The sequence below is a fragment of the Plantibacter sp. Mn2098 genome (assembly GCF_049319745.1).
Lineage (GTDB): Bacteria > Actinomycetota > Actinomycetes > Actinomycetales > Microbacteriaceae > Plantibacter.
In genome coordinates this window covers 345,363-460,705 of record NZ_JBMOUH010000001.1, presented here as the reverse complement: position 1 = coordinate 460,705, position 115,343 = coordinate 345,363, and the positions used below count along the sequence as shown (strand labels likewise).

Here is a 115,343-nt window from a genome sequence, read left to right as displayed (position 1 = left end):
TGAAAATGCCGACGCGCACGTCAGCGGATGACGAGGGCACGCATGACGCAGCTGAGGCAGAAGTCCCACTCCTCCATCACCTGGCGATAGCTGAGTCGCACCACGATGTAGCCGGCCGCAACCAACAACGCGTCGCGGCGGCGATCATTCTCGAATCGCTCCGGCGAAGAATGGTAGGCGTAGCCATCGATCTCCACGATGACACGGTCGCCGACGAGCAAATCCACCCGCCCGACACCGGCGATGAACACTTGCTGCTGCACATCAAGGCCACACGCTCGCAGTCGCTGCTTCACGAGCGACTCGACACCAGACCCGGACCCGAGGCACACCTGGCGCAAGACCTCCTGCACAGATTCGGGCAGGCTGTCCCGCAATCGCTCGATTTCTGCGGGCGAGACCTTCCTCGAGTCGAGCGCAGTGTCCCATGCTGCGATCGCCGTTTCGTCGTCAGCACACATGGCGATCTCACGGAGTGACTGCGCCAATGGCACACGCCAGCACGGTGCGGACCCATGCACGAGCGGACGATCATCGATGCCCCAATGCAGTTGGATGCGGCCGGCTACGGTATCCGGCTGGAGTTCGTCAGATCCGTTGAAGCGCACCGTTCGTGTCCGGAGACGACAGGCGTTTCGGGGCACGGATACATGGACTCTCGTGTCCGTGCCAGCCCAAATGCCGTGTGAGGCGGCAGCGGATAGGCAACCGAGCGCGCCGCCGACTCTGACGGCCGCGATCGCGTCCGGGGCCGCATCGAGAAGCGCGTAGTACCCCTGTCTGACTCGTGCGACGGCACCGGTACGGACTGCGGCCGTGAGCTGGTATCCCGTGAACCCGTGCCGCATGAGTTGTCGACGAGTCGCGATGCCGCCGAAGCGGTGAAGTGTTTCGATGAGTCCATTCATGCAGTTCAGGCTGCGGCCCCTGGCTTCGCCACGGAGCAAGATCCGAAATCTGTGGACAGTTCGGGCGATTCGCACCCCTGTGGAGGACTCCGGCCCCGCGCTATCTGCTTTCAGAATTCAGGAACGTTGAGCGAATTCAGGACGATTCCGCGCGGTTTTCGCCCAAATCATCCTGCATTCTGAAAATCTTCCTGAATTGTGGAAGAGAAATGCTCCTACTGCACGATGTGCATTGCTCGGGCGGCGTCGGTGATCGAGCCGGTGAGCGACGGGTAGACCGTGAAGGCACGCGCCACCTGATCGACGTTCAGGCGCTGCTCGACCGCGAGGGCGAGCGGGAAGATGAGCTCACTCGCCTTCGGTGCGACGATGACGCCTCCGATGACGGTCCCGCTGCCGGTGCGCGCGAACAGCTTCACAAAACCGTCCTTGATGCCCATCATCTTGGCCCGCGGGTTCTGCGCGAGCGGAAGCTTGTAGATCTCGCCCTGCGCGATGCCGTCCTCGATCTGCTTCTGCGTCCACCCGACGGTCGCGATCTCGGGCTGCGTGAAGATGTTCGCGGCCACGTTGCGGATCTCGGTCGGGTTCACGGCGTCGCCCATCGCGTGCAGCATCGCCGTTCGGCCCTGCATCGACGCGACCGATGCGAGCGGCATAAACGTCGTGCAGTCACCGGCGGCGTAGATGTTGGGGACGCTCGTGCGCGCGACACGGTTGACCCGGATGTGCCCGGACTCCGTGAGCTGCACGCCGGCCTCCTCCAGCCCGATCCCGGCCGTGTTGGGGATGGATCCGACCGCCATCAGACAGTGCGAACCCTCGATGCGGCGACCGTCGGAGAGCGTCGCGACGACACCGTCCTCCGTGCGCTCCACCGAGTCAGCGCGGGACTTCGACAGCACGGTCATGCCGTTGCGCTTGAACACGTTCTCGATCACGGCGGCGGCGTCGGCGTCCTCGCCGGGGAGGACCTGGTCGCGGCTGGAGATGAGCGTGACCTTCGAGCCGAGGGCCGTGTACGCGGATGCGAACTCCGCCCCGGTGACACCGGAACCGACGACGATGAGGTGCTCGGGCACCGAGGTCAGGTTGTACAGCTGCGTCCAGGTGAGGATGCGCTCCCCGTCCGGCAGCGCCGACGGCAGCTGGCGCGGGCTTGCACCCACCGAAACGACGACCGTGTCCGCCTCGATGCGGTCGAAGTCGGTCCCGCCGGACGCATCCGTGGACACGATGACGCCGTTCGTCCCATCCAGTCGGCCCTGACCGCTCACGATGCGGACGCCGGCGCGGACGAGTCCGGCGCGCATGTCCTCGGACTGCTGGCGGGCGAGCCCGAGCAGGCGCTTGTTGACGGCTGCGAGGTTGACGGCGACCTCCGGCCGCATGGGCTTGCCGGTCGATTCCGAGCGCACGAAGAACTGCACGCCGAGATCTGCCGCCTCGCCGATGGCGCCGACGGCGTCGGCCGTCGCGATGAGGCTCTTGGACGGCACGACGTCCGTGATGACCGCGGAACCGCCGACCCCTGTCCGCTCGATGAGCGTGACATCGGCACCCAGCTGGGCACCGGCGAGAGCCGCCTCGTACCCGCCTGGTCCGCCTCCGAGGATCGCTACTCGTTGCTTGCGTTCGAACTCGTTGGCCATAGCTCCATTGTTCCCCACCGGGGCACCCGCACCAAACCGGCCGACGCCCCACGATCGGGTGAACATCGGATATCGCATTCCCCGGTCAGGCGGGCGATCGAGCGCTGACGGAACCGCTGGAGAACGGTGACGGCACGGCGGCCGCACGGCAACGACACGGCGGGCGGCCGGCGACCGAACCGGGACGCAGCAGCGGCACAGCATGAACCGATGCGAAGGGCGACACCGCCCTCCTCCGCTCCCCCGGGCGGAGCATCGTCCCACCACCCGACACCGCGATGTCCACGCCCGAATCTGTTGGGCGCGAGGCCCTTCGATGCCTAGAGTAAGAGGATGTCTGAAACCCCAGCGAACCCACTCGACCTGACCGACGTCGACCCCTTCGAGATCGCCCAAGAAGCGGCCGGCCAGATCGCCGAGAAGACCGGCATCGATCAACACGACTTCGCCCTCACCCTCGGCAGCGGTTGGGGGAAGGCGGCCGATCTCATCGGCGAGACCACCGCCACCATCCCCGCGACCGAGATCGTCGGCTTCTCGAAGCCGGCACTCGACGGCCACGTCGGCACGCTCCGATCGGTCCTCCTCCCCAACGGCAAGCGCGCCCTCGTGATCGGCGCCCGCACCCACTACTACGAGAACCACGGCGTCCGTCGGGTTGTGCACAGCGTCCGCACCGCGGCGGCCGCCGGTGCGAAGGTCATGATCCTGACCAACGGCGCCGGTGGCATCAAGGAGCACTGGAAGCCGGGCACGCCCGTCCTCATCAGCGACCACATCAACCTCACCGCGGACTCCCCGCTCGAGGGTGCGACGTTCATCGACCTGACCGATCTCTATGCGACGAGGCTCCGCGACATCGCGAAGTCCATCGCACCTGAGCTTGACGAGGGCGTCTACACCCAGTTCCGCGGCCCCCACTACGAGACCCCCGCCGAGGTCCAGATGGCCAAGGCGATCGGCGGCGACATCGTCGGCATGTCCACGGCGCTCGAAGCGATCGCCGCACGCCAGGCCGGTATGGAGGTCCTCGGGATGTCGCTCATCACGAACCTCGCGGCCGGGATCCAGAAGACCCCGCTGAGTCACGCAGAGGTCATCGAGGCCGGTCAGGCCGCCGAGGGCGTGATCGGGGAGCTCCTCGCGAAGATCGTCGCGGCCCTGTGAGCGCGGACGCCGACGCCGGCTTGACCGGCACCGAAGCCGAAGCCACTGCCGCAGCCGCCTCTGCCGCTGCCGCTGCCGCCGCCTCCGATTCCGCGGATGCGGCCCTCATCGAGGCGGCGAACGCCTGGCTCGCTCAGGATCCGGACGCGGAGACGCGCGCTGAGCTGACGGCCCTCGTCGAGGCTGCATCCGATGGCGACGCCAACGCCGTCGCCGACCTCCACGACCGCTTCGATTCGCGTCTGCAGTTCGGCACGGCCGGCCTCCGCGGACGCATCGAGGCCGGTTCGAACCGGATGAACCGCGTCCTCGTCGCCCAGGCGGCTGCCGGCCTCGCCGCGTATCTGTTGGAGCAGGAGGCGTCGCCGAGCATCGTCATCGGGTATGACGGCCGCAAGAACTCGCAGGTGTTCGCGACCGACACCGCGGCGATCATGGCCGGCGCCGGCGTGCGTGCGATCATCCTTCCGCGGCTCCTGCCGACACCTGTGCTCGCGTTCGCCGTCCGTCATCTCGACGTGTCGGCCGGCGTGATGGTCACGGCCAGCCACAATCCGCCGCAGGACAACGGCTACAAGGTCTACCTCGGCGGCGAGCACCACGGCTCGCAGATCGTCTCCCCGGCCGATGCGGCAATCGCGGCGCACATCGAACGGGTGGCGGCCGAAGGTCGTGTGCAGGACCTGCCGCGGAGCACGGCGTACGACGTCGCTCCCGAGTCGGTGCTCGACGCCTACATCGAGGCCACAGCCGCCGTGGCGCCGGCTCCGACCGGCGAGCAGCTGCGCGTCGTCTACACGGCGATGCACGGCGTCGGATGGGAGACCACGAACCGCGTCCTGCACACGGCCGGCTATCCGATGCCGACGCTCGTCGCGGACCAGATCCAGCCGGATCCGACCTTCCGCACCGTCAGCTTCCCGAACCCGGAGGAGCCAGGCGCGCTCGACCTGTCCTACGCGACCGCTCGGGAGGCCGGGGCCGACCTCATCATCGCGAACGACCCGGACGCCGACCGACTGGCGATCGCGATCCCGGACGCATCCACCGCGGACGGGTACCGCAGGCTCACGGGCAACGAAGTCGGCCTGCTGCTCGGCTGGCAGGCCGCCAAGGCCGCCGTCGAGCGCGCCGCCGGCGATGCCGCGCCTGAGGGTGTGCTCGCCTGCTCGATCGTGTCGTCGCCCGCGCTGCGGGTGGTCGCCGAGGCGCACGGCTTGGAGTTCCGGGAGACACTCACCGGGTTCAAGTGGATCTCGCGCGCGCCCGGCATCGTCTTCGGATTCGAAGAGGCGCTCGGGTACCTCGTGAACCCGACGACGGTCCGCGACAAGGACGGGATCTCCGCCGCGGTCGCGTTCCTCGGGTTCGCGACGGCTGCCGCCCAGCGCGGCGAGGACGTCGCAGCGCTGCTCGCGGAGTTCTCGGCGACGTTCGGCTCGTTCGGGAGCGACCAGATCTCGATCCGCTACGAGCGCCTGTCCCGCATCGGCGAGGTCATGGCGTTGCTGCGGCAGACGCCTCCGGCGGTCATCGCCGGGACGAAGGTCACGAGCATCGACGACCTCTCCGGCGGGTTCGAGGACCTGCCGGCGAGCGACGTGCTCCGGCTCTGGCTGGACGACGGCACGCGGGTGATGATCCGGCCGAGCGGCACCGAGCCGAAGCTCAAGATCTACGTCGACGTGCAGTCGACCGATGGCGATGCGGCGGCTCGGGCGGCATCGGTCGCGGACCGTCTCGCCGTCCTGCGCGGTGAACTCACGGCGCTCGTCGCCTGACGCCGGCCCGCGCGCTTCCAGAACCGCCAGGACAGCCAGATCCGACAGCTCGCGAGCTGTCGGTTCTGGCTGTTCTCAGCCCGGCAGAGCAGCCACGAGTGACAGTTCGCGGGCTAGCCGAGGGCGATCTCGAGCTTTTCGGTGAGCTCGGTCAGATCGAAGTAGTTGTTGATGACGATGACGTCGGCGAAGGTCTTGCCGATGCGGTCGACGAGCTCCGGCGACGTCAAGATGATCTGCGCGTCTGCCGCGACGACGGCGACGTTCGCCACGTCCGACGCCGTCACATCGGCCTCGATGTCGAGTCGTTCGAGCGCGCGTTCCGCGTTGAGCTTCAAGATGGCCGATGTGCCGACTCCGGCTCCGCAGATGGCCACGATCTTCATGATGCCGCCTCCAGCGGGGTGCTTCCGTTGCCGGCGCCGATGACGGAACGGACGTCCGCGACGGTCTGAGCATTGATGAGCCGCGGGATCGCGGTCGGGTCGTTGAACACGTTCGCGATCTCGGCGACCCAGGCCACATGGCCCTCGGCCGTGGTCACCGCGAGACCGAGGACAACGGACACCGGGTCGTTGTGCGGGTGGCCGAACGCGACCGGCTCGGCGAGCGTGACGACCGCGAGGGCATCCCGGAGCACATCGGCTCCCGGTCTGGCGTGGGCGAGGGCGAGCCCGGGTGCGATGACGACATAGGCGCCGAAATCGTCGATGACCTCGATCATCCTGGCGGTGTAGCCGGCGTCGGTCGCTCCGGTGGCCTGCAGGGCGTCACCAGCGAGTGTCACCGCCGCTCGCCAATCGCGCGCGTCGGCGCGGAGGACGATGGCTGAATCGGTCAGCTCTGGCAGGGGCATCGGTGTCACTCGCAGTTGTCGGTGGACGGTCTGATCCGACCGTCTCAAGCGTAGCCCGTCGTCCCTGACAACCGAGTGGAAACCGGGGCGCGCCTGGATGGCGGCGGGCGGCGACGATGGTGTCATCGCCGCCGCCCGTCGTCGTCGATCAGGCGTCGTCGATCAGGCGTCGTCGATCAGCCTTCGTCGATCTCCGCGAGGAACGCGTCCTCGAACGCGTCGGAGATGCGGTCTGCCAGTTCTTCGCGGACTTCGAGCGGCTGGAAGACGGCCGCCGCCGCGTTCAGCTGGAAGGTCTCCAGGTCGGCGAGCTCGTAGTCGAAGGTCTCGGCAAGGAGGGTGAGTTCCTTGGTGAGGCTCGTGTCGCTCATCGTCCGGTTGTCGACGTTCACGGTCACGTTGAAGCCGAGCTGGTACAGCAGGTCGAACGGGTGGTCGCCGAGCTCCGTGCCCCACTCGGTGATCGCGCCGGTCTGCAGGTTGGACTGCGGGCTCAGTTCGAGCGGGATCTCGCGGTCGCGGACCCATTCAGCGACCGGACCGAGCGTCGCGTAGAGGGCGTCGTCGCGGTCACGCTCGAGGGTGACGTCCTCGGCGATGCGGACACCGTGTCCGAGGCGCAGTGCACGGCCGTCGAACAGGGCGCTCTTGATCGACTCGAGGCCGTCCGCCTCCCCCGCGTGCACGGTGACCGGGAAGAACGAGCTCGCGAGGTAGTCGAACGCGAGACGGTGCTTGCTGGCGGGGAAGCCGAGTTCGGCACCGGCGATGTCGAAGCCGGCGACGCCGCGATCGCGGTGGCGGACGGCGAGTTCGGCGATCTCGAGGCTGCGGTCCGCGTGGCGCATGGCCGTCACGAGCTGGCCGATCTGGATGTCGTGGCCGCCGCGTGCCGCGTCCTCGATGCCCTCGTTGATGCCGGCCTGGACGGCCTCCACGACGGCGTCGAGCGAGAGGCCGCGCGTGAGGTGCTGCTCGGGCGCCCAGCGGACTTCGCCGTAGATGACGCCGTCGGCGGCGAGGTCCTGCACGAATTCACGCGCGACGCGGGCGAGGCCCTCCTCCGTCTGCATGATCTCGATGGTGAGGTCGAAGGTCTTGAGGTACTCGACGAGCGAGCCGGCGTTGCACTGCGCGTAGAACCATTCGGCGAGGCCGTCGGCGTCTGCGACGGGGACCTCGATGCCGAGGGGCTCGGCGAGTTCGAGGATCGTGGCGGGGCGCACGCCACCGTCGAGGTGGTCGTGGAGGGAGATCTTGGGGAGGGTCCGGAGGTCGATGCCGGACAGGGGGTTCTCGTCAGCTGTAGTCACGATGTTCACTGTATCGCGCGTGCCGACGGCTGTCCCGTGCACGTTTGTGAACGCCGGTCAGTGTCCGCTTCCGCAGCGGTCCGCAACGACCCGGGACAGCCCGCGAGGGGAGGCACTTTGTCGTCCGGACGCGGGCTGGGCGACAATTTGCCTCCCCTCGCGAACCGTGATGGGTAGCTCACAGGGGCGAGGGACCGTTGCAGGGAGGCGGAATCTGTGGATAACTCCCTGCGGATGCCGAGAGCGGGCGACCATCGGACATGAACTTTCGAACCCCGCTCCCCTCGTCCTTCTCCGCGCCGATGACCGTTGCTGACGCACAGCGACTCGGCGTCACCCCCGGGCAGCTGCGCAATCCATCACTCGGCCGGCCGTTCCACGGTGTGCGATCACCGCCCGACTGCGAACCCACGATCCGCACGCTCGCATCCGCCTACCGACCGCTGCTCCCGGAGGGCGGCGTGTTCAGCCACACGACGGCGGCGATGCTGCATGACATGCCTCTCCCGGCATACGCACGCAGGACGGCGCTTCATGTGACGAGTCCAGCCGAGATCCGCGCACGGGAGGGCAACGGGGTGCACGGACACCACCTGGCGCTCAGCGCCGACGAGATGGTCCTGATCAATGGCCTCCCCTGCACCTCGGCGGCACGGACCTGGTGTGATCTCGCGCCGCTGCTCGGCTTCCTCGATCTGGTCGCCGCCGGTGATCGGCTCCTCTGGTACGAGTGTCCGATGGTCGAGAAGTCGACGCTCGTGCGCGCCGTCGACCAGGCGGCGGGGCGACGAGGCGTCGTGGCGCTCCGGGCTGCGCTGCCGATGCTCAGCAACCGCTCGCAGTCGCCCAAAGAGAGTCGTACCCGGCTCATCATCGAGAACAGTCGGCTTCCGGCGATTGCAGCGAACATCGAGATCGGGATCGCCCGGACCGGCCGGCTGTTGCGCGTCGATCTCGGGTTCGAGCGGTTCAGACTGGCGCTCGAGTACGAGGGCGACCACCACCGGACTGATCGCGGGCAGTGGCGAAAAGACATCCGTCGCGTCGAGGATCTCGCCGAGGAGGGCTGGGAGACGATGCGCATCACGGATGACGACCTGGCAGACGAGCATGAACTCGTCGAGCGCATCGCCCGTCGCCTCACAGCCCGAGCATGGTCGGACCCGTGGTCGACGAGATGAGGCACGTTGCCCTTCAGCGCCCAAAAACGCACGCGAGGGTGTTGGTGTCAGCCGATGCGCGCCGCGATGAGCGGACGTGCGGCCGGCGCTTCGTCGCCGATCTCCCAGGCGCCCTCGAGCGACTCGAGCGCCCGCGGGAAGCGCGCCTCGTCATCGGCGGAGAGCGTGAAGAGCGGCTGACCGGCCGTGACCCGATCCCCCGGTTTGGCGTGCAGGTCGATACCGGCGGCGTGGATCACAGGATCCTGCTGACGGGCTCGGCCGGCGCCGAGGCGCCAGGCGGCGATGCCGAACGGCAGCGCCTCCTGCTTCGTCAGCACGCCGTCGCGCTCGGCCGTGACCGTGTGCGTCTCCCGGGCGACGGGCAGTGCCGCATCTGGGTCGCCGTCCTGCGCGATGATCATCCGGCGCCACACGTCCATGGCGCGGCCGTCGGACAGCGCCGCCTCGACGTCCGCATCCGGCTGTCCGGCGTGCGCGAGCATCTCCCGTGCGAGCGCGAGCGTCAGCTCGACGACGTCGGACGGGCCGCCACCTGCGAGGACCTCGACCGATTCGCGCACCTCGTTGGCATTGCCGATCGCGAGCCCGAGCGGCACGTTCATGTCGGTCAGCAGCGCCGTCGTCGCAACACCGGCGTCCTTCCCCAGCTCCACCATCGTCCGCGCCAGTTCCTCGGCACGGTCGTAGTCCCGCATAAACGCACCGGAGCCGAACTTCACGTCCAGGACGAGCGCGCCCGTCCCCTCCGCGATCTTCTTCGACATGATGCTCGATGCGATGAGCGGGATGGCTTCGACGGTGCCGGTCGTGTCGCGCAGCGCGTACAAGCGCTTGTCCGCCGGCGCCAGACCGGATCCCGCGGCGCAGATGACGGCGCCGACGTCGGCGAGCTGCGCCATCATCTCGTCGTTGCTGATCGCCGCCCGCCACCCCGGGATGCTCTCCAGCTTGTCGAGTGTGCCTCCCGTGTGACCGAGGCCACGACCGGAGAGCTGCGGGACGGCGACGCCGAACGCGGCGACGAGCGGGGCGAGCGGCAGGGTGATCTTGTCGCCGACGCCTCCCGTGGAGTGCTTGTCCGAGGTGGGCTTGTCGAGCGAGGCGAAGCTCATGCGCTCCCCGCTCGCGATCATCGCGAGGGTGAGGTCGCGGATCTCGCGACGGTCCATGCCGTTCAGCAGGATCGCCATCGCGAGTGCCGACATCTGCTCGTCCGCCACGTAGCCGCGTGTGAACGCATCGATCAGCCAGTCGATCTCGGCGGTCGACAGCTGGCCGCGGTCGCGTTTGGTGCGGATGAGGTCGACGGTGTCGAAGGCTTCGACGGCGCTCATGCGTGGTACTCCTCGAGGGTGCGCGGTCCGAACGCGTCCGGCAGGACCTCGTCGATCGTGCGGATGCCGGACACCGTGTCGAGCAGCATGCCCTCTGCGGAGTGCTCGAAGAGCAGCTGTCGGCATCGACCACACGGCATCAGCGCATCGCCCTTGCCGTCGACGCACACGAACGCGACGAGACGACCGCCGCCCGTCATGTGGAGCGAGGAGACGAGTGAGCACTCTGCGCACAGGGTCAGGCCGTAGCTGGCGTTCTCCACGTTGGCGCCGGCGATGATGCGTCCGTCGTCGACGAGGGCCGCGACGCCGACGGGGAACTTGCTGTACGGCACGTACGCGTGCGTCGCGGCCTCGTTGGCCGTCGTGTGCAGGAGGTCCCAGTCGATGGAACGCCCGTCGACGGTCTGAGAGCCAGCAGCTGCATTGGTGCTGTCGGTCATCCCGGTCACCCCTTCACGTATGGTTTGCCGGAGGCGGCGGGCCCCCGGGAGACGCCGACGAGTCCAGCGACCGCGAAGATCGTCACGACGTACGGCAGCATGAGCATGAACTGACTCGGAACCGGTGACCCGATGGCGCTCAGCGCGAACTGCAGGTTCTGCGTGAACCCGAACAGCAGCGCGGCGAGGGTCGCCTTGAGCGGATCCCAGCGTCCGAAGATCACGGCGGCGAGGGCGATGTACCCGGCGCCGGCCGTCATCTCCTTGTTGAACGCGAGTCCGGATCCGAGCGTGAAGTACGCGCCGCCGAGGCCGACGATGGCGCCGGCGAGGGAGACGTTCCAGAACCGCGTGCGGTTGACGTTGATGCCCACCGTGTCCGCTGCCTGCGGGTGCTCGCCCACCGCACGGAGGCGGAGGCCCCAGCGCGTGTAGAAGAGGCAGAAGAACACCACGACGACGGCGATGTACATGAGGTACACGATGATCGTCTGACGGAACAGGGCCGGTCCGATGAGCGGGATCTCGCTCAGGATCGGGATGTTGATCCGCGGGAACTTCACGGGGGCGTTGAACAGCGCCTCGTTCTTCGAGAGCACCTGCGAGTACAGGAAGCTCGTGAGGCCCGTGACGAGCACGTTCAGCACGACGCCGACGATGACCTGGTCGACGAGGTACTTGATGGAGAACGCGGCGAGGACGAAGCTCACGAGGACACCGGCGACCATGGCCGCGAGGAGTCCGACGACGGCGTTGCCCGTGATCGAGGCGACGAACGCGCTCACGAACGCGCCGGCGAGCAGCTGACCCTCGATCGCGACGTTGACGACGCCGACGCGCTCGGTGATGACGCCGCCGAGGGCGCCGAAGATCAGCGGAACGCTGAGCGCGACCGATCCGACGAGCAGACCGGAGATGGGCAGCGCCTTGCCGGCGGCGGCCCAGGACAGGAAGCCCACCATGAACAGCACGCCGAACAGCGCGATGAGCCACAGCGGCACCTTGCGGGCCTGGGTTGCGAGATAGGCGCTCAGACCGGTGATGGCCGCGAGCAGGATCGTGACGACGATGCCGGTGGCCACCGACGAGAGGACGACCGTCGGCAACTGGATGAAGTCGTTGTCGTTCGACAGGCGGAAGGTGGCGTCACCTTCGCGGTGCCACACGACGAACATCAGGATCGCGATGACCGTGAAGATGCCGAATGCGATCGGCGCCTTCCAGCTGCGGACGGCGACCTTTTCGAGGACGATGGGCGCGTCGGCTTCGTGGTGCTCGGTTGCGAGGCTCACTTGACCGTCACCTCCTTGGAGACGTTGGTCGACCGTCGCCGACGGGTGCCGTCGGGTTTCGGCAGGAAGAAGATGGTGCGGACCAGTGGCGGCGCCGCAATGAACAGGACGATGAGCGACTGCAGGACGAGCACGATGTCGATGGGCACGTTGACGCCCTGGGTCGCCTGCATCGAGTAGCCGCCGGCCTTCAGCGCACCGAACAGGATGCCGGCGATGAAGATGCCCCATGGCCTGCTGCGGCCGAGGAGCGCGACGGTGATCGCGTCGAAGCCGATGCCGGCGTCGATGCCGCTGTCGAACCCGGAGGTGACGGTGCCGAGCACCTGCGAGACGCCCGCGAGGCCGACGAGGCCACCGGAGATGAGCATCGCGTACATGTAGGTGTTCTTGACGTCGATGCCCGCGACGCGGGCGGCGTTGGGGTTCTCACCGACGGCGCGGAACCGGAAGCCGGCAGCAGAGCGGTTGAAGAGCCACCAGACGAAGATGGTCGCGAGGATCGCGAGCAGGAAGCCGGCGTGCAGGTTGTAGCGGTCGCCGAGGAGTTTCGGCAGGATCGCGTTCTCGTGCATCGGCGCGCTCTTCGGCACGTTGCTGCCGGGGGCCTGCAGGAAGCCGGGCGTCGCGAGCATCCACGAGATGAGGTAGAACGCGACGTAGTTGAGCATGATCGTGATGATCACCTCGTGCGCGCCGGTGCGTGCCTTGAGGAGACCGACGATGCCACCCCACACTGCGCCGCCGACGATGCCGGCCGCGATCGCGATGAGGAGGTGCACAACGGGCGGCAGGTTGAAGGTGAATCCGACCCAGCCGGCGCACGCGGCTGCGATGAGCATCTGACCGCGGCCACCGATGTTGAACATGCCGACGCGGAACGCGAGTCCGACGCCGAGACCGGCGAGGATGAGCGGCGCCGCGAAGGTCAGCGTCTCGGTGAGCGGGCGGATGCCCGCGAGGAAGTCCGGGCGCTTGAAGTTGTAGATCGCACCCTGGAACAGGGCGCCGTATGCGCCGGTCGCCGAGTTCCAGATGGCGACGATCGTGTCACCTGGGCGGGCGAAGAAGTACGCGGACGCCGCCTGGACCTTCTCGTCCGTGAGGGCGATGAGGATGGCGCCCGCGATCATCGCGAGCAGGACGGCGAGGAGTGAGATGAGGACGCTCGAATTGAGGATCTCGCCGAGGATCTTGTTGGCGCGGGGCTGGCTGAGATCCGGTTCCTCGGACGACGAGGACGACGACGACGCGGTCGCAGTCGACACGTCACCGGCCGGCGTCGGGTTCTCGACGGCAGGATCCACGCCCGGCGCGACGGGTTGCCCCGTGCCAGGCGGGTTGGGCTGGCTCTGGTCGGTCATGCTGCTGCTCCTGCTGGAAGTTCGCCGGCCATCATGAGGCCGAGGATGTCGCGGGGTGTGTCTGCTGGGACGATGCCGACGATGCCGCCGCGGTACATGACCGCGATGCGGTCGGCGAGGGCGACGACCTCGTCGAGTTCGGTGGAGACGACGATGACGGGGATGCCGGCGTCGCGCGTCTCGACGATGCGCTTGTGGACGAATTCGATCGAGCCGACGTCGATGCCGCGGGTCGGCTGGGCCGCCACGAAGAGCCGCAGCTCGCGAGAGAGCTCGCGCGCCAGGACGACCTTCTGCTGGTTGCCGCCCGAGAGCGAACCGGCCGGGGACTCGATGCCCTGCGAGCGGACGTCGAACTCCTTCGACTTCTCGCGCGCGAAGCGGTCGCGGAAGGCACGGAGCACGTTGCCGCGCTTGGTGAACGGCGCTCCGGTCGACCGGTCGAGCATGAGGTTCTCCGCGATGCTGAACTGCTTCACGAGACCGTCTTCCGAACGGTCCTCCGGAACGAATCCGACACCCGCGTCGAGGACCTTGCGGACGCTCTGGCCGACGAGTTCCTTGCCGTCGAGCGTGATGCTGCCCTTCGTGTGCGGCTGGAGGCCGAGGATCGCCTCGGTGAGCTCCGTCTGGCCGTTGCCCTGCACACCGGCGATGGCGAGGACCTCGCCCTGCCTGACCTCGAAGTCGACGCCGTTGACGACGAGCTGGCCGAGGTGGTCGACGACCGAGAGGTCGCGGACGACGAACGTCGCGTCGCCGAGCTTCGGCGCGTCCTTGTGCACGGTCAGCTCGACGGGGCGCCCGACCATAAGCGATGCCAGCTCGGTGTTGCTCGCCGTCGGCGACGCCTCGCCGACGACCTTGCCGAGGCGGATGACGGTGATGCGGTCCGCGACCTCGCGGACCTCGCGGAGCTTGTGGGTGATGAAGACGATCGATGTGCCCTCGGCTTTGAGCTGGCGCATGATCGTCATGAGCTCGTCGGTCTCCTGCGGTGTCAGCACCGCGGTCGGCTCGTCGAACACGAGGACGTTGGCGTTGCGGGAGAGCGCCTTGACGATCTCGACGCGCTGCTGGACGCCGACGGGCAGGTCGCCGACGATGGCGTCCGGGTCGAGGACGAAGCCGAAGCGTTCGGAGATCTCGCGGACGCGCTTGCGGGCGGCCACGACATCGAGCCGGCCTGCGCCCTTCGTCTGCTCGTGGCCGAGCATCACGTTCTCGGCCACGGTGAAGACGGGGATCAGCATGAAGTGCTGGTGCACCATGCCGATGCCGGCCTTCATGGCGTCGCCGGGACCCTGGAACTCCTGGACGACGTCGTCGAGGAGGATCTGGCCTTCGTCGGCCTGGTAGAGGCCGTAGAGCACGTTCATGAGGGTGGATTTGCCTGCACCGTTCTCGCCGAGGAGACAGTGGATCTCCCCCGGCTCGACGGTCAGATCGATGTGGTCGTTGGCGGTGAGGGCGCCGAACCGTTTGGTGATGCCACGGAGTTCGAGCTTCATGGGTCCCAATCTAGTCACAGGGGTGGCGGTGGAGGGGTTGTGCGGCGAACGGGTGGGATCACCACCCTGGCCGCGAAACACCGGGGGGAGGCCGACAATGCGGCCTCCCCCCGGGACTTCTCTATGGTACGAGGTGTACCGGACCTACTGCTTCGGCGAGGAGACCGAGGTCACCTTGATCGAGCCGTCGATGATGCCGGCCTTGATCGTGTCGAGCTCGCCCTGGAGCGACGGGTTCACCTTGGACTCGAAGTCGTGGAACGGCGCGATGCCGATGCCGCCGTTGTCGAGCGTTCCGATGTACGGGGTCGCGTCGAACTTGCCCTTGCTCGCACCGATGACGGTGTCGGAGACACCGGCCTTCATGTCCTTGAGGACCGAGGTGAGGAACAGGGACTTGTTCTCGGGGTTGGTGTTGTAGAGGTCGGCGTCGACGCCGATCATCGCGATGTCCTTGCCGCTCTCCTGGATCGCCGCGATGGCACTCAGGAAGATCGGGCCGCCGACGGGCATGATGACGTCGGCGTTCTGGTCGATAATCGTGCGAGCGACCTGCTTGGCCGTGTCGTTGGCCTCGAAGCCACCCGTGAACGATCCGGTCTGGCTGGCGACGTCCCAGGTCTTGACCTGGACGTCCTTGCCCTTCTTCTCGTTGTAGTAGGCGACGCCCTCTGCGTAGCCGTCCATGAAGATGGTGACGGACGGGAACTGCTGGCCGCCGAAGGTGCCGACGACGCCGGTCTTGGTGAAGTCGGCAGCTGCGTAGCCCGCGAGGAAGGCGGCCTGTGCGGTGTCGAACAGGATCGGCTTGATGTTCGGTGCGTCCACCTTGCCGTCGTGGTCGTTGTCCGCGGGGTCGTCGATGATCGCGTAGTTGATGTCCGGGTTGGCCTTGGCGGCCGTGACGGTGTCCGCGGAGAGCGCGAAGCCGACGCTCACGATGAGCGTGCAGCCCTGGTCTGCAAGGCTCTGCAGGTTGGGCTTGAAGTCGTCGGCCTTGTCGGACTGGACGGTGATGGGCTTGACGCCGAGCTCCTTTGCTGCGTCCTGCAGGCCCTCATAGCCGAGCTGGTTGAACGATTTGTCGGTGAATCCGCCCGAGTCCGAGACCATGCAGGGCAGGAAGCCCGATGCGGAACCGGTGGAGTCGCCTCCGCTGGTGGACGGAGCCGACGCACAACCGGCGAGAAGCGCGACGAGACCGATGCCGGCGATGGCGCCTGCTGCGGCCTTCCGAGTAGTGATTGACAAGATTGCCTCCAAGATGTTGCTTGCTGGTCGCAAGGCGTATAGGGGAAACGTTACCGAATGTGACCGGGGCCGAATGTACGATTCGGGGTTCGCGACCGAAGCGTTACAGAACACTATCGACCAAGAAATGAGCCGGAAACGGCCCTGCTCGGATGCGCAGCATCATCAGGATACGTTGCACATATGAGCATGGAGGCCGCCGGGCGAGCAACAGACGTCGCTAATCCGCCCGAAGTGTGCTGCCGGCCTGCTCCTCCAACAGCTTTGCTGCGAGGAGTTCACCGTCGACCGCGCCGAACCGTTCGAGCGCGTCTCGATGGATGCGCCCGACGAGCGTCGACAGCTCGAACGGCGTCCCCGTCTCCTCGGCCAGCGCGATGACCGCATCCAGTTCCTCGACGACCCGGTCGATGCCGAAGCTCTCGAGGTAGTCGCCGGCGAGGAGGCGGTCGAGGCTCCCGGTCGTGAAGGCGCTCTCGCCTGCGCTGCCGACGAGGGCGTCGCGGAAGGAGGCAGGGGCGATGCCGAGGGACTGCGCGAGGAGCATCGACTCCGTGACGGCGACGGCCTGCCCGAACCAGAGGTGGTTGACGAGCAGCTTGGTCGTGTAGCCGTCGGCGATGCGGTCGCCCGTCCGCACGATGCCGCCCTCGCGCGCGAGCAGCGCGAGGACCGGAGCGACGCGGTCGATGGCTGCCTCTGCTCCCCCCGTGTAGAAGCGCAGGGTGCCGGCCCTGGCATCGCCAGGGCCACCGCCCATCGGTGCGCCGACCGACGCGATGCCCGCGGCCGCAGCGACGGAGGCGATCTCGGTCGCGACACGGGGGTCGTTGCTCGTGAGGTCGAGCCAGAGCGAACCCGGGCGGCATCGCATCGATGCAGCCGTCGTCCAGGAGCGCGCCGCGCGCCTCAGGCGGCCCCGGCAGGACGGTGAGCAGGATGTCGGCGCCGGCCGCCGCTTCGGCGATCGACCCGGCGCGTGTTGCCCCGCCGGCAACGGCCGCGTCGAGCCGCGCACCGTCGAGGTCGTAGGCCGTGACCCGATGCCCGCCGGCCAGGAGCCTCGCCGCGATGGGCGCGCCCATCCGCCCCACTCCGATGATCGTGATCCGCTCCTGCACGAGGCAATGCTCCCACGTCGCTCCCACGTCACGCGCGGCGCGCGTCACAGACGCAGGACGCCGCCAGACCAGCGACGGCGCAGCCACCGGTCGTGGCTCGCGATGACGACGGCTCCCGGGTAGGTGCCGAGCGCCTCCTCCAGATCGGTCGCCAGCGCGAGGGACAGGTGGTTGGTCGGCTCGTCCAGGAGGAACAGGTGCGGCGGCCTCGCGATGATGAGCGCGAGCGCGAGCCGCCGCTGCTGGCCGACCGACAGCGATCCGAGCGGTCGGTCGAGGTCCCGTGGCGCGATGAGGCCGAGGTCCGTGAGCGGGGTCCTGGCCGCCCGCCCCTCCCCCAGGACCCGCTCGTACTCCGCGCGGGGACTGCGAGACGGATCCTCGAAGACGACGTCCTGTTCGAGGAGGCCGATGCGCAGCCCCTTCCTCCTCGACAGGCTTCCGGCATCGAGGCGGACGGAGCCGGCGACAGCCGCGAGCAGGGTCGATTTCCCCGCACCGTTCGCGCCGGTCACGAGCAAGCGCGACGCCGGGGCGATGACGAGGTCGTCGACCCGGAGCCGGCCGTCGACCCTCGCACCGGCGATCCGCACGAGCGGCTCGTCGTCCGCGAGCACCATCGAACCGCTCGGGATCCCGCCGAAGGCGAGCGCAGCCGGCGGCTTCGGCGCTTGGGTCCGCCTGAGGACGTCGAGCCTCGTCTGGGCGTTCTTCACCCGCCGGCTGATCTGCTGCTGGACGCGGTCGCCACGCATCCCGAACGCCATCCGGTTGCCGTCCCGGATCGCCCTGGCGTGGTTGATCGCCGGGGCGACGTCGGTCACCGCGGCAGCCAGCCGCCCGAGTTCGTCCTGTTCGTCGGCGAACTGTCGCTCCCAACGGTCCCGCTCGGCAGCCTTCTCCGCGAGGTACTCGGTGAAGGTCCCGCCGAACACGATCACACCCGGACCGTCGCCCACAGCGGTCCGTCTGGACGGATCGATGTCGACGAGTCCGGTCGCCGCCTCATCGAGGAACGCCCGGTCGTGGCTCGCGAACAGGACGGGGCCGGACCAGCCGCGCAACTGCTCGCGGAGGAACGCGACGGCGTCGTCGTCGAGGTGGTTGGTCGGCTCGTCGAGCAGGAGCGCCGTCGGGCGCGCGATGAGCAGGGCGGCGAGGGCGAACCGGGAGCGCTGCCCACCGCTAACCTCGTCGAGCCGCCTGCTGCGCGGGATGTCGCCGACGCCGAGCCCGGCGAGGATCGTGTCACGGCGCGCCGCGGCGCCCCAGACATCGGCCCGTTCCGCCGCTTCGAGCGCGGCGGCATACCGTTGCTCGGCTCGAACCATCGACGACTCCGCCTCGGGTGCTCCGAGGGCGGTCGCTGCGCGCTCGAGTTCGGCCTCGATCGCCGTGACCTCCGCCATCGCCTGGTCGAGGAGCGCCTCGACCGTCTCGTCCGGCCGGAACTGTACCTCCTGCCACAGGATCCCCGTCCGGTGCGGCCTCGTGACGGTGCCGCCGTCCGGCTCGTCCGCCCCGGCGAGGATCCGCAGGAGGGTGGACTTCCCTGAGCCGTTCTCCCCGATGAGTCCCAGCCGGTCCCCGGCCGAGACGACGATGCTCACGCCGTCGAGGACCGGACGGTCGCCGAAGGTGCGGCTGAGGTCATCGGCGCGCAGGTGGCCGACGTCGGCGCCGGATGCCCGGGGAGCGGTGGTCGGGCCGGAGGTGGTGGGGCCGGCTGGGGTGGAGCCGGCTGTGGTGGACCCCGTCGCGCTGGAACCCGTCGTGGTGATGGAGCCGGAAGTGGTGGTGCTGATGGGTGCTCGCATGTGGAGACCGCCCTTTCGAGGAGCGGCAGGCGCTCGACCGGACGGTGCACGAACACTGACCCGGTGGGAGCACGATGCCTCGGTGGTTCCCGCCGGGCACGCAGAGGCCGCAGGCACGGGATGACGAGGCTCAGATCTTCACAGTGGCTCTACGCTAGCCGACACGCCCTGGCGAGCGCAAGCATCGGCCGTACCGACCACACGAGGGGAGGCGATCCGCTGCTCCGGAGCACTCCGGAGCGCAGAACGCCTCCCCTCGCGGAAGGTGACCGGTCAGCGCGCGGCGGCGACCGCCAGGAGGAACCAGCCGGTGTGCGGGATCCACTGCTCGGCCCATCGCCAGGACTCGCCCTCGCCGGCGTCGGCCGGGAGGAACGCGATGTCGCGTTCATCACTCCACCCTGCGGTGATGCCGTTCACGATGCCGCCAGGCAGGTTCGGGAAGTCGGACGCGTAGTCCACGTTGTTCCGTCCTCGCCCCTGCAGCATCGACACGTCGAAGGGGTTGAGCCCGAGGATCCACGCGACCTGGTCGTCCGCGAACGCCCGCAGACGCGCGACGTCGGTCGTGGTGAGTGCGTCGCCCCCTGTGCCCAGCGCGGCAGCACGGGCGGTCTCCGACGCAGCGACCGACAGCGAGGAGATGCCGGCGTTCTCGCCCTGCCACCAGTACCCGGTCTCGTTCTCGTGCGGGAAGAAGAACGCGTCGTGCGGCGATCCGCCGGCCGGCTGCACCCGCTGCCTCGGGTACCCGAACGGGTTGTGGACGGACGCCGACCGATCGAGGTGGTCGAGCATCGCCCGCCCCGCGACCCGGCGTGCCGTCTCCGCGCCGACAGCCGCCGGCAGGACCTCGGCGAACCGCAGCAACGCGATGACCGGCAGCCCAGGTTCCGCCGCGTGGAAGAACGGCCGCCCGGCGGCGTCGCCGACGAACCAGCCGGGACCGTAGCCGTCGGAGGCGTATCTCGCGGCGAGCGCAGCAGCCCTCGATTCCGCCGCGGCGGTCACGGTCGCAAGCGACGCCTGGATCGTGTCGAGTCGGCCCGTATCGACCTCCCCCGCACCCGAGTCGGCCCGCTCGGCGAGCGCCCCGGCGAGCTCCGTCGCGGCGAGCAGCGCGCAGTAGTCGTCCTGCACGTTCTCTGCGCCGTCGTCCAGGTACTCGGGGTTGTGTGCTTCGAGGTGCTCGAACGCGTCGAGCGCCGTCTGCAGGTAGGTCTCCCTCGTGAACTCGCCGTCGTCGTCGAATCGCGATGCCCGCGCGAGCGCGGCGATCGCGAGCCCGCCGCCCTGCCGGTACGCGGCCTGGTACCGGTCGGTCCGCACGCAGTCCTGCAACGGCGCCGTGATGACGCGCTCGTCGAGCTGCTTCGTGAGGGCGTCGAAGATGCCCGTGTAGAAGAAGCCGTCCGGTGAGCGGAACCGCACGAGGAAGTCGGCGCCCCACAGCGCCTCGTCGCGGAGACGTGCTGCCAGGGCGCGTTCGAGCGCCGGGTGCTCCCTGGCGACCGTCTCGCGGGCGGCCGCCATCGACCACACGCACAGGGGGATCTGCTGCGGCGCCATCATGGTCGTGTACGTCAGGTGGCTGAGGAACTTGCTCGTGTCACCCGAGGCGTCGAGCCAGCCGCCGCGCGCATCGACCGTCGGGCCGTCCGGGTCGCCCCAGTGCTTCGCGGCGCGGTCCTTCCGGTCGATCTCACCGCTCGATCGCATGGCCTTGAAGTAGGACAGGATGTCCGACATCGTGAGCCGTTGGACGAGGTCCGGGGCGACGTCGAACGCCACCGACGGCAGCGCGGAACCGTCCGGCAGGACCACGTCGAGCACGTACGTCCCGTCTGCCAGGTCCTCCGGGAGGTCGAGCCGGGCGTACGAGCCGCCCGTCCATCCCGGGACCTGCTCCAATGGCCCGGCCTGCACCTGCTGCGCCGCGGAACCGTCCGCAGCGGTGAGCGTCGCGGAGATCCGGCCGGCGGCATCGATCCCGGCTGCAGCCTCGCTCGCAGCCTGGCCGAACGCCACGACGGCCTTCTTCGACGCCCCGGAGCCGTAGCCCAGGTGCCCGACGAGCACCGCAGCCCCTGCAACCTCAACCCTTGACAGCACCGGCGAGCACCGCCCCTTCCATCTTGTCCGAGAAGAACGCGTACAGCACGTACACGGGCACGAGCGTGATGAGGATACCGGCAGCGAGGACGCCGTACTGCGATGCGTTGGCGAGCGACAGCGTCGGCAACGCGACCTGCGCCGTCCGCAGCGCCGGGTCCGGCCCGATGATCACGAGCGAGAAGAAGTACTCGTTCCAGAACGACAGGAAGTTGAGGATCGTCACCACGACCACCGTCGGCACGCACAGCGGCAGGTACACGGACCGGAGGGTCCTGAACTGCCCTGCGCCGTCGAGCACCGCCGACTCCTCGAGCTCCGCCGGGACCGCCCGCATGGCCTGTGTCAGCAGGATCACGCTGATGGGCATGGCACTGGCCGGCAGGAACAGGATGAGGAACTCCCGCGTGTGGAACAGGTTCATCCCGATCGCGAGCATCACCGTCGGCACCAGCGCGGCGAAGCCGGGGATGAGGAAGCCCATCGCGAAGACACGCTCGATCACCACGCCGAGCTTGCCCTTCGCCCTCGCGAGCGCGAACGCGGCCGGAACGGCGAGCACGAGTGTCAGGACGTTCGCCCCGATCGTGATGTACGCCTGATTGCCGAGCGCAGGGATGAGGTTGGCCTGGCTGATCGCCTTGCCGAAGTTGCCGAGGTCGAACCCGGCGATCGGCGAGAACGGCGCGGACAGGATCCCGATGTTCGACTTGAACGCCGAGATGACGAGGTAGTAGAGCGGCACGGCGAGCAGGAGCACGTAGGCCCACACGCCGAAGTGCGAGAGCCACGCGAGCGGGCCGGTCGTCCGGACGGACGAGTTGCGACGGGTGCCGCGGGAGCCGCGTGAGCCGCGGGCGGCGCCGGTCGTGGCGCCCGTGCCGGTCGTTCCGGCGTTGCCACGCGTGTTCCGCGAGCTGCGGCTGGGAGCTGCAATCGACATCGTGACTCCTTTCAGTACTGCTGACGGAATGCCCGGCGGATGCCGAGGAGTCCGATGATGCCGACCGCGAACAGGACCACGGCGATGGCCTGGCTGTAGCCGACCTTCGACTGGTTGAACGCGTAGTCGTAGACGAGGAAGGACAGGTTGACGGTCGCGTTGCCAGGACCGCCGCGCGTGAGCAGGAGGACGACGGCCGCGGAGGAGAACAGCGTCCAGAGGAACTGCAGCATCGTGATGACGCCGACGAACTCGCGGCACATCGGCCAGGCGATGCTCCACATCCGCCGCCAGTGGCTGCACCCGTCGAGCTGCGCTGCCTCGAACACCTCGGCAGGCAGCGAGTTCATGCGGGAGGCGAGCATCACCGCGCTGATCGACATGCTCGACCACACGATGACGATGAGGATCGCGACGAACGCCGAGTCTGCCCTGGCCAGCCACGGACTGACGAGATCCTGCAGGCCGACCGCCTGCAGGGCGCCGTTCACGAGGCCGCTCGGCGCGAACACGCCGAGGAACACCATCGCGAGCGCCGGCGCCGACAACAGGATCGGCGTGAACAGCAGTGCACGGATGATCCGGTGCCCACGCGGACGCAGGAACAGGTAGTAGGCGATCATAAACGCGCCCACCACCACGATCGGGAGGGTGACGACGAGCTGGATGACCGTGTTCCCGATCGCCTGGTGGAACACGGGGTCCCGCATGAGGCGCTCGAAGTTCCCGAACCCGACGAAGGTGCGCGGCGCGATGAGCCCGCGCCAATCGGTCAAGGAGTAGGCGAACAGCGCCACGAGCGGGCCGCCCGTGAAGAAGAGGAACCAGACGAGCGCCGGTAGGGTGAACGCGAGGCGGCCTGCCTCTGCCCGCCCACTCTTCCGGCGACGTGCGCGTCGCTCCTGCTGCTCGGTCCTGGGCGCGGTCGCCCGAGTGGAGCCGTTCGGCCCGGTCTCCCGGACCGAACGGCGTTCCTCGAGGGTGGTGTCTGTCATCGTCGTCACCCGATCGTTCGCGAGGTCAGTTCGCTGCCGCTGCGTAGACGTCGTCCACGGTCTTGCAGATGAGCTGTGCGTCGTTGCCTGCCGTGTACGCGATCGAGGTCGCGCGGTACATCGGGTTCGACACGTCGGCCGGGATGAAGAGGTCGGGCATCACGGCGAAGTCGACGGCGTCCGGCAGCTTCGAGAACGCCTGGGCGACGAGCGGGGCCTTGACGTTCGAGACGTCGACCTTCTGCGTGGTGACGATGTCGATGCCACCCTCGATCATGGACTGCACCGTCTCCGGGCTGTACATGAACTTGACGAACTTCTCGACGTTGTCGATCTTCTTCTCGCCGTTGGGGCTGATCCACCAGCCGGCGGAGGTGGAGCCGTGGTACGCGGTGGGCTGTTCGAAGGTGCCGCCTGCGACCGCGGGGAACCCGCCGAGCGTCGTGGTGTTGGCGAGCGCCTCCTCGGTGGAGTTGTAGCTCCACGAACCCATGGGGGCGATGGCTGCCTTGCCGGTCTGGTAGAGCGCGGACGCCTGGTCGGCGCTCAGGCCCTCGACGCCGTCGACGAAGACGCCGGCGTCACGCAGCTTGGTGAAGAGCTCGACGCCCTTCATGGCGTCGGCGTTGTCGCAGTAGCCGCCCTTCTGGAAGAGCTTCTCGGTCTCGGCCGGCTTCAGGTAGCTCTGGATGATCTGCAGGAAGATCTTCTGGCCGGACCAGTCGTTGCCGCCGATCGCGACGCCGCCGAACCCGGCGGCCTTGAGCGCGGGCATCGCGGCGATGAGGTCGTCGGTCGTCTTCGGGATGGCGACGCCTGCCTGCTCGAACACGGCCGTGTTGTACCACCACGGCCAGGTGAATCCGGCATACGGGAAGCCGCGCAGGGCGCCGTCCGAGTCCGTCCAGTCTGCGACGGCGTCCTTGGGGACGGCCTTGTCGATGCCCCAGTCGGTCAGGTACTTGTCCACGGGGACGACCGCACCGGTCTTGACCCAGTCGAGCTGCTTCTCGAGCAGGCCGACGAGGAGGACGTCTGCTTCCTCACCGGCGAGCAGCGAGGTCTCGTAGACCTGGTTGAGGTCGTCGCCGTTCTCCAGGGTCTTGACCTTGATGCCGGTCTCCTTGGTGAACTTCTCGATGGCGGCGTGGAGCGGCTTGCTCTCGGTGCCCGCGCTCGTCCAGTTGGTCTGCAGCACGATCGTGTCGGCATCATTGCTCGCGCCCGCGCCACCTCCACTGCACGCGGTGACGAGGGTCAGGACGGCGGCCGCGGTCACTGCGACGCCGATTCTGGTGAACGATTTCTTCATAGGAGATCTGTTCCTTCTGGGTTCGGTCTGGGTCTCGCCGGTGCCGACGTGGGCACCGATTGCAGTAATGGTATGCCTTGGTATTGGAGTGGTCAATGATGGATCACGTTTAATTTGCGAGTTGTCTCGTCGTAATGCCCTCGAAATGATTCGGAGGTATACGCCGGCAGATGCGCTCGGACGAGGCCCGGAACTGAGAAGTCACAGGGGGCGACGAAGGCACCCGGACATCCCTCGCTAGGCTGGTGGGCATGCTGTCGAAGCCCGGATCGGACTCACGTCCCACGCGAGCCGGACAGCTTCGCGCCCCGCTGCTCGCGGCCTGCGCGACCCTGGCGCTCATCGGCGCATTCTTCGCGGGCGGCATCGACGGACCGTCGGCGGAAGCCGCGACGGAGCCAGGATCCGGCAGCACGCCGAACGCGACGGCGACGACATCGGGGACGCCGACCGCAACACCGACGCGTGGAGCAACGCCCGGCGCGACGAGCACGCCGACGCCCACCCCGAAACCGGGTGCATCGCCATCGCCGACCCCCGTCTCCGGCACGGAGTTCACCGCCGGCGACATCATCAGCGACGAGAACTTCTACGACGCCAACGCGCTGAGCGAGGCCGGCATCCAGTCGTTCTTCGCCTCGCAGAGCTGCACACCGAAGGACGGCGTCCCCTGCCTCGCGGACTTCCGGAAGACCACGAAGTCCATTCGGGCCGCGGAACCCGGCCACTGCGCCGCGTACCGAGGGGCGACCAACGAGTCCGCGGCGCGCATCGTGTGGAAGGTTGCGCACGCGTGCGGCATCAACCCCAAGGTCCTGCTCGTGCTGATGCAGAAGGAGCAGTCGCTCATCTCATCGCCGAGCACCTACGGCTACGCTCGCGCGATGGGCTGGGGATGCCCGGACACCGGCCCGGACTTCTCGGCCAAGTGCGATGCGGACTACTTCGGGTTCCAGAACCAGGTGTACCAGTCCGCGTGGCAGTTCCGGCAGTACACGCTGTACCCGTTGAACGTGCCAGGCGAGACCTACCAGCGGGCGTACCACATCGGTCCGGTGTTCATCCAGTACAGCCCGGATCCGGTCTGCGGCGGTTCGACGGTCGACATCAAGAACCAGGCCACGGCCAATCTGTACCTGTACACGCCGTATCAGCCGAATGCCGCGGCGCTCGCGAACGTGTCCGGCACGGGCGACGACTGCAGCGCCTACGGCAACCGCAACTTCTGGCGCATCTACACGGAGTGGTTCGGTCCGTCCACCTGACGCACCTCGCCGCCCTCACCGCCCCCTCATGACCGGTGTTTCCACAATTCAGGAACTTTTGCAGGATTCAGGACGATTGACGCCGAATCCGCCCCGATTCGCCCTGAATTCTGTCAGAGTTCCTGAATTCTGAAACCCGCGGTTGGGTGGATCAGGCTCGGACGGCGGCGTAGCCTGCCTCGTCGACGGCGGCAATGACGAGCGCGTCGTCGAGCGGGGCCTCACTCGTGACGACGAGCGTGCCGGCCGCCGCGCTGACCTCGATGCCGTCGACGCCGGCGATCTGCGAGACCTCGTCCGTGACGGATCGCTCGCAGTGTGCGCAGGTCATTCCGGTGACGGCGTATTCGGTCGTGGTCATGATGGTCCTCGTTTCAACGTGCTGGTCAGCCGCTCGGCTGGGATACGGAATGAGCATATACCCCCTCGGGGTACCCGTATACCCATCGTTGATACTTCGCGGACGATCCTCAGCCACGGATCCATCACGGATTCACCGCCGGTCAGTCGAGGGTCAGTCGAAGGTCAGCAGGCTCACCCGGTCGGCGAGATACGCGCCCAGCTCGCTGCGCGCTCCGCTGCCGGGGCCGGGGCCGGCCCACCGTACGAGGACGACTTCGCCACCGCCGCTCCCGCTCCCCACCGACAGCGGACCGCTCCCAGCGCGCAGGCTCGCCGCATCGAGAGCGATGGGCTCCGCATCGACGTTGACGACCTCCCCCGGCGCGAACGGCCCCCGGAACGCGGCGGCCTGCACCTCACGGCGACGCTCGACCTCGAGTGAACGGTTGCTCGGCCACTTCGTCTCGATCGCCCGGGTGACCTCGCCCGTCTCGTACAGATTGCCGTCGCGATCGAGCAGGAGCATCCCCAGCCGCCAGGCGCGCGTCACGGGCAGCAGCACCGGCGCGCGGCGGATCAGCGCGATGCGGCCGGCCGGCCGGTACCGCGCAATGACCTCGTCACGTGCGTCCGCGGCATCGAGCCGCCCGATCGCCGTACGCAGGATCGCCGAGACGCCGGCTTCCAGCGCCTCGTCGGCCGCATCACCGGACACGCGTCATCACCCCATGCTCCGGAACGCGCTCAGAGGACGTCGTCGCGCCCGGAGATCTTGAGGGCGTCGACGACGCTCTTGACGCGCTGCGCGTTGGCGCTCGTGGTGACGAGCAAGGCGTCCGGGGTGTCGACCACCACGATGTCCTGCACGCCGATCAGGCTGATCACCCGGCCGGTCTGGCTCACCACGATGCCGCTCGACGAGTCCGCGAGGACCCTGGCGTTCTCGCCCAGGATGGCGAGATCGGACTTGCGTCCGCCGGAGTTGAGCTTCGCGAGGGAGGCGAAGTCGCCGACGTCGTCCCAGTCGAAGTGCGCCGGCACGACGGCCATCCGGCCGGCCTCGGCTGCGGGCTCTGCGACGGAGTAGTCGATCGCGATCTTCTTGAGGCCTGGCCACACCCGGTCGACGACGGGTCCGCGGGCGGCCGGGTCGTCCCACACCTCTGCCAGCTCCAGGAGCCCGGCGAGGAGCGCCGGTTCCTGCTTGCCGATCTCCTCCAGGAGCGCATCGGCGCGAGAGATGAACATGCCGGCGTTCCAGAGGTAGTCGCCGCTCGCGAGGTACTGCTTGGCCGTGTCGAGGTCCGGCTTCTCCACGAACGAGTCCACGAGCATCGCGCTGTCCGCGCCGTCGAGGCCCATCTCGCCCGCGCTGCGGATGTAGCCGAAGCCGATGGCCGGCTCCGTCGGCTGGATGCCGATCGTGACGATGTACCCCTGGTCGGCAGCGTTCACGGCCTGCGCGACGGCGGCACGGAACAGGCGGTCGCCGCGGATGACGTGGTCGGCCGCGAAGGAGCCGATGATGACACCCGGCTCGCGCTTCTCCAGGATGGCGGCTGCGAGGCCGATCGCCGCGGAGGAATCACGCGGTTCGCTCTCCAGCACGACATTCAGGTCGGCGAGGTCCGGGAGCTGCTGCTCGACGGCCGCGCGGTGCGCACGCCCGGTGACGACCATGATGCGCTGGTCCCCTGCGATGGGAGCCAGGCGATCCCACGTCGCCCGGAGCAGGGTGCTGCCCGAGCCCGTGAGGTCGTGCAGGAACTTCGGCGCGTCTGCACGGGAGAGCGGCCACAGGCGACTGCCGATGCCGCCGGCCGGGATGACGGCGTAGAAACGTTCGAGAGGACTGCGCATGGGCCAAGAGTAGCGGTCCGGGGACGGGCTTCCCGGTGCATCTGCTCCGAGCGCCTTCCCGTCAACTGCCGTTCACCTGCCGGGCATACGATGGGGCATTCGCTCAGCACCGGCGAACGGGAGAAGGGACACCACCATGGCTGGACGCAACGTTCTCGGAATCCCTCTCCCCTCGTTCGGCAACCGCCAGCGCGTCGTCGCACCGACGAGTCAACCCGAGCCGGCCGGCATCGACGACCGCAACAGCATCGTCAACGCCTGCGTGTACTCGCACGGCGCAAGGACCTCGACGCTCGCGACGCTGCCCGAGACCTACCGTGCGCTGCACGACACCGAGGACGGCGTCGCCTGGATCGGCCTCTACCGCCCGAACGAGGCCGAGCTCGCATCGCTCGCGGAGGAGTTCGGGCTGCACCCCCTCGCCATCGAGGACGCGATCACGGCGCACCAGCGACCGAAGATCGAACGCTACGACGACACCCTCTTCATCGTGTTGCGCGCCGCGACCTACATGGACGAGTCCGAAACGGTCGAGTTCGGGGAGCTCCACGTCTTCGTCGGCCCCAACTTCGTCATCACGCTCCGCCACGCAGAGTCGCCGGACCTCGCCCACGTCCGCGCACGCATGGAGGCGGAGCGCGAGCTCCTGAGCTTCGGCCCGCAGGCCATCCTGTACGCGATCATCGACGCCGTCGTCGACGACTACGGTCCCGTCGTGAACGGCCTCGCCAACGACATCGACGAGATCGAGGCCCAGGTGTTCGGCGGCGACTCCTTCGTCTCCAGGCGCATCTACGAACTCCTCAGGGAGGTCGTCGCCTTCGAACGCGCGACCCACCCGCTGAGCGACGTCGTTGCAGCGCTCGAACAGGGCAGCGAGAAGTACGGCGTGCCGGACGAGCTCCGCCGCAGCCTCCGCGACGTCGCAGACCACCTCACGAGCGTCAACCAGCGCGTCGACACCTACCGCGAGCTCCTCCGCGACATCCTGACCGTCAACGACACCCTCGTCACGCAGCGGCAGAACGAGGAGATGGCGAAGATGACCGAGGCGAGCCTCAAGCAGGGCGAGGAGGTCAAGAAGATCTCCTCCTGGGCGGCGATCCTCTTCGGTCCGACGCTCATCGCCGGTATCTACGGCATGAACTTCCGCATCATGCCGGAGCTCGACTGGTGGTTCGGCTACCCGATGGCGATCTGCATGATGGCCGCGACGAGCTTCATCCTCTACAAGGTCTTCAAGCGTCGCAACTGGCTCTGAGCCGCGGGCGGAACGGTCGCCGAAGCACCTGCTGAGCCCCGCCGAGTACCCACCGGACCTCCCTCCCGAACCGGTATCTCGACATCGAGATACTTAGGGTGGCCTTAGCAGCACGAACCCCGGGATCGGCCTAGGATGGAAACCACTACGCCGCATTGACGCACGGCAGAACGCACTGCCGCGATACGCGAAAAGTCAGGGAGGATCGTTCGTGACAGCGAGCACCACTGGGACGCCACTCGGAGCTACGACATCCAAACGCCCGGCAGGTACCCTGTACCGCGGTCGTGAAGGCATGTGGTCGTGGGTCCTCCACCGGATCACCGGCGTCGCCATCTTCTTCTTCCTGTTGGTGCACATCCTCGACACCGCGCTCGTTCGCGTGTCGCCTGAGGCGTACAACGCCGTCATCGGCACCTACAAGAACCCCATCATGGGGATCGGCGAGGTCTTCCTCGTGGCCGCCATCGCGTACCACGCCTTCAACGGCCTGCGCATCATCCTGATCGACTTCTGGTCGAAGGGGACCAAGTTCCAGCGGCCCATGTTCTGGATCGTGATCGGGCTCTGGGCCGTCACGATGCTCGGGTTCGCGCCGCGACACCTGATCAACGTCTTCAGCGAGATGGGGCACTGATGTCGACGATCGCCGCACCCCGTACCCCCGCCCGTCCAGCACGTCGCAAGGGCGTCAACTGGGAGAAGTGGGGCTGGATCTACATGCGCGCCTCCGGCGTCGTGCTGGTCGTCCTGATCTTCGGGCACCTCTTCGTCAACCTCATGGTCGGCGAGGGCATCAAGGCCATCGACTTCGCGTTCGTCGGCGGCAAGCTCTCCAACCCGTTCTGGCAGTGGTGGGACGTCGCGATGCTGTGGCTCGCGCTCATCCACGGCGGCAACGGCATGCGCACCCTCGTCAACGACTACGCCACCGGACGCACTACGCGCGGTGTGCTGAAGGTCGCCATCCTCGGCGCGGTCGCCATCCTGATCGTGCTCGGCACCCTCGTCGTCTTCACCTTCGACCCCTGCCCAGCAGGCGGTCCAGCAGACCTGCTCCCCTCGTTCTGCCCCGCGAACTAACCAGCTAACGGACCAAGAGTGACTACAGAAACCAGCGAGTCCACCGTCATCGACGGCGTGCACTACCACCAGTTCGACATCGTCATCGTCGGCGCAGGCGGCGCCGGCATGCGTGCCGCCATCGAGGCGGGACCCGGCGCGAAGACGGCCGTCATCTCGAAGCTCTACCCCACGCGCTCCCACACGGGTGCAGCGCAGGGCGGCATGGCTGCCGCGCTCGCGAACGTGGAAGAGGATTCGTGGGAGTGGCACACCTTCGACACCATCAAGGGCGGCGACTACCTCGTCGACCAGGATGCTGCGGAGATCCTCGCCAAGGAGGCCATCGACGCGGTCATCGACCTCGAGAACATGGGCCTGCCGTTCAACCGCACGCCTGAGGGCAAGATCGACCAGCGTCGCTTCGGCGGCCACACCCGCGACCACGGAAAGGCGCCCGTGCGTCGCGCCTGCTACGCGGCGGACCGCACGGGCCACATGATCCTGCAGACGCTCTTCCAGAACTGCGTCCGCCTCGGCATCAACTTCTTCAACGAGTACTACGCCCTCGACCTCATCATGAGCGACGTCGAGAACGAGGACGGCACCGTCACGCAGAAGCCCTCCGGCATCGTCGCGTACGAGCTGTCCACCGGCGAGATCCACGTCTTCCAGGCGAAGGCGATCATCTTCGCCACCGGCGGCTTCGGCAAGATCTACAAGACGACCTCCAACGCGCACACCCTCACGGGCGACGGCGTCGGCATCATCTGGCGCAAGGGCCTCCCGCTCGAGGACATGGAGTTCTTCCAGTTCCACCCGACCGGACTCGCAGGGCTCGGCATCCTCCTGACCGAGGGCGCACGAGGCGAGGGGGCGATCCTCCGCAACGCGAGCGGCGAACGCTTTATGGAGCGGTACGCGCCCACCATCAAGGACCTCGCACCCCGCGACATCGTCGCTCGTTGTATGGTCCAGGAGGTCGCGGAGGGTCGCGGCGCCGGCCCCAACAAGGACTACGTCTACCTCGACTGCACGCACCTCGGTGCAGAGGTCCTGGAGACCAAGCTCCCCGACATCACGGAGTTCGCACGCACGTACCTCGGCGTCGACCCCGTCACAGAGCCCGTTCCGGTCATGCCCACCGCGCACTACGCCATGGGCGGCATCCCCACGAACGTCAAGGCAGAGGTCCTGAGCGACAACGACACGGTGGTCCCCGGCCTGTACGCAGCCGGCGAGTGCGCGTGCGTGTCCGTCCACGGTTCCAACCGTCTCGGCACCAACTCGCTCCTCGACATCAACGTCTTCGGCAAGCGCGCCGGCAACAACGCCGTGGAGTACGTCCAGAACGTCGAGTTCACCCCGCTCCCCGAGAACCCGGCCGGGTTCGTCACCGGGCTCATCGAGCAGATGCGGAACTCCAACGGCACCGAGCGCATCGCCACGATCCGTCGTGAGCTGCAGGAGGAGATGGACCGCAACGCGCAGGTGTTCCGCACCGACGAGTCGCTCGCCGGCGTCACCGCCACCATCCACAACCTGCGCGACCGGTACCGCAACATCGCCGTGCAGGACAAGGGCAAGCGGTTCAACACCGACCTCCTCGAGGCGATCGAGCTGGGCTTCCTGCTCGACCTCGCCGAGGTCGTCGTCTTCTCCGCCCGCAACCGTCAGGAGAGCCGTGGCGGCCACATGCGCGACGACTTCCCGAAGCGCGACGACGAGAAGTACATGAAGCACACCATGGCCTACCTGTCCGGCGACCCGCACTCGTCCGACGCGGCCGACCACATCCGACTCGACTGGAAACCGGTGGTCATCACCCGTTACCAGCCGATGGAGAGGAAGTACTAGCGATGAGCACCGCAACACTCGAGACGCCACCGGCCGCCGCCGACGAGATCCAGTCGTTCACGGTCACCCTCATCATCCGTCGTTTCGACCCGGATGTGGATGCGGAGCCGCGCTGGCAGGACTTCGACGTGGAGATGTTCGCCACGGACCGCATCCTCGACGCCCTCCACAAGATCAAGTGGGAGCAGGACGGTTCGCTGACGTTCCGCCGCTCGTGCGCCCACGGCATCTGCGGGTCCGACGCCATGCGTATCAACGGCCGCAACCGCCTCGCGTGCAAGACGCTCATCAAGGACCTCGACATCTCGAAGCCCATCTACGTGGAGGCCATCAAGGGTCTGCCGCTGGAGAAGGACCTCGTCGTCGACATGGAGCCGTTCTTCGCGTCCTACCGCGAAGTCCAGCCGTTCCTCATCCCGGGCACGAAGGCCGAGAAGGGCAAGGAGCGCGTGCAGTCCGTCGCCGAGCGCGCCCGCTTCGACGACACCACGAAGTGCATCCTGTGTGCAGCGTGCACCTCGTCGTGCCCCGTGTTCTGGACCGATGGCCAGTACTTCGGACCGGCAGCGATCGTGAACGCGCACCGCTTCATCTTCGACTCCCGTGACGATGCAGCCGCCGTCCGCCTCGACATCCTCAACGACAAAGAGGGCGTGTGGCGTTGCCGCACCACCTTCAACTGCTCCGAGGCCTGCCCGCGCGGCATCCAGGTGACCCAGGCGATCGCCGAGGTCAAGCAGGCGGTTATGCGCGGTCGCGCCTAGCCACGCCCCATCGCATCGTCGAACGCCCCGCAGACCTCCGGATCTGCGGGGCGTTCTGCGTCGCTCACTGCCGCGCAGCGAGGTCCGTTCGCAATTCAGGAGCGCCCTCGGCGTGTCGCGCCGCACCTGAGGTTCTGCGCCCGACACGCCGAGGCGCTCCTGAGTTGTGAACGGTCAGCTGCTGCACGCGTCGAAGTCGGCCTGCGTCGCACCCTCCGGCGTGTAGACGCCGACGCCGCTCCGCTCCGGGTCTGCGACGTCGAACCCGCGACCGCGCAGACAGATCGCGAGGTGCAGCTGCTCCTCGTCGAACTCCTGGAGCGTCTGCGTGTTGCGGCTCGAAGCCGGCGGCTCCCCCACGGTCTTCAGGCAGGCGGTCGAGGCGGCGCCGAACGCTGCTTCATCGGTGATGCCCGGCTGCTCCAGCGGCGCATCGGGATAGTCGATGCCAGCGTCACGCATACACGCCGCGAACTTCAGGTTCCAGCTCTGCAGTTCCTGCTCCGCTGACTCGGTGCTCGTCGGACTGGATCCGGCGCCCCCTGCGCCTGCGCTGCACGCTGCGAGCGAGAACGCCAGCATCGGAACGGCGAGCAGGGCGGCGTACCTGCTCCCGCGCGTGATCGGCGACGATGCTGCTCGGCGACGCTGGGAACGGATACTGATGGACATGCTGCCTCCCTTGGTGGACATCGTCGTGTGATCGACGACGCCCCCAGTCCAGCAGGGCGGCCCTCTCACGAGGATCTGCAGAACACCAGACGAAAACGCAACGTCCCGATGACGGCGACGTCTGTTCGCAATTCAGGAGCGTCCCAGCGTGGCGGGCCGCAACGGCGCCGCCGGGAGGCGACACGCCGGGGAACTCCTGAATTGCGAACAGGCCGCACGGGGTGGCGGTGGCGCGGGTGCGGACAGTGGATCAGTGCGCGAGGGCCATGGCGCGCGCGGCTGCGGCCGACGGTGCGCCGATGACCTCGGCCGCGAGCGCCCGCGCGGACTCCAGCGTGAACTGCCGCAGCTGGTGACGGACGTCGGAGATCGCCGCCGGCGCGAGCGACAGGCTCGTCGCGCCGAGCCCGACCAGCACAACGGCGAGCATCGGGTCGGCCGCCGCCTCCCCGCACACCCCGACCGGTCTGCCAGAGGCGAGTCCGGCATCGCCCACGAGCTTCACGAGCCGGAGGACCGCTGGATGCCACGGATCCTGGAATCGCGCGAGCGGACCCTGCAGCCGGTCTGCGGCAAGGGTGTACTGCGTCAGGTCGTTCGTCCCGATGCTCACGAAGTCGGCGATCCCGAGGACCTGCCCGGCGAGGACAGCGCTCGACGGCACCTCCACCATGACCCCGGCCGTCTGCAACCCGAACTCGCGCGCGAGCGTCACGAAGTACGCCGTCTCCTCCACGTCGGCGACCATCGGGGCCATGACCCACAGTTCGGCCTCCGTCGCGGCTCCGGCGGCCGCGAGCGCTTCGAGCTGGTCGCGCAGGATCGGCTCGTTGGCCTGCAGTGCGCGGATCCCCCGCATCCCCAGAGCCGGATTTGCCTCGGCCGGAGAGCGGAGGAAGGACAACGGTTTGTCCGCCCCGGCATCGAGGACCCTCGCGACGACGCGCTTGCCGGCGAACTCCTCGAGGAGTTCCGTGTAGTGCTCCACCTGCTCTGCGACACTCGGCGGTCTCCGTCTGCCGAGGAACAGGAACTCGGTGCGGAACAGGCCGACGCCCTCTGCACCGTGTTCCAATGCCGCGATCGCGTTCGACGGCGTCCCGACGTTCGCGAGCAACGGCACGAGGGTGCCATCGGCCAGCTCCCCCGGCCCACTCGGCGACACACGGATGCGCGCGGCGGACCTCGACAGGGCCGTCCGCACCTGCTTGGCGGCCGGCGCGATCGTCACAACGCCCGCGTCCGCATCGACCAGGACGAGCTCCCCATCGGCGATGTCGTCGGCCCCGTCGACCCCGACCACGGCGATGAGCGACTTCTCCCGCGCGAGGATCGCGGTGTGCGATGTCGCGGAGCCGCCGCTCGTGACGAGCGCGAGCACCTGGGACAGGTCGAGGAGCACGGTGTCGGCCGGGGCGAGGTCCTGTGCCACGAGGACGAACGGCGTCGACGATTCAGGCGCACCTGGCGCCGGGACCCCCGTGAGCCGTGCGATGACCCGTTGGCAGACATCGCCGACGTCCGTCGATCGAGCGGCCATGTACTCGCCGAGGTTCATGAACATCTGCTGCACCGTCGCGAGGGCTTCATACACGGCCCGCTCCGCCGTCTTGCCGGAAGCGATCCTGGCGGCGATGTCCTCCGCGAGTGCCGGATCATCGGCCATAAGCGCCTGCGCCTCGAGTACGTCCTGGGCGTGGCCGCCCGCGCGCGCCGCACGTTCGCGCAGTTCGGTCCGTGTCTGCGCGAGCGCGAGGGTCGCCCTCGATTGCTCGGCGGAGACATCGCCCGTGAACGGGACGTCGATCGGTTCCGGCAGCGGGTCCTGCATCCGCAACACCGGCCCCGCGATGACGCCGCGACCGACGCCCACCCCACGGCAAGTGCGGCGCAGCCCCATCGCGGCCTCGTGCATGGTTCGACCATAGCCCACAGGCCGTGCGCCACGACGGTCGACGAACCGTGCACCGCCACGCGCGACAACCCCGCACTTGTAGGCTGGTCGCGTGGCGAGCGGACGGGACATGGAACGGGATTCGGCGAGCCGTCGAACGGCGTCGGATCACCACACCAGAGCGACCACGGCCGCACCCGCGAAACCCGCACAGGACGCCGGGCCGGACGTGGAGATGCCCGCCATCTTCACGACCCTGCGCGAGAGCGACAACTCGATCGTCAAACGCCTCGACACGCAGCTCACCTTCGTGGAGCGCGTCACGGAGTGGGTGCTGAAACTGAAGCCGTACCGGGTGCTCAAGCAGTACCTGGGCGCGGACGGCAACCTGCTCGCCGCCGGCATCAGCTTCCAGTCGGTGTTCGCCGTGTTCGCGGCAGTCTATGTCGGATTCGCCGTGGCCGGCATCTGGCTGACGAGCAACCCCGACCTCTTTGACGCCCTCGTGGACATCATCAACCGCGCCGTGCCCGGGCTGATCGGTGAGGACGGGATCATCAGTCCTGAGGCGCTCACGAACGTGAACATCTTCGGCTGGACGGGCGCCATCGCAGCCGTCGGTCTTATCTGGACGGCGATCGGATGGCTGTACTACACGCGCCAGGCGGTCCGCGCGGTGTTCGAACTGCCGAAGGCGAAGGCCAGCTTCCTGATGCTGAAGCTCGTCGACTTCCTGCTTGCGCTCGCATTCGGCGTGCTGCTGTTCGCATCGGCTTCGCTGTCCGCCTTCAGCACCCAGGCGCTGACCTGGCTGCTCGGGGTGCTGGGATTGAGCGGGTCCTTCTGGTTCACGTTCGGTGCCGGCGCCGTCGGCCTCCTCGGTGCCGTCCTCATCAACTTCGTCACGCTCGGCGGCATGTACCGCGTGCTCAGCCGCATCAAGATCCCCTGGCGGGACCTCGCCTTCGGCGCCTTGCTCGGCAGCATCGCGCTCTCCGTCCTCAGCATCGTGAGCAGCGCGGTCATCGCCGGGGCGTCCCGCAATCCGCTGCTCGCGACGTTCGCCGTGTTCATCGGCCTCCTGCTGTGGTTCAACCTCGTGAGTCGCGTCATCCTGATGTCCGCCAGCTGGATCGCCGTCGGACTGCGGGACAAGGGCATCAGCGTCCACCAGCTGACGCCGGCCGAGGAACGCGCACGCGAACGAGAGGCGGAACGGGTCCTCGCCCTCGCCAGACTGCGCGAGGCCCGGGCGGAAGCCGCCGCCGCGACCTGGCCCACGAAATGGACCGCGAAACGCCGACTCCGGGATGCCGAGGCTGAAGCCGAGCGTGTCGGAGTGCGCGACTAAGCTGGATCCATGTCAACGCCGCTCCGCATCGCCAGTGTCAACGTCAACGGGATCCGTGCCGCGTACCGGAAGGGCATGGGCGACTGGCTCGCCCCGCGCGGGGTCGACATCCTCGCCATCCAGGAGGTCCGCGCGTCCACCGACGACATCGAGGGACTCCTCGGTCCGGAGTGGAACATCCTGCACGACGAGGCGACGGCAAAGGGTCGCGCTGGCGTGGCGCTCGCCAGCCGCCGGTCGGCCTCGATCCACCGCGTCTCCTTCGGCGCAGACGACTTTGACAGCGCCGGCCGCTGGTTGGAAGCCGACTACGACATCGACGGCACCCTCGTCACGGTCGTCAGCACCTACGTGAACTCCGGTGAGGCCGACACCCCCAAGCAGGTCGAGAAGTACAAGTTCCTCGAGGCGTTCGTCGAGCGCATCCCGCAGCTGCAGGCGCACAACCCGCTGTCCCTCATCGTCGGCGACCTCAACGTGGGCCACCGCGAGCTGGACATCAAGAACTGGAAGGGCAACGTCAAGCGTGCCGGCTTCCTCCCGCAGGAGCGTTCGTACTTCGACCGCATCCTCGGCACGGCGGGCGATACCGTCACGGGTGTCGACGGCGTGCAGGGACCCGGCCTCGGCTGGGTCGACATCGGCCGCGTCGCAGCCGGCGAGGTCGAAGGACCGTACACCTGGTGGTCGCAGCGCGGCCAGGCGTTCGACAACGACACCGGTTGGCGCATCGACTACCACCTCGCCACCCCCGAGCTGGCGGCCAAGGCGAGCAACTACACCATCGACCGTGCAGCGTCCTACGCCGAGCGATGGTCCGACCACGCTCCCGTCGTCGTCGACTACACCATCTGAGCACCTCAGCTGCGATCCTCCCCGACCGCACCGATCAGATCTGAGCCCTCACCTCAGCTGTAGCCCCACGGCGGCCGTATCCTCCCGGCCAGGCGACCCGCGCCATCCCACACGTTTGCGAGACCATCATGACCACCAAGCCCCGCCTCTACTCGGGCATGCAGCCCTCCGCCGAGTCGCTCCACCTCGGCAACTACGTCGGAGCCATCCTGCAGTGGAAGCAGATGCAGCAGGAGCACGACGCGTTCTTCAGCGTCGTCGACCTCCACGCCATCACCGTTCCGCAGGACCCGGCAGAGCTGCGGGAGAAGACCCGCCGCACCGCCGCGCAGTACATCGCTGCGGGCATCGATCCGTCCGCATCGACGCTGTATGTGCAGTCGCACGTGCCGGCGCACGCCCAGCTCGCCTGGATCCTCAACACGATCACGGGCTTCGGCGAGGCAAGCCGGATGACGCAGTTCAAGGACAAGTCGGCCAAGAACGGCCGTGATGCGGCATCGGTCGGCCTGTTCGCGTACCCCGTCCTCATGGCAGCCGACATCCTGCTGTTCCAGTCGGAGGTCGTGCCGGTCGGTGACGATCAGCGGCAGCACGTCGAGTTGACCCGTGATCTCGCGGAGCGCTTCAACTCCCGCTTCGGTCGGACGTTCACGATCCCGAAGGCGCAGATCCAGAAGGAGACGGCTCGGATCTACGATCTGCAGAACCCGACGTCGAAGATGTCGAAGTCGGCGGAGACTCCCGCCGGGATCATCTGGTTGCTGGACGACCCGAAGGTCACGCAGAAGAAGATCATGCGGGCCGTGACGGACACCGACGGTGTTGTGGCGTACGACACCCAGGAGAAGCCGGGTGTGTCGAACCTGTTGAGCATCTACTCCGCGCTGAGCGGCGAGTCGATCGATTCCGTGGTGGCGTCCTACGAGGGTCGTGGCTACGGCGATCTCAAGAAGGGGCTCGCGGAGGTCGTCGTCGGCACCGTCGAGCCGATCCGTGCTCGAGCGCTCGAACTCCTCGACGACCCGGCAGAGCTCGACCGGCTGCTGGCCGTCAACGCCGCGCGGGCATCCGAGGTCGCAGAGGCAACTCTCGCGACGGTCTACGACAACATCGGCCTGCTGCGTCGCAGCTGAGGCTTTCTCGCGCATAACTCCTTCGATTCGTCCGTCGCAGAATCGGCAGCCCTGGTTTTCCGGGGTTCTGCGAAATCCGGCGTTCAGATCGAAGGAGTTGTGCTCGATGGCTCGTCGCCGTGAGCGACAGAGACCGCCGGGCTCGGACGGGACGGGACAGCCGGAGGTGCCGGGACGGCCGGCGGTGCCGGACCAATCGGAGGGGACGCGACGGCCGGCGGTGCCGGACCAACCGGGGAGACCGGTGCAACCGGACGCCGATGGCTATCGCGCGGCAAGCACCGGTTCGACGATGCCGCGGATGGCATCGCGGACCAGTTGCTGTTCGAACACGATGTGCTGATACAGCGGACGCAACGTCGGGAGGCCGAGCGCCCCGAACTTGAGGTCGCGAGTGCGGTCGTTCACGGCGTTGGCCCAGCCCTCGTGATATGACCGGCTGTCGACTTCGATGACGAGGCATCCTTCGACCAGGAAATCGACCCTGCCGATTCCGGCGAACGACCGCTGCACCTCGAACCGGTAGCCCAGCTGCCTCAGGATCAGTGCGAGCAACGTCTCGGCCCCGGACTCGCATCGACCGTTCAGCAGACGCTTCAACACCTGTCGTTTCGCCGGCAGGACGGCGAATATGCGATCGATGTCCGCCCAGTCCACGAGTTCCAGGAACAGTGCGCTGTCGAGGGTGGCGACCGCCATGCGCGCCGGCTGACACACGGCGGCCTGCACCAGCGCATCGATGACGGAGACGGTGTGCGCCGACGCCGAGCAGGCATCGAGGAGCGGTGCCCAGTGCAGTTCGATCCCCGTCCGGTCGCTGTCGCAGAGTCGTCGATCGGACTGGGCTGCACCGCGCAACCGCGAGCTGAGCGGCTCGATGTGGATGTGCTCGGTCGACAGGCCGTGCATCACGAAGACGCCGAGGGCCTGCAGCGCCGAGACACAGCCGACTCGACCGCCCACCCTGATCGCCGCCCTGATGTCCTCCGGTGGTTCGATCTCCGTGTAATGGTCGCGGCGGATTCGGAACAGCCGCCCGGAGCGGACCGCCCGTGTGATGCCGTACCCCGTCATCCCTCGCCTGAGCAGCGTCGCTCGCGAGAGGATCCGGATGCTCCTGTCATCGATTCTTCGCATCGCACCATCCTGCGGACAGCAGCGGGCCGACGACGAGCGCTTCCCCAATATGTGGACAACCTCCGCTCAGCTCCGCCCTGTGGAGGAACCCTCCTCCGCGCATAACTCTTTCAATTCGCGCGTCGGCTCGACGACAAACCCCGGAAAGAAGCGGATCACGAGATCGGCCCGATGCGCATCGAAGGAGTTGTGCGCGATGTGGAGAAGCGCGATGTCGGGATCCACGACGGTGGGACTGGTCCTTACACGTTCATCACCTCGCCATCATTAGCGTTCTTTACCGAGCCCTCACCGCCGAGGGCGAACCGTTGCACACCGCCGTGGAGGTCCCATGTTCCGTCGTCCGAGCACCCGCCTGCGCACCATCGCCATGTCAGCCGCTGTCCTCGCGAGCCTTGCATCGTCATCGCCGTCGCCCGCCACGCCATCGACAGAAACCCAAGCAACGCTGCGAAGCACCACTGGTCCGATCACCTTCAGCTGCTCCGTCTCCGACTTCACCGGCGAGGCGACAGGCCGATGGATCGCGTACTACGCGGGAAGCGGGACTTTCACCCCCATCACCTACGAACTCCACCTGGACAGCTACCGCATCACCAAACGCGGCGGGACTGATCGGAACAAGGCGAACATCAAGATGAAATTCGACACATACTCCGACGGCCATGCCGAAGAGTGGCGCTGGGTCGAGTCCGACGACGCGATGAAGCAGGACGGCGCGTGGCACAACTACCACATGGTGAAGACCGGCCGACTGTCCGGCAGATGGCAGAACTACGCCCAGAACTCGATGAAGTTCGTGTTCGATCGGCCGGGCAACGATCCGAGCTGCACCGATACCGAACGCGTCGACGTCCCGCTGCTCGCCCCGTAGCCGCAGGGCTTGCTCGACGGGATCTGTGGGCTCCACCGTCTGCGACGATGGGAGGGTGACTTCTGCATCCCTCGTCCTGTTCGACCTCGATGACACCCTGCTGGACCACCGCGGCGCGGTCGCCACGGGCATCGTCCAACACGTGGAGGCGCTCGGTGAGCCGTACATCGGCTTCCGCTCCGAGAAGATACAGGCCTACTGGCACGCGTTGGAGGAACGTCACTACCACCGGTATCTGAGCGGCGAACTCGACTTCGCCGGGCAGCGACGGGCGCGAGCCATCGACTTCGCGGAGGCGTACGGAGTCACCCTCGACGATGTGGAAGCCGACGAATGGTTCGACGTGTACTTCGAACGGTACCGGGACAGCTGGACGCTCTTCCCCGATGCGCTCCCCTGCCTCGATCGCCTCGAAGCCGCCGGATTCCGCACGGGCGTCATCACGAACGGCGACCCCGACTTCCAGAGCGTCAAGATCGCCAGGCTGCTGCTCGGCGAACGTTTCGAGCATGTGGTCGCCTCGGGAGCCATCGGCATCACGAAGCCCGACGCCGAGATCTTCCACCACGCCTGTCGGCTCTACGGCATCGCGCCGGCTGAAGCCGCATACGTGGGCGACCGGCTGCTGACCGACGCCATCGGCGCCGCCCGGGCCGGCCTCACCGGGATCTGGTTGAACCGGAACGGCGACGATGTCCCTCCCGGAGCGATCGGGCACGGTGACGGGGACGCCGTGGACCCGTTCGCGCTGGCCCGCGATGCCGGCGTCCGCATCATCGCGTCGCTGGACGAGCTCCCATCGGTCCTCGGCTGACTCGGAACCGTTGCGACGGCAGTCGCCTCGCCACAACCGATCGAGCATAACTCCTTCGATTTGCACGTCGGCCGATCGAGATCCCCGACAATCCGCGGATCTCGATTCTGGACCGTGCGAATTGAAGGAGTTGTGCTCGATGAATGTGCGGAAGGGCAGGGCGGGTGCGATGGGGGCGCAATGGGGGGTGAGCAGCGGAGAGGCAGCGAGCGGGAGCGCAAGGGAGCGCGAAGCCGGACGGCGGGGGCGGAATACAGGGGCGGACTACAGAACGACCCGCCCTCCCGGAGGAGGACGGGTCGTTCTTTGTGGATGCTGGTGCTGTCACTTCGACAAGCTCAGTGACCGGCGACGAGCTCGGCGACCGGAGTCAGCACCCAGCACCGCAGCTACTACTCGACGTCGTCGTCAACCCAGTCGAAGGTCTTCGTGACGGCCTTCTTCCAGTTGCGGTAGAGGCGGTCGCGCTGGTCCTTGTCCATGGACGGCTCCCAACGCTTGTCCTCCTGCCAGTTCTTCGCGAGGTCGTCGAGGTCGGACCAGAATCCGACGGCGAGACCGGCTGCGTACGCGGCACCGAGGGCGGTCGTCTCCGCGACGACCGGTCGGATGACCGGGACGCCGAGGATGTCGGCCTGGAACTGCATGAGCGTGTCGTTGGCGGTCATGCCGCCGTCGACCTTCAGTTCCGTGAGCGGCACACCGGAGTCGGCGTTGACGGCGTCGATGACCTCGGCCGTCTGGTACGCGGTCGACTCGAGTGCGGCGCGGGCGATGTGGCCCTTGTTGACGTAGCGCGTGAGGCCGACGAGGGCGCCACGGGCGTCCGGACGCCAGTACGGAGCGAACAGACCGGAGAACGCGGGCACGAAGTACGCGCCACCGTTGTCCTCGACCGTTGCAGCCAAGGCCTCGACCTCCGGAGCGGACGAGAACAGACCCAGGTTGTCACGCAGCCACTGCACGAGCGAACCCGTGACGGCGATGGAACCCTCGAGCGCGTAGTGCGGCTTCGCGTCGCCCAGCTTGTAGCCGAGCGTCGTGAGGAGGCCGTTCTCCGAGTGCACGATCTCTTCACCCGTGTTGAAGATGATGAAGTTACCGGTGCCGTAGGTGTTCTTCGCCTCGCCCTGCTGGAACGCAGCCTGACCGAAGGTCGCGGCCTGCTGGTCGCCGAGGATGCCCGCGATGGGCGTCTCACGGAGGAGGCTGTCGTCGGATGCGTGGCCGTAGACCTCGGAGGAGCTCTTGATCTCGGGGAGCATCGACTTCGGGACACCGAAGATCTCGAGGATCTCGTCGTCCCACTGCAGCGTCTCCAGGTCCATGAACAGCGTGCGGGAGGCGTTGGTCACATCGGTGACGTGCACACCGCCGTTGACGCCGCCGGTCAGGTTCCAGAGGACCCAGCTGTCGGTCGTGCCGAAGAGCAGGTCTCCGGCTTCGGCCTTCTCGCGGGCTCCGGGGACGTTCTCGAGGATCCAGACGATCTTCGTACCGGAGAAGTAGGTGGCGAGCGGGAGCCCGACCTTCTTCTTGAAGCGCTCGACGCCGCCGTCCTCTGCGAGGCGGTTGACGATGTCCTGGGTGCGGGTGTCCTGCCAGACGATCGCGTTGTAGACGGGCTGACCGGTGGTCTTGTCCCAGACGACAGCGGTCTCACGCTGGTTCGTGATGCCGATGGCGGCGATGTTGTGACGGGTGATGTTCGCCTTGCCGAGGGCCTGACCGATCACCTCACGGGTGTTGTTCCAGATCTGGTTCGGGTTGTGTTCGACCCACCCGGCCTTCGGGAAGATCTGTTCGTGCTCGAGCTGGCCGGTCGAGATGATCGAGCCGCTCTTGTCGAAGACGATGGCCCGGGAGCTGGTCGTTCCCTGGTCGATAGCGATGACGTAGTCCGCCATTGGAAATACTCCTTCGTTGCGATGTGGGGCGATGGGGGGCCGTCACCCCGGGGTGCTGCAGCGGAGCGGTTCTGCTCCGCTGCAGCGTCGGTTTACGAGATGGCAGGCAGCAGGACGAGCGATGCGAGACCGCCGAGGACACCACCGATGAGTGGACCGACGATCGGCACCCATGCGTACGACCAGTCGCTCGATCCCTTGCCCTTGATGGGCAGGAGGGCGTGCGCGATGCGCGGACCGAGGTCACGTGCAGGGTTGATCGCGTAACCGGTCGGGCCACCGAGGGAGGCACCGATTCCGACAACGAGGAGCGCGACCGGCAGGGCGCCGAGCGCAGCGAGTCCGGCGGGGACGGTCGTCGTCGTTTCGACGCCTGCACCGGTCTTGCCGAACGACAGCACCACGAACACCAGCACGAAGGTGCCGATGATCTCCGTCACGAGGTTCCAGCCGTAGCTGCGGATCTCGGGGCCGGTCGAGAACACGCCGAGCTTCTTGCCCGGGTCTTCTTCGAGGTCGAAGTGCTGCTTGAACGCGAACCAGGTGATGATGGCACCGATGAACGCACCGACCAGCTGCGCGGCCCAGTAGACGAGGGCTTGCGTGATGGTGATCTTGCCGACGGTCAGGAGACCGATGGTGACGGCAGGGTTCAGGTGTGCGCCAGATGCGTACGAGACGGTGACACCGGCGAAGACGGCAAGACCCCAACCGAAGTTGATGAGGAGCCAACCGCCGCCGAGACCTTTCGACTTCGTGAGGATCGCCGTTGCGACGACACCGGTTCCGAGGAGGACCAGCATCGCCGTGCCGACGACCTCGGAGAGGAAGATGATTCCGAGGTTCATGTCTTCTTTGACCTTTCTTGGATCGTGCTCAGAGTGGCAAGCGCTGCCGCCCGGAGAGAGGGTTTCACGTACCAGTTAGCTGTAAGGTAACCAGCCTTGCTTGCACGGGACAAGAGGCGCGCGTGCACATTCGTGCATTATGCGGTTTTCGTGGCCTTCGTCCGACTGTTGTCGCGCAGATCGACCTGGTGCAGCGTCGCCAGCGCGTCGAGGGCGGACGCGATCTCCGCGGCGCGCTCCTCGGCGGACCATCCGAGCACCCGGGCCAGCACGTCGGCGATGTCGTCGACGAGTGCTGCGGACAGGGACCCGGTGAACGCGAGGCTCGTGCGGCGGTGCAGGACGTCTGCGAGGTGCACGACCTGCTCACCCTGCGTGAGGTACTCGATCTCCTGCACGCTGTAGCCCGGCGCGCCTGCGAAGCGGTCGTCGCCGTGCTCGGCGAGGTACTCGAGGAAGCCGGCGGCGTTGGTGCCGTAGCGGTTCAGCAGCTGCTCGGCGCGCTCGCGGCCGAGGCCGTCCTCGTGCCCGGCGACCCAGGTGCGCAGGGCGGAGTCGGTGCGGGGGAAGCCCTTGCCTCCGCCGATCGCGAGTCCGGCCGTTGCGACGGGGCGCGGCTTGCCGAGGACCTGCAGGACCTCGGTGCTCATGTGCTCCGCGAGGGCGCGGAAGGTGGTCCATTTGCCGCCGACGAGGCTGAAGACGGTCGTCGCGGGGCGTGCGGCGGCGGCGCGCTGCTCGATGCGGTAGTCGCGGGACACGAAGCCGGGGGCCTCGTCGTCGTGCTTGGGCAGCGGACGGATGCCGGCGAAGCGGTAGACGATCTGCTCGCGGTCCACGGTGATCTTCGGGAACACGTGACGGACGAGGTCGAAGAAGTAGTCGACCTCCTCCTCCGTGCACAGGCTCGGCTGCGACGGGTCCGCGTTGATGTCGGTCGTGCCGACCATGACCTTGCCCTTGAGCGGGTAGATCAGGACGATGCGGCCGTCGTTGTGCTCGAAGAAGATCTCGCGACCCTTCGTCGCTGCGAGCAGCTCCGGGTTGTCGAGGACGATGTGCGAGCCCTTCGTGCCACCCATGTAGCTGGTCGGCTCGCCGAAGGCGCCGTTCGTGAGGTCGGTCCACGGACCCGAGGTGTTGACGACGACGTCACTCGCGACGGTGAACGTCTCCCCTGTGACGGTGTCGCGGAGGGTCACGCCGTCAGGGCCCATGCCGACGGCCTCGACGTAGTTGGCCGCGCGGGCGTTGTCGCCGGCTGCGAGGCCGTCCATCAGCACGTCGAGCGCGAGGCGCTCCGGGTCGTGCATCGACGCGTCGTAGTACGTGGCCGTGTACTTGAGGTCCTGGTTCATCTGCGGCAGGTCTTCGAGCGACTTGCGCTTGCCGTGGAAGCGGTGGCGCGGGACACTGCCTCCGTCGCGGGAGAACGAGTCGTAGGCGGTGAGGCCGACCTTGATGAGGAGGGCGCCGCGCTCCTTCGGCTTGCCCTGCTTGTGCGTGAGGAAGCGGAGCGGGGCCGACAGGATGCCGGAGAAGGTGGAGAAGATCGGCACGGTCGTCTCGAGCGGCTTGACGTAGTGCGGGGCGATCTTGATGAGGCCGTTGCGCTCCTGCACGGATTCCTGCACGAGGCGGAATTCGCCGTTCTCGAGGTAGCGGATGCCGCCGTGGATCATGTGGCTCGACGCCGAGGAGGCGCCTGAGCACCAGTCGTTGCGCTCGACGAGCACAACGTCGACGCCCTGCAATGCGAGATCGCGGAACGTGGCGATGCCGTTGATGCCGCCACCGATGACGAGCACGGACGCGCTCGGACGGTCGGTGATGGTCTGGACTGACTGACGGGAACCTGATGTCGACTGCGACATGGTGACTGCCTCGCTTCTCGGCGGCGCGGGTGTTGCGTCGTGCGGATGGATGTGACTCAATACAGTGTCGACATGTTCACAACAATGAGCAACCCACCTGAACAAACGTGCAAGGAATGACCGATGACACTGCCAGACCCGCTCAGGCAACCGGACAAAACGGCTGAGGCGTTGCGCGCCGCGCAGCTCTATTACGTGCAGGACCTCACGATGGAGGCCATCGCGCAGGAGCTGCACACGTCACGCTCCTCGGTGTCCAGACTGCTCGGATACGCCAGGGAGAGCGGGCTCGTCGACATCCAGGTGCGGTCGCCGCACGACATGCCGTCCCGTCTCGAAGCCGAGTTCCGGGATCGCTTCGGCGTGAGCGCGCACATCGTGCCCGTCCCGGACCACACGAGCGACATCGACCGCCTCGAACGGGTCGCACTGTCAGCTGCACGTTTTCTCGGCTCCGTCTTCGACTCGAACATGACGCTCGGCGTCGCGTGGGGCTCCACCGTGAGCGCCGTCGCGAGGCACCTCACACCCAAGCGGACGCACAACTCGCAGATCGTGCAGTTGAACGGCGCAGCCAACACCCGCACCACCGGAATCCTCTACGCGAGCGAGATCCTGCAGCGGTACGCGGACGCGTACGGCGCCTACGCGCAGCAGTTCGCCGTGCCGGCGTTCTTCGACGACCCTGCGACGAAACTCGCGCTGTGGCGTGAGCGCAGCATCCGTCGTGTGCTGGAGATCCAGAATCGGATGGACGTCGCACTGTTCGGGCTCGGCTCCCAGTTCTCCGGCGTCCCGAGCCACGTGTACGTCGGCGGATACCTGGACGATGCGGACTTCGCCGCCCTCGCGAGCGCCGGAGCCGTCGGCGACGTCGCGACCGTCTTCTTCCGGGCTGACGGCACCTGGCGGGACATCCCCTTCAACGACCGTGCTTCCGGCCCCGACCTCGACGTCCTCCGCAACGTGCCGAGGCGCGTGTGCGTCGTGTCCGGGTCCGCGAAGGTCCCGAGCCTCCTCGGCGCCCTCGCCGGCGGGCTCATCTCCGACCTCGTCGTCGACGAGGGTGCGGCCCGTGCGACCCTCGACGCGCACCGCTCACGAACGTCACACAAGTCGTCACAGAACGCGGAATAGATGCCGCGAAAGCATCGTTGACCTAGAATCGACAGCAAGAAACGTGCTCCGGGGTCGGTGAGAGTCCGAACCGGCGGTGACAGTCCGCGACCCGCACACAGCGAAAGCCGTGTGCGGTTGATCTGGTGGAATTCCAGGACCGACGGTTATGAACGGGTCTGCAGTGAACCGCATCGACGATGCGGGCAGCAGCAGGCGGCGTTCGAGTCCGGATGGAAGGAAGCACGGGTGTCGCCATCCGGTGACGCCTGCGAACCGCGCGTTCGCATCCCCGGAGACCGAGTCTGAACGACCGAGACGACGGGGAACATGACAGCAGGATCCAGCGGCACCGCGTACGAGCAGACGGTGCGCGACGCACTGCGGCTCGCAGCGAACGGGCCGGCGAGAGGCGTGAACCCGCAGGTCGGGTGCGTCATCCTCGATGCCGATGGCACGGTCATCGCCGAGGGGTGGCATCGCGGGGCCGGAACGGCCCATGCGGAGGTCGATGCGCTCTCGAAGCTCGCGCCAGGCGCGGCACGGGGCGCGACGGCCGTTGTGACCCTCGAACCCTGCAATCACACGGGCCGGACCGGGCCGTGCGCCGTCGCACTCATCGAAGCCGGCGTCGCGCGCGTCGTCTACGCGGTCGATGATCCGGGCGTCGCGTCGAGCGGCGGGGCGACCCGCCTCCGGGAGGCCGGTATCGACGTGATCCCCGGCGTCCTCCGCGACGAGGCCGAAGCCTTCCTCGGCGACTGGCTCACCTCCGCCCGCCTCGGCCGCGCGGTCGTGACGGTCAAATGGGCGTCCTCGCTCGACGGACGCGCCGCGGCGGACGACGGCACCAGCCAGTGGATCACGGGGGCCGCGGCGCGCGCAGACGTGCACCGCCGACGCGCCGGGCACGACGCGATCCTCGTCGGCACCGGAACCGTTCTGGCTGACGACCCGTCACTCACGGCGCGTGATGCCGACGGCCGGCTCCTCGCCCACCAGCCCGTCCCCGTCATCGTCGGCGACCGCGACATCCCGACGGACGCGGCCGTGCTGCGGCACCCGCGGGAAGCCATCGTGCACCGCGGCCACGACCTGCAGGCGCTCCTGGCGGAGCTCCTGCGCAGCGGCATCCGGAGTGTCTTCGTCGAGGGCGGTCCCACCGTCGCGAGCGCGTTCATCCGCGACGGCCTCGCGGACACGCTCCTCGTCTACCTCGCGCCGGTGATCCTCGGCGGCTCCCGCCTCGCGATCGGCGATGTCGGCGTGCCGGGCATCGGGGACGCCATCCGGCTCCGAACAACGGCCGTCGAGCAGCTCGGCGACGACCTGCTCGTCATCGCGACGCCGGAGCGCCCCACCACCGACCAGAACACCGCCAGCAACGAGAACCCCGTCACCACGAAGAACGGACAGCACTGATGTTCACCGGAATCATCGAAGAACTCGGCACGATCGTCGCCATCGACCGCTCAGAGGCGTCGGCACGACTCACCGTCCGCGGACCGCTCGCCCTCACCGGCACGAAACACGGCGACTCGATCTCCGTGAGCGGCGTCTGCCTGACCGTCGTCGGACAGACCGAGGACACCTTCACCGCCGACGTCATGGCGCAGACGCTCACGATGAGCGCGCTCGACGACCTCGCCGTCGGCAGCCGCGTCAACCTCGAACGTGCCGCCCAGCTCGGCGACCGGCTCGGCGGGCACATCGTCCAGGGCCACATCGACGGCACCGGTGAAGTCCTCGCCGTGACCCCGGGCGAGGCGTGGCGCATCGTGCGCATCTCGCTGCCGGCGTCGCTCGCCCCCCTCGTCACCGACAAGGGATCGATCACCGTCGACGGTGTGTCCCTCACCGTCAGCGACGTCAGCACGGCGGACGCACCGGACCAGTGGTTCGAAGTGTCCCTCATCCCCGAAACCCTCGAGGCGACCACCCTCGGATCCCGCACCATCGGCAACCGGGTCAACCTGGAAACCGACATCCTGGCCAGGCACGTCGAGCGACTGCTCGCGTTCACCGGCACAGCCGAACGGAGCAACGCATGAGCATCGCCAGCATTCCAGAAGTCCTCGACGCCCTGCGCGCCGGCCGCCCCGTCATCGTCGCCGACGATGAAGGACGCGAGAACGAAGGCGACGTCATCCTCGCCGCAGAGACCGCGACCCAGGAGTGGCTGGCGTGGACCGTCCGGCACTCCTCCGGATTCATCTGCGCCCCGATGACGAACGAGATCGCCGACCGCCTCCTCCTCCCTCCCATGGTCGAGGTGAACGAAGACCCACGAGGCACCGCCTACACGGTGAGCGTCGATGCCGCCGACCGACTGAGCACCGGCATCAGCGCAGCGGACCGCGCCCACACCCTCCGGGTGCTCGCGAACCCGGCTTCGACCCCCGGATCGCTCAGCCGTCCTGGCCACATCATGCCGCTGCGCGCCGTCGAAGGCGGCGTCCGCGAACGCGAAGGACACACGGAAGCGGCCGTCGACCTCATGAAGCTCGCCGGCCTCGTGCCCGTTGCAGGGATCTCCGAGATCGTTGCGGAGGACGGCGAGATGATGCGCCTCCCCGGGCTCATCGAGCTCGGCGAGCGAGAGGGCGTGCTCGTCACGACCGTCGCAGCGCTCGTCGCCTTCCTCGAAGCGAACCCGGACGCCGCGTCCATCTGCACGAAGCAGCAGGGCGAGAAAGCCGTCATCCCCGAGTCGTCGACCGTGACGTTCGAGGTCGAGACGAACGTGCCGACCACACACGGCACGTTCCGGCTGCGCGCATACCGCGACCGTCGCACCGGGGCGGACCACGTCGCCATCATCTCCGGCAACCCGGCGGCGGAAGGCGCGCTCGTGCGGGTGCACTCGGAGTGCCTGACCGGTGAGGCGTTCGGCTCGCTCAAGTGCGAGTGCGGACCGCAGCTCGATGCTGCGCTCGACACGATCCAGCGTCACGGCGGCGTCGTCATCTACCTGCGCGGGCACGAGGGACGCGGCATCGGCCTCATCAACAAGCTGCGCGCGTACCGCCTGCAGGAGGACGGACTCGACACACTCGATGCGAACATCGCGCTCGGTCTTCCGGCCGACGCCCGCGACTACACGGCGGCGAGCGCCATCCTCGCCGACCTCGGGATCACCTCGGTCCGTCTCCTCACCAACAACCCGGAGAAGGAGCGTCAGCTCACCAAGCGCGGCGTCGCCGTGACCGAGCGCGTGCCGCTCGTCGTCGGCGTCGGCCTGTTCAACGAGGGCTACCTCTCCACCAAGCGCGACCGCATGGGCCACAGCATCGGCCTCGACCTCGAGCCGGAGCAGCCGGGCGCGCACCAGTAGCGGCTGCGCCGCACTGCGCACCCTCACCGTCCAGTTCATGCAGTTCCGTTCGCAATTCAGGAGCCACCCGGCGCGTCGCCCGCGACGCGCCGGGTGAAGCGGCCGACACGCCGCATCGCTCCTGAGTTGTGAACACCCCGCACCGACCACCGCACCAACCGAAGGAGTCCACATGAGTGGCGAAGGATCCCCCACCATCAGCGTCGACGGCACCGGCCTCGACATCGTCGTCATCGCCGGCACCTGGCACGAGACGATCACAAACGGTCTCATCGCCGGCGCCCAGCGCGCGCTCGACGCCTCCGGCGCATCGCACCGCCTCGTCCGTGTGCCAGGCAGCTTCGAACTGCCCGTCGCAGCCAAGGCGGCGCTCGAGGCCGGGGCCGATGCGGTCGTCGCGCTCGGCGTCATCATCCGCGGCGGGACCCCCCACTTCGAGTACGTGTCCGATGCCGCGACCAGCGGTCTGACGAACGTCAGCATCCAGACGGGCAAGCCCGTCGGTTTCGGCGTGCTGACGCTCGATGACGAGGGACAGGGCATCGACCGCGCGGGCCTCCCCGGCTCCAAGGAGGACAAGGGCGCCGAGGCAGCCGACGCGGCTGTCGCCACCGCCGTCCTGCTGCGCGAGCTGCGCGCCTGATCCCAACTCCCGGATCGCAAAACCCCGTCCACGGGTGAGCAGAATTCAGGAACATCCACTGAATTCAGGACGATTCGCGCCGGTTTCGGCCTGAATCGTCCTGAATCGTGGAAATGTTCCTGAATTCTGGAGGCGACGGTTCGGGATGACCAGAGGCTGACCAGGGGCGGATTCGCGGCGGATTCGAAGCGGGCGTAGGGTGTCAGGACCGCCACAAGCGGATCCGATAGCAACGCAGTCGTCGGCGGGAGCGCGACCGGCGCCCACCACGGCCCCATCGCCTCCAGAACAGAAAACGCATCACATGTCCTCCTCGGCAACACCGGTCGCAACAGCACCAGTCAATCCACGATCGCGCGTCGTCCTCGCGAGCCTCATCGGCACCACGATCGAGTTCTACGACTTCTACGTCTACGCAACAGCTGCGGTTCTTGTTTTCCCGCACCTCTTCTTCCCGAGCGACGACCCGACCGCATCGCTGCTCTCCTCGTTCGCCGTGTTCGGCGCCGCCATGGTCGCCCGTCCGATCGGCGCGGTCATCTTCGGCCACCTCGGCGACAAACGCGGACGCAAGGCGACACTCGTCGGAGCACTGCTCACGATGGGCATCGCGACGTTCCTCATCGGCGTCCTGCCCACCTACCAGCTGGTCGGATGGGTCGCACCGTTCCTGCTGGTGATCCTCCGCATCGGCCAGGGCTTCGCCCTCGGCGGCGAATGGTCAGGCGCAGCACTCGTCGCCACCGAGAACGCCCCGAAGGGCAAGCGTGCGTGGTACGGGACGTTCCCGCAGTTGGGCGCGCCCATCGGCTTCATCATCGCGAACGGCCTGTTCCTCATCATCGCCGCGATCCTGCCGAGCGACGACCCGTCGATGCCGTCCCAGGCGTTCCTCGAGTGGGGTTGGCGGATCCCGTTCCTGTTCTCGGTCGTGATGGTCATCGTCGGCCTGTGGGTGCGACTGCGCCTCGTCGAGAGCACCGCGTTCACCAAGGCCAAGGAGCGGGGCACCGTCCAGAAGCTGCCGCTCGCATCGGTCTTCCGCGACTACTGGCGTCAGCTCATCCTCGGCACGTTCTTTATGCTGGCGACCTACGTCCTCTTCTACCTCATGACGACGTTCTCGCTCAGCTACGGACGCGCGCCGGTCGACGGCGCGGTCGCAGGTCTCGGGTACAGCTACAACACCTTTGTGCTGATGCTGATCGCCGGTGTGGTCTTCTTCGGCATCTTCACGCTCGCGTCGGGGCCGTGGGCCGACCGATTCGGACGCCGCCGCACGCTCATCTGGGTGACGCTCGCGATCATCGTGTTCGGTCTCGTCTGGGTGCCGCTGCTCGGCGCAGGGTTCGCCGGGGTGATGATCTGGCTCATCGTCGGGTTCAGCCTCATGGGCATGACCTTCGGTCCGATGGGTGCGCTCCTGCCAGAACTGTTCCCGACGAACGTCCGATACACCGGGTCCGGCATCTCGTACAACGTGAGCTCGATCCTCGGCGCCGCTGTCGCCCCGTTCATCGCCGTCGCCCTGTGGCAGGCCGGTGGAGGCAGCCCGTTCTGGGTCGGCATCTACCTGTCGGTGATGGCGGTCCTGACTCTCATCGCCCTCCTCGTCTCCAAGGAGACGAAGGACGTCGACATCGACGCCTGACCCGCTTTCGGCCCGCGAGGGGTCGCAAATGGCTGGTGTCCGGGTACCCGGACCCGCCATTTGCGACACCTCGCGGGCCGAAGTGATTTTGGGGAGGCCGCGGTGAGGGAGGATGGAGGGAGTGATCCGGGCCAGCAGCGGGCAGCCGGCACCAAGAGGAAGAGCAGTATGAGCGACTCAGCCACGGCGACTGGCAGCAACCGACGACGCAACCCGTTCAGCCGGACGAAGGACGACGGTCCGCGCGCGAGCTTCAGGCAGCTCCTCCCCTACATCTTCGAGCACCGCGGCATCCTCATCGTCGTGATCGTGCTCAGCGTCCTCGGCGCCGCCGCCTCGCTCGCCCAGCCGCTCATCGTCAGCCAGGTCATCGGAACCGTGCAGGCCGGCGGATCGCTCGGCAGCCTCGCGTGGCTGCTGATCGGGCTGGTGCTCGTCTCCGGCATCATCAGCGGCTACCAGCACTACCTGTTGCAGCGCGCGGGCACCGGGGTCGTCTACTCGTCGCGTCGCCAGCTCATCGCGCGCCTCTTCCGTCTGCCCATCAGCCAGTTCGACACCAGGCGGACGGGCGACCTCGTCTCGCGCGTCGGCAGCGACACGACGATGCTCTACGCCGTGCTCACGCAGGGCTTCGTCGATGCGATCGGTGGCGCCATCACCTTCCTCGGCGCCCTGATCGCGATGGCGATCCTCGACCCGGTGCTGCTCGGACTCACCCTGCTCGTGGTCATCGTCTCGGTGGTCGTCGTCGTCGGGCTGAGCGGCCGGATCCGCGTTGCCAGCCGTCAGCAGCAGACGAAGGTCGGCGAGTTGGCCGCGGCCGTCGAGCGTGCGATCAGCTCGATCCGCACCGTCCGCGCGTCCAATGCGACCGATCGCGAGATCGCGAGTGTCAACACGGTCGCCGGCGAGGCGTACGACGTCGGCGTCAGGATCGCGAAGATCTCCTCGCTCGTTGTGCCCGTCGCGGGCATCGCCATGCAGGTCTCGTTCCTCGTGGTGCTCGGCGTCGGCGGTTTCCGCGTCGCCTCTGGGGATCTGAGCATCGCGAACCTCGTCGCGTTCATCCTCTTCCTGTTCATGATGATCATGCCGCTCGGGCAGGCGTTCGGCGCGATCACGAGCGTCAACCAGGCCCTCGGCGCGCTTGGCCGTATCCAGGAGATCCTCGACCTGCCCATCGAGGGCGATGAGGACGCCGCGATCGCCGCGACCGTCGCCAACCCGGGTGTCCGGAGCGCAAGCGCCCCGGCGATCGAGTTCGACACGGTTGAATTCGGGTACCCGTCGGAGGCAGTGGCCGTGCGCGTCGCCGCCGAGGCGGAGCAGATCGTGTCGGCGGTGGGCGCTGGGGCAGAGGTTGCTGCGGTGTCGGTCCGCACAGGTTCAGCCGATGCGCAGCCGCTCGCGGAGGTGGCGGCCGATGTCGCCGCCGCAGTCGCGACCTCGGCTGCCGAACGCCCCGTCCTGCGCGGAATCTCCTTCAGCGCCGCCCGCGGGAAGCGGACCGCGCTCGTCGGCCCGTCCGGCGCAGGCAAGAGCACGATCCTCGGACTCATCGAGCGGTTCTACGACCCGACGTCCGGCGCGATCCGTTTGGGCGGCGTCGACATCCGGATGCTCCCGCGCACCGAGCTGCGCGCGCAGATCGGCTACGTCGAGCAGGACGCTCCGGTGTTGGCCGGGACGCTGCGCGAGAACCTGCTGCTCGCGAGCCCTGAAGCGACGGACGAGGAGTGCGAGCGGGTGCTGCACGCCGTCAACCTCGGCGCCGTGCTCGATCGCAACCCGCTCGGTCTCGCAGCGCCGGTCGGTGAGGACGGCATCATGCTGTCCGGTGGCGAGCGTCAGCGTCTCGCGATCGCACGCGCGCTCCTCTCCGCTCCGCCCATCCTGCTGCTCGACGAGTCGACGTCCAGCCTCGACGGTGTCAACGAACAGATGATGCGCGAAGCGATCGATGCGGTGTCAGCGGACCGGACGCTCATCGTCATCGCGCACCGGTTGTCGACCGTTGTGGACAGCGATCAGATCGTTGTGCTCGAGGATGGCGCGGTCGTCGGTGTCGGAACCCATAGCGAGCTCGTGGAGTCGACCCCGCTGTATCGGAACCTCGCGAAGCACCAGCTGCTCGTCTAGCTGCTCGTCTTCTCCTCTCGCTTCTCGCTTGTCGTCGAGCTTCTCCTCTTCGGTCTAGCGGGCCGCGCCGAACCGCGCCGCGCCGTCCTGCGTCGTCTGCAGGCGGTACCTGAGCGATGCGAGTTCTGCCCGCAGCGCCGCAGGGACCCGACTGCCGAAGGTGTCGAAGAACGCTTCGGTGAGCTCGCACTCCGCGAGCCAGGAGGCGGTGTCGACGTCGAAGAGCGCGTCGAGGGCGCCGTCTGCGAGGGTGAGGCCGTCGACGTTCAGCGCGCCGGGCGCCGGGACCCGGCCGAGCAGTGAATCGGTCGCGTTGGCTTCGCCTTCCAGACGCCGGATGATCCATTCGATGACGCGCGTGTTCTCGGCGAAGCCCGGCCAGAGGAACGATCCGTCCGCGTCCTTCCGGAACCAGTTGACCTGGAAGATTTTCGGCGCGGCACCGTGTCGGAGCCCGGCCCCCACTCGGAGCCAGTGCGCCCAGTAGTCGGCCATGTTGTAGCCGCAGAACGGCAGCATGGCGAATGGGTCGCGTCGCAGTTCGCCGACGGTGCCCTCTGCGGCTGCCGTCTGCTCGGACGAAATCGTCGCCCCCAGGAACACCCCGTGCTGCCAGTCGGTCGCTTCGACGACGAGCGGGACGTTCGTCGCGCGACGACCGCCGAACAGGATCGCGTCGAGCGGGACACCGTCCGGGCCGTCCCAGTCGTCGGCGATGGACGGGCACTGCGCCGCGGCGACAGTGAACCGGGAGTTCGGGTGGGCTGCGGGGCGGCCGCTGTCCGGCGTCCAGTCGTTGCCCTCCCAGTCGATCAGGTGCGCCGGAGCCTCCGGTGTGAGCCCCTCCCACCAGACATCGCCGTCGTCGCGGAGCGCCACGTTGGTGAAGATCGTGTTGCCCCAGAGCGTCTCGACCGCGGTGAGGTTGGTCGATTCGCCGGTGCCTGGCGCCACGCCGAAGAACCCCGCCTCCGGGTTGATGGCCCAGAGCCGGCCGTCCTCCCCCGGCCGGATCCACGCGATGTCGTCGCCGAGCGTCTCAACCCGCCAACCGGGGACGCTCGGACGAAGCATCGCGAGATTGGTCTTGCCGCACGCGGACGGGAACGCCGCTGCGATGTGGAACGCGCGGCCCTCTGGCGAGGTCACCCGGACGAGCAGCATGTGTTCGGCGAGCCATCCCTCGTCCCGACCGATGACGGATGCGATGCGCAGCGCGAAGCACTTCTTGGCGAGGAGTGCGTTCCCGCCGTACCCGGAACCGTAGGACCAGACCTCCCGGCTCTCCGGGAACTGGACGATGTACTTCGTGTCGTTGCACGGCCACACGACATCGGGGACGCCGTCCTCCAGCGGGGCGCCGACGCTGTGCACGGTCGCGACCCACGGGTCGCCCGCCGCGATGCGCTCGAGGACGCGGTCTCCCATGCGTGTCATCACGCCCATGCTGAGGACCGCGTAGGGCGAGTCGGTGAGCTGCACGCCGAGCTGCGACAGCGGCCCGCCGACTGCCCCCATGGAGAACGGGACGACGTACAGGGTCCGCCCGCGCATGCTGCCGGCGAAGACGGATCGGAGCTCTGCACGCATCTCCTCGGGGTCCCGCCAGTTGTTCGTCGGGCCGGCGTCGGCTTCGTCCTGGGAGCAGATGAAGGTGCGGTCCTCGACTCGAGCCACGTCGCTCGGAGCGCTGCGTGCCAGGTAGCTGTTCGGTCGCCACTCGGGGTTCAGCTTGATGAGTTTGCCCTCGGCGACGAGCTGCCTGGTGAGCTGGTCGGATTCCCGGGCGGAGCCGTCGCACCAGTGAATGGCCTTCGGCTCGGCGAGCGCCGCGATCTCGTCGACCCAGGCGTGGAGGCGTGCGAGCGAGTCCGTCGAGGACGAGGCGGCACCGTTCGCTGATCCGGCCGCTGGCCCGGGCGTCGAATCGTTCCTCTGCTCATCGGGCTGAGCGACGGCGCGCAGGCGTGGCCGGTTCGGCTGGCTCTGGTGGGCGGTGGGGAATGGTGCGATGGACATCTGTTCCTCCGACGTTGGTGGGAAGCAAAATTGGACCGTTAACCCACTCTGCGGGCGCAACGTTGAGAATTTCGGGGCGAACCCCTGGTAAGAATGATGATTCTTTCGATAACGTGAAGGAATGTCAGAGTCGACTCCCACTTCGAACGCACCGCGCGCCACCGACCTCGTGACGCTCGGGCATCGGATCCGGCACTTCCGGACGATCCGCTCCCGGACCCTGGACGATGTCGGTGAGACCGTCGGCATCGCGGCGAGCGCCTTGTCGCTCATCGAGAACGGCAAGCGGGAGCCGAAGCTCTCCGTCCTGCAGGCGATCGCGACGACGCTCGGCGTTGACCTGACCGATCTGCTCGCGATGGAGGCGCCGAATGCTCGCGCCGCGCTGGAGATCGAACTGGATCGACTGCAGCGCGGCGCGCTCTACTCTGCGCTCTCGCTGCCGCAGGTCAAGCCGAGCAAGGGGATGTCGGACGATGCGCTCGAAGCGTTGGTCGGGTTGCATCGGGAGTTGCAACGGCACGCGACGGAGGCCATCGCGACCCCGGAGGAGGCCAGACGGGCGAACACGGAGTTGCGTGAGTGGATGCGGGGTCTCGACAACCACCTGCCGGCCATCGAGGAGCTCGCCGAGGAACGGGTGCGCCGTGCCGGCCATTCGACGGGGGCCCTCACCCACCGCACCGTGAGCATCATGGCGGAGCAACTCGGATTCGACCTCATCTACGTCAACGATCTCCCGCACTCCGCCCGCAGCGTGACGGATCTCGAGAACGGCCGCATCTACCTCCCGCCCGCTTCCATCCCGGGCGGACACGGTCTGCGATCGATGGCGCTGCAGGCGATGGCACACCGGCTGCTCGGCCATCAGCGGCCCACGAGCTACGCCGCGTTCCTCAAGCAGCGGCTGGAGATCAACTACTTCGCCGCCGCTGCCCTGATGCCACAGACGGCGGCCGTGTCGTTCCTCCAGCAGGCGAAACGAGAACGGAACCTCGCGGTGGAAGATTTCCGCGATGCCTTCGGCGTGACGCACGAGGCCGCTGCGCTCCGACTCACGAACCTCGCGACCGCCCAGTTGGACATGCGCATCCACTTCGTGCGGGTGTCGGAGGACGGCGCGATCGCGAAGGCGTACGAGAACGACGGCCTCCCCCTGCCGACCGACGTCACCGGCGCGGTCGAGGGTCAGATCGTGTGCCGGAAGTGGAGCGCACGCAGCGCCTTCGAGCGCACCAACCGGACCACCGAGCTCTACCAGTACACCGACACCCCGGCCGGCACCTACTGGTGCGCGACGCAGACCGGGACGACGGATGCCGGCGAGTTCTCGATCTCGGTCGGAGTGCCGTGGGACGACGCCAAGTGGTTCCGCGGCCGTGACAGCACCACGCGGGCGGTGTCCACCTGCCCGGATCCGCAGTGCTGCCGGAAGCCGTCCTCTGCGCTCACTGCGAAGTGGCGGGAGCAGTCGTGGCCGAGCGCCCGCCTGCACACGCACATCCTGTCGCCGCTGCCGAGCGGCACGTTCCCCGGGGTGGACGACAACGAGGTGTACGACTTCCTCGAGCGGCACGCGGCTGGGTAGCGCCTGACCCGGTGCAACCTGGTCGGGTCGGACCCGACCGGGTACGACCTGTTCGGGCAGGACCTGTTCGGGTCGGACGTGCTCGACGCTCAGCCCGGCGTTCATCCGGAGCGCGGCATCATCGTGGGCTCGTCTACGCATCGACGCTGCCCTCATCGTGCTCCGGTCGCTCGAACAGCCACTCCGGGAATCTGCCGTGCTCGAGCATCGTGATCATCAGCCCCGCCAACCCGTACCCCGGTTCGATGGCGAGCGCGCCACGGGCGCAGTCGTCAGCGCGGGTGTTGTGCCCGACCGCCCAGTTGAGCCAGGAGAGCACCGTCAACGGCGCGGGCCTGGCGGAGCGGGGCGCAGCGTCCACGACGTCGAGCAGGAGCGCGATCGCTCGGCTGATGCGGCTGTGATCCGGACGCGGACCTTCACCGGACATCCGTCGCGCCGATTCGGCGACTCCGTCGAGGCACGATGCTTCTGAGTCGTCGACCTCGATGGCAGCGGCCGCCTCTATCAGCTCCTGATCGACACCGAGCGCTCGCGCAGCCGCCAGCGTGTCGGCACCGCTCAATGCGACTTGCCCGTAGTCCGCGCCGTACGCCCACTGCATCAGGGCGACATCCCGGATGTCCGGCCCGCGCAAGGCGATGAGGACGAGCGCGACCTCTTCAGCGCTCAGGCCGTTGGCGCCGACGGCCAGGGCATGCTCGAACAGGAGGGTCGGGACGATGAGCGGCTCCAATGCGGCGATGTCGCGTCGGTAGACCTCGGCCGCCTCGACTTCACGCGCGCCACCCACGCCGCACGGCGCCGGTGCATCGTTCAGTCCGTCGAGCAGCCGGGTGAGGCGACCATGGGCGGTTCCGACCCGTTCGACTCGAGCGAGATCGGGCGGTACCCGATCGGCCTCGCCGTGTTGATCTCCCGTCGGGCGGCACACGCCGGGGAGTCCGAGTGTCACTTCCGGGATCTCGGTGAGCGGATGGCCTCCGAGCGGGGTATCCGGGTCGAGCGCCGATGCCCAGCCATCCGATGCGATGCAGAGGGTCTCCTTGACGACGAGCCCCATGTGCACGGCACGGTTGCGGAACGCCGCGAGCAGCGCAGAGCACGGCGGGGTCGTCTCTGTTCCGAACGGCTCGTCCGTGTACACGACGGCCAGGACGCCATCGATTCCGGGAATCTTGCACATCGTGCCGAGCTGCTGCGAGAGGAATCGCTTCAGTTGTCGGTCGGGCACGCTCGTCGGCAGATCGAATCGGAGCGCTCCGCACGTGCGTTTCCCTCGGAAGGCGATGACCGCCATGCTGTTGGTCGGTTGGAACCCGAAGAGCTCGGGGACGAGGGCGAGGAACTCGGCGGCGTCGGCCGCTCTGACGATGGTCTGCATGTCCCAAGCGTGCGGAGTTCGCGCTCCGTGGAACCGGCGGGATGCACATCTGTGGAGAACTCGCGCCTGCCGCGAGCCTGTGGAGGAGAGCAGGCTGCCGGTCACTGGGTCGATCTCTGTCCTGTCCGGCGCCGCACTGCCCAGCCGAGCCGGCCTCGCTCACAGGCCCGGACGCCGACGAGTTGTCCACAATTCGTGTGGCGTTCACTCGAACACATGTTCTATCGTGCGAGACTCGTTCCATGAGACATCCACTCCGCCGACTCCGTGCTCGGTTCCGCACACGATTGCGATTCAGACCCAGCGGACGTTCCCGTCCGCGTCCCATCCTCGACCCGAGCACCCACCCCATCGCCCGCGCCGTCGCCTCCGGGCGGTACACCGACGAGCAGGCAACGGCTGCACGCCGTGGTCTGGGCGACCCGAACGGCCTGGTCTCCGCCGAGGCGCTCCTCGGTGCGGCAGAGGCGCTCGTCCTGTCCACCGACGGCCAAACCGCAGCGGAAGTCCTGTCCTCGGCACGGAACCTCCGCGCCGTCATCGAATCCGATGCCGTCGACACTCCCACGGCCGATGCGAGCGAGCCAGCGGATGCGTCCGCGCCCACCACTCCAGCGCGCTCAACCTCCACGCACACGCACACACCCACGCCTGCACCCGCGTCGGCGTCCAAATCGGCGTCCACGTCCGCGGCGGATCGCGTCACCGCCTGAGCGGCCAATCCGTCGCGGCCGCTGCGCGTATCGTGGATGGCGTCAGTCACGGAAAGGCCCCGCATCATGAACGTCACCACGGCCGAGGGGCTGCCACCCGCCTACGTCGTCACAGCGGACGGCACACGCATCGCGACGTACCTGCATCCCGCAGCCGGCGCCGACAGCACACACGACGCACCCGTCGTCCTGGCGGTGCACGGATTCGCATCGAGCGCGACGCTCAACTGGGACATCGCCGGCTGGACGAGAACCCTCACGAGGGCGGGCTACCGGCTGCTCACGATCGACCAGCGCGGGCACGGCGCGAGCGACAAACCGCACGAAGCGTCGGCGTACGGGGTCGACACCCTGGTCGACGACGTCCTCACCGTGCTCGACAGCTATGGCTTCGATGACGTCGACTACCTCGGCTACTCGCTCGGCGCGAGAGTCGGGTGGCGCCTCGGCGTCGCGCACCCCTCACGTGTGCGCAGCCTGAGCCTCGGCGGCCTCCCGGAGGGCGATCCGCTCCGCACCTTCGACCTCGACGCCGCACGCTCCCACGCCGCAGGCGGCTCAGCGGTGGACGACGACCTCACCGCCTCGTACGTCTCCATGGTCGAAGGCGTGCCAGGCAACGATCTCGCAGCGCTCATCGCGCTCGTCGAAGGCATGAGGAGCGGCGCGGGGCCGTCCACGTCCGCCACCCCGACCGTCCCGGCGCTCCTCGTCACAGGAGATCAGGACGCGATTGCGGACGGCAGCCGACGGCTCGCGGCCGCCACGCCGGGAGCGAGGTTCGTCTCACTCCCTGGCCGCAATCACGTCAACGCCGTTTCGGCGCGAGGGTTCAAGGACGCGGTCCTGGCCTTCCTCGCCGCCAGCTGACCGCGTCCGCTGCCGACCCCGTTCCAACAGACCGCCCCGGCCCCAGCTCCCGTCTCGGCCCCGGCAGCGGCAGCGCTCAGGACGCGGCGTGCTTGTGCGGGTGCCGCGCAGGCTGGGGCAGCTTCGCGAGCTTCGACGGCCACCAGATCGCAGCACCGATGTCATAGCTCAGCGCCGGCACCAGCAGCGTCCGGACGATGATCGTGTCGAGCAGCACACCGAATGCGACGATGAACGCGATCTGTGCGAGGAACAGGATCGGGATCACCCCGAGCGCCGCGAACGTCGCCGCGAGCACCAGCCCGGCGGAGGTGATGACCCCGCCCGTGATCGCAAGACCACGCAGGATGCCGGGCCTCGTCCCCACCCGCATCGACTCCTCGCGCACCCGCGTCATCAGGAAGATGTTGTAGTCGATCCCGAGCGCCACGAGGAAGACGAATCCGTACAGCGGCACCGCCGGATCGGCTCCCGGGAACCCGAACACGTGGTTGAACACGAACGCCGACACACCGAGCGCCGCAGCGTACGACACCACAACACTGAGGATCAGCAGGACCGGTGCGAGGATCGACCGCAGCAGGAGCATCAGGATCACGAGGATGACGCCCAGCACCACGGGGATGATCAGGTTGCGGTCGTGGATTGACGCATCGTTCGAGTCGATCGCCGTCGCCGTGACGCCGCCCACCGGCGTGTGCGCGGAAACGTCCTTGTCGATCGATGCCCGGAGGTCGCGGACGACCCGTTCCGCCTTCGCTGAGTCCGGCGCGGCGGCGAGTGTCGCCTGCAGCACGATCCGCCCATCGGACACCGTCGGATCGACCGTCGCCGCCGGTGTCCCCGGGGGACCGGACACGGTGGAGAACACGGGCGCACCGTCGACGACCGTCGCATCAGCGGTGCCGGCGGCCGAGCCGTCCGAAATGACCTGCACCCGGTCGAGGCCGTCGGCCTGCTCGAGGATCCCGATCACCTTCGCCGCATCGGCCTCCTTCGTCAGGACGTAGACGGGGCTCGCCGAGCCGGCCGGGAAGTGCTCGCCGAGCGCCACCTGCCCGTCGCGTGCTTCGGAGGTGCCGAGGATGAGATCACTCCCGGCGACCCCGTCGGCCTTCAGCTGGAAGACGCCGATGCTGGCAACCAGCAGGAGGAGCGTGCTCGCGATCCAGACCATGCGCGAGTGCTTCGAGACCAGGCCGGTGATCCTGCCCCACAGACCGGTGCTCGGAACCGCGGCATCCCGGTCCGCCGGCGCCGCGACCAGGTGGGCGCTGCCGAACTTCGGCCTGATCGGCCAGAACGAGCTCCGTCCGCAGGCGAGCAGCAGCGCGGGCAGGAGCGTGAGCGCCGCCAGCACCGAGAACACGATGCCGATCGACGCGACCGGCCCGAGCGCCTTGTTGGAGTTCAGGTCGCTCAACAGCAGGCACAGGAGTCCCGCGATGACGGTTCCGCCGGACGCGAGGATCGGCTCGAACGCGCCCTTGAGCGCGGCCCAGGTCGCATCCCATCGCTTCTCGTGATCACGGAGGGCCTCGCGATAGCGCGACACGTAGAGCAACGAGTAGTCGGTCGCGGCACCGATCACCAGGATGAAGAGGATGCCCTGCACCTGGCCGTTGAGCAGCACGATGCCGGCCTTCGCCATCCACCAGACGGTGAGCAGAGCGGCGCAGAGCGCGAACACGGACGTGCCGAGGACCAGGAACGGGAGCACCGGCGAGCGATACACGATGATCAGGATCAGGAACACGGCGGCGAGCGCGGTGAGCAGGAGGATGCCGTCGATGCCGGCGAACGCGTCGACGAGGTCGGCGCTGAATCCGGCCGGCCCGGTGACGTACACGTCCACGCCGGAGGGCACCGAGTCGGCGAGTTGCACACGGAGGGCTTCGACGACGTCGCCGAGGTCCGCCTTCCCGTCGATGGGTACGAAGACCTCGATCGCCTTGCCGTCTTCCGACGGGATCGCCGGCGAGATGCCGTCCGCGATGCCGTCGAGGTCCGCGATCTTGGTGATCTCCGAGGTGATCGCTGTTGTGTCGACCGTGGTCAGCCCATCGGATCGGACGAATAGGACGAGCGCGGGGACGTCATCGCCGCTCCGGAAGCCGTCGAGCGCCTGCTGCACCTTCGTCGCGTCAGCGCTGGCAGGCAGGTAGCTGGTCTGGTCGTTCGAGGAGACCTCGCTGACCTTGCCGAAGTAGGGGCCGCCGATCGCACCGGCTGTGAGCCACACGATGATGAGGACCGCCGGGATGAACACCCGCAGCCATCGCGGAGCCCCGGTTCGCGGAGCCCCGGTTCGCGGAGCCCCGGTTCGCGGAGCCCCGGTTCGCGCTGCCGCCTTCGGAGTCCGTCCGGCCTCGTCGGTTGTGCTGCTGGCTTCCTTACGCATGTCGCTCATTCCGTCGCCGCCACTATTACGCAGCCAGCTTACTATCCACTCCCCGCGCGGGCTGTTCGCAATTCCGGAACTCCGGAGCGAAAACGGCACAAATCAGGCGAATTCGGTCACAGGAGTCACTCCTGTCACACGAATTCCGGAATTGTGGACACACGCGGGACGGTGTGGAGACGCGGGATGAGCCCGCCACAAGGCGGGAACTACGGCGCCGGGACCAGCTCCGCACCGGCGTGCGCCAGCTCCGCGAGGGCTGCCTCGCCAGAGGCAGGGGCGACGGCCGCCACCAGATCGGTCAGGATGCGCACGTGCTGCCCGTGCTCGATCGCGTCGAGCGCACTCGCACGCACGCAGTAGTCCGTCGCGACGCCGACGAGGTCGACATCCGTCACCCCGAGCTCCGTCAGCACCTCCCCGAACCGCTCGCCGCTCGCGGTCGTGCCGTCGAAGATGGAATACGCGATGGCGCCCTGACCCTTGAAAACGTGCACGTCGATCCGCGCGGAGTCGAGCGCCGGGTGATACTCGGCGCCCTCGGTGCCTGCGACGCAGTGGACCGGCCAGGTCGTCTCGTAGTCCGGCTCCCCCTCCGCGAAGTGTCCGCCGTTGTCGCCTTCCGCATCATGCCAGTCGCGGGAGGCGATGACGTGGGAGTAGTCGTCGCCGTGCTCGGCGAGCAGTCGGGTGATCCCGGCGGCGATCGCCGAGCCGCCGTCGACGCCGAGGGATCCGCCCTCGGTGAAGTCGTTCTGGACGTCGATGATGAGGAGCGCCTTTGACATGGTCTTCACTGCCGTTTCCGTGGGTGTTGCGGTCGTCCCGCACGAATCGTGCACGATGCCGTGCATCTCGAGCGTAATCCCCGTGCAAGCCGCAGGACAGGGCGAACACGGCGCCGAAACAGCAACGCAACAGCATCGCAACAGCGCCGTGACGCATCAGTTCTGGCGGCGCCGCTCCAGGAACTGCAGGACGACGTTCACGGCGAGCACGATGGTGCCGACGATGATCGCCGCGAGACCGACGACGCGGAGGGCGGGCATGCTCGTCGCAACGAGCGCCACCACAAATCCGACGACGATGAGGCCAGAACCGGTGGCGAACAGCGCGAGGAACTTCATACCTGCAATCGTACGGGGCGAACCGGACGCGCCAGGTTCACACGAACGCGAGCACGTGGTCGCCCCACGCCTCGCGCAGTTCGCCGTCGAGGTCTGCAACCGCGGACTCGGTGGTGTCGATGACGAGGGACACCCGCGCATCGGCCGTGTACCGCTCCCACACCGGCGCATCGGCGAGTCCCACCGGGTCATCGCCCTGCGCGAAGGCGAGCCAGCGATGCTGCATGTTCGCCGACACCCGCTCTGCGGTGCGGCGCCCGCCGAGCTTGTAGGTAATGTCCTTCGCACCGTGGGCGAGGTTCCCCCACACGTACGGGAGCTCCGTGGCGTGGGTCGCACCGATGCGGAGGGCCTTCAGCATGGGCGGCGCGTAGTCGAACCGGTAGAGCCAGCACGGAGCGAACGCACTGTGCGCCTCGGCGATCCACACCGTCGGCATGCGGAACCCGAAGTCGCGCGTGATGCCGAGGTTCTGCTGGATGGGCGCGAGTCCCGTGTACGCGGAGCTGATCCTCGCCTCGTCCGGCAGGTCGAGGTCCGGGTGCTCGGCTGCGACCTCGTCGAACATCGCGCGGATCGTGGCCTGTTCGATCGGCATGAGCGGCGACTTCATCAGCCGGAACAGCGACGACTCGTCCTTGTTCGTGCCGATGATGAGGGGCACACGATGCGCGTCCCCCGCGCGGAAGGCTCGCACCGGGTATTCCGGTACGAGCGTCCCGTCGACAACCGGTGCGAATGCGATCGTACCCGGCGATCGTTGCGGAACCTGCGCGAAGAGCGCATCCGATGCCGTGAGCACCTCGGCGGTCGATGCCGCCCTGGCGCCCGCGGCATCACCCGGCGCCAAGCCGAGCAGTTCGATGAACTGCGCCGCGACATCGGCCGACCGCTCCGGCCCGTACACCGAGGTGGCCGGCGAGCTCTCGGCGATGGCCCGGTGGAACAGTCCTTCAGCCGACGGAACGGTCATCAGCGTGGTCACCGCGCCACCACCGGCGGATTCACCGAACAGCGTGACCCGGCCAGGGTCGCCGCCGAAGTTCGCGATGTTCGCCTGCACCCACTCGAGGACCATGATCATGTCCTTGAGGGCGACGTTCGAGTCGAACTGCTGCTCGGCGGTGCTGAACGAGGACAGGTCCAGGAACCCGAACGCCCCCAGCCGGTAGTTGAACGTCACCACGACAACGTCGCCGTGCTCGACGAGCGACGTCGCATCGAACACCGGCTGGCTCGATGCGCCGCGGAAGTACGCGCCGCCGTGGATCCAGACGAGCACCGGCTTCCCCGCATCGCCCGCCGGCGGAGCCCAGACGTTGAGCGACAACGCGTCCTCGTCCATCCGGACGTCCGGCCCGAGCGGGATCGCGGCGTTGGTGCTCTGCGGCTCACACGGCCCGAACGCCGTCGCCTCGAACACGTCACTCCACGGCTCGGGCCGGATCGGGTCCCGGAAGCGGCGATCACCGATGGGCGGGGCGGCGTACCTGATCCCCTGCCACACGCGCACGCCACGTGAGACGAACCCTCTGACGGGGCCGGCCTCTGTGCTGACGACATCGCCTACGGTGCGATCGGTGTGCATGATTCCTCCGGATGATCGTGTGGCTCCGCCTCCGAGCGGACGCCGGTTCCACTACTGCAAAGCGATGAGGGCCGTCACGACGTGGGCTGCCTGGACTGCGGCGAGCACAAGGAACATCACCGCGAGGATGAGCGCGTTGTGGGCGATCATCTCGGACTTCGCGCGGGTGAGGGCGACGCGCACACGGTCCGATTTCGAGGCCGCGAGGGTACTCAGCAGGATGAGTGCGAGCGTCGACACCACCGAGAACCCGAGGACCAGGAGCGTCGAGACGACCGGGCCGGCGTCGAACCCGCCGATGATCGTCCCCGCTTTGAGCGCGAGCGGGATGTTCTTCGCGTTCGGCACCGTGAGCAGGACGCTCAGCACCGCCGCCGACCCTGGCGTCAGGGTGTCGATGCGTCGCAGCCAGGATGGCGCGACCGGCTCCACGTCGGGTCGTGGCCGGCCGCGCCAGCTGAGGGCGGCGAGGACGAGGAAGAGCACGGTGACGATGATCGAGATGATCAGACCGATCGTGGACGCCGACCCGTGGTTGGCGTGCTCAGCGCTGCCTGCCCCGATCACGGCGATGGCGGTGAGGACCGCCGTGACCGCGATCGCCGACGCCGTGAAGGCGATGGCATTCGCCCGTGCTCGTGGGGAGAGCAGGATGGCGATGATGGCTGCGATGGGGATCGGACTGACGAGTATCCCGGTCGCCAGCGGCAGGAGTTCTCCCAGGGACGATGCCATGGTGTTCCTCCCGCCGTCCGTGCTGCACCTCGTGTGCCGCGTTGGAAGGGTAGAACGCCCCCGATCGGGTGGTCGCGTCCGGTTCGGGTTATACGACGATCGCGATGAGTTCGACGGTGCCACCACGGTCCACGAGCTCGACCGACGATGCGATGCCGCGCAGGAGCGAGAGGCCGCGTCCGTCGCCCCTGCCGTCAACCCGTCCAGCAGCGTGACCGGCGCGGATCGCGCCGACCGAGCGGATGCTGACCCGACATCCCGACCACGGGGCGATCGGTTCTGCCACCTGGTCGGTGTGCGCCGTGATGCGCACTCTCGCCGCACGCCCCGTTCCGTGACGGACCGCGTTCGTGAACCCCTCGGTGAGGATCTCGACGATGGCGTCGGCCCGCGCAGCGGAGGCGGCCGCCGCACCGGTGGACGCCTCGGAGGCCTGAACCGGAGCGGCGAGCCACTCCCACACACCGGGGTCGACGTCGATGGTGAGGTCGAGGACGGACGCCCAGGTGTCGAGGACGGAACGGACGCGCCTGGCGTCGTCGGTCTCGTCCGGTTCGTCGGCGTCGGCGCCTCCGGACATCGCTGTGACGCGTTGGAGCATGTCGGCGACGGTGTCGCGCACGAGGTCCATCGCCAGGGCGGAGGGGACGGCGACGGTGCGGTCGGACGGTCGATTCTCCTCGTCCGTCCCTGACTCCGATGCCGAATCCGACCCGGCCGCCACCACTTCCTCCGCAGACCGGGTGCCGGCGCCTGCCCCGGCACCCGCACCCGCGGACAGCGCGAAAGCCACGGCGACGAGATCGGCTTGGGCCGTCCCATGCAGCACCCGTGCGATGCGGACGCGAGTGTCCCGCAGGCGGCGTCGTGACGCCGCGGCAAGCGCCGCCTGCTCCTGCAGGGAGACGGAGAGCGCCTCTTCGGCGTTCGCCAGTTCCCTCGCGATGCCGTCGCCGAGCGCCACCGCGACGACGACCGCCGGGTAGATCAACAGCGCGGACCAGGCGTAGGGCGCCTGCCGTCCGATGATGGTCAGCAGTGCGGCGGTGAGCGCCGATCCGCAGGCGGCGACGATGACGGATCCGCCGGCGACCGTGCACAGCCGGCAGACGCCGCTCCTGATCGTGTCGGCGATCGCTCGGACGACGGCTGACCCGATGCTGTACCAGACCACCCCGACCGCGAGCAGGAGCAGGGCGATCGCCACCCCGTGCGTGCGCAGGAGGTAGGGCGTGATGAGCAGCGCGAAGAGCGTCACCGGCCACGCTGGTCCGATGGCGGTGAACGTCGAGAGGCGGCCTGCGCCATCGCCGGCTCGCCCGATCCCCCTCGTGCGTTCTGGGCGGGATGCGGCCTCCCGCGCATCGGCTTCCGGGCAGGCGGCATCGTTCTGGTCGGTGTCGGCGAGGTCGAGGAGCTCATGGCTCATCGGCCGCACCACGTCCTCCGAGAGGCGGCGGAGCGTCGTCGCCGTGCCGAGGCGTCCACCCGCCTCCGGCACCTGTTCGATCGCCGCGCGGAGCCGCCGCTCGAGGTCAGCGAGGTGCTCTCGCCGCGCGACCTCGAGTGCGGCATCGTCCATCGCGGCCAGCCTGATCAGGGCTTCTTCTGCGCTGAGCAGCCGGCTTCTCGCCCGACGCGTGTCGCGCAGGCCGCCAACCACAACGGCGATGATCGTCAGGCCGATGACGGCACCGACGACGTTGACCGCGATGCGCGAGGTCAGGTCGCCGAGCGCGATCCCGTCCCCGTCGGAGGCCATCGCGAGGCTCAGCACGAACGGCCTCGTCGCACCCAGCAGCGCGAACGCGACGAACGCCGCCACGAGCCGCGGTGTGCCGGCGCGGACCGTGTCGAGCGCGGTTTTCGCGACGAACATCAACAGGCCGGTGACGAGGTGCGTCCCGAAGGTGCCGATCGCCCTCGACCAGTCCGTCGCATCGGCCCACACCGGCGCAGCGGCCGAGAACTGCGCACTCAGGACCGTCATCACGAACGGGAACGGGATGAGCCAGGACCAGATCGTCAGCGCACCGCCCTGACCGAGGCGGCCGATCGATGCGATCGCGCGTGGCCAGCGGAGGGCGTCGGCACGGCTGTGCAGGGCGGCGCCGGCCCGAGCACGGCCCGACGACACACGATCGGACAGCGCGCGGCCGGGGCTCACTCGACCAGGATTCGCGCCGGGACTCGTCCGTCCGGCACTCGTCGGGCTTGCGCTCATCCTGCCGGACGCCGGACGTGGTCCTCGGACGCCGTCACACCGAACACACCCATGTGGATGGCAGCGGCTTCGACCCGGGGGTTCGTCGAGGGGTGGTTCGCGAGACCGAGCGCGGTGAACAGTCGTGACACGGCCTTCTCGACCGCGCGGAGCGACGTGCCTCGGCGGTTCGCGATCTCGGTGTTCGACCACCCGGCCGCGATGTCGGCCAGCACGTCGAGCTGGTGTGCGGTGAGCCCGGCGATGCTCGGGTCCGGCAGGGCGTTGGAGGAAGCGGCCGGGGGCGCGATCCCGCGCAGAGCCGCCTCGACCGCGTCGACGAGCTCCTTCGCGGATTCGAGCGAGGCCTTGTTGAGGTAGACGGCGCCGTCGGGGAGCGCACGATCGGAGCGGATCGTGCCGGCGTCGGGGAAGTTGCTGAGCACAACGATCGCCACGTCGGGCGCATCCGCTCTGACCAGGTGGGCGAGGTCGATGCCGTTCGGCGGCACCCCAAGATCGATGTCGGTCACCATGACGTCCGGATCGAATTCCGCTCGGGCGGCGAGAGCGGCAGGAGCCGACGCGACGGCCAGCACGGCGAAGCCGGCATGCTCGAGCGTCGACGTCACGAGGGCGCGCATCAGCGCGTGATCCTCCACCACGAGAACTCTGCGCAACCACACGTCCGACACGTCTCAAGAGTAGTGGTCGCGCGGCCCTTCCACCGGCGCGCGAACCCATGTGAGCAGGAACACCTGCGGATGAGCACCCGGATGTGAACGCCCATGACCTGCGCCCTTGGCAAACCACTCTGGTTCGCGAAGAATCGGACTCCACGGCGCTACGACCGATCCGTCGCGCCGATTCGACGAGAGGATCCCGATGACGAGACCACAGCACTTCGGTTGGTTCCTGTCGCGCGGCTTCGGTCCGCACGGCTGGGGTCACCCGTACCTCGACTGGGACTACGCCTGGCAGCGGCCCGAGCTGTACCAGCACTCCGCACGGGAGCTGGAACAGGCCGGCTTCGACCTGGTCATCATCGAGGATGCGCTGTCGCTCGGCAACCCGGAGACGCTCGATCTGCGGGTCCGCGGCGCCTACGGCGGGCCGAAGCTGGATCCGATCAGTCTCGCCCCGTACCTCTTCGCCGCGACGTCGCACATCGGTGTCGTCCCGACCGTCAATCCCGTGCAGTTCCCGCCGTACCAGGCGGCCAGGCAGTTCGCGACGCAGCAGCACCTGAGCGGCAACCGCCTCGGCCTGAACGTCGTCACCGATGTCGGCAGCGCTCGTCATTTCGGTCTCGAACCGCTCCCCCACGACGGCGCCTACGATCGCGCCGAGGAGTGGCTGACGAGCGTCGAGGACCTCTGGCACAGCTGGGGCCAGGGTTCCCTCGTCAATGACCGGTCGACCTCGCACTTCGCGGATGGCACGCACCTGGACGCCATCAAGCACCGCGGCGAGTACTACTCGTTCGACGGCCCGCTCAACGCACTGCCGTTCGGCGACTACGACGGTGCGGTCACGGGAGACCCGATCATCATCTCCCCCGGTTCGTCGCCGCGCGGTTTGGCTTTTACCGGCCGCCATTCCCAGGTCCAGCTCGCCCTCGCATCGCTCGATGTCGACAGCATCCGCACCTACCGGGAGCGCGTCCACACGGCCGCGCGGGCCCAGGGGCGCACCGAGGACGACCTGCCGCTCGCGCTCCTCGTCTTCAAGCCGGTCATCGTGTCCAGCACGGAGGAGGCTCAGCGTCTGGTCGATGCTTCGGCCAACCCGGACGAGGCGACGCTGCTGCAGGTCGCGCTCGGCTGGTCGAGCGACCTCGAAACGGATCTCACCTCGCTCGACCTCGACAAGCACATCGATCCCGCGATCTTCGGCGACCACGTGTCCCGCGGCAGCATCGCGGGTCTGCTGGGCGGCGCGGACGGGTTCGGTTCGGCGACGCTGCGGGAGCTGCTCATCCCGAAGGCGCGCCTCGGGCGCATCTCCGAGGGAGCCGGTGTGGTCGGGACGGCCGAGGAGGTCGCCGACTTCATCGAACTCGTCGGCGCGGAGGCCGACAACGACGGCTTCATCTTCTCCGGAGACCTCCACCCGGTCACCGTGCACCGGATGCTCGACGAGCTCGTGCCGATCCTGCGCCGCCGCGGGATCCTCCGCCGCGAGTACGGCACGGCCGGCCTGCGCGGCAACCTGACGGACTTCTAGCCGCGAGGGGAGGCAGATCGTCGTCCAGCGCCGCGCGCAACGACGATCTGCCTCCCCTCGTGGACTGGTTACGGGGCGCTAGCATCGTGAGATGCTCGGTCCCGCAGACGTCTGGCCACTCCACGAGGTGCGCCTCCGCACGCCCAGGTTGGAACTGCGCCCGGCGCGCGATGAGGACCTCCCGGGGCTCGCATCGGCCGCGTTGGCCGGCGTACACGACCCGGACCGCAATCCGTTCGCCGTCCCGTGGACCGCTGTGCCGCCCACGGAGCTGCCCCGCAACGTCGCGCAATTCCACTGGGGGCTCCGCGCAGCACTGACGCGCGAGTCCTGGCATGTCGAATTCGCGATCCTGCACGATGGCGTGGTGATCGGATCGCAGGGGGTGTCGGCGACGGCATTCATCGAACGTCGGACGGTGGAGACCGGATCCTGGCTGACGCGCGATGCCCAGGGCCGCGGTTTCGGGAAGGAGATGCGGGCCGCGATCCTCCTGTTCGCGTTCGACGTGCTCGGGGCGGAGGTCGCCGAGACGGCTGCAGCCGACTGGAACGAGGCGTCGATCGGGGTGTCTCGCGCGCTCGGCTACACGCAGAGCGGTCAGACGAGGGCAGCCCGTCACGCGGACAGCCCGAACACGGAGCGTTACTTCCGCCTTGAGCGCGCATCGCTCGTCCGCCCGGAGTGGACGCTCGATGTCTCGGGCGCAGCGGCGGCGCGAGCGATGCTGGTGTAGCGTCCGGGTAGATGCGAGCCGGGCGTTCGGAGCGGATGCACGGCGCGTCCGGCACCTCGTTCCACGCGCCGCGGAGCGCTACCGCGTGCGGCTGCTCTTCGGCGTCGAGGGGATCTCCGTTGGAGCGTCCGAGGACGGATCCTCGGAGGACGGCTCGACACTCGACGGCTCATCGGAATCGCGCGTGCGATCCCGGATGAAGTCCACGACGACGTCCTCGGCATCATCCGTGATGTGCACGGTGCACTGGAAGTCGGAACGGATCAACGCGCCGTTGATGTTCTCGGAGTCGACGTAGCCGGCGACCGTCCAATCCGATTCCGTTCCCTCGGCACGCGAGTACACGTCGGCGGTTGCCGGGGAGATGAGCTTGTCCACCACCGCGTATTCGCAAGCGGACTTCGCTTTTGAATCGAACCGATCCGGACGCGGAGTCGTGTCCGCGCACGAACTGAACGCAAATCCGATGGCGATGAAGATGCCGAGCAGCACAATGATCGTGAGGCAGCCGCCGAGCCATCCGGTCTGCTTCTCTCCACCACTCCCCGCGTTCGACGGATCGGACGACGTGTCGTCGATGGAGTCATCGGATGCTGCAGAACTCATGTGCGCCTTCCTCGAGCTCGGACGAGTGTATCGGTTGACCGACCGAGCACGCACATCCGGCCGACACGTCCGCCGCCCCCACCAGCGCTCACGCCGCAACTGAGCGGCGCTCGACGGTCAGCAGGCCGCCGGTTGGGATCTGCATCCTCACGAGCCCCGACCAATCGGCATCCACTTCTGAGATCAGGTCGCCTCTGGCATCGCGAACCGTCGCCCGAACCCGAAGACGGTCGGGGACGTCCAACACCACGGCCGCATCGTCGGCGTTGAGCACATGGCACGTCTCCCAAGCGCCGGAGAGATCGATCGGTACCGGCGCGAAGCGGCCGACGAGACGCGTCCCGTCGCGCTCCGCACCGACGATCGGGTACTGCAGGTCCGGACGCTGCGGACGGAAATCACCGTGCAAGATGATGTCGCGGTGCTGCCGCCAGAAGCCCAGCCAGAACGCAAGGACCGCCCGGTGCGGTTCGCTCAGGTCGGTGAGCCGCAACGAAATCTGCGGAACGCCGAACAGCGCGTTCTGCAGGTGCTGCGCAACCCGCCCGACACTGTCATCCGGCGACCACATCACCGGATCCGAGTGCACGGGGACACCTGGAGCGGTCAGCCGGAGGTCGACGATGCCGGCGCGATTCTGCGCTGGGCGCAACGGGCAGTCCCCGACCCGGATCATCGACGCTGAGCGAGTCGTGGGATACCCGATGTACGGATCGCGGTACTCGATGAGCCCGGTTCCGGCGACCTCGTCGACCATCTCGGCGATCTCCGCGAGCAAGGAGAGCGCCGCCTCCGGGATCGATGCATCCTGGCTGTCCCACCGCTCGAGGAAGTCGAGCTTGAACCCGACCGCTCCCGTCGTCGCGAGGAGCGAGCGCAGGCGTGACACGAGTGAGCTGCGCACCGTCTCATCCCGTGGATCCAGGACCGAGGTCCCCAGCGCTTCATCGGTATCGATGGTCGCCAGATCGTCCGCGTGAGCGATGGCGTCGAATCCCAGGAACGGGGTGCTGATCCACCACATCGTCTGCAGACCCGCCTGCGCGGTCTCTTCGACGAAGCGAGCCGGATCGGGGAATTTATTGCGGGACACGATCCAGTCGCCGGCAGACCGGTACCCACGTCCTCGTTCGCTGGTTTGCCACCCGTCGTCGACGATGAGCGTTCCCATGCCCAATTCCCCCGCGATTCTCACCTGGGCGAGGAGATCCTCTTGGTCCAAGTCCTGATGGGCGGCGTACCAGGTGCAGTAGACCGGTTCCTCCGCACCGAGCGCGGCGATCGCGACGGGAGGCCCCACGGACGAGATTGCCTCAGTCCAATGACGCTCGCTTGCGTCGACGCGGAGCTCTAGGCGTCCCGTTCCACGGACGGTCAGGAGCACAGCAAACTCCGCCGTTTCCTCGATGATTCCCGCCCGGACCACAACCGGCAGGTGGCCGGAATCAAGACGGAACGCCATCCGTGCGCGGTCTCCGCGGGAGATCAGCGCGCCGGACGCGACGCCACCGAACGCAGAGACCTCTCTGCGCCCACCCCAGAGCGCAGGAATGCTCATGTGTCCGAGCGCGTCAGCTGGGCTCCACCATGCGGTGCTGTCTCCGGCGGAGACCACGATCGCCAGGGCCACGGTCCCGGCGGCCATCACGGTCAACGCGACGTTCCCCCGGTCATCTCTCCTCGCGCTGACGTCGACACCCGCGCTCGCGAACACTCGCGCGTTCAGATCGAGATCGTGAGCGGTGGCGACTCGCTCCCAGTCGACGGCAGGATCTCCCGGTGTCCACAAGTGGTTGAGCGTGAATTCGTCGCTTGACATGGTGGCTGGTCCAATCTGCGGTGATCGAAGCCCGAAACATACGATGTTTACGGCGGTGAATTCATCCTACGGGAGACGATTGCCAGTGAAAACGCGCCCCTGCCTGCGTTACCTCCGAGAAAACATCGGATGAACTGGGCGGGAATGGTGACTATCGGTCCCAACCACACGAATTCTGGGAGCGAGCTCGCCTGCCGTGCGCGCACATCGCGCCCCGACCAACCGCCGGACACGACAAAGCCGCCGACCGATTGAATCGGCCGGCGGCTTGTGTGTGGAATTGGAGCCGCCCAAGGGAATCGAACCCTTGACCTTCTCATTACGAGTGAGATGCTCTGCCGACTGAGCTAGGGCGGCGTGTGCGTCAGACGAACCGTGCGCACGAGTATCTATCTTAGCGGGTGTTTTGGACCACTTCGTACAACTCGGCGAATGAGGTCTGAATTCGTTCCCCCAACGCGCCGGGAGTCGGCGCATCGGCCCAGCACCGCCAGGCATGACGAAGCGCCGCGAACGACACCATCGTCAACATCCACGCCTTGTCGAACGCCTGCTCCGGACGCTCGGCGAGCGTCGGGTCGTCGGCGAGCACACGACGCTCGACGATCCGGAACAGCGTCTCCTCGAACGTCCGCATGCTCGCGATGCGCAAACCCAGCAGGTGCGGGTGGTCCCGCAGCACGGACTTCCGCAACTGATGGATCTCAAGGTCGTCCTCCACACCGCCGGCGGTCACCGCGAGCAGATCGCCGAGACCGGCGAGCACGTCGGCATCAGGACCCGCCGACACGAAAGCGTCGACGAGTTCGTCGTCCGGCACGAACGGGATGTCGCCCATCAGGGCTTCGTCCTTCGTCCCGAAATAGTTGAAGAACGTGCGAGGCGAAATGCCTGCCACACGGCTGGCGTCCTCGACCGTGACGCTGTCCAGACCGTTGTCCAGAGCAAGGGTCAACACAGCGTGCTGGATCGCCCGTCGGGTGGCGATCCGCTTCCGTTCACGCAACCCGAGCGGCGCAGGAGCAGTCATGCCTCAATTGTCCCAGGAAACCCCTGGGTGCGAGCACACAACCCGTCGCATGCGACGCCGTGCGTCACGTGCACTTGGGGTCGGTGCTCGGAACCGTTCCGTCGACCAGGTACCGGTCCACCGCATCGTTCACGCAGGTGCTCCCCTTGTTGTACCCGGTGTGACCCTCGCCCTTGTACGTGACGAGGTGGCCGGAGTCGAGCTGCTTCGCAAGGTTCTGCGCCCACACGTACGGTGTCGCCGGGTCGTTCGTCGTGCCGACGACGAGGATCGGTGCAGCACCCTTCGCGTGGATCTCGGTCCGTTCGGTGCGGCTCTGGTACGGCCACTTCGCGCAGAAGGTGTCGCCGTAGGCCATGTACTTGCCGATGACCGGAGCGGCCTTCTCGAGTTCCGCGGCCTGCTGACGCATCAACGTGGGGTCGTCGTTGTAGCTGTAGTCGAGGCAGTTGATGGCGTTGAACGCCTCGGTCTGGTTGTCCGCGTACGTGCCGTTGGCATCGCGGCCGTTGTACTGGTCGGCGAACTGGAACGCGATGGAGGTGCCGCCGCGCATGACCTCGTCGAACATCTGGCTGAGGTACGGCCAGGCGTCGGCCTGGTAGAGCGGGTAGATGATGGCGGTGAGGAGCGTGTTCGCGCCGAGCAGTCGGCCGTCCGATGCGGGGATCGGGTTGGCGTCGACGGCCGCGAGCATCTGACCGATCCTCGTCATCGCGTCATCGACCGATCCGCTGAACGGGCAGTCCTTGCCCGTCATGCAGTCGGCGAGGTACGCGCGCAACGCGCTCTCGAAGCCCTTGGACTGGGTCTCGACGACGTCGAAGTTGCTCGTGGACGGGTCGATCGCGCCGTCGAGGACGAGGCGTCCGACGTTCTTCGGGAACAGTCCGGCGTAGGTGGCGCCGAGGAAGGTGCCGTAGGAGTAGCCGAGGTAGTAGAGCTCGTTGTCCCCCACCGCTGCGCGCAGCATGTCGAGGTCCTTCGCCGCGCTCTGCGTGTCGACGTACTCGAGCGGGGCGCCGGTCTTGGCCTTGCAGGCGTCACCGAACTCGGTGGCGGAGGTCTCGTTGGAGGCGATCCAGGCATCGGATCCGCGCTCCCCCGGCGTGATGTCGTACAGGAACGAGTCCATCTGCTTCGCGTCGTAGCAGGTGACGGGCGTCGAGCGGGCGACGCCTCTCGGGTCGAACCCGATGACGTCGAAGTTCTGCTGCAGCGTCTTGTCGACGGCGAAGTCGAGGCTGTTCGCGACGAGATCGACTCCGGACGCGCCAGGGCCGCCCGGGTTCACGAACAACGAGCCGATGGCTTTGCCCGTTGCGCGATGGCGCACGAGTGAGAGTTCGAGATCGCCGGCGGAGGGGTCGTCCCAGTTGACGGGCGCCTTCGCGGTGGTGCACTCCATTCCCTTGTCGCAGCTGGTCCAGGCGAGCTGCTGCTCGTAGTACGGCTTGAGCGCCGCATCGACATCACTCGTGCCAGGCGTGACCGACGGACCGGCACCGGACTTGGGCGGCAGGAATGCCGTGACGCACCCGCTGAGGGTCATTGCGGCGACGATGAGGCCCGCGATGAGCGCCGTGCGGCGCACAGATCGTCCCGCCTTCGGCCGTTGCGTGTGCGTCGAGGTCACTGTGCTCCCTACCGGACCGCCGACACGAGCATGGCTTCGAGCGCCAGCGCCGGTGCGACGTTCCCTTCGATTCGTTCACGGGCGACCGAGATCGCCTCCAGGGTTTCGATCGTAACGGCCGGGTCCGCCTGGCGGGCGGCCTCGTCGAGTTCCGGACGCAATTCACGGTTGATGACCGAGTGGTCGTGGCCGAGTTGGATGAGGACGATGTCGCGGTACAACGACAGCAGATCGACCAGGATGCGATCGAGGCCGTCGCGCAGGCTGCGGGTGGCGCGGCGCTTCTGATCCTCTTCCATGGTGCGCACCTGCGCGCGCATCGACGGCGGAACCGACTGCCCGGGCTCGACCCCGAGCGAACGCAGGGTGCTCTCGCGCTCCTGTTCGTCGCGCAGCGAGGTGTACGCCTTCGCGTCGGCACCGGCGATGTCGAGGAGCTTGCCGGCCGTGACGACCGCCTGCCCGGCGCTGCGGATGTTCAGGACCGCCCGCAGCGTCGCCTCACGACGGGTGCGCGCATCCGGGTCGGTGGCGAGGCGATGCGCCATGCCAACGTGGCTCTGCGCCTCGCGAGCCGCACGCTCGGCGATCAGCGGATCGACGCCGTCCCGACGTTCCAGGAGATCAGCGACGTCCTCGATGGTCGGCACGCCGAGTCGGACGGAGCGCACACGAGAGCGGATGGTGGGCAACAGATCGGCCTCGCTCGGTGCGCACAGCACCCAGATGGTGCTCGACGGCGGCTCCTCGAGCGACTTGAGCAGCAGATTGGACGTGCGCTCCGTCATACGGTCGGCGTCCTCGACGACCATGACCCGGAAGCGGCCGACGGACGGTGCACGATAGGCGTTGCGCACGAGATCGCGGACCTCGTCGATCGTGATGATGACCCGGTCGGTGCTGAGCGCGGAGAGATCGGGGTGGGTGCGCGCCTCCACCTGACGGCGGGTGGCGTCGTCCCCGTCCGGTTCACGGCTGAGCAGCGCCGCCGCGAACGCGTAGGCGAGCGTAGAACGACCGGAGCCGGGAGGGCCCGTGATGAGCCAGGCGTGCGTCAGGCCTTTGGGGTCCACCGGGTCGGACGCGGCCTGCAACAGCTCGATCGCGTCTCGTTGACCAGTCAGATCGGTCCAGGAAGCCATGCATCAACGATACCCGCGGCCACAGACGTTCCGATGCGATCGGTCCGTCGGGCTGTGCGTCCGTCCACCCGTCTCACTGCCGACAGCTGCGGGCCCCAATCCGCCCATCGCTCGGCCACCCCGCTCGCGCATAACTCCTTCGATTTGAACGTCGCCAAAAGTTCAGGCCCGGAATTCCGGGGTTCTTCGCCGGACGGCGTCCAAATTGAAGGAGTTATGCGCGATGAACGGAGGGGGCGGAGTCGAGGCGCGAGCAAAACTGCAGGCGCGGGGCGCGAGCAAGACTGCAGGCGCGAAGCGCGAGCAAGACTGCCGGTGTGAAGTGCGGGGCGCGGGCAGAGCCGCTGACGACTAGAGGAGCGGGGCGATGCGGTCGCGGATCTCTGCGGCGAGTGCCTCTGGCGTCTGGCCGGCATCGACGACGAGGAAGCGGTCCGGCTCTGCCTCCGCGAGCCCGAGGAACGCCTGACGGACGCGCAGATGGAAGTCCTGCGCCTCCGCTTCGAGCCGGTCGAATCGCTTGTTCGCACCGTCGAGGCGCCCACGAGCGGCCTCGACGTCGAGGTCGAGCAGCACCGTGACATCGGGCAGGAGCCCCTCAGCCGCCCACAGCGAGATGCCGCGGATCTCGTCCGCATCGAGGATGCGACCACTCCCCTGATACGCCACGGAGGAGTCGAGGTACCGATCCTGCAGCACGATCTCGCCGCGCGCGAGCGCTGGACGGACGACCGTCGCGATGTGGTGTGCCCGATCGGCTGCGTACAACAGCGCTTCGGCCCGCGGGCTGATGTCGCCGCGATGGTGCAACACGATCTCGCGGATCTCGACACCCAGCTCGCTGCCGCCGGGCTCACGGGTACGCACGACCGTTCGGCCCTGGGATTCGAGCCACTCGGTCAACAGCCGCGCCTGGGTCGACTTGCCGACCCCGTCGCCGCCTTCGAGGGTAATGAAGAGCCCGCTCACTCCGCTGCTGCCGCCGTCTTCGCGGCCGCCGTCTTGGCCGCAGCCGTCGTCGCGCGCTTCGGAGCGGCCTTGGCGGTCGTCGTCTTCGCGGCGGTCGTCTTGGCCGCCGTCGTCTTCGCGGCCGCGGTCTTCGCAGCGGTCGTCTTCGCAGCAGCAGCGGTCGTCTTCTTCGCAGGGGCCTTCTTGGCAGGAGCCTTCTTGGCCGCGGCCTTCGGCTTCGCCGGGCCCTTCGCACGCTTGTCCGCGAGGATCTGCACGGCGCGTTCGAAGTCGATGTCCTCGATCTGCTCGCCACGCGGAATCGTCGCGTTGGTCACGCCGTCGGTGACGTAGGCGCCGAAGCGGCCGTCCTTGATCTTGATCGGCTTGCCGCTCTCCGGGTCCGCTTCGAACTCCTTGAGCGCGCTCGATGCACGGCGTCCGCCGTACTTGGGCTGCGCGAAGAGTTCGAGGGCGGCGGGGAGCTCCACCTCGAAGATGTCGTCCTCCGAGGTGAGCGACCTGGAGTCAGTGCCCTTCTTCAGGTATGGACCGAACTTGCCGTTCTGCGCCGTGATCTCGGCGCCCGTCTCCGGGTCCTCTCCGACGACGCGCGGGAGCGCGAGCAGGCGGAGGGCCGTGTCGAGGTCGATCGTTGCGAGGTCCATCGACTTGAAGATGGAAGCGGTGCGGGGCTTGACCGCGGCTGCCTTCGTCGTCTTCTTCGCCGCCGGCTTCTTGGCCGGTTCGATGACTTCGCCGGTGGCCTGGTCGACGGTCGCCTCCGCGACGACGACGGGCTCCGCCTCTGGCTCCGGCTCGAGCTCGGTCACATAGGGGCCGAACCGACCGTCCTTCGCAACGATGCTCTTGCCGTTCTCCGGGTTGATGCCGATGACGCGGTCGTTGACCACGGGGGCGTCGATGAGCTCGTGCGCCTTCTCCGGCGTGAGTTCGTCCGGCGCGAGGTCTTGCGGCAGGTTGACCCGGCGCGGGGGCGCGACCGTGCCGTCTGCGGCTGGGACCGGGGCTTCGCCGTCGGTCACTTCGAGGTAGGGGCCATACTTGCCGATGCGCAGGGTCACGCCGTCGTCGATGACGATGGAGTTGATGCTGCGGGCGTCGATGTCGCCCAGGTTGTCGATGACCTGACGGAGGCCGCGACGGTCTTCCGTCCCGAAGTAGAAGCCCTTGAGCCAGTCCACCCGGTCGATGTCGCCGGACGCGATGCGGTCGAGGTAGTCCTCCATCTCGGCCGTGAAGTCGTACTCGACGAGCTCGTGGAAGTATTCCTCGAGCAGGCGGACGACGCTAAACGCGACCCAGCTGGGGATGAGCGCCTGACCGCGCTGCGTGACGTAGCCGCGATCGATGATCGTGGAGATGATCGACGCGAACGTGGACGGACGGCCGATGCCGAGCTCTTCGAGCCGCTTGACGAGGCTGGCCTCGGTGTACCGCGGGGGCGGCGAGGTCTCGTGACCCTTGGCTTCCGGCTCCTCGATGCGGAGCGTCTGGCCTTCCGCGAGCACGGGCAGCTTCGCGTCGGCCTTGTCGTCGGCGTTGCGGTCCTCGTCCTGGCCTTCTTCGTAGGCGGCGAGGAAGCCGCGGAAGGTGATGACGGTGCCGGAGGCGGTGAACTCGGCACGGCCGACCTCCGTGGTCGACTCGATCGTGACGGTTGCGGTGGAGCCCTTCGCATCGGCCATCTGGCTGGCGACGGTGCGCTTCCAGATGAGGTCGTAGAGCTTGAAGTCGTTGCCGCGGAGCGTCGAGGCGAGCGACGACGGCGTCCGGAAGGTGTCACCGGACGGACGGATCGCCTCGTGCGCCTCCTGGGCATTTTTGCTCTTGCCGGTGTACTGACGGGGCTTGTCGGGGACCGTCTCCGCGCCGTAGAGGTCCGCTGCCTGCTTGCGCGCTGCATCGACCGCCTGCTTGCTGAGCGACGGCGAGTCGGTACGCATATAGGTGATGTACCCGTTTTCGTACAGCGACTGGGCGACGCTCATCGTCTGCCTGGCGGAGAAGCGGAGCTTGCGAGCTGCCTCCTGCTGCAGCGTCGACGTGGTGAACGGCGCGGCCGGTCGGCGGGAGTACGGCTTGGACTCGACCGAGAGGACGTGTGCAGCCGAGGTCGTGAGCGACGTCGCGAGGGCGGTCGCCTTCTGCTCGTCGAGGATCGTGGCGGAGCCCTTGAGCGCACCGGAGTCGTCGAAGTCGCGGCCGGTTGCGATGCGGTCGCCGTCGAGGCGGACGAGGCGAGCGGAGAAGCCGTTCAGGCCGTCCTCCGGGAGGAAGCGTGCGATGACGTCCCAGTAGCTGGCGGCGCGGAAGGCGAGGCGTTCGCGTTCGCGGTCGACGACCAGGCGGGTCGCTGCGGACTGTACACGGCCGGCGCTCAGACCTGGGCCGACCTTCCGCCACAGGACGGGCGAGATCTCGTAGCCGTAGAGGCGGTCGAGGATGCGGCGGGTCTCCTGGGCGTCGACGAGGTCGGTGTCGAGTTCCCGGGTGTTGTCGGTCGCGGCGAGGATCGCTTCCTTCGTGATCTCGTGGAAGACCATACGACGGACGGGGACCTTGGGCTGCAGGACCTGCAGGAGGTGCCACGCGATGGCCTCGCCCTCGCGGTCCTCATCAGTTGCGAGGAGGAGTTCATCGGCGTTCTTGAGCGCCTTCTTGAGCTCGGCGACCGTCTTCTTCTTCGCATCGGAGACGACGTAGTAGGGCTCGAAACCGTTTTCGACGTCGACAGAGAACTTGCCGAGTGAGCCCTTCTTGAGCTCGGGCGGGAGATTCTTGGGCTCGATGAGGTCGCGGATGTGGCCGACCGAGGACAACACCTCGTATCCGTCGCCGAGATAGCCCGCGATCGACTTCATCTTGGTGGGCGACTCGACGATAACCAGTTTCTTGCCTGCCACGAGGCTCCTTCCATCAGCGACACCATACACACCTGTACGGCACGCTTGTCCAATCGTAGGGTCACGGCGATCCTGTCCAGACCCTTGCTTCTGCCGTCGTTCGGAGCACAATGTGTGTCATGAGCACTCAGGAAAGCACCTACACTGTGAAACTGACCGACGGTCCTCTGGAGGGCAAGACCATCTCCGCAGCCTTGTCCGATGGCGAGCCGACGGCCACGGTCGACGTCCCGAGCGGCGCGGCCGGCAAGATCTATCGCTATGCGAGAACCGCCGGTGTGGAGTTCGACGACTCCGGCGCGCCGAGCGCCGTCAACTACCGGTTCCTCGAGGCCGTCTTCACCACCGACGCCGCTACCTCTTAATACACTGCGACTTTCGTGGTGAATCGCTCGAAACGGTTCTGAGGGGCTCGGACGGCCGCAGCTTCGGAACGCGATGCGGGAGGACCGGCTCTCGCGGAGACGCTGACGTCTCCCCATCGGCCAGGAACAACGACCGTGACCGATGCGATGAGTCCCTGCACCTCGCATGCGGCGATCGTCGCCCGATTCCGCGTTGCGACCGCTGCGGCGACTTCGCAGGGGTAGCCGCCGATCCGACCTGATGCGGTGTCCGCAGCGGCGAGCGCTGCGGCATCCGCTGCGGCCGAAGCCTGCTGGTGGGCCACGAAAATCGATCCGACCGGGATCACCGCCACGGCGACTGCGACGACGGCGCCGAGCACACCGATCGCGAGCACCGAGCCGGAGCCGCGTTCGCCACCGAAATCGCCGAACCTGTCGAATCCGTCGAAGCCGCCGGCACCGCCGAACCTGCGTCGACTCCCGATACGCCGGCCGCCCATCATCGGCCTCCGCTCACGGCGCAGGATCTGGCCTCAACCGGGAACCACGCGCTCCCCGTCGCCGAGACGGTGACGCAGACGAAGTCTCCATCCTGCGCGCTGGACATCGCCGCGCCCGGGAGCACCCGTCCGACGCGTCCCGCGGCCGTTGCTGCATCGTCACCCCGCGCCAGGCTCCGGGCGCCGTCCGCCGCGGCATCGACGGCGCGCACCTGCAGCGATGTCGACTGCACGGCGCCGAGGCACAGTGCGAGCACCGTGAGCACGGCGGGCACGAGGACGGCGAACTCTGCCGTGACCGAGCCGGCATCCTCTCTCAGGCGCCCGCTGAGGTCGCTGGGGTCGCTGACCACGACGCATCACCCGTTCGCGGTGAGAGCTTTGCGGACGAGGTCGGTCAGGATGCCCTTGACCTCGTCTCCCTTCAGGATGACGACCAGCAATCCAGCGAAGCCGACCGCCGCCATCGTGGCGACGGCGTACTCGGCGGTGGCGGACCCGCGTTCCTCGTGAATGAGAAGGCCGACGGTCCCGCGCGCTGCCCTAACCACGCTCCGCACCTCAGCTCGACGTCGCATAGTGATTCCCCGGACATCCCCGCTGACTCCTGCAGATGACCGTTGTCCGGTCACGGATGATGCGCCCATGATCGTTCCCCTCTGACATCCGAAGATGTCGTTCGTCGGCACGAACACATCCATCCTCGCCCGCCGGCCCCCGTCAAAACGGCCCGGCCCAAATCTGTGCACATCCAGACAACTTCCGCGCCCTGTGGAATGTCGCTCACCACCCGACGGACGTGGACGCGAGGACGCTCAGCAGCAGTGGTGCGACACCGATGAACATCAGCGCCGGCAGCACACAGACGCCGAGCGGGATCATCAGACGGGTCGCCAGCACCGCGGCCGCCCGCTGTCCGTCGGTCCGCGCGTGCTCACGTGCCTGCTCGGCCTCACTGCGCAAGAGCTCGCCGGCGGGGACTCCCGCCCGACCGGCGAGGGAGAGGACGCGGTCGATCCCGTCGACATCGGCCCGGATGCCGAATCGCTCGCAGGCCTCGGCAGCCGTCGCGCGGGCACTCGTTGCAGAGCCGCCACCCGACATCGCAACGGCGACGAGATCGAGCGACAGGCCGGGCGTCGCATCCCGGCGCTTGGCCTTCGCCGTCATCGCCGCACTCCACCGCCAGCCGCCAACCATGCAGAGCGACCCCAGCCCGAGGCAGACGAGCCCGGGAACGGTCGCGACCAGGGTCCGTACGGTGTCGAACCCGAGAATCGTGCCCATGAGCACCGACACGACCGGCAGCCACATCACGAGCTTCGCGGTCGCTGCGGGCCCGGCCAACGCCGTCCCGACGTCGCGTTCGACCTGGTCGAGCGCCCGGATGGACCCCGCAAGGTCACGCAGACACACACCGAGCGGCGCACCGGTCACCGTAGCGACCTGCCAAGCGGCGGCGGCGCCCGCCCATGCTGAGCGAACCGACTCAGAGCGGATCTCGGATGTCGCGCTCACGACGGCACCCGCGACATCGCCCCCGGCACGTGCGACGCCCACAACCGACGCAAAGCCACTGGAGCCGCCACCACCTCCGTCCTCGGCCAAGTACTCCCAAGCGTTCGCCGGCGCGACTCCGGCGCCGAGCAGGACCGCCAACTGCCTTGTAAACCGGGCCACGTCGGCCGCGCCACCAGATGCGAACCGCACACCCTCACCGGCGTCCACCCCATGCTTCGCGGTCATCGCAACTCCTCGACCGACAGCCGCTCCCTGGGATCGAGTGCAAACCGTCCGACGGCGACCACCCGACGCCCCTCGCCCGTGCGTGCGAGGTGGACGACGAGCCCGATCGCACTCGTCACCTGACGCGCGACCGCTTCGAGCGACATCCCGGCGAGCGCCCCGAGCGCCTCGATCCGACTCGGGACGTCCGCGAGTGAGTTGGCATGCAGCGTTCCGGCGCCGCCGTCGTGCCCGGTGTTGAGCGCGGACAGGAGTTCACGGATCTCCGCACCACGGCACTCGCCGAGGACGAGCCGATCCGGCCGCATCCGCAACGCTTCGCGCAGCAGACGCTCCATGTCGATGCCGCCGGCGCCCTCCAGATTCCGCTGTCTGGATTGCAGACCGACGACGTGCGCATGCGCGATCCGCAACTCCGCCACGTCCTCGATGAGCACGATGCGCTCGGTCGCGTCCGCGAGGCCGAGGAGCGCCCCGAGCAGCGTCGTCTTCCCGCTGCCTCCTGCACCCGTGATCAGGATGTTCGTGCGATGCGCGACGGCGGCGCGGAGCAGCGTCGCGACCTCGGGCGGGAACATACCGACGCGTTCGAGCGCGGAGAAGGTGAGGGTCCTGGTGCTCGGCACCCTGATCGAGAGGAGGGTGCCCCTCGTCGACACGGGCGGCAGGACGACGTGTACGCGGATGCCGTCGCTCAGCCGGACGTCGACGCACGGCGTCGCCTCGTCGACATGACGACCGCCGCACGCGACCAACGCCGTCGCGAGCGAGCGGATCGTCGATTCGTCGGCTCGCCAGGCCGGTTCGTGGAGGAGACCGGCGCCGTGGTCGAGCCAGAGACCGGACTCGCCGTTGACGAACAGATCGGTGACGCCGGGGTCGGCGACGTACGGCGCGAGCGGCCCGAATGCTGCCAGCCCGCTCGGCTGCAGTACCTCCTCCGATAGCCCCTCACCGGCCAGCACCTCCCCCGCGAGCACCTCCCCCGCCAGCGCATCGACACCCGGGATCGACGCATCACCTGACGACCAGGGATCAGGTCCCGCGGCATCGGCCTGGTGACGTCTCGCGACGACGAATCGTTCGGTCGTGGCCCGAGCGTAGGTCGAGGAGCATGGCCCGGACGGCCGGGTCAAACCATCTGTGGACAACCCGGCCGACGACGCCCCTGTGGAGGAGCCCGGCTGGAGGCAGGCTACCGCCCGACTACCGGCCGGATACCGCCCGACTACCGCCCGATGACGGCCAAGATCTCGCGCACGGACGTCTCCAGCCGGTAGACGGTGTCGGCGGCGGGGACACGGAACTCGTCACCGACCACGATCTGCTGCGCACCGGAGCCGTCGATCAACACCGAACCGGCAGCGCCGTACGCGACCAGCTCGGACCCCACCCGCAACAGCACGGGATTGGCGACATCGATGCCCGCCCCGCGCCCGTTGGCCCGGCTCACGGCCGTCCGACCGGCGCGCACGCCCTCGAGGATCGATGCGACGCTCGCGTCCTCGGCCGCCACCCACGTCGTCACGAGCCCGGGCCGCAACCCGGACTCCGGATAGTGGAAGTCGCTCCCGCCGAGCGGTACGACATCGGTCCCCCACGCGTGCCACCACGACCAGGCGCCGCGGTCGGTCGGCGCATCGAACCAGCTGGAGTGGAACACCTCGGCGTGCGTCGGCCGCTCGGTGAGCGCCCACTGCCACGCGCAATCGCCCGACACCGGATGGTTGATCGACAGGATCCCGCCGTCCTCTGCCACCTGCTGCACCCAGGTGTCCGGGTGCTTCCGGAAGTCGACCCAGCGGATCGCACCGAACGCGTTCGCATGCCCGCGCCCGGTCGTCACCTCCTGGCCCGGGATCATCGTCAACCCGTACTCGGCGCCGACCCCTGGCAGCGCTGCGTGATGGCTGATCGTGTTGTGGTCGGTCAGCGCGACGAAGTCGAGTCCGCCGGCGACGGCCCGCTCGGCGATCTGCCGGATCGACGTGCTGCCGTCCGAGTGCAGCGAGTGGGCGTGGAAGTCCCCCGCGAACCACGTCAGCCCGGCAGGAGCGGCGAAGCCCGGCCGCCCGGCGGGCCCGGTCCGCGGGGTCGGCGGTGCGACGTCGGGATCACGGAAGACGATGCCGCCAGGCGTCCGGACGGTGACATCCAGGTCCACCCCATCGGCCGGGACGACGTGGAGACCGAGCACAACGACCCAACGACCACTTTCGAGTCGCCCCGGAACGTAACCCCAGGTCGCGGCATCAGGCGTGATGACGAACCGCCGACGGGCGCCGCCGGACCAGCCGCGCCAGCCGTCCGGCCCCTCGCAGCCGAGATCGATGCGCGCACCGGTCGATCCGTCGTAGTCGAGGACGACCTCGACCGATTCGTCCCCCTCGGCGATGTCGAACGGCACCTCCAGATAGGGCGACTCCGCCCGCGTCCGCGGTGTGACAGTGATCCGACGATGTTGTTCAGACATACAAACAAACTACCGTCACCCGACGATCATCACCCAGCCCGAGTCACCACCGCGACACCGCCGGCCGGGATCGGGAGCGATGCGAGCGCCAGCTCGACCCCGGAGCGTTCCGCGACCGGATCGCCGGTGCAATCCAGCACCCGCACGTCGAAGCGTCCCTGTCCGTCCTCCACGACCACTCCGTCTTCATCGGCGTTGACGAGATGCCAGGTGCGCCACTCGCCGGCCGGCACCCGCACGCCGACCCCGCTGTATCTGACCGTCACGATGTCCGTGCCGTCGCTCGCCTCGACCGCCTCGTAGTCGTGGTGCACCCCGATGGGACGCAGGCCTCCGTGCAGCAGCAGCTGCCGGCGCTCCCGCCAGAATCCGAGCCAGAACGCGAGCACGGCGAGCTGCCGTTCACTCTGCGATTCGAGATCGACCGACACCTGCGGCACCCCGAACAGTCCGCTCAACAGCTGCTGTGCAACACGCTCCGGGCTGTCCCCGACCGACCACATGATGGGGTCGCTGTGGATCGCGATCCCCGTCGTCATCAGCCGCATGTCGATGATGCCGAGCCGGTTCTGCACTGGGCTCAGTGGGCAGTCGCCGACGCGGAACATCGTCGCCCGGCCGATCGTCGCCGGTGAGACGTACGGCTCGCGGAACTCGATCATGACGTCGTCACTGACCCCGGCGAGCGCATCGTTCAGCTCGTCCAGGAGCACGAGTGCGGCGGATTCCGGTTCGGCGATGTCCGCGTCCGCCGGTGCGTCATCGGTGCGGTTCACGGCGAAGCGTTCGAGGAAATCGACCTTGAGGCCGTCCGCCCCGGTGGTCTCGACGAGGGCCAGCAGGCGGTCGACGAGGTGCCTCCTGGCGAGCGGCGACCGCGGATCGAGGATCGCCGCCTCCATCGACGGCTCATCGAACAGCATGGGCAGATGCGCGTTCCGATAGGCCTCGGAGCGATAGCCGATGAACGGCGTCCCCACCCACCACATGGTGCGCAAGCCGAGGTCGGCGAGCGCACGGACGAGCCCCGGTCCGTCGGGGATCTTCGCCGGTTCGACGATCCAGTCGCCGCACGATCCGTAGCCGCGGTCGGCGTCGAGATTCTGCCAGCCGTCGTCGATCGTGACGGTGCCGAAGCCCAGCCGGGAACCGATCCTCGCGTCCGCGAGCAGCCGGTCCACATCGAGGTCCTGATGGAAGGAGTACCAGGTGCAGAGGATCGCCTCCTCGTTCACCGCGCTGACCTGCGGTCGGGCGAACCCGAGGGCACGCCCCATCGCCGCGACGCTGCCGGCGAAGTCGTCACCGCTGAAATCCAGGTGCACGGTCAGTGGTGCATCGGACGCATCGCACTCGACGATGATCAGGAACTCTGCCGTCTCCTCGATCATCCCCGCCCGCAAGGCGACAGGCCGATGCCCGGCCCCGAAACCGGCCCCGGTCCCGCCCCCAAAGCCATCCACGCTCCCAGCCCCAGCCCCAGCCCCTGCCCCGAACGTCACGATCGGCGCATCGTGCCGCCCGAGCAGACTCCCGAGGCACACCCCCGTGAACGGCGTCACCGGAACGGCGTCGGCCCACGACGGCGGCACATGCGAGCGGTCCTGGCTGCTGCCCGGCTTCCAGAGCACCACGGCGTCGACCGTCGGCACACGGAACAGCGCCCGCACGCCGCCGGACGCAGCCGCCTGGACGGACAGGCTCACCCGCCCGGCGCCGTCGTGCTCCACCCGCACCTCTGGCGCCCCTTCCGGTGCTGCGAGCACCTCGGCGCTCACACCCTGGGGAAGCCCGGACGGCAGCTCGATGCGGACGAACCGCTCTTCACGCCTGGCCCCTGGGGCCCACGGCTGGACGGTTTCGTTGAGAGTCATTTGGATCCTGTGAATGAGATGCCGCCGACGATGTGCTTCTGCGCGAAGAAGAAGATCGCGATGCACGGTGCGACGACGACGATGGACGTGGCCATAAGCAGTGAGGTGTCCGTGCTGTTCACGGAGGTGAACCCGGCGAGCGCGAGCGGCAGGGTCTTCCAGGTGTCGGAGCTCAGGTAGATGGCCGGGGTGAGGAAGTTGTTCCACGACCCCATGAACTGCAGCACGGCTGCTGCGACGATGATCGGCTGCGAGAGCGGCAGGTAGATGGACCACCAGGTGCGGAACCAGCCGGCGCCGTCGATGATGGCCGCATCCGTCAGCGACTGCGGCAGGCGCAGGTAGAACTGGCGGAACAGGAAGATGTAGAACGGCGACCCGAACAGGGCCGGCAGGATGATCGGGTACAGCGTGTCCATCATGTCGAGTTCGCGGAACAGGATGAACTGCGGGATGAGGGTCACTTCCCCCGGCAGGAGCATCGTGGACAGCATGATCCCGAACACGATGCCAGCCGCCGGCGCCGGGATGCGCGCGAACGCGAACCCGACGAACGAGGACACGAGCACCGTGAACACGACCGGGATGATCGTGGAGAGCAGCGAGTTCCCGAGGTACTGCCAGAACGGGAACGATGCGAGGCCGTTGCTGTAGTTCGAGAACTCCCACTGGATGGGCCACAGCGAGATGCCGCCGGATGCGACGCCCTGCCTCGTGCGGAGGGACGTGGAGATCATCCAGAGGAAGGGGTACGCGAAGGCGAAGGATCCGACGACGAGCACGAGGAACGAGATCGCGCGGGCCACCGGCCCCTGCTCGGTCGGTGGTCGGCGACGGGATCGGCCTGCCCCGCCGGATCGACCGGCCCTCGGCGGTTTCCCGCCCGCTGCGGCGTCGCGGCCGGAACGGTGCGCTGGCGGCGTCTGGTCCGCAGCCGGGGTGAGGGTGTCAGTTGGCACGGACATCGCGCTTCCTCCTCTTGCTCTTGGGGTTCGCCGATTCGTAGTAGACCCAGAACGCGCTGCCGCGGAAGACGAGGGCCGTGAGCGCGAGGATCATGATGAGCAGGATCCAGGCGAGGGCCGAGGCGTAGCCCATCTTGAAGTACTGGAATCCGTTGTTGTACAGGTACAGGACGTAGAACAGGAGCGAGTTCGACGGCCCGCCGCCCGCCTGGGTGATGACAAAACCCTGCGTGAAGGTCTGCATCGCCCCGATGAGCCCCGTGATGACGTTGAAGAAGATCACCGGGCTGATCTGCGGCAGGGTGATGTTCCAGAACTGGCGCATCCGTCCTGCGCCGTCGAGTGCTGCCGCCTCGTACAGTTCCGTCGGCACGTCCTGGAGGCCGGCCAGGTAGATGACCATGTTGCCGCCGACGGTCCAGAGGCTCATCAGAATGACGGCAGGCAGCGCCCAGTTCGGGTCGGCGAACCAGGCGGGCCCCTCGATGCCGACCGCGCGGAGCATCCCGTTGATGAGGCCGTAGTTGGGGTTGAACACCCACAGGAACAGCACCACCTGGGCGACGCCGGTGACGAGGCTCGGCAGGTACCAGATCGTCCGGAAGACGTTGATGCCCTTGACCTTGACGTTGAGCAGCAGTGCGACGATGAGCGACAAGGCCACCTGCAACGGCACACTCACTGCGGCGTAGGTCAGCGTGACCTGGATCGCCTTGCCGAGCAACGGGTCGGTCGCGGCCTTCGTATAGTTGTCGAAGCCGGTGAACTCCGGTGGGGTCAGCAGGTCCCAGTTGAAGAACGACAGGACGAGCGAGTAGATCATCGGCCCGACGGTGAAGACGAGGAACCCGAAGATCCACGGTGAGACGAAGACCCAGAACGCCGCGGTCGATCTGGAGACCTTGCGCTTCTTGACGGCGAGGGCGAGTGGCCCGAGGAACAGGGCGTAGACGACGATCAGGAAGAGGGCGAACGTCCCGATCGGGCGCAGGCCCGGTGGGAGGCCGACCGCTCCGAGGAACGCTTCGACGCCGGTGACGATGTCATTCATGTGTCAGGCCACTCGTCCCGTCATTCGCCGTCGATGACGGCCTGGCAGGCCTTGTTCGCTTCGGGGAAGACCTTCGAGGGTGCTTCCTTGCCGGCGCCCAAGGCCGTCCTGGAGTTGACCTCGTTGTTGAAGTCGTTCTGGATCTGGGTGTCCTTCTTGACGGACGGCACGATGGTCGACTGGTCGACCGCCGTGACGAATGCCTGCAGGTTAAGGTCGGGGGCAGCGCTCCGGAAGGCGTCGAGGGACTTCTCGATGACGGGCACGCCGAGCGAGGACTTCGCCGTGGTGAGCAGGTCCTGCGCCGCCTGATCCGTGCTCAGGTACTCCGCGAACGTCTTGGCGGCTTTCGCCTCCTCCGGGGTCGCCGACTTCGCGATGCCGAGGCCGTTGATCTCCATCGGCTCGCCCTTGCCAGGCACCGGCACGAGCTTGATGGACGGGTCGTTCAGCGCGACGACCTTCGCGATGTCCCACGGACCGAAGTCCGGCTGCATCGCGACCCGGCCGATGCTCAGCCAGTCGAACATGTCCTGGCCCTCCGCCTCGAGGTTCGTCGGGGCGAAGCCGGTGGGCGCCTGCGCGGCGATCACGTCGTCGGCCGCTTTGATGGCGACATCGGTGTCGAGGGTGCACTTCTTGCCTGATGCGTCGTAGAGCGAACCGCCCTCGACGTTCAGCCAGCCGCCGTACCAGAGGCGGGCGGAACCGTAGATCTTGTTCGGCGCTTCGCCTGAGGTGAGCTTCTGGGCGGTCTGGGCGAACTCGGCGGTGGTCATCGGCTCGTCGGCGGACGGCACCGGGATGCCCGCTGCGTCGAAGACCTTCCCGTTGACGGCCATGACCTTCGTCTTCACCACGAACGGGACGGCGTAGTACTTGCCGTCGACCTGCATGCTGGAGGAGATGTTCTTCGAGTAGTACGCCGACGGGTCGACCTCGACCGGCTGGTAGGCGGCCGCGAAGCTCGCGAGCGAGGTGTTGGAGATCTGCGAGACGGTCGGCTGCTTGCCTCCGGCGATCGTCGTCTGCAACTTCTGCTCGTAGTCGCTCTGGATCCAGTTCTCCTGGACCGTGATCTCCGGGTGCGACTTCTCGAAGCCCGCGATCATGCTCTTGAGCGTCGCTGCCTCCTGGTTGTTGCCCCAGTGGGCAAAGGTGATGGTGACGCCGCTCGCGGAGGTGTCGCTTCCCGCGCCGCTGCAGGAGGTGAGGCCGAGGACCACGGCAGCGGCTGCCGCGGCGACGACGAGGATGTTCTTCTTCATCGGATTCTTCCTTGATTCTCGATTGGTGGGTGACGCTGGTGGTGTGCGGCTCCGTCGTCGAAGGGAGGTCGTCGACGAGGCCGCTCGTGGGGGCCGTTATGCCGTGAGGCGGACGGTCTCCCCCGGGTGGATGTCGACAGTGGTGGACGTGTCGCCGAAGCTCGCCGTCCACCTGATGGGGCCGTCGCCGCCTTCGACGGTGACGGTGGTCGATGTCGCACCGTCGTGGCGGACGGTGATGAGCCGGTCGCGGAGCGGGACGCCGCCGACCTCGATCCAGCCGTCCGTGATGTGCGAGCTCGTCGTGAACGACCCGTCCGGCTCCGGACGGAGCCCGGTCAGACCGGTGAGGAGCTGCGAGACGACGCAGAACGAGACCTCCGGGTAGTCGGCCCGCGAGTCGATGAGGTGGCGGATCCAGTGGAGCGCCTCCGCGTCCCTGCCGTAGGCGAGGAACGCTTCAGGCACGTAGGTCATCGCCTCGATGTTCGGGGGCAGGTCGGCGCGGAGGGCTGCGTCGAGGTAGTCGAGCTGGGCGTCTGCGCGGGGGCCGGCGTCCATGATGCCCTTGAGCGCGGGGAACCAGGACGGTTCGTACGCGAACTCGGTCACCGGGGCGTCCGCTCCCATGCCGGTCACGTACCGGCCGAGCTCGTCGCTCCACCACTCGGACTCGAAGCGCTCCTTGATGCGGCCGGCTTCGCTGCGGGCGTGAACCGTCAGATCGGCGAATCCGGACGATGCTGCTGCCGACGTGGTTGCCGATGCTCCGGCCGATGCCGCATCCGACGTGCCGCCGAGGACGTCCGCGATGGCGCGCATCGCGGCCCACTGGCTTGCGACGCCGTCGCCGGCGACCTGCAGCCCTGGCGCCTTCGAGCCCTCGTTGTAGGTCGGGCTGCCGCGGAAGATGTCGCCCGTGCCCAGTTCACCGGCGAGGCCGGTGCCGTGGATGTCGTGCAACTCGACGAAGGAGGTCGCCGAACCGGTGAAGTACTCGCGGAATACCGCTTCGTCCACGTAGCGGCGGTCGCCCGTCCACAGGTGCTGTTCGAGGATGCGCTCGACGAGTTCGAAGACGACGGGGGTCTCGCGGACGAAGTCGTCATCGCCTCGGTAATCGATTTCGGCCGGTGTCCCGTCGAACATGAACGCCCACAGCGGGTAGTGCTGGCGGGCCGGCGTGGCCGAGGCGACGAAGTGTTCGAGCATCGCGTAGTTCTCGACGTCGAGGCCGAGCAGGTGCCCGCCGAGCGTCTGGTGGGCGAGGTCCCTGGAGTAGAACATCGGGCGGTCGGTGAGACCGGCCCAGTAGGACGGCATTTCGCCGTCTCGACCGGTGCGCACCCACTCGAGTGCTTGTGCGGTTGCCCAGGCGTATCCCTCGTTCAACCCGGCGTCGGAGGACGCGAAGGTCGGCAGGGTGGTGCGACTGGGGGCTTGGAGAGATTCGTGCGTCGTTGTCACCTCGTGAATGTAACTCAGGTGACGTACATCGTGCAAGCTCTTGCAGAAAGACGTCACAAATTGTTGTTACATGAGGCGTTCCTTCAGCCTCCGGCGGCGATGGCGACAGTCCGCGGACGGTCCGCGGACACGCAGAACGGCGCCAGAGACGATGCTCTGACGCCGTTCGGGGGTGCAGCTGGAGACGATGGGACGTCTCACGCACGGGGTGAACGCGGGGCTGAGTCAGCGATCCGCGCAGGACTCAGCCGGCGACGCGCACGGGCGCCGTCGACGCCCTGATGATCAGCTCGGGATCGAACAGGAGCTCTCCGCTGTCGACCGGTCGCCCCTGGATCTGACGCAGGAGCACCGGGACGATCGCCTGCGCGAGGCGGGACAGCGGCTGCCGCACGGTCGTCAGCGGCGGGTCGAGGAATTCGAGCGGGAGCGTGTCGTCGTACCCGATGACGGACACGTCGCGCGGGACGTCGAGCCCAAGACGCCTGGCCGCACGGATGGCGCCGAGTGCGATCTCGTCGCTCGCGGCAACGATCGCGGTGGCGCCCTCCTGCTCAAGCAGACGCCCGGCAGCGGTCATCCCGCCCTCGATGCTGTACTCGTGCCGCACAACCAGTCCATCGTCGAGCGATCCCCCGCGGGAACGGATCGCGTCGAGGAACCCCTGCTGACGGCGATCACTCGGACGGTTGCCGATGGGGCCGGCGATGAGGCCGATCCGCCTGTGCCCGAGGCTCCACAGGTGGTCCACGGCGAGCTCGGCGGCCAGGACGTCATTGGTTGAGAGCGTCGGGGCGTCCACCCCCTCGAAGGCGCCGTTGACGCCGATGAATGGGATCCGGCGCGCCTGCAACAGCCGGTGCACGGCCGGATCGGCGTCCTCCAGCGTGTTGCTGGCGGAGACGAAGATGGCGCCGACCATCCCGGCGTCCGCCATCGCGGAGACGAACTCCAACTCCTGGACGCCCCCGACGGGCGCAGAGCAGACCACGGCGCGCAGCCCCTGCAGGCCGAGTGCGGCGGCGATCCGGTCGGACAGCACGGCGAAGAATGGATCGACGAGCCCCGGCGTCACGAGCAGGACGAGGTTGCCGAGCGTCCCGCGGGAGTAGCCGACCCGACGCATCGCATCCTCGACGGTCTTCCGCGTCTCGGCGGCGACGACGCCGCGCTTGTTGACGACGCGACTCACGGTCGCCTCACTGACACCGGCGGCGTCGGCGACGTCGCTCAGTCCGATCCTGGCCATTGGTCTCCTCAGATGCGCACCCGATGCGGGAAGCCGACACGATGTGGCGATCGGGCGTCCGACTCACGGACGCCCGACGATGCCACATCGCAGTATCTTGCAAGTATCGCGCATAAACACGTCAAGCAGGCGACTCGACCGGACATCGGTGCCGACTCAGGACTCCTGCATCGCCTCGCGCCGCTCCAGGCACTGGCGGGCGGCCGGCGCCGCGAACACCGACGCGGTGAGCAGGACAAGGACGGCGAGCATCGCGATCCGGAGCCCGAAGTGCTCGCCCAGGAAGCCGAGCAGCGGCGGCCCGACGAGGAACGCGATGTACCCGGCGGTCGCGGCGAGACCGACTCGACGAGAGGAGTCCGGCCCGGAATCGCCGGCCGCGGAGAGGCTCACCGGGAACCCGAGGCTCGCCCCGAGCCCCCAGAGGATCACGGCGAGACCGGCGAGGATCGGGTTGTCCGCGAAGATCACCACGAGCAGCCCCAGCCCGGCGATGACGGCGCTGCCCCGCAGGACCGCGACGCGACCGAAGCGGACGATGAGCGGGCCGCCGAAGAAGCGGCCGATCGTCATCGCCGCAGCGAATCCGGCGTACACGAGCGAGCCGGAGGTCGCGGTGAAGCCGTGACCGTCCACCATGAGCAGCGGCAGCCAGTCGCTCGCGGAGCCCTCGGCGAACGCCATCGCGAGCACCACAACACCGATGAGGATCAGACGGCGGTCCCTGAGGAGGGACCTCGTCGTGGTGGCGCCGGCCGCTCCGAGCTGCGCTGCGTCATCGGCCGAGGCGAGCCCCTCACCGAACGGGATGTGACGGATCGCCCAGATCATCGCGGGCACCGCGATCACGGCGACGAGCAACAGGTGCCATTCCACCGGGAACGAGATGGCGGTGAACGCGATGCCGATGAGCGCGCCGATCACCGTGCCGAGGCTGTAGCTGCCGTGCAGCGCCGGGAGCACCGGCCGCTCGATCAGGCGCTCGACGGCCGCACCTTCGACGTTCACGGCGATCTCCTCAGACCCGACTCCGGCGCCGAAGAGGACCAGTCCGATGAAGACGACCGGCCCCAGCGTCAGCGCGGCGCCCAGGCCGATCACCGCGGTGCCGAGGATGATGAGCGATGCGCCGACGACGATCACCGGGCGGGTGCTGAAGCGGCGCAGGAGCGGCGTCGTGGACAGTACGCCCGTCATCGATCCGATGGAGAGGCCGAGGAGGACGAGGCCCATCTGGGCGGTCGAGGCGTCGATGAGGTCGCGGATCGCCGGGGTGCGCGTGACCCACGACGCCATGGCAATGCCCGGGACGAAGAAGCAGATGTAGAGGGCGAACCGTCGAAGACGGACGGCTGGGTTCACGGAAGGGCTCTCAACTTTCGGAGGACGGACGTGTACAGGCGTACAGGTGGCGCGAAGAGTCTACGTGTACGTTCGTACATGTGCCACATCCGCTCGATGGGAGGAGCCACATGACCCGGAGCACGCAGCAGACCCGGAGCACGCAGCGCCCGCCCGACCCCGCCCGTCGGGACAACATCCTCCAGGCGACCCTCGACGTCGTCGCGGAATACGGCACCGCCGGAACCACGATGCGACGCGTCGCAGAACGGGCAGACGTCCCCCTCGGCTCGATGACGTACTACTTCCAGGACAAGCAGCAACTCCTCGTCGAGTCGTTCACCCTCCTCGCGGAGCGGTTCTCCGCCGCCTTCCGCGAGCAGCTGAGCGCGGCCGCCACACGCGAGGAGGCGCGGGATGTCGTCACCGACATCATCTGCGGCCCGTTCGGCGAACCGCAGACGCAGCTGCTCAACTTCGAGCTCTACTCCTTCGCCAGTTGCGACGACGCCGTCCGGACCGTCCTGCGCAACTGGCTCGCGGAGAGCCGCGCCACCCTCCAGCTCCACTTCGACGCCGTGACGGCGCGCGGGATCGACGCACTCATCGAGGGCCTGATGATCCACAACTCGTTCGATCCGTCCCCCGCGACGCGCGAGCAGATCACCGACCTCATCGGTCGCCTTGTGGCCGGTGGGCAGTCCGCGGGTTGAGCCCGCATTTTCGGAACACCCTCTCCCGCAGCTTTACACCGCTCACTCGACGCCCAGCTGACGCATCGGCGGCGTTCGGAGAGCTCGCAGCGCAGGGAGGACGGTCGCGGCGATGACGAGCACCGCACCGAGGACGGCTATCCATCCGACGAGCCGCACGTCGAATGCCGGCATCGCATCGGGCACATGGCGCCGGAGCGCGTCGACGACCACGACCACCGAGACGATGACGACCGCTCCACCGAGCAGGACCGCGCTCACGACCTGGATGACGGCCTCCCACACCGCCGCTGCGACGAGTATCCCCGTCCCCGCGCCGCCCACCCGCAGAAGCGCGAGCTCTCGCGACCGGGAACGCCCCGTCATCACGACCACGATCGTCGATCCGATGGCACCGAGCAGAATCGGCCCGCCGAGGATGAGAGCGGCCTCATTCACCCGGATCACGGCATCCGACCACCCCGGCACGGAGCCGCGCATGACCGCGACGATCGAATACAGCCCGCCGGTGAGCGCGACGGCGACGAGCAGCGGTGTGATCGCCGCGGTGCTCATCGTCACCCTCGCCCTGGTCTGGTGCCGGGCGAGGTACCACGATGAGGACCACCCGGCCGGAACGATCGCGGTCCAGCAGCGAAGCACCAGCGGGTACACCACCGGCGCCCACAGCGTGAGCGCGAACATCAGCAGCGGTGCGACCATCGGCGCAGTCGCAGCAAGTTCCTTCAGCGTCGCGGCCTGGAGGAACCAGATCTGGACAGCCGCACCGCACGACACGAGAACCGCGATGCCCACGCGCAGCCATCCGAGCCTCCGCTTCGGCTCCGGGTCCCGCAGCAGGACGAGCGGAGGGGTGCGTGCAGCACGGCCGGCCGAGCGCCAGCTCCCGACGAGCAGCACGGCGAGCGTCGCGAGCGGGGTGCCGATGATCGTCAGTGCACCGAACTGCGCGGTGATCCGCTCGATGACCGGCGCCGAGCCGAACGCGTAGTGGAACACCGGATCGATGACCGGTCGCACGGCGGCGAGCCCGATGACGGCGCCGACGATCCCCACCACTCCCGTCTGCACCAGGACGACCACACGCACCGCCCTGCGACGAACGCCCGCGAGCTTCCAGAGCGCGTAGGAGTGGTGGCTCTGCACCACTGTCAGGTCGGCGACCGACGCGAGGACCGCGATCGCCGCCGCACCGGAGAACAGGAACACGACGGATGCACCGCCGGCGAGATTCGTGCGGTACTCACCGCCGTAGTACAGCCCGGTGTCGATGATGGACATCCCGACCGATAGCACGGCAGCCGATGCGGCGCTCATCACGAGCATCCCCATCCAGAGCCGCCACTGGAGGCGGAGTTCGGAGAACGCGAGGGCGATCATGCGCCGGCCGCCGTCCCGATCCGAGGGCTGGAGGCGGCAGTCGGCCGGGTGACAGCAGGTCTGGCGGACACGGCAGGCGTGACGCCTGCGGCCAAGGACGCCCCGGTCCCTGATTCGACCGCATCGAGGATGTCTCGCGCCGTCGCATCGTGCAATTCCCGGATGATCGACCCGTCACGCATCACGAGTACCCGATCCGCCGCGGCGGCAGCATCGAGATCGTGCGTCACGAGCACCACGGACGCAGCACCGGGCCCGACCGCGAGTTCACGGAGTAGACGGAGGACTTCGCGTCCGGTGACGCTGTCGAGCGATCCGGTCGGCTCGTCGGCGAACACGATCGACGGTTTCGCAGCGAGGACCCGCGCGATGGCGACCCGCTGCTGCTGCCCGCCGGACAACTGCGCAGGAAGCTTCCGCGCCTGATCGGCGAGCCCGACGTCCGCGAGCATCGCATCGATCGCGGCGCGTTCGACCGGGCGCTTCGCGAGTCTCGCCGGCAGCGCGACGTTTTCGCGCATGCTCAGCGACGGGATGAGGTTGAACGCTTGGAAGACGAAGCCGATGCTGTCGAGGCGAAGCGCTGCGGAGTCCCGACGCCCCCGAGCCTGTAGATCCGCCCCCAGCACCTGCACTTGGCCGCTCGTCACCGGTTCGAGCCCCGCGAGGCAGTACAGGAGCGTCGATTTCCCCGACCCACTCGGGCCGACGATCGCGACCATCTCCCCATCCGCGACCCGCAAGCTGACGTTCGAGAGCACCGGGATCGGCGGCGCACCACGACCGGTACTCGGATAGGTCTTGCCGAGCGAGGTCGCCACAATGGTTTCGTTCATGCCCCCATCGAACGCCCACGTCCACCCGAGCACATGGATCCCCGCTCCACTCCCCTGGTGGAGCCAGCTCCACTCTTTCGGCAGAACCATCCCGCCGGCGGTGCCGCCTCCGTAGGCTGGCGGCATGAGGACAACCGTATGGCGAGCGCTCGGCACCGCCCCGTGGCGATTCCTCGGCTCCCGATGGCCGTGGCTCGGGCTCGTCTATCTGCTCACGAGCGCGCTGCTCGGGTTCGCACTCCTGGGCGTCCTCGCAATGACCCTGCTCCTTTTGCCCGCGTGGGGCGTTGTCGTGAGCATGCTCGAACGCAGACGAATCCGCCTGCTGGGCTTCGACCCCATCCCGACGCCGCACGTCCCCGTCGGCTCGGACAGACGGCACGAGTGGCTCGGTATCCGTCTGACGGAAGCGGCCACGTGGCGGGAGGTCGCCTCGCTCATCGCAACGCTGTTCGTCGGCTGGCTCGCGCTCGCGATCCTCTTCGCCGAGTCGATGGCGCTCATCGCGCTGGGTGGGATCGCCTGGTTCTCGTGGGATGGGTCACGAGATCTCACGCTGTTCGGCGACGTCGTGTGGACGGCCGACCGCGGGTCCTTGTGGGCGCCTCTCGTCGGCATCGCCATCGTCCTCATCGGCGCTGCCTACCTCAACGCCTTCATCGCCTCGGCCCAGGCGGCGATGGCCCGGGTGCTGCTCTCTGCACGCCGGCGGGAGCTCGAACGTTCCGTTGAACGGTTGACACGGTCGCGTGCGACGCTTGTGCACGCGTTCGAAGATGAGCGGCGACGCATCGAGCGTGACCTGCACGACGGCGTCCAGCAGGAGCTCGTCGCGCTCTCGATGCGGTTGGGCATCGCCGGGTTGGAACTCGACGAGGTCGCTGCCGGCGGCGCGGACGTCACCCGCGTGCGCGAGTCGATCGACGCGGCACAGACCCAGACCGAGCAGGCGCTCGCTTCCCTGCGGGCGAGCGTGCGCGGCATCCATCCGGTCGTGTTGGCAGACCACGGACTGTCGGCCGCGCTCGATGAACTCGCCGGACGATCGGCGATCCCTCTCGTTCTCAGGACGGAGGGCGTCGACGGCATCCGCTTTTCGGCGCCTGTCGAGCTGTGCGCCTACTTCTTCGTCACCGAGGCGACGAGCAACGCGGCCAAACACGCCGCCGCGACGCACCTCGATGTGACGGCCGGGCGAACCGGCGGACGGCTCATCGTGATCGCCCAGGATGATGGAGCCGGCGGTGCATCGGCAGACGGCGGGACCGGTCTGCACGGCCTGCACGAACGCGCGGCCACGCTCGGCGGCGTCCTCCTGGTCGACAGCCCGCCCGGCGGCCCGACGCGCCTGATCCTCGATCTCCCGGCCGAGCCGCGCATCGATGCCCAGTCCGGATCCGCGCCGACTGCGCCATTAGCGACAGCACCCACCGCGGCTCCGTTCACACCAACCTCCGCACCGTCGACATCGCCGAAGGAGGAGACGTATGCGCATCCTCCTCGCTGAGGACTCGACGCTCCTGCGCGAGGGGCTGGTGAGTCTGCTCGAACGACTCGGCCACACGATCACCGGCACCGCTGCCGACGCGCCGGGGCTGTTGCGACTCGTCGCTGGCGCGCACGCAGACGGCTCCATGCCGGACATCGTCATCACCGACGTCCGGATGCCGCCCGGAAATCGCGACGATGGCCTCCTGGCCGCGCTCGACATCCGCGAGCGCCATCCTGGCCAGCCGATCCTCGTCCTGTCCCAGTACCTCGCCGACGCGTATGCGGACCGCTTGCTGCTCAGCGGAGACGGCGGGGTCGGGTATCTCCTCAAGGATCGCGTCGGACGCATCGCCGATTTCGACCGTTCGCTCGCCATGATCGCCGGTGGCGGGACCATCATCGACCCGGATGTCGTCCGTCACCTGGTGGGTGCACGCGTCGCCCAACCCGTCGATGCGCTCACGCCGCGTGAGCGCGAAGTGCTCGCGCTGATGGCCGAAGGGCTCTCCAACGGAGACATCCGGTCTCGACTGACCGTGACCGATGCGGCGGTCAGCAAACACATCGGCAACATCTTCGCCAAGCTGCACCTCGCACCGACCGACGAGAACCGGCGGGTGCGGGCGGTGCTCGCGTACCTGCGGTCTTGAGACAGACCGCGAATCTGGTTGGACATCGAGTCGATCCACCGCCGGAACGGCGCTGCCTGCGTGTCGCGGGAGCGCTCACCGCGACGATCGGAGGGAAGAAAAGAGAGGGCGGCACCCATTGGGGGGAATGGATGCCGCCTCTGCGGCGCTGGATTGGGGGAATCACAGGCACCGCACGCCAGAATTATGTATTCGGCCGGGTGTAAGTCTACGCCTGCGGGACCGGAATGCAAGACGAAACATGACTCCAATTAGGGGGTAACCCTACATGGTCGACCACCTTGGAGCTCACTTCGACACACCAGCTCGCCCGTCGGCACGGAAGCGGTACGCTCAGTGTGCGCATCCTGAACGACACGAATCACCCGCGTCGCGATGGACGACACCTGGTTCGCAAAGGAGCGATGGATACACGATGAACACCCAGATCGACAGCCTGCTGCACGAAGATCGCCGATTCCCGCCGCCAGAGGGTTTTGCCGCGGACGCCGTGGCGACGGCCGAACTGTACGAGCAGGCGAAGGCGGATCGTGTCGGGTTCTGGGCGGATCAGGCTCGTGACCTGCTGCACTGGCACACGCCGTTCACGAAGACCCTCGACTGGTCCAACCCGCCGTTCGCCACCTGGTTCGAGGACGGTGCGCTGAACGTCGCCTACAACTGTCTGGACCGCCACGTCGAAGCCGGCAACGGCGACCGCGTCGCCATCCACTGGGAGGGTGAACCGGGCGACTCCCGCACCATCACGTACGCCGAGCTGACCGAAGAGGTCAAGCGCGCCGCCAACCTCTTCACGAGCCTCGGGGTGAACGCCGGCGACCGCGTCGCCATCTACCTGCCGATGATCCCGGAGGCGATCGTCTCCATGCTCGCCGTCGCGCGCATCGGCGCCGTGCACTCCGTCGTCTTCGGCGGTTTCAGCGCGGACAGCCTGCGGTCCCGCATCGACGACGCTGAGGCCAAGCTCGTCATCACGGCGGACGGCGGCTGGCGAAAGGGCAAGGTCTCCGCGCTCAAGCCCGCGGTCGACGCAGCACTCGACGCCAGAGGCGACCTCCCGGAGCAGGCGAGCGTCGAGCACGTGCTCGTCGTGCGCCGCGGCGAGAACGAAGTGGCCTGGAAGGAGGGCCGAGACCTCTGGTGGCACGATGCGGTCGCCGGCGCCTCAGCAGAACACGTCGCAGAAGCCTTCCCGGCGGAGAACCCGCTCTTCATCCTCTACACCTCCGGCACCACCGGGAAGCCGAAGGGCATCCTGCACACCTCCGGCGGCTACCTGACCCAGGCTGCGTTCACCCACAAGAACGTCTTCGACCTGCACCCGGAATCCGACGTGTACTGGTGCACGGCCGACATCGGCTGGATCACCGGACACAGCTACGTGACGTACGGCCCGCTCGCGAACGGCGCGACGCAGGTGCTCTACGAGGGCACGCCGGACGCATCGCACCCCGGTCGATGGTGGGAGATCATCGAGAAGTACGGTGTGACGATCTTCTACACCGCCCCCACCGCCATCCGCTCCTTCATGAAGCTCGGACGGAAGATCCCCAAGCAGTTCGACCTGTCATCGCTGCGGTTGCTCGGTTCGGTCGGTGAACCCATCAACCCGGAAGCGTGGATGTGGTACCGGAAGATCATCGGTGGCAAGCTCGCCCCGATCGTCGACACCTGGTGGCAGACGGAGACAGGCGCCATCATGATCTCGGCGCTGCCAGGGGTCACCTCGACCAAGCCGGGCAGCGCCCAGGTGCCGATCCCCGGCGTCTCGATCGACGTCGTCGACGATGACGGCAAGCCCGTCGGCGCCGGCGGTGGTGGACTGCTCGTGGTGACGGAACCGTGGCCGTCGATGCTGCGCGGCATCTGGGGAGACCCGGAACGCTTCGTGGAGACCTACTGGGAGAAGTTCAAGGACGTCGAAAACGGTCCCTTCTACTTCGCGGGCGACGGCGCACGCCTCGACGGCGACCGCGACGTCTGGTTGCTCGGTCGTGTGGACGACGTGATGAACGTGTCCGGCCACCGGCTGTCCACCGCTGAGATCGAGTCAGCGCTCGTCGCGAACGAGATGGTCGCGGAGTCCGCCGTCGTCGGCGCCGCAGACGAGACGACCGGCCAGGCCGTCGTCGCGTTTGTCATCATCAAGGAGAGCCACCTCGAACAGGCGAGCGGCATCGCGGACATCGCGCAGACGCTCCGCCTGTGGGTGGGCGAGCAGATCGGTCCGATCGCCCGCCCGCGCGAGGTCTACATCGTGAACGAGTTGCCCAAGACGCGCTCGGGCAAGATCATGCGTCGACTGTTGCGCGACGTCGCGGAGGGTCGCGAGATCGGCGACACGACGACGCTGGCGGACACGACGGTCATGCAGATCATCACGGACAAGATGGTGCCGTAGCCGCGCGGCGCCGGCCCGCCGGCTGGCCGGCCCGCCGGCTGGCTGGCTGGCTGGCTGGCTGGCTGGCTGGCTGGCTGGCTGGCCGCGCGACAGAAGGAGAACCGCGCGAGAGAAGGTGGATTCCACGGATCCACACCTTCTCTCGCGCGGTTCTCCTTCTGTCATGCAGCCGCCGGTCGCGGGCCGGCTTCCTCCACAGGCCCGCTCCCCCACCGTTCTCTCCACAGATCGCGATGACCGCCCCACGACGCCAGCCGCACGGCCCAGGCTCGATGTATGAACATCATCGACTGGCTCGGCCGACGCGACGGCATCGCCCATCGTGCGGACGCGATCGAGGCCGGATTCACCCGAACCGCACTCGAGCGCGCAGCACGAGACCACCGGCTGACGTCGATCAGACGCCACTGGCTCGTCGCGCCGGAGCATGATCCGGCCCGCTTCACCGCTGCAGCGCTCGGCGGTGCACTGACCTGCCTCTCCGCCGCGGCGGTGCTCGGACTCTGGAGCATCGCGGATGAACACGTCCACGTCAGCGTCCGCCCGAACGCAGCGACGCGACCGCCGCCCGGTGTGCGATTCCATTGGGGCGCGGGACCGGCACCGCTCGGACCACGGGAGCTGGTGGAGCCGATCGAGAACGCGCTCGCCCATCTGACCGCCTGCCAACCGTTCGAGCGGGCGCTCGTCGTCGTCGAGTCGGCGATCCGGCAGGACCGCGTCTCGCTGGAACACCTCAAGCGCACACACATCGGCCAGGCCCGCTTCGCCGCCGTGATCCAAGCGGCCGGCCGATCCTCGGACTCCGGCATCGAGACCATCCCGTGGGCGAGACTGGCACGGCTCGGCATTCCCGTGCAGCAGCAGGTCGTCATCGACGGCCACCCTGTCGACGGGCTCATCGGCGACCGTCTCATCCTGCAGGTCGATGGCCACGGACCCCACACGACCACCGCGCAACGCAACCGGGACGTGCGGCAGGACCGCCGCCTGGCGCTCCGCGGCTACACCGTGCTCCGCTTCACCTATACGCAGATCATGTACGAGTGGCCGGACGTTGAGCGCACGATCATCGCCGCGATGGCGCAGGGATTGCATCGTGCGGCCTGACGCGCGCGAAGAGGCCGCCGTGAGTGCCGGCTCCGGCGGAAGCGCCGGCCTCGCCGCCCACTGCCGCGTCGAGTCCGGATACCACCGCGCGAGAACAGGAAAACCGCCTGAGGGAAGGTCGATCCGTGCGGATCGGGCCTTCCCTCAGGCGGTTGTCCAACTGTCAGGCAGTCAGACGGCGGCCCGCCGTCACGCGAAGGAGACGATGAGCTCCACCTCGACGGGCGAGTCGAGTGGCAGCACGGCGACGCCCACAGCGGAGCGGGCGTGGATGCCGGCGTCGCCGAAGATCTCACCGAGTACCTCGGAGGCGCCGTTGATGACACCGGGCTGGCCAGTGAACGACGGGTCGGACGACACGAAGCCGACGACCTTGACAATGCGGGTCACGCGGTCGAGCGAGCCGATCACGCTCTCCACAGCGGCGAGCGCGTTCAGCGCAGACGTCCTGGCGTACGCCTTCGCGTCGGCGGCGGAGACGAGGCCATCGCCCTCGCCGACCTTGCCCGTCGCGGGGAGCACCCCGCCCACCATCGGCAGCTGGCCGGAGGTGTACACGTGATCGCCGGAGATGACGGCCGGCACGTAGGCCGCGACAGGCGGGTTCACGGGCGGCAGGGTGATGCCGAGTTCAGCGAGACGGTCGGCGATGCTGGTCATGTGGGATTCCTCCGGAGCGGTGGTTCGAGCTGCAGGGATGCAGGCTGGGTGTGCGAGCTGGGTAGAAAAACGGAACGAGCTGGACCGACAGGACCGACGCGAGGATCAGGCGTCGGCGACGGGACGCTTCAGGTACGCGACGAGACCGCCCTCGGGACCCGTCACGACCTGCACGAGCTCCCATCCTTCGCCACCCCAGTTGTTGAGGATGGCAGACGTGTTGTGCACGATCAGCGGTGTGGTGAGGTACTCCCAGCGGGTCATGTTTCTCCTCGTTCAGGGTTCGCGACGATAGGACGGTGCATGGGCGTTCAGCGGAGATCAAGCTCTGATCAGGATTTCCGCCTGGACCAGGTGCTTCATAGCAATCTCACAGCGAGGACAAAGCGAAGCTTGCTCCCAGCTTCCATGCCTACGGTCGATCCTATGCCCGAATCACGATCCAGAGCGAAGGTCGCCGTCGCAGGCTTTCTCGGCTTCATCGGCCTGAGCGTCGTCGCCGGCGTCCTCGCAACCGCCGCGGTCACCCCGGCGATCGCCGCGACCGGCCTCGCGACCAACACCAGCATCACCCTCTTCGACGGACTCCCCGACTACCTGCAGCTCGACGCGCTCGCGCAGAAGTCGAACATCTACGCAAAGGACAGCGCTGGGAACCCCGTGCTCCTCGCGTCGTTCTATGACCAGAACCGGATCGAGGTCGGCTGGGACAAGATCTCCCAGTACGTCAAGGATGCGGCCGTCTCCGCTGAGGACCCGCGCTTCTACGACCACGGCGGCGTCGACCTCATGGGCACCGTGCGCGCAGTGCTGAGCAACGTCGGCGGTGGAGACATCCAGGGTGGATCCTCCATCACGCAGCAGTACGTCAAGAACGTCCTCGTGCAGAAGGCGGAGGCCATCCCGGACAAGAAGCAGAGCGCGGCGGCTTACAAGGAGGCGACTGACACCACTCCGGAGCGCAAGCTCAAGGAGATGCGGCTCGCGATCGGTCTGGAGAAGACCTACGGCAAGGACGACATCCTCCGCGGCTACCTCAACATCGCCGGCTTCGGCGGTCGCGTCTACGGCATCGAAGCCGCCGCCAACTACTACTTCAATACGACTGCCGCCAATCTGACGCTCGACCAGGCGGCCACGCTCGTCGCGATCGTCAACAACCCGGAGAACCTTCGGATCGACAAACCGGACGACAAGGACAACGGCTCGGCGAACGGCTACGCGCTCACCAAGGCACGCCGCGACTATGTCCTCAAGCAGATGCACACCGAGGGCAAGATCACCCAGGCGGAGTTGGAGCAGGCCAAGGCCCAACCCATCACGCCGTCGATCGTCGTCCCGGTGACGGGCTGCCAGGCGGCCGGCTCCTCCGCCTACTTCTGCGACTACGTGACGCACATCCTGCAGAACAACGCCGTGTTCGGCGCAACCCAGGACGCACGCTGGGCCAACTTCACCCGCGGCGGCTACAGCGTCTACACAACGCTCGACGTCGACCTGCAGAACACCTCGCAGGCCGCCATCGACGAGTACGTCCCGAAGACGAGCGACCAGCTCGACATCGGCGCCGTCTCCGTCAGTGTCCAGCCCGGCACCGGTCGCATCCTCGCGATGGCGCAGAACAAGGACTACTCGCAGGATCCAGAAGTCTTGGCATCCGGCGCGAACTACAGCGCCATCAACTACAACACGGACTCTGACTACGGCGGGTCCTCCGGCTTCCAGCCGGGGTCGACCTACAAGATCTTCACGCTCACCGACTGGCTCGCTGAGGGCCACGGCGTCAATGAGACGATCAACGCGAACCGGCGTACCAACTGGGGCACCTTCAACGATTCGTGCGCCCCGGGCGGCACCGTCCAGGCGGACGCCGGATGGAACCCGCAGAACGACGAGGGAGAATCCGGCAATTGGACCGTTCGTCGTGGTACCGAGCAATCGGTCAACACGGTCTTCGTCGGCATGGCGAAGCAGCTCGACCTGTGCGCCATCCGGAAGACGGCGGAGTCGATGGGCGTCCACCGCGCAGACGGCGATCCGCTCGAGCAGGGCCCGGCGTCCGTCCTCGGCACCAACGAGATCGCACCGCTCACGATGGCTGGAGCCTTCGCCACGCTCGCGTCCGGCGGCACCACGTGCGACCCGATCGCGATCGACTCCATCACCAAGCCCGACGGCTCTGCAGTCACCGTGCCGGCAGCCAACTGCCGCCAGTCGGTGGACCCGAAGATCGCAGCCGCGGTCGACAATGTCCTGCAAGGCGTGGTCGCGAACGGCACGGCCTCAGCGTCCGGGCAGCGCACGACCGGACAGGGCGAGCTCATCGGCAAGACCGGAACGACGGACAACGCGGAAGCCACCTGGATGAGCGGCGCGAGCACGACTGTCGCAACGGTCGTCGGAACGTTCAACGTTTCCGGTCACGTCGGTCTTCGCTCGACCTACTTCGACGGAAACCAAGTCGCGAACATCCGCCACCTGATCTGGCCGAAGATCATGTCGGAGGCCCTGGCGAAGTACCCGGGCGGGTCGTTCCCCAGTGCCGATCGGGCAACACTCAACGGCACGTTCAGTTCGTCCAGCAACCAGGACGACAACAATTCGAGCACGCCGACCCCCACCCCGACCCCATCGACCCCACAATCGCCGACCGACAACTCCACAGAACCGCCGACGGGCAATGGCGGGAACGGCGGCAACGGCAACGGCAACGGCGGCAATGGAAACGGCGGCAATGGCGGCACCGGGAACGGCGGTGCCGGCGGCGGCACCGGCGGGACGGGAACCGGCCAATGATCTGACGACGAGCGGGGTCCGGCCCGACGAAATCGCAGGTCCGGACCCCCTTTCGAGTGCCTGATCCGGACTCGGAATGGCAACGATTGTTGGCGACGGGACTCCTGGTAGGGCACTTTCTCACATTTGTCGCATAGCATCGACCCATGCCTGAACAACATCGCACGGCTACCGGTGTGCTCGGAGGACTCCTCGGCTTCCTCGGTTTGAGCGTCGCCGCTGGCGTCCTCGTTGCTGCAACCGTTACGCCAGCTCTCGCCGTCACGAGCATCGCGACGAAGAGCACCATCAGTGTCTTCGACAGCCTGCCCGACTACCTGCAGCTCGACGAACTCGCCCAGAAGTCGAACATCTACGCCGTCGACAGCGCCGGTGCGCCCGTCCTCCTGGCTTCCTTCTACCAGCAGAACCGCATCGAGGTCGGCTGGGACCAGATCTCTCAGTTCGTCAAGGACGCAGCCGTTTCGGCTGAAGACCCCCGCTTCTACGAGCACGGCGGCGTCGACCTCATGGGTACCGCACGCGCCGTCCTCAGCAACTTCAAGGGCGGCGAGACCCAGGGTGGCTCCTCGATCACCCAGCAGTACGTGAAGAACGTGCTCGTGCAGAAGGCCGAGGCGATCACCGACCCGGCCAAGATGAAGGCAGCCTACGAAGAGGCGACGAAGGCGACCCCCGACCGCAAGCTCAAAGAGATGCGGATGGCCATCGGCCTGGAGAAGAGCTACGGCAAGCAGGACATCCTCCGCGGCTACCTCAACATCGCCGGCTTCGGCGGCCGCGTCTACGGCATCGAAGCCGCCGCGAACTACTACTTCGGCGTGAGCGCAGCGAACCTCAGCCTCGATCAGGCCGCAACGCTCGTCTCGATCGTGAACAACCCAGAGACGCTCCGCATCGACAAGCCGGACCGTGAGGTCAACGGAGCTGCGGACGGCTACTCGCTGACGCTCGATCGCCGGAACTACGTCCTCAATCACATGCTGAAGGAGGGCAAGATCACGCAGGAGCAGCACGACGCTGCGATCGCCCTCCCGATCACGCCGGCGATCAATCCGCCGAGCACCGGCTGCCAGACGGCTCAGTCGAACGCCGGGTACTTCTGCGACTACGTGACGCACGTGTTCCGCAACAACCCGATCTTCGGCGACACCGAGGACGCCCGCTGGGCGAACTTCACCCGTGGCGGTTACGACGTCTACACAACGATCGATCTCGAGTTGCAGGACGCCGCGCAGAACGCGATCAACGAGTACATCCCGCACACGAGCGATCAGCTCGATGTCGGCGCCGTTGCAGTGACGGTTCAGCCGGGTTCCGGCCGGATCCTCGCGATGGCGCAGAACAAGCAGTTCTCGGCCGACGAGGACACGCTCGCCAATCCCGACTACAGCGCCATCAACTACAACACGGACAAGGAGTACGGCGGGTCCGCCGGCTTCCAGCCCGGATCGACGTACAAGACGTTCACCCTGGCCGAGTGGCTCAAGGAGGGCCACGGCCTGAACGAGGGCGTCGACGGCCGGAAGCGCACCCCGTGGGGCACGTTCAAGGACAGCTGCGCCGATGGCGGCACCGTCTACCAGGGATCCGACTGGAACCCTGGGAACGACGAGGGTGGCAACGGCGGTTTCTACACGGCCGCTCAGAGCACCAAGCTGTCGATCAACACGGGCTTCATCGCGATGGCGAAGCAGCTGGACCTCTGTGGTATCCGCAAGACGGCGGAAGCGATGGGCGTGCACCGCGCTGACGGCGATCCCCTGCAGCAGGGGCCTGCCTCGGTCCTCGGCACGAACGAGATCGCGCCGCTCAGCATGGCGACGGCGTTCGCGTCGTTCGCATCCGGCGGAGTGACCTGCGATCCGATCGCGATCGACAAGGTCGTCAAGCCAGATGGAACCGAGATCCCCGTGCCTCCGGCGAACTGCCGTCAGGGCCTTGAGCCCAACGTCGCAGCGACCGCGAACAAGGCCCTCCAGGCGACGTTCGACGGCGGTACGACGTCTCAGTCGCGAGTCGGCGACGGCATCCCCCTCATCGGCAAGACGGGTACGACCGACAACAACGAGGCAACGTGGATGAGTGGCGCGAGCACGAAGGCGGCAACGATCGTGGGCGTGTTCAACGCATCGGGCCACGTCAACCTGCGTCGCACCTACTTCGATGGAACGCAGATCGCCGTCATCCGCCACAGCATCTGGCCGCAGATCATGGCTGTCGCCAACGCCAAGTACGGCGGCGACCGGTTCGGTGACGCCGACCCGGCACTCGTCAACGGCAAGTCCGTCCAGGTCCCCGATGTGCGCGGCAAGTCGATCGACGAGGCGCAGAAGCTCATCGAGGATGCCGGATTCGGCTTCTTGAATGGCGGCGTCGTCGATTCAGAGCTGCCGAACGGCCAGGTCACCGGATCCGATCCTGCCGGCCTCGCCCCGAAGGGCTCGATCGTCACGGTCACGACCAGCAACCAGTCGATGGCGATCGTGCCGGACGTCGGTGGTGCGAAGTCGTTCGATGAGGCGAAGGCACTGCTGAACCAGGCCGGATTCGGCACCGTGGCCCAGGTCTGTAAGGCGGAGCCAGGTGCAGGGGCCGGCAAGATCACGGGCATCGATCCGCCGGCGGGCACCGCAGCCAAGCGCGACGCCAAGGTGACCGTCTCGGTCAGCAAGGAAGCCTGCTGAGCTGACGCAGCATCGAAGGGCGGGTGTGATCTCACAAGATCGCACCCGCCCTTCGACGTTCCGTCCGGACCTCGCAAGCCGGAGGCAGCCAAGCCTGTGGACTCCCCTCCGGTCGGCGGTTTCGGAGGGTCGCACCCGGTAGGGTCGAAGAGTCGACGCGATGCCTGTGCCGACGCTGACACGAACGGAGTCCACATGACGAGACGATCGAGTGCCGGAGCGAACATCGGCACCGGAGCCGCCGTGATCGGTGCTGCCGGAGCGTTGACGTTCGCCTATGCCTCCCTCGTCGAGCGCAACGCGTTCACACTGCGTCGCGTCACCGCTCCCGTGTTGGCGCCATCGTCGGAACCGATCACGGTCCTGCACATCTCCGACCTCCACATGGCACCGTGGCAGACCCGCAAGCAGGCCTGGCTGCGCTCGCTCGCCGCGCTCCGTCCGGATGTCGTCATCAACACGGGTGACAACCTCGGGCACGAGCACGGCATCGACGGCATCCGCGCCGGCTTGAGCGTGTTCGAAGGCATCCCCGGCGCATTCGTCCACGGCTCCAACGACTACTACGGTCCGTCGTTCAAGAACCCGCTGCGGTACTTCGCCGGCCCGTCGCACACGCCGAAGCAGCCGACGACGCTCGACACCGGTGCGCTCGAACGCTTCTTCACGGAGGAGCTCGGCTGGCTGGACCTCAACAACGCCGTGGGCTCGTTGGACGTGCGCGACACCCGCCTCGACCTCTTCGGCGTCGACGACCCGCACCGTCGCTTCGACCGGCTGGACACCCTGACGGCGCTCATCGACGAACGCCTCGATGCCGAGACGCTCACCACCGACGACCCTGCGCTCGCGCACACGGTCACGGTCGGTGTGATGCACGCGCCGTACCAGCGGGTGTTGGACGCGTTCGTGACGCAGGGCGCCGACATCATCTTCGCCGGCCACACGCACGGTGGCCAGGTCTGCGTGCCCGGATTCGGCGCGCTCGTGACCAACTGCGACATCCCGCGCGACCAGGTCAAGGGCCTGAGCATCTGGCGCCACGCGCTGCGCTCCGCCTACCTCAACGTCTCCGCGGGCCTCGGCACATCCATCTACGCGCCCGTGCGCTTCGCCTGCCGCCCGGAGGCGACCCTGCTCACGATGCTGCCTCGCCGCTCCGTCGTGTAGCCGTCAGGCGCGTCTGCGTCGTCGTCTGTCGCGCTGGGCATGCTCCGCGCGGCAGGAGGAGAACCGCATGAGAGAAGGCCACTTCCGCGGAGGCCGTCCTTCTCTCGTGCGGTTCTCCTTGTGCCGTGCAGCAGCCAAGCGCCGCAGAACAGTCCGCCGCAGAAACAGCGCCCCAAGAATCAGCGCCTAAGAAACAGAGAAGCCCGGCCGGATGATCTCTCATCCGGCCGGGCTTTGCTGTCGGGGTAGCGGGATTTGAACCCACGACCTCTTCGTCCCGAACGAAGCGCGCTACCAAGCTGCGCCACACCCCGATTGGCCCGAAGGCCTTGTCTAGGATACCTGATTTTTTGGCGACTCGTGTACACCCTGCATCAGGACCCCGACATCGTCACCGAACCACCGTGGACACGCCGTTGTGAGCACGATGGTCCGGGTGCGTCACGCCTGCTTGCGACGGCGGGCGAGGACGACGACGAGTGCCGCGATGCCGGCTGCCAGCAGGCCGCCGCCGATCCACGGGAGCGCTGCGCCCTGGAATCCGGTGGACGCGAGTCCGGAACCATTATCGGAACCGGTTGCCGCCGCTGCCGCAGGATCGCCGTCCGAGGTCGTGGACGTGCCGGTTGCCGAGCCGGACGCCGCGACGACGGTGAAGTCGGACGAGTCCGTGATCGATCCCTGCGTGGCCGTCAGCGTGTACGTGCCGAGCGAGGAGGCGCCGGTCTTCACCGAGAGCTCCAGGCTTCCGTTGTCGGTCGCCGTGACGGAGATCGCCTTCGTGCCGGTGCTGGCGGTCAGCGCGTCGGCAGATGCGCCGGAGATGGTGATGGAGACGGGCTCGTTCGGCTGCCAGAAGTCGTCGCAGGAGTACGTCACGGACGACCCCTGGGCGACGCTCGTCGGAGCGATCGAGCTGCAACTTCCTGGCCCGTACCCCGCGGCGTTGGCGGCGGTCGGGACGGCGAGGACGGCGAGCACACACAGTGCCGCGGCTGAGAGCGTTCGTTTCATGGCTGCTGACCTTCTATCGGATGCGAAGAGGACACGGTGCCGGATCGGGGCGTCCAGGCACTCGGATGTCGTCATCATGGTAGGTCCGACAGCGGCTGCTCGCCAGGCAAAATCCGCGGAATCACGCGGATGTGACCCCCTTTGGGGTCCCCTGGACTGGGGGCGTCGAATCCCCGGCCATCTGGTGCGGATGGCCGGGGAGTCGGTCGCCTCGGCTCAGGCGTTGCGGCGGCGCTTGCTGAACACCGCGTACACCGCGATGCCGGCGATGAAGAGTCCGCCGCCGACCCAGATGAGCGATGCGCCCGTGAAGCCGGTTTCGGCGAAGGCACGCTCGGTGACGGTGAAGGACGCCGACTCGGCGATCGTGCCCTGGGTCGCCGTGACGGTGCAGGTTCCGCTCGCGGTCTTGGACGTTTCGATGTTCACCGAGAACGCCTGGTCCGCCGGGACCTGGAACGGCGCGGAGATGCGCACCTGCCCGCCGGCGGCTGCGGGTGCAGGGGTCGGCGTTGAGGTCGACCCGGTGGTCGCGGCAGGGTCCGTCGCGGGGGTGGCCGGCGGCAGGTGGCAGCCGGGGCCGCTCACGACGACCTCGACCGGGGTGCCCGGATCGAAGGTGCGGTCGCAGGTGAACGTCGCGGTTCCGCCCTGGGCGACGCTGACGGGCGTGATCGTGGCGCAGCCCTGCGGGCCGTACACGGTGGTGGAGAGTTCAGTCGCCGGTGAGGCAGCGTTCGCTGCGGTCGGGACGGCGAATACGGCGAGCAGGCATAGCGCTGCTAGGGCTAGGGTGCGTTTCATGATGATGTTCCCCAGAACGTCATAATTCCCCGGGCGTCCGCCGATTCGGGTGGGCGTCCGTCCAGGCCTCTTCGTGCACGAATTCGGGTGTCGTGGCATCCGGAGGTGCCATCATGCTACGTCAGCCGGTGCAGGCAGGGAAGTGCGAAAACGCCGTTTTCCCCGTGATTCCGGGGGTTGTGACCAGCTTTGGGGGTACTTCGGCGGTCTTCGGGACGCGCACCGTGAACTCGATCCGCTTCGTCTCGCCCGGCTTGAGGGTCACGTCGGTCTGCGCATACAAACGGCCGTTCGGGTCCGTGACGGCCTTGACCGGCAGGTCCGTTCCGTCGTTGGCTCCGAGCAGCGATGCGGCGATCGGGCCGTGCAGGACCACACGGGTGCCGATGTCCCCCGCCGGGGTCCCGAACTGCCCGTCCGCGGTCACATAGGCGGGCAGGGAGGTCGCTGCGTCGAGCGGTGCAGTCGAGGTCAGTTCCACCTCGACGACGTACCTGGCACCGTCCGACGAGCACGTCGCATCGCGAACGACGGCGGTCGTCTTCAGGTAGTAATCCATCTTCGCCCGGGTGAGGTCCTCGAGGAAGACGCCCGTGTAGATGGCCGTGCTGTCGTCGGCAGGCGGGATCCCTGCCAG

98 protein-coding genes, 2 tRNA genes, 2 pseudogenes and 1 riboswitch (1 of these 103 only partly in view) are annotated in these 115,343 nt (G+C 67.8%); of the genes and pseudogenes, 35 read left to right on the top strand and 67 right to left on the bottom strand.

Annotated features, from left to right (window positions below; genetic code table 11):
- Window positions 1–20: 20 nt before the first annotated feature.
- The 3 genes and pseudogenes from ACL9RL_RS02030 to ACL9RL_RS02020 all read right to left on the bottom strand — a co-directional run bounded on the left by ACL9RL_RS02030 (window position 21) and on the right by ACL9RL_RS02020 (window position 2,560).
- Window positions 21–608: an endonuclease domain-containing protein gene (locus ACL9RL_RS02030; protein ID WP_422778694.1), complete on the bottom strand. Its 588-nt coding sequence runs from the start codon at window positions 606–608 to the stop codon at window positions 21–23.
- Window positions 609–773: 165 nt separating this feature from the next.
- A pseudogene (locus ACL9RL_RS02025) lies at window positions 774–908 on the bottom strand (type IV toxin-antitoxin system AbiEi family antitoxin domain-containing protein); the annotation flags it as partial.
- A gap of 215 nt (window positions 909–1,123) precedes the next feature.
- Window positions 1,124–2,560 carry an NAD(P)H-quinone dehydrogenase gene (locus ACL9RL_RS02020; RefSeq protein ID WP_422778539.1) on the bottom strand — a complete coding sequence of 479 codons (1,437 nt, stop codon included), beginning with the start codon at window positions 2,558–2,560 and terminating at the stop codon, window positions 1,124–1,126.
- 333 nt (window positions 2,561–2,893) lie between these two features.
- On the opposite strand from ACL9RL_RS02020, the gene ACL9RL_RS02015 reads away from it, so the two are divergent.
- Window positions 2,894–3,727 carry a purine-nucleoside phosphorylase gene (locus ACL9RL_RS02015; RefSeq protein ID WP_422778538.1) on the top strand — a complete coding sequence of 278 codons (834 nt, stop codon included), beginning with the start codon at window positions 2,894–2,896 and terminating at the stop codon, window positions 3,725–3,727.
- A gap of 107 nt (window positions 3,728–3,834) precedes the next feature.
- On the top strand, window positions 3,835–5,508 hold the full coding sequence (locus ACL9RL_RS02010; protein ID WP_422778693.1) for a phospho-sugar mutase: 1,674 nt from the start codon (window positions 3,835–3,837) through the stop codon (window positions 5,506–5,508).
- A 113-nt stretch (window positions 5,509–5,621) separates the two neighbouring features.
- On the opposite strand, the gene ACL9RL_RS02005 is transcribed toward ACL9RL_RS02010, so the two are convergent.
- The 3 genes from ACL9RL_RS02005 to ACL9RL_RS01995 form a co-directional block, all read right to left on the bottom strand.
- On the bottom strand, window positions 5,622–5,894 hold the full coding sequence (locus tag ACL9RL_RS02005) for a PTS sugar transporter subunit IIB (RefSeq protein ID WP_422778537.1): 273 nt from the start codon (window positions 5,892–5,894) through the stop codon (window positions 5,622–5,624).
- Window positions 5,891–6,364, bottom strand: coding sequence for a PTS sugar transporter subunit IIA (locus ACL9RL_RS02000; RefSeq protein WP_422778536.1), 474 nt, complete (start codon window positions 6,362–6,364; stop codon window positions 5,891–5,893). The genes ACL9RL_RS02005 and ACL9RL_RS02000 overlap by 4 nt, the downstream gene beginning before the upstream one ends.
- 176 nt (window positions 6,365–6,540) lie before the next feature.
- The gene (locus tag ACL9RL_RS01995) at window positions 6,541–7,677 is read right to left on the bottom strand and encodes an adenosine deaminase (RefSeq protein ID WP_422778535.1); all 1,137 of its coding nucleotides are present in this window, start codon (window positions 7,675–7,677) and stop codon (window positions 6,541–6,543) included.
- Window positions 7,678–7,937: 260 nt separating this feature from the next.
- On the opposite strand from ACL9RL_RS01995, the gene ACL9RL_RS01990 reads away from it, so the two are divergent.
- Window positions 7,938–8,858: an endonuclease domain-containing protein gene (locus ACL9RL_RS01990; RefSeq protein WP_422778534.1), complete on the top strand. Its 921-nt coding sequence runs from the start codon at window positions 7,938–7,940 to the stop codon at window positions 8,856–8,858.
- Window positions 8,859–8,905: 47 nt separating this feature from the next.
- On the opposite strand, the gene ACL9RL_RS01985 is transcribed toward ACL9RL_RS01990, so the two are convergent.
- The 13 genes and pseudogenes from ACL9RL_RS01985 to ACL9RL_RS01925 form a co-directional block, all read right to left on the bottom strand.
- A complete protein-coding gene (locus ACL9RL_RS01985) occupies window positions 8,906–10,195 on the bottom strand; it encodes a thymidine phosphorylase (RefSeq protein WP_422778533.1) in 1,290 nt (429 codons plus the stop codon).
- Window positions 10,192–10,638 carry a cytidine deaminase gene (locus ACL9RL_RS01980; RefSeq protein WP_422778532.1) on the bottom strand — a complete coding sequence of 149 codons (447 nt, stop codon included), beginning with the start codon at window positions 10,636–10,638 and terminating at the stop codon, window positions 10,192–10,194. The genes ACL9RL_RS01985 and ACL9RL_RS01980 overlap by 4 nt, the downstream gene beginning before the upstream one ends.
- A gap of 5 nt (window positions 10,639–10,643) precedes the next feature.
- Window positions 10,644–11,930, bottom strand: a complete 1,287-nt coding sequence (locus ACL9RL_RS01975) for an ABC transporter permease subunit (RefSeq protein ID WP_422778531.1) — start codon at window positions 11,928–11,930, stop codon at window positions 10,644–10,646.
- Window positions 11,927–13,294 (bottom strand): ABC transporter permease, encoded by a 1,368-nt coding sequence (locus ACL9RL_RS01970; RefSeq protein WP_422778530.1) that lies wholly within the window; start codon window positions 13,292–13,294, stop codon window positions 11,927–11,929. The genes ACL9RL_RS01975 and ACL9RL_RS01970 overlap by 4 nt, the downstream gene beginning before the upstream one ends.
- Window positions 13,291–14,805, bottom strand: coding sequence for an ABC transporter ATP-binding protein (locus ACL9RL_RS01965; protein WP_422778529.1), 1,515 nt, complete (start codon window positions 14,803–14,805; stop codon window positions 13,291–13,293). Before ACL9RL_RS01965 ends, ACL9RL_RS01970 begins: the two co-directional genes overlap by 4 nt.
- A gap of 144 nt (window positions 14,806–14,949) precedes the next feature.
- Window positions 14,950–16,056 (bottom strand): BMP family lipoprotein, encoded by a 1,107-nt coding sequence (locus tag ACL9RL_RS01960; protein WP_422778528.1) that lies wholly within the window; start codon window positions 16,054–16,056, stop codon window positions 14,950–14,952.
- A 220-nt stretch (window positions 16,057–16,276) separates the two neighbouring features.
- Window positions 16,277–16,930, bottom strand: a complete 654-nt coding sequence (locus tag ACL9RL_RS01955) for an NAD-binding protein (RefSeq protein ID WP_422778527.1) — start codon at window positions 16,928–16,930, stop codon at window positions 16,277–16,279.
- A 13-nt stretch (window positions 16,931–16,943) separates the two neighbouring features.
- Window positions 16,944–17,177 (bottom strand): annotated as a pseudogene (locus tag ACL9RL_RS01950) (NAD(P)-binding domain-containing protein); the annotation flags it as partial.
- Between the two features lie 44 nt (window positions 17,178–17,221).
- Window positions 17,222–18,994 (bottom strand): ABC-F family ATP-binding cassette domain-containing protein, encoded by a 1,773-nt coding sequence (locus ACL9RL_RS01945; protein ID WP_422778526.1) that lies wholly within the window; start codon window positions 18,992–18,994, stop codon window positions 17,222–17,224.
- 273 nt (window positions 18,995–19,267) lie between these two features.
- On the bottom strand, window positions 19,268–21,106 hold the full coding sequence (locus ACL9RL_RS01940; RefSeq protein ID WP_422778525.1) for a glycoside hydrolase family 9 protein: 1,839 nt from the start codon (window positions 21,104–21,106) through the stop codon (window positions 19,268–19,270).
- Complete coding sequence (locus tag ACL9RL_RS01935; protein WP_422778524.1) at window positions 21,090–22,049, bottom strand: carbohydrate ABC transporter permease; 960 nt, start codon at window positions 22,047–22,049, stop codon at window positions 21,090–21,092. Before ACL9RL_RS01935 ends, ACL9RL_RS01940 begins: the two co-directional genes overlap by 17 nt.
- 11 nt (window positions 22,050–22,060) lie before the next feature.
- Window positions 22,061–23,044 carry a carbohydrate ABC transporter permease gene (locus ACL9RL_RS01930; RefSeq protein ID WP_422778523.1) on the bottom strand — a complete coding sequence of 328 codons (984 nt, stop codon included), beginning with the start codon at window positions 23,042–23,044 and terminating at the stop codon, window positions 22,061–22,063.
- Between the two features lie 25 nt (window positions 23,045–23,069).
- Window positions 23,070–24,356: an ABC transporter substrate-binding protein gene (locus ACL9RL_RS01925; protein ID WP_422778522.1), complete on the bottom strand. Its 1,287-nt coding sequence runs from the start codon at window positions 24,354–24,356 to the stop codon at window positions 23,070–23,072.
- A 251-nt stretch (window positions 24,357–24,607) separates the two neighbouring features.
- Here ACL9RL_RS01925 and ACL9RL_RS01920 point away from each other — a divergent pair, with 251 nt between their 5' ends.
- Window positions 24,608–25,621, top strand: coding sequence for a hypothetical protein (locus ACL9RL_RS01920; RefSeq protein ID WP_422778521.1), 1,014 nt, complete (start codon window positions 24,608–24,610; stop codon window positions 25,619–25,621).
- Window positions 25,622–25,772: 151 nt separating this feature from the next.
- Here ACL9RL_RS01920 and ACL9RL_RS01915 read toward each other — a convergent pair whose 3' ends face one another.
- The 3 genes from ACL9RL_RS01915 to ACL9RL_RS01905 form a co-directional block, all read right to left on the bottom strand.
- Entirely contained in the window at window positions 25,773–25,982 is a 210-nt protein-coding gene (locus tag ACL9RL_RS01915) for a heavy-metal-associated domain-containing protein (protein WP_422778520.1), read from the bottom strand.
- A 153-nt stretch (window positions 25,983–26,135) separates the two neighbouring features.
- Window positions 26,136–26,678, bottom strand: a complete 543-nt coding sequence (locus ACL9RL_RS01910; protein WP_422778519.1) for a hypothetical protein — start codon at window positions 26,676–26,678, stop codon at window positions 26,136–26,138.
- Between the two features lie 29 nt (window positions 26,679–26,707).
- Window positions 26,708–27,823 (bottom strand): mannose-1-phosphate guanylyltransferase, encoded by a 1,116-nt coding sequence (locus ACL9RL_RS01905; protein ID WP_422778518.1) that lies wholly within the window; start codon window positions 27,821–27,823, stop codon window positions 26,708–26,710.
- A 136-nt stretch (window positions 27,824–27,959) separates the two neighbouring features.
- Here ACL9RL_RS01905 and corA point away from each other — a divergent pair, with 136 nt between their 5' ends.
- From corA to ACL9RL_RS01880, 5 genes are all read left to right on the top strand, one after another.
- Window positions 27,960–29,084, top strand: coding sequence for a magnesium/cobalt transporter CorA (gene corA / locus ACL9RL_RS01900; protein ID WP_422778517.1), 1,125 nt, complete (start codon window positions 27,960–27,962; stop codon window positions 29,082–29,084).
- Between the two features lie 211 nt (window positions 29,085–29,295).
- A complete protein-coding gene (gene sdhC / locus ACL9RL_RS01895; protein ID WP_422778516.1) occupies window positions 29,296–29,721 on the top strand; it encodes a succinate dehydrogenase, cytochrome b556 subunit in 426 nt (141 codons plus the stop codon).
- On the top strand, window positions 29,721–30,167 hold the full coding sequence (locus tag ACL9RL_RS01890; protein ID WP_422778515.1) for a succinate dehydrogenase hydrophobic membrane anchor subunit: 447 nt from the start codon (window positions 29,721–29,723) through the stop codon (window positions 30,165–30,167). Before sdhC ends, ACL9RL_RS01890 begins: the two co-directional genes overlap by 1 nt.
- A gap of 18 nt (window positions 30,168–30,185) precedes the next feature.
- On the top strand, window positions 30,186–32,003 hold the full coding sequence (sdhA, locus tag ACL9RL_RS01885; protein WP_422778514.1) for a succinate dehydrogenase flavoprotein subunit: 1,818 nt from the start codon (window positions 30,186–30,188) through the stop codon (window positions 32,001–32,003).
- Between the two features lie 2 nt (window positions 32,004–32,005).
- Window positions 32,006–32,767, top strand: coding sequence for a succinate dehydrogenase iron-sulfur subunit (locus ACL9RL_RS01880; protein ID WP_422778513.1), 762 nt, complete (start codon window positions 32,006–32,008; stop codon window positions 32,765–32,767).
- A gap of 174 nt (window positions 32,768–32,941) precedes the next feature.
- Here ACL9RL_RS01880 and ACL9RL_RS01875 read toward each other — a convergent pair whose 3' ends face one another.
- Window positions 32,942–33,439, bottom strand: a complete 498-nt coding sequence (locus ACL9RL_RS01875) for a hypothetical protein (RefSeq protein WP_422778512.1) — start codon at window positions 33,437–33,439, stop codon at window positions 32,942–32,944.
- A gap of 250 nt (window positions 33,440–33,689) precedes the next feature.
- A complete protein-coding gene (ptsP, locus tag ACL9RL_RS01870) occupies window positions 33,690–35,354 on the bottom strand; it encodes a phosphoenolpyruvate--protein phosphotransferase (RefSeq protein WP_422778511.1) in 1,665 nt (554 codons plus the stop codon).
- Window positions 35,355–35,445: 91 nt separating this feature from the next.
- On the opposite strand from ptsP, the gene ACL9RL_RS01865 reads away from it, so the two are divergent.
- The 3 genes from ACL9RL_RS01865 to trpS all read left to right on the top strand — a co-directional run bounded on the left by ACL9RL_RS01865 (window position 35,446) and on the right by trpS (window position 38,675).
- The gene (locus ACL9RL_RS01865) at window positions 35,446–36,684 is read left to right on the top strand and encodes a YihY/virulence factor BrkB family protein (protein ID WP_422778510.1); all 1,239 of its coding nucleotides are present in this window, start codon (window positions 35,446–35,448) and stop codon (window positions 36,682–36,684) included.
- Window positions 36,685–36,693: 9 nt separating this feature from the next.
- Entirely contained in the window at window positions 36,694–37,539 is an 846-nt protein-coding gene (locus tag ACL9RL_RS01860) for an exodeoxyribonuclease III (RefSeq protein ID WP_422778509.1), read from the top strand.
- Window positions 37,540–37,667: 128 nt separating this feature from the next.
- The gene (gene trpS / locus ACL9RL_RS01855) at window positions 37,668–38,675 is read left to right on the top strand and encodes a tryptophan--tRNA ligase (RefSeq protein ID WP_422778508.1); all 1,008 of its coding nucleotides are present in this window, start codon (window positions 37,668–37,670) and stop codon (window positions 38,673–38,675) included.
- A gap of 264 nt (window positions 38,676–38,939) precedes the next feature.
- Here trpS and ACL9RL_RS01850 read toward each other — a convergent pair whose 3' ends face one another.
- Window positions 38,940–39,812 (bottom strand): hypothetical protein, encoded by an 873-nt coding sequence (locus tag ACL9RL_RS01850; RefSeq protein ID WP_422778507.1) that lies wholly within the window; start codon window positions 39,810–39,812, stop codon window positions 38,940–38,942.
- 66 nt (window positions 39,813–39,878) lie between these two features.
- Window positions 39,879–40,037 carry a hypothetical protein gene (locus ACL9RL_RS01845; protein WP_422778506.1) on the bottom strand — a complete coding sequence of 53 codons (159 nt, stop codon included), beginning with the start codon at window positions 40,035–40,037 and terminating at the stop codon, window positions 39,879–39,881.
- 106 nt (window positions 40,038–40,143) lie between these two features.
- Here ACL9RL_RS01845 and ACL9RL_RS01840 point away from each other — a divergent pair, with 106 nt between their 5' ends.
- Both ACL9RL_RS01840 and ACL9RL_RS01835 read left to right on the top strand, forming a co-directional pair.
- On the top strand, window positions 40,144–40,686 hold the full coding sequence (locus tag ACL9RL_RS01840; protein WP_422778505.1) for a hypothetical protein: 543 nt from the start codon (window positions 40,144–40,146) through the stop codon (window positions 40,684–40,686).
- 55 nt (window positions 40,687–40,741) lie between these two features.
- Complete coding sequence (locus ACL9RL_RS01835; protein ID WP_422778504.1) at window positions 40,742–41,500, top strand: HAD family hydrolase; 759 nt, start codon at window positions 40,742–40,744, stop codon at window positions 41,498–41,500.
- 392 nt (window positions 41,501–41,892) lie between these two features.
- Here ACL9RL_RS01835 and glpK read toward each other — a convergent pair whose 3' ends face one another.
- The 3 genes from glpK to ACL9RL_RS01820 all read right to left on the bottom strand — a co-directional run bounded on the left by glpK (window position 41,893) and on the right by ACL9RL_RS01820 (window position 46,129).
- Window positions 41,893–43,407: a glycerol kinase GlpK gene (gene glpK, locus ACL9RL_RS01830; RefSeq protein WP_422778503.1), complete on the bottom strand. Its 1,515-nt coding sequence runs from the start codon at window positions 43,405–43,407 to the stop codon at window positions 41,893–41,895.
- Between the two features lie 92 nt (window positions 43,408–43,499).
- The gene (locus ACL9RL_RS01825; protein WP_422778502.1) at window positions 43,500–44,255 is read right to left on the bottom strand and encodes an MIP/aquaporin family protein; all 756 of its coding nucleotides are present in this window, start codon (window positions 44,253–44,255) and stop codon (window positions 43,500–43,502) included.
- 137 nt (window positions 44,256–44,392) lie between these two features.
- Window positions 44,393–46,129, bottom strand: coding sequence for a glycerol-3-phosphate dehydrogenase/oxidase (locus tag ACL9RL_RS01820; protein WP_422778501.1), 1,737 nt, complete (start codon window positions 46,127–46,129; stop codon window positions 44,393–44,395).
- A 123-nt stretch (window positions 46,130–46,252) separates the two neighbouring features.
- Between ACL9RL_RS01820 and ACL9RL_RS01815 the strand changes: the two genes are divergently transcribed.
- From ACL9RL_RS01815 to ACL9RL_RS01785, 7 genes are all read left to right on the top strand, one after another.
- Window positions 46,253–47,266: a sugar-binding transcriptional regulator gene (locus ACL9RL_RS01815; RefSeq protein WP_422778500.1), complete on the top strand. Its 1,014-nt coding sequence runs from the start codon at window positions 46,253–46,255 to the stop codon at window positions 47,264–47,266.
- Between the two features lie 41 nt (window positions 47,267–47,307).
- Window positions 47,308–47,494: riboswitch (FMN riboswitch) on the top strand.
- 81 nt (window positions 47,495–47,575) lie between these two features.
- Entirely contained in the window at window positions 47,576–48,667 is a 1,092-nt protein-coding gene (gene ribD, locus ACL9RL_RS01810; RefSeq protein WP_422778499.1) for a bifunctional diaminohydroxyphosphoribosylaminopyrimidine deaminase/5-amino-6-(5-phosphoribosylamino)uracil reductase RibD, read from the top strand.
- Window positions 48,667–49,296, top strand: coding sequence for a riboflavin synthase (locus tag ACL9RL_RS01805; RefSeq protein ID WP_422778498.1), 630 nt, complete (start codon window positions 48,667–48,669; stop codon window positions 49,294–49,296). Before ribD ends, ACL9RL_RS01805 begins: the two co-directional genes overlap by 1 nt.
- Entirely contained in the window at window positions 49,293–50,579 is a 1,287-nt protein-coding gene (gene ribA / locus ACL9RL_RS01800) for a GTP cyclohydrolase II (RefSeq protein WP_422778497.1), read from the top strand. Before ACL9RL_RS01805 ends, ribA begins: the two co-directional genes overlap by 4 nt.
- Before the next feature lie 172 nt (window positions 50,580–50,751).
- Entirely contained in the window at window positions 50,752–51,222 is a 471-nt protein-coding gene (ribH, locus tag ACL9RL_RS01795) for a 6,7-dimethyl-8-ribityllumazine synthase (protein ID WP_422778496.1), read from the top strand.
- Between the two features lie 304 nt (window positions 51,223–51,526).
- Window positions 51,527–52,873: an MFS transporter gene (locus ACL9RL_RS01790; RefSeq protein WP_422778495.1), complete on the top strand. Its 1,347-nt coding sequence runs from the start codon at window positions 51,527–51,529 to the stop codon at window positions 52,871–52,873.
- Window positions 52,874–53,041: 168 nt separating this feature from the next.
- Entirely contained in the window at window positions 53,042–55,015 is a 1,974-nt protein-coding gene (locus tag ACL9RL_RS01785; RefSeq protein WP_422778494.1) for an ABC transporter ATP-binding protein, read from the top strand.
- A 54-nt stretch (window positions 55,016–55,069) separates the two neighbouring features.
- On the opposite strand, the gene ACL9RL_RS01780 is transcribed toward ACL9RL_RS01785, so the two are convergent.
- Complete coding sequence (locus ACL9RL_RS01780) at window positions 55,070–57,034, bottom strand: phosphoenolpyruvate carboxykinase (GTP) (protein WP_422778493.1); 1,965 nt, start codon at window positions 57,032–57,034, stop codon at window positions 55,070–55,072.
- Between the two features lie 121 nt (window positions 57,035–57,155).
- Here ACL9RL_RS01780 and ACL9RL_RS01775 point away from each other — a divergent pair, with 121 nt between their 5' ends.
- On the top strand, window positions 57,156–58,622 hold the full coding sequence (locus ACL9RL_RS01775; protein ID WP_422778492.1) for a helix-turn-helix domain-containing protein: 1,467 nt from the start codon (window positions 57,156–57,158) through the stop codon (window positions 58,620–58,622).
- Window positions 58,623–58,755: 133 nt separating this feature from the next.
- Here the strand turns inward: ACL9RL_RS01775 and ACL9RL_RS01770 are convergent, their stop codons facing one another.
- Entirely contained in the window at window positions 58,756–60,006 is a 1,251-nt protein-coding gene (locus ACL9RL_RS01770) for a DUF4192 family protein (RefSeq protein ID WP_422778491.1), read from the bottom strand.
- 242 nt (window positions 60,007–60,248) lie between these two features.
- On the opposite strand from ACL9RL_RS01770, the gene ACL9RL_RS01765 reads away from it, so the two are divergent.
- Both ACL9RL_RS01765 and ACL9RL_RS01760 read left to right on the top strand, forming a co-directional pair.
- Window positions 60,249–60,719, top strand: coding sequence for a hypothetical protein (locus ACL9RL_RS01765; RefSeq protein ID WP_422778490.1), 471 nt, complete (start codon window positions 60,249–60,251; stop codon window positions 60,717–60,719).
- Between the two features lie 66 nt (window positions 60,720–60,785).
- The gene (locus tag ACL9RL_RS01760) at window positions 60,786–61,589 is read left to right on the top strand and encodes an alpha/beta fold hydrolase (protein WP_422778489.1); all 804 of its coding nucleotides are present in this window, start codon (window positions 60,786–60,788) and stop codon (window positions 61,587–61,589) included.
- A gap of 76 nt (window positions 61,590–61,665) precedes the next feature.
- On the opposite strand, the gene ACL9RL_RS01755 is transcribed toward ACL9RL_RS01760, so the two are convergent.
- From ACL9RL_RS01755 to ACL9RL_RS01725, 7 genes are all read right to left on the bottom strand, one after another.
- On the bottom strand, window positions 61,666–63,990 hold the full coding sequence (locus tag ACL9RL_RS01755) for an MMPL family transporter (RefSeq protein WP_422778488.1): 2,325 nt from the start codon (window positions 63,988–63,990) through the stop codon (window positions 61,666–61,668).
- A gap of 209 nt (window positions 63,991–64,199) precedes the next feature.
- Window positions 64,200–64,778 (bottom strand): isochorismatase family protein, encoded by a 579-nt coding sequence (locus ACL9RL_RS01750; RefSeq protein WP_422778692.1) that lies wholly within the window; start codon window positions 64,776–64,778, stop codon window positions 64,200–64,202.
- A 156-nt stretch (window positions 64,779–64,934) separates the two neighbouring features.
- A complete protein-coding gene (locus ACL9RL_RS01745) occupies window positions 64,935–65,117 on the bottom strand; it encodes a hypothetical protein (protein ID WP_422778487.1) in 183 nt (60 codons plus the stop codon).
- Between the two features lie 37 nt (window positions 65,118–65,154).
- The gene (locus tag ACL9RL_RS01740) at window positions 65,155–66,705 is read right to left on the bottom strand and encodes a carboxylesterase/lipase family protein (RefSeq protein WP_422778486.1); all 1,551 of its coding nucleotides are present in this window, start codon (window positions 66,703–66,705) and stop codon (window positions 65,155–65,157) included.
- A gap of 51 nt (window positions 66,706–66,756) precedes the next feature.
- Window positions 66,757–67,440, bottom strand: coding sequence for a GAP family protein (locus ACL9RL_RS01735; RefSeq protein WP_422778485.1), 684 nt, complete (start codon window positions 67,438–67,440; stop codon window positions 66,757–66,759).
- An 88-nt stretch (window positions 67,441–67,528) separates the two neighbouring features.
- The gene (locus ACL9RL_RS01730) at window positions 67,529–69,607 is read right to left on the bottom strand and encodes a hypothetical protein (RefSeq protein WP_422778484.1); all 2,079 of its coding nucleotides are present in this window, start codon (window positions 69,605–69,607) and stop codon (window positions 67,529–67,531) included.
- Between the two features lie 53 nt (window positions 69,608–69,660).
- On the bottom strand, window positions 69,661–70,338 hold the full coding sequence (locus ACL9RL_RS01725; RefSeq protein WP_422778483.1) for a response regulator: 678 nt from the start codon (window positions 70,336–70,338) through the stop codon (window positions 69,661–69,663).
- Between the two features lie 190 nt (window positions 70,339–70,528).
- Between ACL9RL_RS01725 and ACL9RL_RS01720 the strand changes: the two genes are divergently transcribed.
- On the top strand, window positions 70,529–71,869 hold the full coding sequence (locus tag ACL9RL_RS01720; protein ID WP_422778482.1) for an LLM class flavin-dependent oxidoreductase: 1,341 nt from the start codon (window positions 70,529–70,531) through the stop codon (window positions 71,867–71,869).
- Window positions 71,870–71,960: 91 nt separating this feature from the next.
- Window positions 71,961–72,605, top strand: a complete 645-nt coding sequence (locus ACL9RL_RS01715) for a GNAT family N-acetyltransferase (RefSeq protein ID WP_422778481.1) — start codon at window positions 71,961–71,963, stop codon at window positions 72,603–72,605.
- A 78-nt stretch (window positions 72,606–72,683) separates the two neighbouring features.
- Here the strand turns inward: ACL9RL_RS01715 and ACL9RL_RS01710 are convergent, their stop codons facing one another.
- The 8 genes from ACL9RL_RS01710 to topA form a co-directional block, all read right to left on the bottom strand.
- A complete protein-coding gene (locus tag ACL9RL_RS01710; RefSeq protein ID WP_422778480.1) occupies window positions 72,684–73,211 on the bottom strand; it encodes a hypothetical protein in 528 nt (175 codons plus the stop codon).
- Window positions 73,212–73,299: 88 nt separating this feature from the next.
- Window positions 73,300–75,030: an alpha-galactosidase gene (locus ACL9RL_RS01705; RefSeq protein WP_422778479.1), complete on the bottom strand. Its 1,731-nt coding sequence runs from the start codon at window positions 75,028–75,030 to the stop codon at window positions 73,300–73,302.
- A gap of 281 nt (window positions 75,031–75,311) precedes the next feature.
- Window positions 75,312–75,387: transfer RNA gene (locus ACL9RL_RS01700), tRNA-Thr, on the bottom strand.
- A 37-nt stretch (window positions 75,388–75,424) separates the two neighbouring features.
- Window positions 75,425–76,060, bottom strand: a complete 636-nt coding sequence (locus ACL9RL_RS01695; RefSeq protein WP_422778478.1) for a TetR/AcrR family transcriptional regulator — start codon at window positions 76,058–76,060, stop codon at window positions 75,425–75,427.
- Between the two features lie 64 nt (window positions 76,061–76,124).
- Window positions 76,125–77,612, bottom strand: a complete 1,488-nt coding sequence (locus ACL9RL_RS01690; RefSeq protein WP_422778691.1) for an alpha/beta hydrolase — start codon at window positions 77,610–77,612, stop codon at window positions 76,125–76,127.
- Window positions 77,613–77,704: 92 nt separating this feature from the next.
- The gene (locus ACL9RL_RS01685) at window positions 77,705–78,838 is read right to left on the bottom strand and encodes a DNA polymerase III subunit delta' (RefSeq protein ID WP_422778477.1); all 1,134 of its coding nucleotides are present in this window, start codon (window positions 78,836–78,838) and stop codon (window positions 77,705–77,707) included.
- 351 nt (window positions 78,839–79,189) lie between these two features.
- A complete protein-coding gene (gene tmk, locus ACL9RL_RS01680) occupies window positions 79,190–79,807 on the bottom strand; it encodes a dTMP kinase (RefSeq protein ID WP_422778476.1) in 618 nt (205 codons plus the stop codon).
- On the bottom strand, window positions 79,804–82,671 hold the full coding sequence (gene topA / locus ACL9RL_RS01675; RefSeq protein ID WP_422778690.1) for a type I DNA topoisomerase: 2,868 nt from the start codon (window positions 82,669–82,671) through the stop codon (window positions 79,804–79,806). The genes tmk and topA overlap by 4 nt, the downstream gene beginning before the upstream one ends.
- Before the next feature lie 161 nt (window positions 82,672–82,832).
- On the opposite strand from topA, the gene ACL9RL_RS01670 reads away from it, so the two are divergent.
- On the top strand, window positions 82,833–83,078 hold the full coding sequence (locus ACL9RL_RS01670) for a hypothetical protein (RefSeq protein ID WP_422778475.1): 246 nt from the start codon (window positions 82,833–82,835) through the stop codon (window positions 83,076–83,078).
- Here ACL9RL_RS01670 and ACL9RL_RS01665 read toward each other — a convergent pair.
- The 13 genes from ACL9RL_RS01665 to ACL9RL_RS01605 form a co-directional block, all read right to left on the bottom strand.
- The gene (locus tag ACL9RL_RS01665; protein ID WP_422778474.1) at window positions 83,075–83,560 is read right to left on the bottom strand and encodes an Rv3654c family TadE-like protein; all 486 of its coding nucleotides are present in this window, start codon (window positions 83,558–83,560) and stop codon (window positions 83,075–83,077) included. The two genes, ACL9RL_RS01670 and ACL9RL_RS01665, sit on opposite strands and share 4 nt — an antisense overlap.
- Window positions 83,560–83,913 (bottom strand): TadE family type IV pilus minor pilin, encoded by a 354-nt coding sequence (locus tag ACL9RL_RS01660; RefSeq protein ID WP_422778473.1) that lies wholly within the window; start codon window positions 83,911–83,913, stop codon window positions 83,560–83,562. Before ACL9RL_RS01660 ends, ACL9RL_RS01665 begins: the two co-directional genes overlap by 1 nt.
- Window positions 83,914–83,919: 6 nt before the next feature.
- Window positions 83,920–84,249, bottom strand: coding sequence for a DUF4244 domain-containing protein (locus ACL9RL_RS01655; protein ID WP_422778472.1), 330 nt, complete (start codon window positions 84,247–84,249; stop codon window positions 83,920–83,922).
- A gap of 94 nt (window positions 84,250–84,343) precedes the next feature.
- On the bottom strand, window positions 84,344–85,306 hold the full coding sequence (locus ACL9RL_RS01650; RefSeq protein ID WP_422778471.1) for a type II secretion system F family protein: 963 nt from the start codon (window positions 85,304–85,306) through the stop codon (window positions 84,344–84,346).
- Window positions 85,303–86,442: a TadA family conjugal transfer-associated ATPase gene (locus ACL9RL_RS01645; RefSeq protein ID WP_422778470.1), complete on the bottom strand. Its 1,140-nt coding sequence runs from the start codon at window positions 86,440–86,442 to the stop codon at window positions 85,303–85,305. The genes ACL9RL_RS01650 and ACL9RL_RS01645 overlap by 4 nt, the downstream gene beginning before the upstream one ends.
- A 92-nt stretch (window positions 86,443–86,534) precedes the next feature.
- A complete protein-coding gene (locus tag ACL9RL_RS01640) occupies window positions 86,535–87,779 on the bottom strand; it encodes a CehA/McbA family metallohydrolase (RefSeq protein WP_422778469.1) in 1,245 nt (414 codons plus the stop codon).
- A gap of 29 nt (window positions 87,780–87,808) precedes the next feature.
- Window positions 87,809–89,653: a glycoside hydrolase family 36 protein gene (locus ACL9RL_RS01635; RefSeq protein WP_422778468.1), complete on the bottom strand. Its 1,845-nt coding sequence runs from the start codon at window positions 89,651–89,653 to the stop codon at window positions 87,809–87,811.
- A complete protein-coding gene (locus tag ACL9RL_RS01630) occupies window positions 89,650–90,618 on the bottom strand; it encodes a carbohydrate ABC transporter permease (protein ID WP_422778467.1) in 969 nt (322 codons plus the stop codon). Before ACL9RL_RS01630 ends, ACL9RL_RS01635 begins: the two co-directional genes overlap by 4 nt.
- Window positions 90,602–91,669, bottom strand: a complete 1,068-nt coding sequence (locus ACL9RL_RS01625) for a carbohydrate ABC transporter permease (RefSeq protein WP_422778466.1) — start codon at window positions 91,667–91,669, stop codon at window positions 90,602–90,604. The genes ACL9RL_RS01630 and ACL9RL_RS01625 overlap by 17 nt, the downstream gene beginning before the upstream one ends.
- Before the next feature lie 20 nt (window positions 91,670–91,689).
- Entirely contained in the window at window positions 91,690–92,937 is a 1,248-nt protein-coding gene (locus ACL9RL_RS01620; protein WP_422778465.1) for an extracellular solute-binding protein, read from the bottom strand.
- Window positions 92,938–93,033: 96 nt separating this feature from the next.
- Complete coding sequence (locus tag ACL9RL_RS01615) at window positions 93,034–94,404, bottom strand: hypothetical protein (protein WP_422778464.1); 1,371 nt, start codon at window positions 94,402–94,404, stop codon at window positions 93,034–93,036.
- Between the two features lie 244 nt (window positions 94,405–94,648).
- Window positions 94,649–95,653 (bottom strand): LacI family DNA-binding transcriptional regulator, encoded by a 1,005-nt coding sequence (locus ACL9RL_RS01610; protein WP_422778463.1) that lies wholly within the window; start codon window positions 95,651–95,653, stop codon window positions 94,649–94,651.
- Window positions 95,654–95,809: 156 nt separating this feature from the next.
- A complete protein-coding gene (locus tag ACL9RL_RS01605) occupies window positions 95,810–97,015 on the bottom strand; it encodes an MFS transporter (RefSeq protein WP_422778462.1) in 1,206 nt (401 codons plus the stop codon).
- Window positions 97,016–97,125: 110 nt separating this feature from the next.
- Here ACL9RL_RS01605 and ACL9RL_RS01600 point away from each other — a divergent pair, with 110 nt between their 5' ends.
- The gene (locus ACL9RL_RS01600) at window positions 97,126–97,707 is read left to right on the top strand and encodes a TetR/AcrR family transcriptional regulator (protein ID WP_422778461.1); all 582 of its coding nucleotides are present in this window, start codon (window positions 97,126–97,128) and stop codon (window positions 97,705–97,707) included.
- A 42-nt stretch (window positions 97,708–97,749) separates the two neighbouring features.
- On the opposite strand, the gene ACL9RL_RS01595 is transcribed toward ACL9RL_RS01600, so the two are convergent.
- A complete protein-coding gene (locus ACL9RL_RS01595) occupies window positions 97,750–99,087 on the bottom strand; it encodes an FtsX-like permease family protein (RefSeq protein ID WP_422778460.1) in 1,338 nt (445 codons plus the stop codon).
- The gene (locus tag ACL9RL_RS01590; RefSeq protein WP_422778459.1) at window positions 99,084–99,923 is read right to left on the bottom strand and encodes an ABC transporter ATP-binding protein; all 840 of its coding nucleotides are present in this window, start codon (window positions 99,921–99,923) and stop codon (window positions 99,084–99,086) included. Before ACL9RL_RS01590 ends, ACL9RL_RS01595 begins: the two co-directional genes overlap by 4 nt.
- A 124-nt stretch (window positions 99,924–100,047) precedes the next feature.
- Between ACL9RL_RS01590 and ACL9RL_RS01585 the strand changes: the two genes are divergently transcribed.
- The 4 genes from ACL9RL_RS01585 (at window position 100,048) to ACL9RL_RS01570 (ending at window position 105,575) form a co-directional block, all read left to right on the top strand.
- Window positions 100,048–101,430, top strand: coding sequence for a histidine kinase (locus ACL9RL_RS01585; protein ID WP_422778458.1), 1,383 nt, complete (start codon window positions 100,048–100,050; stop codon window positions 101,428–101,430).
- Window positions 101,411–102,064: a response regulator gene (locus tag ACL9RL_RS01580; protein WP_422778457.1), complete on the top strand. Its 654-nt coding sequence runs from the start codon at window positions 101,411–101,413 to the stop codon at window positions 102,062–102,064. The genes ACL9RL_RS01585 and ACL9RL_RS01580 overlap by 20 nt, the downstream gene beginning before the upstream one ends.
- Window positions 102,065–102,479: 415 nt before the next feature.
- Window positions 102,480–104,465, top strand: coding sequence for an acetate--CoA ligase (acs, locus tag ACL9RL_RS01575; RefSeq protein WP_422778456.1), 1,986 nt, complete (start codon window positions 102,480–102,482; stop codon window positions 104,463–104,465).
- 276 nt (window positions 104,466–104,741) lie between these two features.
- Entirely contained in the window at window positions 104,742–105,575 is an 834-nt protein-coding gene (locus tag ACL9RL_RS01570) for a DUF559 domain-containing protein (protein ID WP_422778455.1), read from the top strand.
- A gap of 189 nt (window positions 105,576–105,764) precedes the next feature.
- Here ACL9RL_RS01570 and ACL9RL_RS01565 read toward each other — a convergent pair whose 3' ends face one another.
- A complete protein-coding gene (locus ACL9RL_RS01565; protein WP_422778454.1) occupies window positions 105,765–106,235 on the bottom strand; it encodes a RidA family protein in 471 nt (156 codons plus the stop codon).
- 105 nt (window positions 106,236–106,340) lie between these two features.
- The gene (locus tag ACL9RL_RS01560; protein ID WP_422778453.1) at window positions 106,341–106,499 is read right to left on the bottom strand and encodes a hypothetical protein; all 159 of its coding nucleotides are present in this window, start codon (window positions 106,497–106,499) and stop codon (window positions 106,341–106,343) included.
- Between the two features lie 162 nt (window positions 106,500–106,661).
- Here ACL9RL_RS01560 and ACL9RL_RS01555 point away from each other — a divergent pair, with 162 nt between their 5' ends.
- From ACL9RL_RS01555 to ACL9RL_RS01545, 3 genes are all read left to right on the top strand, one after another.
- Window positions 106,662–109,031, top strand: coding sequence for a transglycosylase domain-containing protein (locus tag ACL9RL_RS01555; protein WP_422778452.1), 2,370 nt, complete (start codon window positions 106,662–106,664; stop codon window positions 109,029–109,031).
- A 146-nt stretch (window positions 109,032–109,177) separates the two neighbouring features.
- Window positions 109,178–111,718, top strand: a complete 2,541-nt coding sequence (locus ACL9RL_RS01550) for a transglycosylase domain-containing protein (RefSeq protein ID WP_422778451.1) — start codon at window positions 109,178–109,180, stop codon at window positions 111,716–111,718.
- Window positions 111,719–111,913: 195 nt separating this feature from the next.
- Window positions 111,914–112,888: a metallophosphoesterase gene (locus ACL9RL_RS01545; protein WP_422778450.1), complete on the top strand. Its 975-nt coding sequence runs from the start codon at window positions 111,914–111,916 to the stop codon at window positions 112,886–112,888.
- A 240-nt stretch (window positions 112,889–113,128) separates the two neighbouring features.
- Here the strand turns inward: ACL9RL_RS01545 and ACL9RL_RS01540 are convergent.
- The 4 genes from ACL9RL_RS01540 to ACL9RL_RS01525 form a co-directional block, all read right to left on the bottom strand.
- Window positions 113,129–113,202, bottom strand: a tRNA-Pro gene (locus tag ACL9RL_RS01540).
- 127 nt (window positions 113,203–113,329) lie between these two features.
- On the bottom strand, window positions 113,330–113,902 hold the full coding sequence (locus ACL9RL_RS01535; RefSeq protein WP_422778449.1) for a hypothetical protein: 573 nt from the start codon (window positions 113,900–113,902) through the stop codon (window positions 113,330–113,332).
- Between the two features lie 216 nt (window positions 113,903–114,118).
- On the bottom strand, window positions 114,119–114,706 hold the full coding sequence (locus ACL9RL_RS01530; protein ID WP_422778448.1) for a hypothetical protein: 588 nt from the start codon (window positions 114,704–114,706) through the stop codon (window positions 114,119–114,121).
- 121 nt (window positions 114,707–114,827) lie between these two features.
- Window positions 114,828–115,343: the final stretch of a DUF4012 domain-containing protein gene (locus ACL9RL_RS01525; RefSeq protein WP_422778447.1), read on the bottom strand. Its footprint extends 1,287 nt past the window's final position; the window shows 516 of its 1,803 coding nt (coding positions 1,288–1,803); its start codon lies beyond the right edge, outside the window — the gene reads right to left on this strand; it ends in the stop codon at window positions 114,828–114,830.

What these genes read in the sequence shown, in the direction of transcription:
- ACL9RL_RS01760 (WP_422778489.1), top strand. Translation starts at nt 60,786, where the DNA reads ATGAACGTCACCACGGCCGAGGGGCTGCCACCCGCCTACGTCGTCACA.
- ACL9RL_RS01635 (WP_422778468.1), bottom strand. Translation starts at nt 89,653, where the DNA reads ATGACTCTCAACGAAACCGTCCAGCCGTGGGCCCCAGGGGCCAGGCGT.
- ACL9RL_RS02000 (WP_422778536.1), bottom strand. Translation starts at nt 6,364, where the DNA reads ATGCCCCTGCCAGAGCTGACCGATTCAGCCATCGTCCTCCGCGCCGAC.
- ACL9RL_RS01935 (WP_422778524.1), bottom strand. Translation starts at nt 22,049, where the DNA reads ATGTCGATTGCAGCTCCCAGCCGCAGCTCGCGGAACACGCGTGGCAAC.
- corA (WP_422778517.1), top strand. Translation starts at nt 27,960, where the DNA reads ATGGCTGGACGCAACGTTCTCGGAATCCCTCTCCCCTCGTTCGGCAAC.
- ACL9RL_RS01775 (WP_422778492.1), top strand. Translation starts at nt 57,156, where the DNA reads ATGTCAGAGTCGACTCCCACTTCGAACGCACCGCGCGCCACCGACCTC.
- ACL9RL_RS01555 (WP_422778452.1), top strand. Translation starts at nt 106,662, where the DNA reads ATGCCCGAATCACGATCCAGAGCGAAGGTCGCCGTCGCAGGCTTTCTC.
- ACL9RL_RS01750 (WP_422778692.1), bottom strand. Translation starts at nt 64,778, where the DNA reads ATGTCAAAGGCGCTCCTCATCATCGACGTCCAGAACGACTTCACCGAG.
- ACL9RL_RS01945 (WP_422778526.1), bottom strand. Translation starts at nt 18,994, where the DNA reads ATGCGAGCACCCATCAGCACCACCACTTCCGGCTCCATCACCACGACG.
- ACL9RL_RS01990 (WP_422778534.1), top strand. Translation starts at nt 7,938, where the DNA reads ATGAACTTTCGAACCCCGCTCCCCTCGTCCTTCTCCGCGCCGATGACC.
- ACL9RL_RS01640 (WP_422778469.1), bottom strand. Translation starts at nt 87,779, where the DNA reads ATGTCTGAACAACATCGTCGGATCACTGTCACACCGCGGACGCGGGCG.
- ACL9RL_RS01985 (WP_422778533.1), bottom strand. Translation starts at nt 10,195, where the DNA reads ATGAGCGCCGTCGAAGCCTTCGACACCGTCGACCTCATCCGCACCAAA.
- ACL9RL_RS01670 (WP_422778475.1), top strand. Translation starts at nt 82,833, where the DNA reads ATGAGCACTCAGGAAAGCACCTACACTGTGAAACTGACCGACGGTCCT.
- acs (WP_422778456.1), top strand. Translation starts at nt 102,480, where the DNA reads ATGAACACCCAGATCGACAGCCTGCTGCACGAAGATCGCCGATTCCCG.
- ACL9RL_RS01550 (WP_422778451.1), top strand. Translation starts at nt 109,178, where the DNA reads ATGCCTGAACAACATCGCACGGCTACCGGTGTGCTCGGAGGACTCCTC.
- ACL9RL_RS01715 (WP_422778481.1), top strand. Translation starts at nt 71,961, where the DNA reads ATGCTCGGTCCCGCAGACGTCTGGCCACTCCACGAGGTGCGCCTCCGC.
- ACL9RL_RS01875 (WP_422778512.1), bottom strand. Translation starts at nt 33,439, where the DNA reads ATGTCCATCAGTATCCGTTCCCAGCGTCGCCGAGCAGCATCGTCGCCG.
- ACL9RL_RS01580 (WP_422778457.1), top strand. Translation starts at nt 101,411, where the DNA reads ATGCGCATCCTCCTCGCTGAGGACTCGACGCTCCTGCGCGAGGGGCTG.
- ptsP (WP_422778511.1), bottom strand. Translation starts at nt 35,354, where the DNA reads ATGCACGAGGCCGCGATGGGGCTGCGCCGCACTTGCCGTGGGGTGGGC.
- ACL9RL_RS01780 (WP_422778493.1), bottom strand. Translation starts at nt 57,034, where the DNA reads ATGTCCATCGCACCATTCCCCACCGCCCACCAGAGCCAGCCGAACCGG.
- ACL9RL_RS01970 (WP_422778530.1), bottom strand. Translation starts at nt 13,294, where the DNA reads ATGACCGACCAGAGCCAGCCCAACCCGCCTGGCACGGGGCAACCCGTC.
- ACL9RL_RS02005 (WP_422778537.1), bottom strand. Translation starts at nt 5,894, where the DNA reads ATGAAGATCGTGGCCATCTGCGGAGCCGGAGTCGGCACATCGGCCATC.
- ACL9RL_RS01695 (WP_422778478.1), bottom strand. Translation starts at nt 76,060, where the DNA reads ATGACTGCTCCTGCGCCGCTCGGGTTGCGTGAACGGAAGCGGATCGCC.
- ACL9RL_RS01745 (WP_422778487.1), bottom strand. Translation starts at nt 65,117, where the DNA reads ATGAAGTTCCTCGCGCTGTTCGCCACCGGTTCTGGCCTCATCGTCGTC.
- ACL9RL_RS01930 (WP_422778523.1), bottom strand. Translation starts at nt 23,044, where the DNA reads ATGACAGACACCACCCTCGAGGAACGCCGTTCGGTCCGGGAGACCGGG.
- ACL9RL_RS01625 (WP_422778466.1), bottom strand. Translation starts at nt 91,669, where the DNA reads ATGAATGACATCGTCACCGGCGTCGAAGCGTTCCTCGGAGCGGTCGGC.
- ACL9RL_RS01590 (WP_422778459.1), bottom strand. Translation starts at nt 99,923, where the DNA reads ATGAACGAAACCATTGTGGCGACCTCGCTCGGCAAGACCTATCCGAGT.
- ACL9RL_RS01905 (WP_422778518.1), bottom strand. Translation starts at nt 27,823, where the DNA reads ATGCGCAGTCCTCTCGAACGTTTCTACGCCGTCATCCCGGCCGGCGGC.
- ACL9RL_RS01570 (WP_422778455.1), top strand. Translation starts at nt 104,742, where the DNA reads ATGAACATCATCGACTGGCTCGGCCGACGCGACGGCATCGCCCATCGT.
- ACL9RL_RS01925 (WP_422778522.1), bottom strand. Translation starts at nt 24,356, where the DNA reads ATGAAGAAATCGTTCACCAGAATCGGCGTCGCAGTGACCGCGGCCGCC.
- glpK (WP_422778503.1), bottom strand. Translation starts at nt 43,407, where the DNA reads ATGGCGGACTACGTCATCGCTATCGACCAGGGAACGACCAGCTCCCGG.
- ACL9RL_RS01755 (WP_422778488.1), bottom strand. Translation starts at nt 63,990, where the DNA reads ATGCGTAAGGAAGCCAGCAGCACAACCGACGAGGCCGGACGGACTCCG.
- ACL9RL_RS01650 (WP_422778471.1), bottom strand. Translation starts at nt 85,306, where the DNA reads ATGACCGCGAAGCATGGGGTGGACGCCGGTGAGGGTGTGCGGTTCGCA.
- ACL9RL_RS01595 (WP_422778460.1), bottom strand. Translation starts at nt 99,087, where the DNA reads ATGATCGCCCTCGCGTTCTCCGAACTCCGCCTCCAGTGGCGGCTCTGG.
- ACL9RL_RS01665 (WP_422778474.1), bottom strand. Translation starts at nt 83,560, where the DNA reads ATGGGCGGCCGGCGTATCGGGAGTCGACGCAGGTTCGGCGGTGCCGGC.
- ACL9RL_RS01880 (WP_422778513.1), top strand. Translation starts at nt 32,006, where the DNA reads ATGAGCACCGCAACACTCGAGACGCCACCGGCCGCCGCCGACGAGATC.
- ribA (WP_422778497.1), top strand. Translation starts at nt 49,293, where the DNA reads ATGAGCATCGCCAGCATTCCAGAAGTCCTCGACGCCCTGCGCGCCGGC.
- ACL9RL_RS01820 (WP_422778501.1), bottom strand. Translation starts at nt 46,129, where the DNA reads ATGTCGCAGTCGACATCAGGTTCCCGTCAGTCAGTCCAGACCATCACC.
- ACL9RL_RS01710 (WP_422778480.1), bottom strand. Translation starts at nt 73,211, where the DNA reads ATGAGTTCTGCAGCATCCGATGACTCCATCGACGACACGTCGTCCGAT.
- ACL9RL_RS02020 (WP_422778539.1), bottom strand. Translation starts at nt 2,560, where the DNA reads ATGGCCAACGAGTTCGAACGCAAGCAACGAGTAGCGATCCTCGGAGGC.
- ACL9RL_RS01560 (WP_422778453.1), bottom strand. Translation starts at nt 106,499, where the DNA reads ATGACCCGCTGGGAGTACCTCACCACACCGCTGATCGTGCACAACACG.
- ACL9RL_RS01915 (WP_422778520.1), bottom strand. Translation starts at nt 25,982, where the DNA reads ATGACCACGACCGAATACGCCGTCACCGGAATGACCTGCGCACACTGC.
- ACL9RL_RS01840 (WP_422778505.1), top strand. Translation starts at nt 40,144, where the DNA reads ATGTTCCGTCGTCCGAGCACCCGCCTGCGCACCATCGCCATGTCAGCC.
- ACL9RL_RS01765 (WP_422778490.1), top strand. Translation starts at nt 60,249, where the DNA reads ATGAGACATCCACTCCGCCGACTCCGTGCTCGGTTCCGCACACGATTG.
- ACL9RL_RS01890 (WP_422778515.1), top strand. Translation starts at nt 29,721, where the DNA reads ATGTCGACGATCGCCGCACCCCGTACCCCCGCCCGTCCAGCACGTCGC.
- topA (WP_422778690.1), bottom strand. Translation starts at nt 82,671, where the DNA reads ATGAAGTCGATCGCGGGCTATCTCGGCGACGGATACGAGGTGTTGTCC.
- ACL9RL_RS01690 (WP_422778691.1), bottom strand. Translation starts at nt 77,612, where the DNA reads ATGACCCTCAGCGGGTGCGTCACGGCATTCCTGCCGCCCAAGTCCGGT.
- ACL9RL_RS01815 (WP_422778500.1), top strand. Translation starts at nt 46,253, where the DNA reads ATGACACTGCCAGACCCGCTCAGGCAACCGGACAAAACGGCTGAGGCG.
- ACL9RL_RS01600 (WP_422778461.1), top strand. Translation starts at nt 97,126, where the DNA reads ATGACCCGGAGCACGCAGCAGACCCGGAGCACGCAGCGCCCGCCCGAC.
- ACL9RL_RS01685 (WP_422778477.1), bottom strand. Translation starts at nt 78,838, where the DNA reads ATGGCTTCCTGGACCGATCTGACTGGTCAACGAGACGCGATCGAGCTG.
- ACL9RL_RS01705 (WP_422778479.1), bottom strand. Translation starts at nt 75,030, where the DNA reads ATGTCAAGCGACGAATTCACGCTCAACCACTTGTGGACACCGGGAGAT.
- ACL9RL_RS01740 (WP_422778486.1), bottom strand. Translation starts at nt 66,705, where the DNA reads ATGCACACCGATCGCACCGTAGGCGATGTCGTCAGCACAGAGGCCGGC.
- ACL9RL_RS01535 (WP_422778449.1), bottom strand. Translation starts at nt 113,902, where the DNA reads ATGAAACGAACGCTCTCAGCCGCGGCACTGTGTGTGCTCGCCGTCCTC.
- ACL9RL_RS01735 (WP_422778485.1), bottom strand. Translation starts at nt 67,440, where the DNA reads ATGGCATCGTCCCTGGGAGAACTCCTGCCGCTGGCGACCGGGATACTC.
- ACL9RL_RS02015 (WP_422778538.1), top strand. Translation starts at nt 2,894, where the DNA reads ATGTCTGAAACCCCAGCGAACCCACTCGACCTGACCGACGTCGACCCC.
- ACL9RL_RS01965 (WP_422778529.1), bottom strand. Translation starts at nt 14,805, where the DNA reads ATGAAGCTCGAACTCCGTGGCATCACCAAACGGTTCGGCGCCCTCACC.
- ACL9RL_RS01920 (WP_422778521.1), top strand. Translation starts at nt 24,608, where the DNA reads ATGCTGTCGAAGCCCGGATCGGACTCACGTCCCACGCGAGCCGGACAG.
- ACL9RL_RS01620 (WP_422778465.1), bottom strand. Translation starts at nt 92,937, where the DNA reads ATGAAGAAGAACATCCTCGTCGTCGCCGCGGCAGCCGCTGCCGTGGTC.
- ACL9RL_RS01860 (WP_422778509.1), top strand. Translation starts at nt 36,694, where the DNA reads ATGTCAACGCCGCTCCGCATCGCCAGTGTCAACGTCAACGGGATCCGT.
- ACL9RL_RS01720 (WP_422778482.1), top strand. Translation starts at nt 70,529, where the DNA reads ATGACGAGACCACAGCACTTCGGTTGGTTCCTGTCGCGCGGCTTCGGT.
- ACL9RL_RS01825 (WP_422778502.1), bottom strand. Translation starts at nt 44,255, where the DNA reads ATGAACCTCGGAATCATCTTCCTCTCCGAGGTCGTCGGCACGGCGATG.
- ACL9RL_RS01770 (WP_422778491.1), bottom strand. Translation starts at nt 60,006, where the DNA reads ATGCAGACCATCGTCAGAGCGGCCGACGCCGCCGAGTTCCTCGCCCTC.
- ACL9RL_RS01790 (WP_422778495.1), top strand. Translation starts at nt 51,527, where the DNA reads ATGTCCTCCTCGGCAACACCGGTCGCAACAGCACCAGTCAATCCACGA.
- ribD (WP_422778499.1), top strand. Translation starts at nt 47,576, where the DNA reads ATGACAGCAGGATCCAGCGGCACCGCGTACGAGCAGACGGTGCGCGAC.
- ribH (WP_422778496.1), top strand. Translation starts at nt 50,752, where the DNA reads ATGAGTGGCGAAGGATCCCCCACCATCAGCGTCGACGGCACCGGCCTC.
- ACL9RL_RS01585 (WP_422778458.1), top strand. Translation starts at nt 100,048, where the DNA reads ATGAGGACAACCGTATGGCGAGCGCTCGGCACCGCCCCGTGGCGATTC.
- ACL9RL_RS01850 (WP_422778507.1), bottom strand. Translation starts at nt 39,812, where the DNA reads ATGCGAAGAATCGATGACAGGAGCATCCGGATCCTCTCGCGAGCGACG.
- ACL9RL_RS01545 (WP_422778450.1), top strand. Translation starts at nt 111,914, where the DNA reads ATGACGAGACGATCGAGTGCCGGAGCGAACATCGGCACCGGAGCCGCC.
- ACL9RL_RS01980 (WP_422778532.1), bottom strand. Translation starts at nt 10,638, where the DNA reads ATGACCGACAGCACCAATGCAGCTGCTGGCTCTCAGACCGTCGACGGG.
- ACL9RL_RS01610 (WP_422778463.1), bottom strand. Translation starts at nt 95,653, where the DNA reads ATGGCCAGGATCGGACTGAGCGACGTCGCCGACGCCGCCGGTGTCAGT.
- trpS (WP_422778508.1), top strand. Translation starts at nt 37,668, where the DNA reads ATGACCACCAAGCCCCGCCTCTACTCGGGCATGCAGCCCTCCGCCGAG.
- ACL9RL_RS01955 (WP_422778527.1), bottom strand. Translation starts at nt 16,930, where the DNA reads ATGCGATGCCGCCCGGGTTCGCTCTGGCTCGACCTCACGAGCAACGAC.
- ACL9RL_RS01530 (WP_422778448.1), bottom strand. Translation starts at nt 114,706, where the DNA reads ATGAAACGCACCCTAGCCCTAGCAGCGCTATGCCTGCTCGCCGTATTC.
- ACL9RL_RS01785 (WP_422778494.1), top strand. Translation starts at nt 53,042, where the DNA reads ATGAGCGACTCAGCCACGGCGACTGGCAGCAACCGACGACGCAACCCG.
- ACL9RL_RS01630 (WP_422778467.1), bottom strand. Translation starts at nt 90,618, where the DNA reads ATGTCCGTGCCAACTGACACCCTCACCCCGGCTGCGGACCAGACGCCG.
- ACL9RL_RS01805 (WP_422778498.1), top strand. Translation starts at nt 48,667, where the DNA reads ATGTTCACCGGAATCATCGAAGAACTCGGCACGATCGTCGCCATCGAC.
- ACL9RL_RS01565 (WP_422778454.1), bottom strand. Translation starts at nt 106,235, where the DNA reads ATGACCAGCATCGCCGACCGTCTCGCTGAACTCGGCATCACCCTGCCG.